A 115,343-nucleotide genomic window follows, 5' to 3' on the forward strand; every position below is an offset into this window, starting at 1 on the left:
GCGCCTGCTGGGCCGCCGCGACCGTCTCGGGATCGAGATCGTCCAGCAGCCGGTCCGCGGTGGCCCAGGCATCCTTGGCGGTGTCCCGCGAGATGGTGTGCATCCGGATGCCGAAGCGCACCGTACGGCCCCGCTCCGCCGCGAGACCGCGGATCCAGTCGATCTTCTCCTTCACCTGGGCCGGCGGCTCGCCCCAGGTCAGATAGACATCCGTGTGCTCGGCCGCGACAGGCCCCGCCGCCGCGGACGAACCACCGAAGAAGATCTCCGGCAGCGGATCGGGCGGCAGCGCGGTCAGCCCGCCCTCCACCTGGTAGTGCTCACCGTCGAAGTCGTACGGCCGCCCGCCCCAGACGCCCCGGATCACCGAAAGGAACTCCGCCGTCCTGGCGTACCGGCGGTCGTGGTCGAGATGGTCGCCGAAGCGGCGCTGCTCGGTCGAGTCACCACCGGTCACCACATTCAGCAGCAGCCTGCCCCGGGTGACACGCTGGTACGTGGCCGCCATCTGCGCCGCGAGCACCGGAGAGATCAGCCCGGGGCGGAAGGCCACCAGGAACTTCAGCCGCTCGGTCTGCTGCGCGAGCGCCATCGTCGTCAGCCAGGCGTCCTCGCACCAGGTGCCCGTCGGCGTCAGCACCGCCTCGAAGCCCAGCTGCTCGGCGGCCTTGGCGATCTGCGCCAGATACTCGATGTCCGGGGCCCTGACACCGCTCACCGGTGTGATCCGGGAGCGCTTGATACCGCCGTCGGTGTACGCGTGCCGGTCCACGAGCGTACGTCCGTCGCCCCCGGTCGGCAGGAACCAGTGCAGATGAATGCTCATCGGGAAGTGGCCTTTCCATAGCTGCGCGCCGGCGAGGTCGACGGCGGGAGGTCCTTGTTGAATCGGTCGTCCACGTAGTCGGCGAAGTCGAACGCGCGCGGGATGAGCTTCAGTTCGGTGAAGGTGTCGGCGATCCGCTGCTCCGAGGAGATCGCGGCCCGGTCGAGGGCCACCGGTACGCGCGTGCCGTGGGTCAGCTTCACCGCGTCGAGGGCGACTTCGTACGGCAGCCCCGTGTCCTTGGCCCAGACCTCCGCCCACTGCTCCGGATGGCCGAAGACCCAGTCCTGCGCCCGGCGCAGCCGTTCGATGAAGTCACCGATGGCCGCCGCCTTCTCCTTGTCCTTGAGCGCGGCGGGCGCGGCGACCTGGAAGTTCAGCCCATTGACGACGCCCCGGCCATCGGTCAGTACCCGCCCCTGACCACCGCGCAGTACCTGAGAGGTGTACGGATCCCAGACCGCCCAGGCGTCCACCTTGCCCGTGGTGAACGCGGCCAGCGCGTCGGCCGGCTGCAACAGTGTGACCTTGATGTCGTCGAGGGTGAGGCCGGCCTTTCCGAGCGAGGCGATCAACTGGTAGTGGGCGGAGCTGCCCTGGGCGACCGCGACGGACTTGCCCTTCAGATCGGCGGTCTCCTTCAGCGGCGAGTCCTTCGGTACGAGAACGGCCTCGCCCCCGGAGTCGCCGTGGGTCGCCGCGACGACCGTGATCTTGGACCTGGCCCCGGCGGCGAAGACCGGCGGGGTGTTGCCGACGGAACCGAGGTCCACGGCACCGGCGTTGACGGCTTCGAGCAGCGGCGGTCCCGAGGTGAAGGTGGACCACTTGACCTGGTAGGGGAGATCGTCGAGTTCACCGGCGGCGCGGAGAACCGCTTCCGAACCGCCTTTCTGGTCACCGATGTTGAGGGTCAGGGAGCCCTGGCCGTCGACGGCGCCGCCCGCGCCGCCGGAGTCGTCGGCGGACGAGCTGCCGGAGCAGGCGGTGAGAAGGAGGGCGAGGGGGAGCAGGACGGCGGGGAGGAGGCGCTTCATGCTTCGTCCTTCTGTTCTCTGTTACGGGGCGAACTTGCCGGGAGGGCCACTAGGCCGCGGTGCTCGCGGCGACGGGCTCGTCGACGCCCAGTTCGGTGAGGAGCCGGGAGCGGAGAGCGGTGAAACCGGGATCGCCGACGGCCCTCGGCCGGTCCAGCGCGACCGGCGTCTCGTAGGCGATCACTCCGTCCCGCATCACCAGCGCCCGGTCCGCGAGCAGCAGCGCCTCCTCCACGTCATGGGTGACCAGCAGCACCGCACAGCCGCGCCGCTGCCACAACTCGGCCACCAGCCGCTGCGCCTTGATCCGGGTGAGCGCGTCGAGCGCGCCGAACGGTTCGTCGAGCAGCAGCAGATCCGGTTCCCGGACGAGGGCCCTGGCCAGCGAGGCGCGCTGGGCCTCGCCGCCCGAGAGCGTCTTGGGCCAGGCCCCCGACCGGTGGCTGAGCCCGACCTCCGCCAACGCGCTCTCGGCGACGGACCGTTGGGGTCTGCCGTCGAGACCCAGCAGCACATTGCGCCAGACCCGCTTCCAGGGCATCAGTCGCGGCGCCTGGAACGCGACCGCGCGTCGCTTCGGTACGAGTACGGTCCCCTCGATATCGCGGTCGAGCCCCGCCAGCACCCGCAGCAGGGTCGACTTGCCGCAGCCGCTGCGGCCGAGCAGGGCGGTGAACTCCCCGGGCCGCAGTGTCAGATCGAGCCGGTCGATGACCGGGCGCCCGTCGAAGGCGCGGGTCAGCCCCTCGACCCGTACCGCCACCGCGCCGTCGTCGGACCCCGGGGCCGTGCTCGGCGGGCTCACTTGCCCTGGAATGTCGGTCGCCATTGCAGCAGCAGCCTTTCGAGAGTGCGGACGACGGCATCGGCGAGCAGGCCCAGAAAGGCGTAGACGACCAGGCAGACGACGATGACGTCCGTACGGAAGAACTCCCTGGCCTGGTTCATCAGAAAGCCGATACCGGCGTCGGCGTTGATGGACTCGCCGAAGACGAGGGCGAGCCAGGCGGTGGCGAGTGAGTACCGCAGCCCGGTCATCGCACCGGGCAGCGCGCCCGGCAGGACGACATGCCGTACGAGACCCCAGCGGCCGAGCCCCAACGACTGCCCCGCCTCGATCAGTTGCTCGTCGACGCCGCGAATGCCCGCGTACACATTGAGATAGAGATGGAAGGCCACCCCGAGGGCGATCAGCGCGATCTTCGGGGCCTCACCGATGCCCAGCCAGATGATGAAGAGCGGGATCAGCCCGACCCAGGGCACCGTCCGCAGCATCTGTACGGTCGCGTCGACCAGATCCTCGCCGAGCCGGGAGAGTCCGGAGACCAGCGCGAGGGAGATCCCGATCGCCCCGCCGAGCAGCAGCCCCACGGCGACCCGCTGGAGCGAGATCCCCATGGCCGCGGGCAGGGTGCCGTCACTGATCAGCTCACCGGCGGCCCTGGCGATGGTGCCGGGGGAGGCGAGGATGTCACGGTGCAGTACCCCGGTCGCGCTGAGCACCTGCCAGCCGACCAGGAGCAGCAGCGGCCCGACGGTACGCCGAAGCCAGCGCGGCACGGCCCGGCGCCGGGAGCCGGCCGCGGGCGTCACCGGCTCCAGCGCGGGGGGCTCATTCTTCGACAGCGCGGATATGTCCGGTGGTGCGTGATCGATGGTCACGGCGGCTCCTCGGGCGGGGGAGAGGGAAGGAGCGTGCGGGAAGGACACGTGCGGGAGGAACACGTGCGGGAAGGACATGTGCGGGAGGGACACGCCTCAGCGCCGGCGCGCGGCGGTACGACGACGGCGGACGGTCAGCGGGACACAACACCGACCGGGGCGACGGGAGAACCGGGGCGAAGCGGAAGGAAGGCGCCCCGAGGGGAGAAAGAGGTCAGCGGCCGCGACGACACGCGGCGGACGCCACCCGCAGCAGGTCGATGTGACCGCGCGTGGTGAGCAGAGCTGAACGCAACATGCCGCAGAACGTAGCGAGCGTTTCCGGATCAGGTCAATGGTGTCTCGGCACGCGGACGCGCGATCCCGCTGGACGGGCGGGAAGATGGGGGCATGCCCGACGCATTCACCACCAGGACCCTGAACGTCACGACCGGCACCCATGAGGCGGTGACCGATCTGACCCACGCCTGCGAGGAATTCCTCCGGGACAGCGCGGCGGGCCGGGACGGCCTGCTGAATATCTTCGTACCGCACGCGACCGCCGGTGTGGCGATCATCGAGACGGGCGCCGGCAGCGACGACGACCTGCTCGCCGCGCTCCACACCCTGCTCCCCGCCGACGACCGCTGGCAGCACCGCCACGGCACGCCGGGCCACGGCAGGGACCATGTCCTCCCCGCCCTCGTACCCCCGCACGCGACGCTGCCGGTGCTCGGCGGCCGACTGGAGCTGGGCACCTGGCAGTCCGTCTGTCTGGTCGACACGAACAGGGAAAATCCACACCGTCAGGTCCGGCTGAGCTTCCTCGGCTGAGTCGGCGAGCGCTCGTTCGTCGGGGGATTGAGCAATCACGGAGGCGAAGTCCCCGACGCCTCGACGCAGACTCACCAGGAGACCCGGTGATCCAGGAGATCACGGACTTCTCATGAAGGTGGGTGCGTAGGCGTGCTTGCTAGGCATGCGGTCGTCATCGGAGGCTCCATAGCCGGCCTCACCGCCGCTGGCACGCTGGCCAGCAGGTTCGAGAGAGTGACCGTCCTCGACCGGGACGAGCTGCCCTCCGACGCGCGGAACCGGAAGGGCGTGCCGCAGGCCCGTCACGGCCATGCCCTGCTCATCGGCGGCCGGCTGGCGCTTGAGAAGGTGTTTCCTGGCCTCACCGCCGAGTTGACCGCGGGCGGCGCGCTCCCGTGGGACCCCGGGAACGACCTCATGTTCCATCAGATGGGTGCCTTCCGTATCCCGTACCCCACCGGAATGCTCGGTGTCAGTCTGACCCGTGCCTTTCTGGAGTTCTCGCTGCGGCGGCGGGTGACAGCGCTGCCCAACGCCGAACTGCGGGGCGGTACGTCGGTCACCGGCGTCACCGGCGTCACCGGTCAGGTCACCGGAGTGGAGCTCGACACGGGCGAGGTGATCTCGGCCGATCTGGTCGTCGACGCCACCGGGCGGAGCGACCGGGGGGACCGCTGGCTCGAACATGTCGGCTGCCCCGCACCCGAGGTCGACACCGTGAAGATCGACGTCGGCTACAGCAGCCGTCTGCTGCACCGTCTCCCCGGTGACCAACTGACCGAGCAGGGCGGGCTGATCTATCTGATGGCCTCGATCTCACCGAACGACAAGCGGGCCGCCGCGGCCTTCGCCGTGGAGGGAGACCGCTGGCTCGTCACGCTGGGGGGCTGGCACCGCACCTACGCGCCCACCGACCCCGCGGGCTTCGCGCAGTTCGCCGCCGGTCTGCCCGTCTCCCACATGTCCGATCTGCTGGCCCGGTCCAAGCCGGTGGACGACGGCGACGCGGTGCGTTACACGTACCCCCACTCCCGTCGGCGCTTCTTCGAGCGGCTGAGCCAGCCGCCGGCGGGCTATGTGGCGATCGGCGACGCCGTGTGCAGCTTCAATCCGCTGTACGGCCAGGGGATGACCGTGGCCATCCTGGAGGCGCTCGCACTCGGGGAGTGCCTCGACCGCGTCGGCGGGCCGACCGCCATGATGACGCGCGCGTACTTCCGGGCGGTGGGCAAACTGGTCGACATGCCGTGGCGGATCGCAACCGCGGGCGACTTCATCTTCCCGGAGACGGTGGGGCCGAAGGCGTTCGGCACCGACCTCGCCAACTGGTACGTGGGTCAGGTCACCCGCGCCAGTCACACGTCGGTGGATGTGCACCGCGTGATGCTGGAGGTCCAGCAGATGCTGGCCCCGCCGTCCGCGCTCATGCGGCCGACCGTGATCGCCCGTTCGCTGCGCGCCGCCCGTAGATCGCCTGCCGTGGGCGCGGCGGCCTCCCGCGTCGGGAGCGCTGTGCCGTAGCCCGGGACCGCCGGGCAGGAGAGAAACCCATGTATCACCGGAAGTATCACCGGAAATGATGGAGGAAGAAATGCCGGAGCAGCCTGTCGACACGGTGAAGCGCGTTTACGCGGGCCTGACCGCTTTCGATATCGAGATGGTTCTCGGGACCTGTGCTCCCGAGGTCGAGATGATCGCCCCGAAGTCGCTGCCGTGGTCGCACGGCGAATACAAGGGCCTCGACGGAGCCGCCGCGTACTTCGCCAGCGCACTGGGCCACTTGGACCAGGCCAAGTTCGATGTGGAGCAGTACCTTCCGTCCGGTGACTGGGTCGCCGCACTCGGTTGGTGGAGCGGACGGTTCAAGGAGTCCGGAAACGAATTCAACGTGCGCTTCGTGCACTTCTGGATCGTCCGTGACGAGAAGATCGTCCGCGCCGAGGGAATTTCCGACACGGTACCGATCGCGACCGCCGGCGGAACGCTCGTACCCGCCGCGGGCTGATCGGGCTCATGGCCGTGCTGACCGGTACGACTCGATGTGGGGAGAGCGTGTGAAGTTCGGTGTGTCGGCCCTCGTGACCGACGAGGGAATCGGGCCCGCGGAATTGGGCCGGGCCTTGGAGGAGCGCGGATTCGAGTCGCTGTTCGTCGGCGAGCACACCCACATTCCGGTGAAGCGGGAGACCCCGTGGCCGGGCGGTGGGGAACTGGGCCGGGATCTCTACCGCACCCTGGACCCCGTCGTGTCGCTCACCGCGGCCGCGGTGGCCACGGAGCGGCTGATCGTGGGCGGCGGGGTGTTCCAGGTCACCCAGCGCGATCCGATCACCTTGGCCAAGGAGATCGCCTCGCTCGATCTTGTGTCGGGTGGCCGCGCGGCCGTGGGCGTGGGCGCGGGCTGGAACCGCGAGGAGATCCGCAATCACGGCACCGACCCGAGGACGCGCATGGCGCTGCTGCGTGAGCGCGTACTCGCCATGAAGGCCCTCTGGACCCAGGAGGAGGCGGAGTTCCACGGCGACTTCGTCTCCTTCGACCCGGTGTTCTCCTGGCCCAAGCCGGTGCAGCGTCCGCATCCGCCGATCATGGTCGGGGGCAACCATCCCGCGGCCGTCGAACGAGTCCTGGACTTCGGTGACGACTGGGGGCTCATCTGGCTGCCGATGATGCTTGAGGGGGAAGGCAGTCTCGGGGATCTCGTGGCCGACTTCCGACGGCGTGCGCTGGACAAGGGCCGTGGCTACATTCCGGTGACGGCGTATCAGGTGCCGGCGGACGCCAAGGTGGTCGAGTCGATCGTGGCGGCGGGCGCGGACCGGATCCTCTTCACCCTGGACACCGCTCCGGAGGCGGACACACTGCGGAGCCTCGACGCGATGGCGCGGCTGATCGGGTAGGTCCTGTCCGCCGGACAGGACCTGGCGGCCGCGGCCGGCGCGTCCCGGCCTCGCGCGCGGCCCGCGGAGGCTCGCGAAGGAAAGAGCGGAGGGCACGGGCCCTCCGGTGATCAGGTGAGCGTTGACGCCACATGGTGACCGGGGGACCGTGCCCGCTGTCGTTCTCCGCCGCTGTCGTGGCCCGCCGCCAGGACGCGTCCGGACCCGGGGTCCCTCGCGGTGTGGTCCGCCCCCTTGCGCACGGAGGTGCGCGTTGAGCAATGTCAGCGGTGACAGCTGTTCGAGCGATGGATACGTTGTTCTAATCTGCGGGACGTCAGTGGTAACTGTGTCTCATCGTGACGGTTGTGGACGGAACGGGGCTCCATCGAAGGCGGAAGATCCGCGGGGCGGGACACAGCTCTTCACCCCGTGAGCCAGAGCGCTGCAAAGGGTTGCCGGGAGACCGGCGGCCGTGTTCGACGAGGGGGAACATGCGGCTGGAACTGTTGGGGTCAGTGAGGGCTTGGTGCGACGGAGCGGAAGTCCTGCTCGGGCCACCGAAGCAGCGCGCGGTGGTCGGAGTCCTCGCGAGCCGCGTCAACGAGATCGTGGGCGTCGAGGAGATCGTCGACGCGGTGTGGGGCAGCGCTGTTCCGCAGACCGCGGTCAACGGTGTGCACACCTACGTCGCCGGGCTGCGCAGAGCGCTCGAACCCGGCCGCGGACGCCGTGCGTCGGGCGGTGTGCTCACCTCCTCCGGGGGTGGTTACGCCCTGTGCCTCGACCCCGATCACGTCGACGTCGCGCTGTTCGAGCGGCACCACGCGGCGGCCCGGCGCCTGCACGGCCTGGGCCAACCCCAGGAAGCGTTACGGGAGTTCGACGCGGCGCTGGGGTTATGGCGGGGCGACGCCACCGCGTACGCCAACGTCCCCGGGCCGTTCGCCGAGATGGAGCGCACCCGGCTCGCGGAGCTGCGCCTGACCGCCGTCGAGGAGTGGGCCGCCGACATGCTCGCCGTGGGCCGGCACGCCGAGGCCGTCCCCATGCTCTCCAACCTGGTCGCCAGGGAACCGCTGCGGGAACGTCTGCGCTGGTTCCTGATGCTCAGCCTGTACCGCGGCGGGCGCCGGGCGCACGCCCTGGGGGTGTACCGGGAGACCCGACGCCTGCTCAATGAGGAACTGGGCCTGGAGCCGGGGACCGAACTCCAGGCCCTGCACGCCAAGATCCTCGCCGGACACCCGGACCTCGTCTCGCGGGTGACGGACATCGCGGCCATACGTGAGGGCCGGGGGACCGCCGCCCCCGCCAAGGCCGCGCCCGTCGATCCGGTACCGGCCGTGCGCCCCGCTCAACTTCCCTACAGCGCACGCGGTTTCGTCGGTCGCACGGAGGAGCTGGCGCAGCTGGAGGCCCTCACCGCCCAGGGCGGCGGGCGGCCCGAGATGCGCCCGACGCTGGTGGTCATCGAAGGAGCCCCGGGCGTCGGCAAGTCGACACTCGCGCTGCACGCGGCCCGCCAGCTCGGCGACCGGTTCCCGGACGGCCAGCTCTATGTGGACATGTACGGTGCGGCCTCGCGGCAGAGAACGCTGAGTGCCATGGACGCCCTGGCGCAACTGCTGGGCAGTCTGGGCGTGGCGAAGTCCCGTCTTCCCGACGACCTCGCGGGACGCGCGACGCTGTACCGCAGCCTGCTCCACGGCAAGCGGGTGCTCGTGGTGCTGGACGACGCCGTCAACGCGGAGCAGGTACGACCGCTCATTCCCAGCGGGCAGGCGTGTGTCCTGGTCACCAGCCGGCGGGTGCAACGCGGACTGGTGGTGCGGGACGGTGCGTACCGCATCGCGCTCAAGCCCCTGTCGTCGGCCGAGTCCGTACGGCTGATCACCTATCTGATCGGTGCGGGGCGGGTCGAGGGGCAGTGGGAGGCCGCCGTCCGGCTCGCCGAGATGTGCGGGCGGCTGCCGCTCGCGCTGCGGATCGCCGCCGAGGGGCTGGCCGAGCATCCCCGGCTGACCTTGGCCGACATGGCGCAGCAGCACGCCGCGGAGGAGGGCCGCCTCGACCGTCTCGCCGTCGAGGACGATGTGGCGGCGAGTCTCCGGGCCGCCTACGCCGTGGCGTACGACGCTCTCCCGGCGGACGCGGCACGGCTCTTCCGTCTTCTCGGGCTCCACCACGGCGAGATGATCACCCCCGTCGTCGGTGCCGCACTGCTGGGCCGCGACCTCGCGTACGCGGAGCAGATGCTGGGCGTGCTCGCCGACTGCCATCTCCTGGAGGAGGCGGGCGAGGGCGCCTACCGCTTCCACAACCTGCTGGGCATTTACGCGGCCGAGTGCGCGGAACAGGAGCCCGCGCATCAGCGGTCGGCGGCCAGGGCGCGATTGCTGGACGCCGGACAATTCACCTCGAATTTAGCGCGGTCCTCGATACTGCCCTATCCGGAACCGGAGTTGGTCGGGGCGGCCGTGTGCCGGCGATCTCCGTATCGCGGTATTGACAAAACCCCCACGCGCAAAGCCGAGTAGAGCAATATCGGAGGTGCGTATCCAGGCGGCCTCTGCGAAAGTTTCCACCAGGTCAGGTGTTCGTGGACAGGGGGATTCGCCATGCGCGGTGGGGCAGGACGGCCAACGGATTCCACGCACTCCGCCGACCGGGATGTCCCGAGCGGAAAAGGCGTGGAGCGCGGAGTTCCAGGCGATTCGATCGCGGTCATCGGATGGGCGTGCCGACTTCCGGGGGCGGCGGATCCAGCAGCTTTCTGGCGACTGCTCGCCGATGGGGCGAGCGCCGTCTCCGAAATGCCGGAGGGGCGGACTCTACCGCCCCTTTCGGCGGGTGGCTCGTCTTCGGACCGAGGGCGCGCGACACCCATCGGGGGCTTTATCGAGCATGTCGACAGATTCGACGCGGATTTCTTTGGCATTTCTCCGGCGGAGGCGGCGGCAACCGATCCGCAACAACGGCTGATGCTGGAGCTCGCCTGGGAGTGTGTCGAGGACGCCCGGATCTCTCCCGTCGCACTCGAAGGCAGCGGCACGGGCGTCTTCGTGGGCGCCATGGCGGACGACTTCGCGAAACTCCGGGGCCGCCTGGGGGCGGACCGGATGACCCGGCACACCCTCGGCGGGACACAGCGCGGCCTCCTGGCGAACCGCGTCTCGCATACGTTGGGACTGCGCGGTCCCAGCCTCGCCGTCGACACCGGCCAGTCCTCTTCCCTCGTCGCCGTGCACCTGGCGTGCGAGAGCCTGCGCAGGGGCGAGTCGGACATGGCCCTCGCGGCCGGTGTCCACCTCATCGTCGATCCGGACAGCACCGTCTGCGTCGAGAAGTTCGGCGCGCTCTCCCCGGACGGCCGCTGCTTCACCTTCGACGCGCGTGCCAACGGGTACGTCCGCGGTGAGGGCGGGGTGGTGGTTCTGCTGAAGCCGCTGTCCCGCGCGCTGGCGGACGGCGACCCGGTGCACTGTGTCATCCGGGGCAGTGCGACGAACAACGACGGCGACACCGACGGCAGCCTGGCCGTACCGAGCGCCGCGGGTCAGGAGGCCGTGCTGCGGCGTGCCTGCGAGCACGCCGGTGTCGCCCCCGACACCGTGCAGTACGTCGAGCTGCACGGCACAGGCACCGCGGTGGGCGACCCGATCGAGGCGGCGGCCCTGGGCGCCGCCTACGGCAGCACGAGGGACCAGGAAAACCCGCTGCTGGTGGGCTCGGCCAAGACCAACATCGGCCACCTGGAGGGTGCGGCGGGCATCGCCGGTCTGCTGAAGGCGGGGCTCTGTATCGAGCACCGTCAGGTGCCCGCCAGTCTGAACTTCGAGACTCCCCATCCGCGCATTCCACTCGACACACTGCGCCTGAGCGTCGCCACCGGTCTTTCCTCCTGGCCGCGCGAGGAGCACCCGCTGTACGCGGGTGTCAGCTCCTTCGGTATGGGCGGCACCAACGCCCACGTCGTCCTCGCGGAGGCACCGGTGTCCGGCCGCGCCGACACCGCCGAACCCCGCGACACATCCCCGCAAGCGAGCCCGCGAGGGCCGCTGCCCTGGGTGATCTCCGGACGTGATGCCTCGGACATCGGCGAACAGGCCGCTCGGCTCAGGGAGTTCGTGAGCGGCAACCCCGGACTGAGCCCGGTCGACACCGGTTTCTCGCTGGCCACCACTCGGTCGCGCCGGCCGCACCGGGCCCTCGTCGTCGCTTCCGGCCGAGACGACTTCCTCGCGGGTCTGGACGCCCTCGCGCGGGGCACGCGGTCCGCCCGTACGGTACTGGGTCCGGCCGTCGGCCCGGCGGCCGGAACCGCGACGACCGCCTTCATGTTCTCGGGCCAGGGCGCGCAACGGCTCGGCGCCGGACGCGAACTGTACGAGACCTACCCGGCGTTCGCGGCGGCCTTCGACGAGATCCACGCCCACTTCGAGGGCCTGCTCGACCGGCCGCTGCGGGACGTGCTGTGGGCCGCGCCCGGCACGGCGGAGGCCGCCCTGCTCGACCGGACCGCCTACACCCAGCCGGCGCTCTTCGCCGTGTCGGTGGCGCTGTTCCGGCTGTTCGCGCACTGGGGCGTGACGCCCGGTCACCTGATCGGCCACTCCATCGGCGAACTCGCCGCCGCACACGCCGCCGGTGTGCTCTCCCTGCCCGACGCCTGCGCGCTGGTGGCGGCACGCGGAGCGCTGATGGACCGGCTGCCCGAGGGCGGCGCGATGGCGGCCGTCCAGGCGGGGGCCGACGAGGTCGAGCCGCTGCTGCGAGGGACCGGGGTCTCGATCGCCGCCGTCAACGGACCGGGCTCGGCGGTCGTCTCCGGCGACGGGGAGGCCGTCGCCGCCGTCGTGGCGTACTGGGCCTCACGTGGCCGCAAGACCAGCCGGCTCACGGTGAGCCACGCGTTCCACTCGGCACGGATGGAGCCGATGCTTGACGCCTTCAGGGCGGTCGCCGAAGGGCTGACCTTCCACGCCCCCGCGATCCCGGTGATCTCGAACGTGACCGGGCTGGTGGCCGACGGCATCGACACCCCGGACCACTGGGTCCGGCAGATACGCGGGACCGTGCGCTTCCACGACGGGCTGCGGACACTCCGCGACACAGGCTGCACCACCTATCTCGAACTCGGGCCGGACGCGGTGCTCGCGCCCCTGGCGCGTGACGCCCTCTCCGATCTGCGAGACGCGGCCTTCGTTCCCGCACTGCGCGACGGCAGACCCGAACCCGCCACCTTCGTCGGCGCGTTGGCCGCCGCGCACTCCCAAGGCTCTGACGTGGACTGGGCGGCCGTGTTCCCGGGCGGCCGGCGGATCGCCCTGCCCGGCTACGCCTTCCGGCGTCGCAGCCACTGGCCCGTCGACGCACCGGCGCCCGCACGGTCAGGGGCCGATCCGGCGACGGCCGATTCGGCGACGGCCGATTCGGCAACGGTCGATTCGGTGACCGCCGGGCCGAGGACCGCCGGGCCAACCGCCGGGCCGGCGACCGAGGGCCCGGCTACCGCCACTTCGCCCCGCGCGCAGGGTGTCCGGGACCGCCGCCGCCTGATGAGCCTCGTGCGGGACACGGTCGCGATGGTCCTGGGTTACGGGACCGACGACACCGTTGTCGCCACGCGCAGCTTCAAGGAACTGGGCTTCGACTCGCTGAGCGCGGTGGAGTTCCGCGACCGGCTCGGCGCCGAGTTGGATGTACGTCTCTCGCCGACCCTCACGTTCGACCACCCGACCCCCGAGGCCGTCGTCGCGCATCTCCACTCCCTGCTGACGGGGACAGCCGTGACTCATCGGGCTGAGCGGCGGCTTGTTGAGGTTGAGGGGCGTGTGCATGAGCCGGTGGCGGTGGTGGGTATGGGGTGTCGTTTTCCGGGGGGGGTGGTGTCGCCGGAGGGGTGGTGGGGGTTGGTGGCGGGTGGGGTGGATGCGGTGTCTGGTTTTCCGGTGGATCGTGGTTGGGATGTGGGGGGTCTTGTGCATCCTGATCCGGATCGTGTGGGGACGTCGTATGTGGGGCGGGGTGGGTTTGTTCGGGGGGTGGGGGATTTTGATGCGGGGTTTTTTGGTATTTCGCCGCGTGAGGCGGTGGCGATGGATCCTCAGCAGCGGTTGTTGTTGGAGACGTCGTGGGAGGCGGTGGAGCGGGCGGGTATTGATCCTTTGTCGTTGAGGGGGAGTAGGACGGGGGTTTTTGCTGGGGTTATTCATTCTGGGTATGGGCCGTTGTTGCATGAGGGGTCTGGTGGGGTTGAGGGGTTTTTGTTGACGGGGAATTCGGTGAGTGTTGCGTCGGGTCGTATTGCGTATGTGTTGGGTTTGGAGGGGCCGGCGTTGACGGTGGATACGGCGTGTTCGTCGTCGTTGGTGGCGTTGCATTTGGCGTGTGTGTCGTTGCGTCGGGGTGAGTGTGATGTGGCGTTGGCGGTGGGTGCGACGGTGATGCCGCATCCGGGGATGTTTGTGGAGTTCAGTCGTCAGCGGGGGTTGGCGGTGGATGGTCGGTGCAAGGCGTTTGGTGCGGGTGCTGATGGGACGGTGTGGGGTGAGGGTGCGGCGTCGTTGGTGTTGGAGCGGTTGAGTGATGCGGTGCGGTTGGGTCATCGGGTGTTGGGGGTGGTTGCGGGTTCTGCGGTGAATCAGGATGGGGCGAGTAATGGGTTGACGGCGCCGAGTGGTGGGGCGCAGGAGCGTGTGATTGCGGCGGCGTTGCGGGATGCGGGGGTTTCGGGGTCGTCGGTTGATGTGGTGGAGGGGCATGGGACGGGGACGGCGTTGGGTGATCCGATTGAGGCGGGTGCGGTGTTGGCTGCTTATGGTGGGGGTCGTGAGCGTCCTTTGTTGTTGGGGTCGTTGAAGTCGAATATTGGTCATACGCAGGCTGCGGCGGGGTTGGCTGGTGTGATCAAGATGGTGATGGGGATGCGGGCGGGGTTGGTGCCGGCGTCGTTGTATGCGGGTGTGTTGTCGGAGCATGTGGATTGGGGTTCTGGGCGGGTTGAGGTTCCGGGGGAGTTGGTGGAGTGGCCGGTGTCGGGTGGTCGGCGGCGTGCGGGTGTGTCGGCGTTCGGTATCAGTGGGACGAATGCGCATGTGATTGTGGAGGAGGCGCCGCCGGGGCCTGAGCCGGTGGTGTCCGGTGGTCCGGTGTCACTCTCCCCCGGCCGGGCGTCGGTGTCTGCTGGTCCGGTGGTGTGGTGTGTGTCGGCTGTGTCGGATGTGGCGTTGCGGGCGCAGGNAGGCCTGAAGGTGTGGTGGTGTCCGGTGGTCCGGTGTCACTCTCCCCCGGCCGGGTGTCGGTGTCTGCTGATCCGGCGTCGGTGTCGGTGTCGGTTGGTTCGGGGCCGGTGGTGTGGTGTGTGTCGGCTGTGTCGGATGTGGCGTTGCGGGCGCAGGCTGCGGGGTTGCGGGTGTTTTTGGAGGAGCGGCCGGAGGTGTCGCCTGNGGGCCTGAGCCGGTGGTGTCCGGTGGTCCGGTGTCACTCTCCCCCGGCCGGGCGTCGGTGTCTGCTGGTCCGGTGGTGTGGTGTGTGTCGGCTGTGTCGGATGTGGCGTTGCGGGCGCAGGCTGCGGGGTTGCGGGTGTTTTTGGAGGAGCGGCCGGAGGTGTCGCCTGCGGATGTGGGGTGGTCGTTGGCGACGACGCGTTCGTTGTTCGATCACCGGGCTGTGGTGGTGGGTGAGGACCGTACGGAACTCCTCACCGGACTCGAAGCACTCGCCCGGGGCGAGGAGGCCCCGCAACTGGTCCAGTCCGACCCGGGGCGCGGCAGGACCGCGTTCCTGTTCTCCGGACAGGGTGCGCAACGCCCGGGTATGGGTGCGGAGTTGTACCGCGCCTACCCCGTCTTCGCCGAGGCATTGGATGAGGTGTGCGGCCATCTCGACACACATCTCGACCGCCCCCTGCGAGAACTGATTTTCTCTTCCCCGGGATCCGACGAGGCGGAGCTGCTTCACCGCACGGCATACGCCCAGCCCGCTCTGTTCGCCCTGGAAACCGCCCTCTACCGGCTCGTCCGGTCCCTGGGTCCCGTTCCCGACTTCCTCATCGGCCACTCGGTGGGGGAGATCAGCGCCGCGCACGCCGCCGGAGTTCTGACACTCCCCGACGCATGCGCTCTTGTCGCCGCCCGTGCCCGGCTCATGGAGGCCGCGCCCGATTCCGGTGGCATGATCGCGATCGACATCGGCGAGGCGGAGATGCGCGGCTGCCTCGGCGAGTTCGACGGCAGTGCCACCATCGCCGCGGTCAACTCACCCCGGTCCGTGGTGATCTCGGGGGAGGACATGACCGTCGAGAAGGTCGCCGCCTACTGGGAGACACGGGGACGGCGGACCACTCGGCTGCGCGTGAGCCACGCTTTCCACTCCATGATGATGGACGGAGTCCTGGACGAGTTCCGCGCCGTGGCCGGGACCGTTTCCTTCAACGCGCCGGAGATACCTGTCATCTCCAATCTGACAGGCAGGCCCGCGGCCGCCGACGAGCTGCGCTCACCCGACTACTGGACCCGCCAACTCCGGGACGCCGTCCGGTTCATGGACGGGGTGAACAGTCTGTTCGAGGAGGGTGTGACCACCTTCCTCGAACTCGGTCCCGACGCCACCCTCACCGCTCTGGTCGAGGACTGCGTCACGGGCACCGGTCCCGCGCCGACCCTGACGTCCGTGCTCCGGCGGGAGAGGCCGGAGACACGCACGCTCGCGACGGCTCTCGCCGAGGCCCATGTCGCCAACACCACCGTCGCTCGCCCCAGCCTCGGCCATGACGCCGCGAGGGGCCAGGTCGACCTGCCCACGTACCCCTTCCAGCGCCGCCGCTACTGGCTGGAGGGCTCGGACACCGTCCGCAGGCCGGCCGGCGGGCGGGGCGGATCCCCGGACCATCCGCTGCTCGGCGCGGGCATCGACCTGGCCGTCACCAGCGACCGCTGGTTCACCCAGGAACTCTCCGCCGACCGGCCCTGGTTCGTCCGTGAGCACCGTGTCGCCGGGCGCTCCGTGCTGCCCGGCAGCGCGATGGTCGAGTGGGCACTGGCCGCCGTACGGTCCATGGCCCGTCCCGGGCCCGCCGCCTGGACGCTGCGGGACGTGACCTTCAACGAGTTCCTGCCGTTCCCGGACGACGGGACCTCGCTCACCGTGCAGGCCCTGGCCGAGGCGACCGGGAGCACGCACCGGGTGCGTTGCCTGAGCCGGCGGGCCGGGCACGGCACCCCGGCCGCACCCGCCGGAGACTGGACCGAACACGCCACCGTCGCGAGCGCCGGCCCCGGTGAGAGGCCCCGCCCGGCGCCCGCGGCCAGGCCCGGGCCGGACGCGGACATGACCGAGCCGGCCACCGGGAGTCTGTACGACTCCTTCCGGAGAATCGGCCTCGACTACGGTCCGGCCTATCGCGCGCTGCGCCGGGTCCGGGTCGACGGAGACCGCGCGCACGCGCTGATCGTCGCCGACGAAGCCACCCGCGACCGGGACACCTATCTGCTGCACCCGGTCGTACTCGACGCCTGCTTCCAACTGGTGGTGGCGTTCACCGCCGACGACGACACACTGCGCGTACCCGTCGCCGTCGACCGGATCGATGTCTACGGGCCGCTCCCGGCCCGGGTCGAGTGCCAGGCCCACCGGCGTGGCACGACGGCCCCCGGCGAGGTGTCGCTGGACCTGGAGGTGTCCTCGGAGGACGGGGAAGTCCTGGCGACCGTCGAGGGGTTGCGCTTCCGCGCGGTGCCCCGTTCCGTGCTCGGTGCGATGACGACCCCGGCTCCCCGCCGCTACGCGCTGACCTGGGAGCCCCGGCCCGACGCGCCGGGGACCGCGCTCGCCCCCCGTACGCGGACCGGCGGCTGGCTCGTGTGTGGAACCGACCCCGGGGCGACCGTCTCCTGGTGCGACCGGCTGGCCGCGCTCGGCATCGCGGCCACCGCCGTGGTCACCGGCGCCACCGCACCGCCCGCGGACTCCGGCGCCCTGCACGTGGACGCCGTCTCGGACAGCGACGTGCGGGCCATGCTCGACACCGTACGCGGCGACACGGACCAGCCCCTCGCCGGACTGATCCTCCTCGCGGAGCCCACCGACGCGGGAGCCGACGAGGTCGTCGAGGCCACATACCGGCTGGCCCACCGGACCACCACGCTGCTCGCCGGCTTCCTGCGGGCCTTCGCCGCCGGACGCCCCGAGATCGTCATCTGCTCGGCGGGTGCGGCGGTGCCGGACGGCGACAGCGCGGCTGCCGGTGGCGTGGCTGCCGGCGGCACGGGAGCCGACGGCCGGGCGCCCGAGCTCGCACCGTCCGTCCTGACCGCCCTGACCCGGTCGGTCATCGCCGAATACCCGGACCTGACCTGCGTACAGATCGATCTCGCCCCCGCGGCCCCGATGCCCGCCCCCGCCGAGATCCTCGACCAGGTGTCGGCGCTCGGCGGTTCGGGTCATCTCGCGGTGCGCGACGGACAGTGGTACGAGGCCCGCCTGCGCGACGAGGGACACGACGCGACTCCGACCGGCGGGACACCACGGACCACCGCACAGGATCCGGTGCTGGTCCGAGGCGGCGCCACCTATCTGATCACCGGCGGTCTGGGCGGCCTCGGTCTGGCCACCGCCCGCCATCTGGCCGGCAAGGGAGCGGAGTGCCTGCTGCTCGTCGGCCGTACGCTGCCCGCCGCGACACCGCCCGAGGTGGCGGCGCTGCGGGCGCGCGGGGTCCGGGTCGAACTCCGGGCCGTCGACGTGGCGGACACCGCCGGGGTCGAACGTGTCCTGGCGTACGCGCACAGCGAACTGCCGCCGCTGCGCGGGGTCGTGCACGCGGCCGGGATCAACGCCGAGGGCGTCCTGGAGCGCGCCGACTGGTCGGAGCTCAGCAGGGTGATGGACCCGAAGGTCAAGGGTGCCTGGAATCTGCATCGCCTCACACGGGATCTCGACCTCGACTTCTTCGTCCTCTACTCGGCCCTGGGAGCGCTGATCGGCCTGACCGGGCAGCCCGGCTATCTGATGGCGAACACCTTCCTGGACGCGCTCGCGGGCCACCGTCGGCGCCAAGGGCTGCCCGCCCTCAGCGTGGGCTGGGGAGCGTGGGCTGACACGGGCATGGCGGTCGACGGGGGCCTCGTGGAGCGGTTCGCGGACTCGGGCATCCACGGCATGCCGGCCGACGAGGCCCTGCGTGCCCTCGACCTCGTCTCCGCGGACGGACCCGCACACATCGCGCTGGCCGCCGTCGACTGGCGGCGGTACGTGGCCGCCGGCGGTCGACGGCTTCCGGACACGCTGCTCGGCGACATCGTGCCGCTCGGCCCGTCCTCGGCGGCCGACAGCGGGACGGGGACCGACACCGTGACGGCCACCGACAGCGGGCCCGGCCTGGCCGAACTGGTCCTCACCCGGCCCGAGGAGGCACACGAGGTCGCCCTCGACCAACTGCTCGACCTGGTGGCCGTGCTCCTCGGGATGTCCGCGAAGGAGCGGGACGCGTTGCGGCCCACCTTCCGTTACAAGCACCTCAACGAACTGGGCTTCGACTCACTGACCACGATCCGGCTCCGCAACCGGCTCCGCGCCGACTTCTCCGCCGATGTGCCGGCGGACTACCTCTTCGGAGGCGGTACGGCCCTGGAGATCGCCGGGCTGATCTGCCGGCAGCTGACGACCATGAGCGTGCTCGCCACCGACGACGACGTGCTGGACGACGGCGCGGAGACCGAGGTGCTGACGCTGTGACCGCCCCGGCACCACCTCGACTGCCCTATGACTCGTCAACTGGCGGACAAGGAGAAACCGCTGTGTCCGAAAGCGGATCCCATTCGGTCCCTTCCCTCCTCGACGACCTCGCCCGGGCCGGCATCAGACTGCGGCTCGCACCGGGGGACCGGATCGAGGTGATCGCCCCCAAGGGAGGGCTCACCGGCGATCTCCGGGAGCGGATCGGTCAGCTCAAGCGGGAGCTCATCGCCTGGCTCGACGGCGCCAGGACCCGCCGGGAGCAGGAGGCCGAGCTGCCCGTCGTGACACCGGACGAGCAGCGTCTCCACGAGCCGTTCGCCCCGTCGGACCTCCAGATGTCGTTCATCATGGGCGGCAGGGAGGGGTTCGAGTACTACGTACGGCCCCACCAGTACATGGAGTACGACCTCGCCGAGGCGGACCCCGGGCGCCTGGAGAAGGCGCTCAACCAGGAACTGGAGTTCCAGCGGCGGAATCTGGTCGTGGTCCGGGAGGATCTGCGGCTCCAGACGGTACGGGACCCGGGTCCCGCCCATATCGAGGTGTTCGACGTCCGTCACCTGGACGCGGCGCGGGCACAGGCGCACATCGAGCGGGTCCGCGACTCGATGACGCGACGGGAGCCCGTGCACGACCGCTGGCCCTGGGTGGACATGCGGCTCAGCCTGCTGCCGGACGACACCGCCAAGCTCCACTACAACAACAACAACCTCTTCAGCGACGCCCCGGCGACCCTGCGGTTCATCAGCGCCGTGCTGCGGCGCTACGAGAACCCCGGGGAGTCCCCGCCCGAACTGGAGATCAGCTATCGGGACTGTGTGCTCGCCCTGGCCGAGCTGGAGGAGTCCCCGCTCGGCCAGGCGTCGAAGAAGTACTGGACCGACCGGATCGCCGGCTGGCCCGCCGCACCGGAGATACCGCTCGCGGCCGGCGCCGACCCACGACGGCGCTCCCGGCTGGAACGCCGGGAACTGCTCTTCCCCGCCGACGTCTGGGCCTCGCTCAAGGAGAAGGCCGCCGCCCGCAATCTCACCACGACCAATGTGCTGTGCGGCGTCCACGCCGAGGTCCTGGCGTTCTGGAGCGGGTCGCGCCACTTCCTGCTCAACAACATGATCACCCACCGGCTCCCCCTGCATCCCCGGATGAGCGAGGTGTTCGGCAACTTCGCCTCCCTCTACCCGCTGGAGATCGACTGGCGGCACGAGGAGGGCTTCGAGGACCGGGTCCGCCGCCTCCAGGCGCAGGTGCTCTCCGACGTCGAACACATCTACTGGAGCGGTGTGAAGGTGCTCCAGGCGCTCAACCAGCACCGCCGCACCCCGGGCAAGGCCGTATGCCCGTACGCGGTCGGCAGCGCGCTGTTCGTCGGAGCGGCCGAACGTCCCGTGCACAGCCTGCTGGAAACCCCGCAGACACTCATCGACTGCGAGTTCTGGGATCTGCGGGACGGCAGTCTGTGGGTCATCTGGGACGTCATCGAGGACATGTTCCCGCCCGGACTCGTCGATGCCATGCAGGAGGCCTACCGCGACATCGTCATGCGGCTCGCCGAGAGCGACGAGGCATGGCGGGAACGCGCCTTCGACCCGCTCCCGGACGCGCAGCGCGCCCGGCGCGCGGCACTCAACGCCCCGTCCGGGCCGGTGCCCCCGGGACTGCTGCACGACTCCCTCGCCCGGCAGCGGGCCCGGCGTCCGGGCCGCCCCGCCGTGGTGACCGCCGACCGCACCCTCACCTACGACGCGCTCGCCGGATGCGCCGAGCGGATCGCCAGGACGCTCCGTGAGTCCGGTGTCATGCCCGGCGACCTCGTCGCCGTCGCGGCGCCGCCGGGCTGGGAGCAGATCGCGTCGGTGCTCGGCGTGCTGACCGCCGACGCGGCCTATGTGCCGGTCGACCCCGACTGGCCGCCGGACCGGCTCCGTTATCTGCTCCAGGACACCGGTGCCACCGCCGTCCTCACCAGCGGGGCCCGGCTGGAGGCGCTCACCGCGCTCACGGGCGTGCCCGTACTGGCCGTCGACCCACCGGAAGCCGGTGAGGCCGGACACGCCCGGGCGGCGGCGGCGCCGGAGACGACCCGGCGGCCGGGCGACCTCGCCTATGTCATCTACACATCGGGCTCCACGGGCCGCCCCAAGGGAGCGATGCTCGACCACCGCGGGCCGCTCAACACCGTCACCGAGATCAACCGCCGCTACGGCGTGACCTCCGACGACGTGCTCTTCGGCATCTCCTCGCTCTGGTTCGACCTGTCGGTCTACGACATCTTCGGCGCCCTGGACGCCGGCGCCGCGCTCGTGCTCGCCGAACCCGGCCGGCCCGACCCCGCCGCCTGGACCCGTACCGTACGGGAGCGGGGGGTCACGGTCTGGAACTCCGTGCCCGCCCTCATGCAGCTCTTCGTGGAGGAGGCCGAGGGAGCGGGACTGCGGTTCCCCGGACTGCGCACGGTCCTGCTGAGCGGCGACTGGATCCCGGTCGGACTCCCGGACCGGATCCGCGCGATCGCGCCCAACGCCCGGGTGATCAGCCTCGGCGGCGCCACCGAGGCATCGATCTGGTCCATCTGCTACCCCGTCGACCGGACCGACCCGGACTGGACGAGCATCCCCTACGGGAAACCGCTCGCCAACCAGAGCTGGCACATCCTCGACGAACTCGGCCGGGACGTCCCGGAGCGGGTCACGGGACAGCTCTTCATCGGCGGCGAGGGCGTCGCCCTCGGATATCTGGGGGACGCCGAGAAGACCGCGTCCGCCTTCGTGTCCCACCCCCTCACCGGCGAACGGCTGTACCGCACCGGCGACCTCGGGCGCCTTCTTCCCAGCGGAGACATCGAGTTCCTCGGCCGGATGGACTTCCAGGTGAAGATCCAGGGATTCCGCGTCGAACCGGGCGAGGTCGAGCACGCGCTGCTGGACCTCCCGGACATCGGGCAGGCGGCCGTCGTGGCACGCGGGACCGACTCCGGTAAACAACTGGCGGCCTTCGTGACGGCCAAGGAGGGCTGCCCCGCGCCGGTGCCGTCAGAGATACGGGCCGCCCTCACCGAGCGACTGGTCGGCTATATGGTGCCCAGCCATGTCGCCGTCCTCGAACGCCTGCCACTGACCTCGAACGGCAAACTGGACCGTACGGCCCTGGAGGCCCTGAGCCCGGCCGACATCGACGGCGGGTACCTCCCCGCCGAACCGGGGACCGCCACCGAACGCACCCTGGTGGACATCTGGCAGTCGGTTCTGGCGCGCGAGCCGATCGGGGTGCACGACGACTTCTTCGACCTGGGCGGCCAGTCCTTCACCGCGCTGCGGGTCATCGGACAGATCGTCCGCCGGCTGGGACACCGCGTCCCGCTGGGCACGCTGCTTGAGCGGCCCACCGTCGCCGGACTGGCCGACTGGCTCGACACCCGGCGGAGCGACTGGACTCCGCTGGTCCAGCTGCGGTCGTCCGACGGCGACGGGAATCCCTGGTTCTTCGTCCATCCGGCCGGCGGTAACGTGCTGTGCTACCGGTCGTTGGCCGAAGCACGCGACCGGCCGTTCTTCGCGTTCCAGGCACCGGGCCCCGCCACCGGCCAGGAGCCGGTGGACAGCGTGCCCGAGCTGGCCGCTCTCTACGTCGCGGCGCTGACGGACGTCCGGCCGCGAGGCCCGTACCGGATCGGCGGCTGGTCCTCGGGCGCCGTGATCGCGGCCGAGGTGGTCCGGCTGCTGGAGGCGCGCGGCGACCGGGTCGAGCGGCTGGCGGTGATCGACTCTCCCGCGCCGGTGGCGCCGCGCGCGAACGCCGACGAGACGCAACTGCTGCTCTGGTTCCTCGAAGACCTCGACATCGGCTTCGACCCGGGCGCCCCCGGCGCCGCGGAACTGGCCGGGCCCGAGGGACCCCCGGTGGCGGTACGGCTCGGCCGCGCGCTCGACGCGCTGCGTGACCGGGGCCTCCCCGACACCGGACTCGACCGGGATGAACTCGCCGACACCTTCGTGGTGTTCCGTGCCGTCGTGGAGGGCTGTGACCGCTACACCGCGTCGCCGGTCGCCGCCGACATCACGGTGCTGCGGGCCCGCGACGGCCAGGTCGGCGAGTTCGCCGGCCACCCCTTCGCGGCGGCCCCCGACTGGGGCTGGTCCGCGCTCACGACCGGTGCCGTGGACAGCCTGAGCGTTCCCGGCACCCACCACACACTGCTCGTCGGCGCGTCGGCGGACATCGTCGCCGACGCCCTGGACAGCACGCCGTACCGCGGGCGGCGGGCCCGGTGACCGCGTCGGCGCGAGACGGAGGAGGACCCACGGTGACGGTGACTCAGGAACTGCTCGGCGAACTGCGCACGCGCGGCATCAAGCTGCGGCTGACCGACGGCCGACTGGACGTGGTGGCCCCGGCCGGCGCGCTGACCGCGCGGCTGCGGGACGAACTGCGCGAGCGGCGCGACGATCTCGTCGCGATGCTCAGCGATGTGGCGGCGAGCCCGGACGAGGGCGCCGTCGTGCCCCGGCCCGCCGACCGCCACGAACCCTTCCCGCTCACCGACATCCAGCACGCCTACTGGGTCGGCCGCGGGTCCGCGGTCGAACTCGGCGGCGTCTCCACCCACATCTACTTCGAACTCGAACGCGCGGGGTTGGACCAGGACCGGCTGGAGACCAGTCTCCGGGCGGTCATCGCCCGCCACGACATGCTCCGCGCGGTCATCGGCCCCGACGGCACGCAGCGCGTTCTGCCGGAGGTCCCCGCGTACCGGATTCCCGTCGCCGATCTGCGCGGCCTGGTGACCGAGAAGCAGGAGCAGGAGATCCTGCGCACCCGGGACGAGATGGACCACCAGGTCCTGCCCGCCGACCGCTGGCCGCTGTTCGACATCCGCGCCTCCCGGCTCGGGGACGATCGTCTACGCCTCCACATCAGCCTCGACACCCTGATCCTCGACGGCTACAGCATGTATCTGCTGTTCCAGGACTGGCGCCGCTTCTACGAGGACGCCGACTGGTCGCCGGAGCCGCTGGACCTCTCCTACCGCGACCATGTGCTGGCCGAGGCGGCGGCGCAGGAGGGCCCCCGCTACCGGGCGGCGGAGAAGTACTGGCTCGACCGGCTGCCCGAGCTGCCGCCGGCGCCGGCCCTGCCGCTCGCCGTGCCGCCCGGCACGATCGGCCGGCCCGAGTTCGGCCATCGCGGCGGACGGCTGCCGGCCGCGCGGTGGACAGCCGTCAAGGAGTCCGCCCGGCGGTTCGGGGTCACCCCGTCCGCCGTGCTGATGACCGCCTACGCCGATGTGCTGCGGACCTGGTCGAGCGAGCCTGACTTCACACTCGACCTGACCCTGTTCAACCGCCCGCAGTCCCATCCGCGCATGGGCGAACTCATCGGCGACTTCACCTCCGTCACCCTCCTCGCGCTGCCGGCCGGCCAGGGCGAGGCGTTCGCCTCCCGGGTGCGGCGGCTCCAGCGGCGGCTCATGCGGGATCTGGAGCACCCCGAGTTCAGCGGTGTCCGGGTGTTGCGCGAACGGTCCCGCCGCCTGGGCGGCGGGCCCGGTGCCTCGATGCCGGTCGTCTTCACCAGCGCGCTGGTGCTGGGGACCGGCGGCGAGGACCCGTCGGAGGGCATCCGCTTCTTCGGGGACGAGATGTACGGCATCACCCAGACCCCCCAGGTGTGGCTGGACCATCAGGTGACCGAGGAGCGGGGCGACCTGCTGTTCAACTGGGACGCCGTCGAGGCGCTCTTCCCCGCCGGTCTCCTGGACGACATGTTCGACGCCTACCGCGCCACCCTGGACCGGCTCGCCACGGACCCCGGGGCGTGGACGGAGCCGGCGACAGCGCCCGCGCTGCCCGAGTGGCAGCTCGCGGAGCGCCGCGCCGCCAATGACACCGGTGCGCCGATCCCGCCCCGCACGCTCGGCGAACTCGTCGTGTCACGGGCCCGCACATGTCCCGACGCGACCGCGGTGATCGACGAGCACGGCGAGCACGGCTACCGCGAGGTCATGGCCGCCGCGGCGAGGCTGGCCCACCGGCTGGTCGAACTGGGCGCCACGCGGGACACGCTGATCGGTGTCGTACTCGACCGGGGCGTGGACCAGATCGTCGCCGTGCTCGCCGTCGCCCTCTCGGGCGCCGCGTATCTGCCGGTCAGCCCGGACTGGCCGACCGCACGGCGACGGCTGCTGCTGGAGCGCGGCGGGGCACGGATCGTGGTGACGGACCCCGAAGCACGCGACGAGCTCGACTGGCCGGCCGGCGTCCACCTCGTCACCGCGGCGGATCCCGAGGTGACCGCCGCGGGCACCGAACCCCCGGAGGTCGATGTCCGTCCGGACGACCTGGCCTACGTGATCTTCACCTCCGGGTCGACCGGACAGCCGAAGGGCGTGATGATCGACCATCAGGCCGCGGCCAACACCCTCCAGGACATGAACGAGCGGTTCGCGGTGGGTCCGGACGACCGGGTGCTCGCCCTGTCGTCGCTGAGCTTCGACCTCTCGGTCTACGACGTGTTCGGCGCGCTCGCGGCCGGAGCGGCGGTGGTCGTGCCGGCCCGCGGCCACGGGCACGATCCGCTGCACTGGGACGAACTGGTACGGCGCCACGGCGTGACGGTCTGGAACTCGGTCCCCGCCCTGATGCGGGCATGGACCGAGGCCCGCGCCACGGGAGGGAAGGACGGCGGGGGCGAGTCGAGTGTCCGGCTCGTCCTGCTCAGCGGCGACTGGATCCCCGTCACCCTTCCCGCCGCGGTCCGCGCGGGGCATCCCCGGGCGGAGGTGGTGAGCCTGGGAGGCGCCACGGAGGCGTCCATCTGGTCCGTGCACCATCCGATCGGGGACGTGCCACCGGAATGGACGCGGATCCCGTACGGCAAGCCCCTCGCCAACCAGACGCTGCACGTGCTCGACAAGCACCTCGAACCGTGCCCGGTGTGGACCACGGGGGAGATCTGCATCGGCGGGGTGGGCGTGGCCCGGGGCTACTGGGGCGCGCCCGAGCTGACCGCAGAGCGCTTCGTCGTCCATCCGCTGACCGGCGAACGGCTGTATCGGACCGGGGATCTCGGGCGCTATCTGCCGGGCGGGGACATCGACTTCCTCGGCCGCGCGGACTTCCAGGTGAAACTCAACGGATACCGCGTCGAGCTCGGCGAGATCGAGGCGGCGCTGCGCTCCGCCCCCGGCGTCGCCGACGCCCTGGTGGGGGTGGAGAGCAACCCGGCGACCGGCGGACGTCAGCTCGTCGCGCATCTCGTGGCCGAGGACGGGGCCGGCCCGCCCGCCGGTACGACCGGCACCGACCGTGCCGCGGGCGTCCGCGCCGCCGTCGAGGAACTGCTGCCGGGGTACATGGTTCCGCACCACTTCCTCTTCATCGACAGGGTGCCGCTCAGCGCCAACGGCAAGGTCGACCGGGGCGCTCTGCCCGCCCCGTGGGCCGAGCCGGCGTCGAAGGAGCAGACCGCCCCGCGCGACGAGCTGGAGGGCCGGCTGATGCGGATGTGGGCCGACGTGCTCGAACGGGACGACTTCGGTGTCGACGACAACTTCTTCGAGCTGGGCGGGGATTCACTGCACGCGGTACGCATCCTGACGGTGATCCGCCAGGAGATCGGTCTCGAACAGGACGCGGAGGACGACCTGGGGATGCTCTTCGACTTCCCCACCATCGCGGAACTCGCCCAGCGGCTCACCGGCCGACCGGAGCGGTGACGACATGCCAGGAACCGATGTCCGAGGAACGGGACGGCGCACGGCGACGATCGAGGGACACTGGGACGAGGTGATCGTCGGGGCCGGCTCCGCGGGCGCGACCCTCGCGGGACGGCTGTCCGAGGACCCAGGTCGCCGCGTCCTGCTCCTGGAGGCCGGGCCGGACAACGTGGGCGATCCCCCCGGTTCGCCCGACAACCCCGTGCTGTCGGGGGCCAACTGGGACCACTCCGCCTATATCCAGGGGGAGTCCGAGAACGGACGGCGCTACCCGTATGTGGTCGGCAGGACCGTCGGGGGCTCCTCCGCGGTCAACGGCGCCCTCGCGCTGCGCGGTCTGCCGGGCGACTTCGACGCCTGGGCGGCCGCCGGCAACCCCGCCTGGTCGTGGGAGAACGTGCTGCCCTACTTCGTCCGGCTGGAGTCCGACGGCGACCTCAAGGGGCCCGAGCACGGCAGCGACGGGCCCCTGCCCATCCGCAGACAGTCCGAGGACGAGTTCGGGCCCCTGTCGGCCGGCTTCCTTCTCGCCTGCCGTGACCACGGCGTGCCGACCGTGGCCGACCTCAACGCGGCCGACCGCACCACGGGTGCGGGGCCCATTCCGCGCAACGAGGCGGGCGGCCGGCGCGTGTCGACGGCCGACGCCTACCTCGCACCTGCCCGGCACCGGCCCAACCTCACGGTGGCCGGTCACCGCTCCGTGGCCCGGGTCGTGTTCGACGGTGGCAGGGCCGTCGGTGTGGAGGCCCTGAGCGACGGGCGGCTCGTCCGTATCGGCGCCGACCGCGTGACGCTCTCGGCCGGCGCCATCGGCACGCCCGCGATCCTGCTGCGCTCGGGCATCGGCCCGGCCGACGCACTGCTGCGGCTTGGCATACGCCCGGTCGCCGAACTGCCCGGTGTGGGTGCGAATCTGATGGAGCATCCGATCGTCGCTCTGTGGGGTCTCCCCGCCCCGGCCGGCTCCCGACCCGGGGAACCCATGCACCAGGTACTGGCGCGGGTGTCGAGCACGGGCGGCGCCCCCGACCTCAATCTCACCCTGGTCAACAACGTCTCCGACCTCGATGTACCCGTGATGCGCGGGGTGCTCAAGGGCCGGACCGCCTTCTCCCTGCACGCCTCGCTGCTGACGCCGCGCTCCCGGGGTTCCGTCACCCTGCGGAGCGCGGAGCCGGACGCCGGTCCCGTGATCGAGCTCCGGCTGGCCTCGGACCCCTGGGACGTCGAACGCCTGATGGCGGGCACACGGATGCTCTGGGAGATGGTCAGGGGCAGCCGCCTCGCGCCACTGCTGGAGCGCGTGTTCCTCTGGACCGACCGGACGGTGGAGGACGAGGCCATGCTGCGCCGCTCCGTCTCACGGTTCGTCTGCCCGTCCTGGCATCCGGCGGGGACCGCCGCGATGGGCCCGTCCTCGAACCGCGCGGCGGTCGTGGACGAGCGCTTCCGCGTGCACACGGTCCCCGGACTGCGTGTCGTGGACGCCTCCGTGATGCCGACGATGCCGAGCGCGCCGACCAATCTCAGCTGCGTCATGCTCGGCGAGAGGGCGGCGTCGTGGAGCACGTAGGACCTGTCGGGCGCCGCGCTCCGGGGACCGACTGGTGTGTACGGTGGGCCGCCGCCTCCGACGCGCCCGTACGGCTTTTCTGCCTGCCGCACACGGGCGGCGGAGCGGCGCTCTACCGGGACTGGGCCGAGCGGCTGGCCCCGTCCGTCGACGTCGTGTCCATCCGGCTGCCGGGGCGCGAGAGCCGGTTCAGGCAGGCGCCGTACCGTCGCCTCGACGAACTCGTCGAAGCGCTGGTCCTGGCCGTGGAGCCGCTGCTCGACCGGCCGCACGCCTGGTTCGGGCACAGCATGGGCGCACTGATCGGCTACGAGCTGTGCCGGAAGCTGCGCGAGCTGGGACTGCGGGAGCCGGAGCGGCTGGTGGTCTCCGGCCGCCGGGCCCCGCATCTGCCCTCCCGTCAGCGGCGGTTCCACGACGCGCCGGACGGCGATCTCGTGGCGCACCTGAAAGAGCTGAACGGCACTCCGGCCGAGGTGCTGGAGAGCCCGGCCGCCCTGTCGGCGCTGCTGCCCATGGTGAGGGCCGACTTCGCGGTGTCCGAGACCTACCGCTGGCGCGCGGATCGTCCGCTCGACTGTCCCGTGCTCGTCCTCGGCGGCCGGGACGACGCGCTGGCGGACCCCGGCGAACTGGCGGGCTGGCGGGAGCACTCGACCGCGGACTGCGCGGTCCTGATGTTCGACGGCGGCCATTTCTATCTGCACGAGGAAGCCCAGGAGCAGGTCCTGACGGCGCTGACCGCCGGACTACCGACGCTGGGCGCCGCACTCACCGGGAGGCAACAGTGACCGCGCACGACCCTTCTCCGACCCCTCGTGTGTCCGCGCCCCCGGGAGCCGAGTTCCCGCTGACCGATCTCCAGGCGGCGTACCTGGTCGGGTCGAGCCCGCTGATGGAGCTCGGCGGCTTCCGGCCGAATCTCTACACCGAGATCGACATCGTGGACTTCGACCCCGAGGCGGCGGGACGGGCCGTCGATCTCCTGATCGCCCGTCACGAGCATCTGCGGACCGTCATCACCGAGGAGGGCGGCCAGCGGGTGCTCGACGCCGCCGAGGTCACACCGTTCCCGCTGCGCGCGGTCGATCTGACAGGTCTGGCGGCACACGAGCAGGAGACGGAGATCCGCGGGACCAGGGAGCGGATGCGGGACGAGGGTCCCGCGCCCACCGGCTGGCCGCTGTTCGAGATCGTCGCCCACCGCCTGCGACCGCACCGCACCCGGCTGCACTTCGCCATGAGCCTGCTGCTCCTCGACTCGACGAGCACGCGCCGGCTCCAGGAGGAGTGGTGGCGGCTCTACCGCGATCCGGCCACTGAACTGCCGCCCCTGACCGGCACCTTCCGCGCGTGTGTGCTGGCCCGCGCGGCGGACGCGGAATCGGACGCCCACCAGGCCCAGTGGCGGTACTGGGAGGCGCGGCTCGACTCACTGCCCGACGCCCCCCGGCTGCCGCTCGCCCGGCCGGCCGGCAGCATCGAATCCGCCCGCCTGACCCGCCGCTCCTTCCTGCTGAGCCGTGAGCAGTGGCAGCGGTTCCGTACCACCATGCGCGCGCACCGTGTGCTGCCGACGACCGGACTGCTGCACGTGTACGCGGAGGTGCTGGGGGCCTGGGCGGCGGCACCGAACTTCTGTCTCAACGTCCTGCACCAGAACTGGGTGGTCCGGCATCCCGAAGCCGCGGGCGTCGTCGGCCAGTTCAGCGCCACCCTGCCGCTGGAGGTCGACCTCCGGGAGGACGAGGACTTCTTCGCGCGGGCGGCACGGCTCCAGCGCAGGCTCTGGAAGGACATGGAGCACTCCGACGTCAGCGCGATCCGGGTGACCCGTGAGCTCGCCGCCCGCCGCGGCTGGACCTCGCGCGCGGCGCTGCCCTACGTCTTCAACAGCATGCTGGGTCCGGGGGAGAAGCCGGCCACCGGGAGGGGAGTGTGCAGGACGGTGACCTCCGCCCTGCGCACCCCCCAGGTGCTGATCGACCAGCAGGTCAAGGACGCCCCCGGCGGAGGCGTCGAATGCGTATGGGACATCGTCGGCGACGCTTTCCCCGAGGGCCTGCCCGACGCGATGTTCGACGCCTACCGGAGCATGCTGGAGTCGCTCGCCGGGCCGGGCGGCGCCGACGTCCGGCCCGCTCTCCCGGGGGCGGCCCACCGGGACCTGGTGGAGCGGCTGAACACGTCGGCGGGGGCGCCGCCGACGGGCCGGCTGGAGGACGGCTTCCTTCAGCGGGCGGCTCAGGAACCGGACCGGCCGGCGATCCTGACGGCGCACCGCACGGTGACGTACGGGGAGCTGGAAGCGGTCTCGCGGTCCGTCGCCGTATGGCTGCGCGACCACGGGGTCGGCCGCGGCGATGTGGTGCCCGTCGTGATGGACAAGGGCTGGGAACAGGTCGCGGCCGTACTCGGTGTGCTGAGGGCCGGCGCCGCCTACTGCCCCGTGTCGGTGACCCTGCCCGCCGGCCGTATCCGGCGTCTGCTCGACGCGACGTCCGCCCGCACCGCGCTGTGCCAGTCCCACCGTCTGCCCGAACCGCTCCGTCAAGGAGCGCTTCCCACGCTCCACGTCGACCTGGCGGATCCGACGGACCATGTCCTGGAACCACCGGTGGGCGACCCCGACGAGCTCGCCTACATCATTCACACCTCGGGCTCGACCGGCGCTCCCAAGGGGGTCATGATCGGCCATGGAGCGGCCCGGAACACGATCGCCGACATCAACCGGCGGCTGCGGCTCGGCCCGGACGACCGGGTGTTCGGCATCTCCTCGCTCAGCTTCGACCTGTCGGTCTGGGACATTTTCGGCACCCTGGCGGCGGGCGCCGCACTCGTTCTTCCGGTGGCGACCGACCACCCCGATCCCGAGGGCTGGGCCGAGGCGTCGCTCGCGCACGGCGCCACCGTGTGGAACTCCGTCCCGGCGCTCGCCGAGATGCTTGTCGAGGTCCTCGCCCACCGGCCGGGGCCGCAACTGCCGCCGTTAAGGGCGTTCCTGCTCAGCGGCGACTGGATACCCATCTGGCTCCCGGACCGGATGCGGACCCTGTGGAGCGACGTCCGGGTGCTGGGGCTCGGCGGCGCCACCGAGGCGTCCATCTGGTCGAACTGCTTCGAGATCGGCCGTGTCGACCCCGCCTGGCGGAGCATTCCGTACGGGACCCCCCTCAGCGGGCAGACCATGCGGGTGCTCGACCACGCCATGGAGGTCAGGCCGCCCTGGGCCACCGGCAGGATCTACATCGGCGGCCTCGGTGTCGCCCAGGGATACGCGAAGGACCTGGAGCGCACCGCGGAGAGGTTCGTCCGGCACCCGCGCACCGGTGAACGCCTCTACTGGACGGGCGATCTGGGCCGCTACTGGCCCGACGGCACCATCGAATTCCTCGGCCGCGAGGACCGGCAGGTGCAGCTTCAGGGCTTCCGGGTGGAGCCCGGCGAGGTGGAGAGCGCGGTGCGGGGCCATCCCGCGGTGGCCGAATGCGTCGTGTCCACGGTCGCGTCGCCGGACGGCCGACCCCGGCTGGTGTGCCTGGTGGTCCCGGACGAGGGCTTCACCGTCGGCGCCGAGGAGATCTCCCGGCACCTGCGGGAGCGGCTGCCGTCCTACATGGTCCCGGGGGAGTACCGGGTCGTGGAGCGGCTGCCGTTGACCCCCAACGGCAAGGTCGACATGGAGCAGGTGCGGGCCGCTCCGGCCGCACCGTCCGCCGCTGGTACGGACGCCCGCGCCACGGAGCACGGCCGCGCCACGGAGCACGCCGCCGCGACGGACGACGTCGGCGCCACGGACGACAAGGTGACGCGCCTGCTGGGCGAAGTGTGGGAGCAGCTGCTGGGAGTTGAATCGGTCGGTCCTGACGACGACTTCTTCGCGATGGGTGGCAACTCGCTCCTCGCGCTGCGGCTCATCAACCGGGCGCGTTTCGAGCTCGGCGCGGAGGTTCAGTTCGGGCAGATCTTCGAGTCGCCGACCTTGCGGGACTTCGCGGCTGCCGTCCGGGCCGGCGCCCGCCCCGCGGCGTGCGCGGTCAGGCTGTCCGACGGCGGGGAGAGCGGCGGCGGACCCGGGCTGATCCTCTTCCATCCGGTGGGCGGCTCGGTCGCCGGCTATCTCGAACTGGCCCGTGTCTGGCCCGGTCCCGTCCACGCCTTCCAGAGCCGCTTGCTCGTCGACGGCGCCGAGGCGCCGGGCGCACCGGACCTGACGACGATGGCATCGGCGTACCGCGAGGAACTGCTGGATCTGGTGCCCGAGGGGCCGTTTCTGCTCGGCGGCTGGTCGATGGGTGGCGTACTGGCCTACGAGGTCGGCAGGCAACTGATCGCCGAGGGCCATGAGTGCCGGGTCGTCATGATCGACAGCCTGGTCGCCGAGGGCCGGACGCCTCGGACGCGGACCGAGGGCTATCTGGAGTTCCTGGGCGATCTGGCCGGCGGGCGTCCGCCGGCCGGGCTCGTGACCGCGCTGGACGAGGCCGGCGACGAGGAGGTGGCGTATACGGCCAGGGCCGCGGCGGTCGAGCACGGACTCCTCCCCTCGGAGATCGATCTCGCGGGATTCGAGCGGCTGTCGGGCGCCCACGCCCACCACCTCAAGCTGCTGGGCGCCTACCGTCCCGGCTTCTGTGACGTACCCGCTCTGCTCTTCGTCGCGCGGACGAGGCAGGGAGACCTCCAGGAGCCGGGCGCCGGCTGGCGGGCGGTGTGCCCGCGGATCGAGGTCGAGTTCCTGGAGGGGGATCACTACTCGATCGTGTCGGCCGGTGGACTCCGGGCCATCAGCGAACGGGTCGTCCGTTGGCTCGCCGCTACGGGGGATTAAGCGTGCGGCCTGCGAACGTACCGTGTCGCTGACGGCCCGGAGGGCTCTGGGGCCGGTGTCAGTACCGGCCCAGGGTTCCCCGGCGCCTGGCGACATTCTCCAGACGGCCGAAGAGGACCACGCCGATCGCGATGAGAACGAGCGGCTGAAGGATCACCCACCACAGGCCCCAGCCGGTCACCAGACCGGTCAGCGCGTGGCCGCCCACGAGGATGTCGCGGATGGCCTCGATGCCCGGGGCGATCGGTACGAGGAGCCGGCTGAGGAAGGCGGTCACGTCCGGCATGTTGTCCAGCGGGACGAACGTGCCGCCCGCGATGAACCACACGGCCATCGAGAACTGCGTGATGATCTCGATGCGCTTGTACACCAGCGTCAGCCCGCACAGGATCAGCGCGAGTCCGCAGGTGCCCAGGACGATGGAGGTGGCCGGCACCAGGATCTGCACGTCGAAGGGTGTGTCCCCGCCCCTCGCCTCGATGGTGATCACTCCCACCAGGAGGACGGACAGGGCGCTCGGCAGAGCCGAGACCACGGCGGCCACCTGGCGGCCGAGAATGAGTGTCCACGAGGGCAGCGGTGTGAGGTACGTCTGTTCCAGCACGCCCGACTGCATGTCCCCGAGATAGCTCCAGAAAGCCCGGTTCACCTGCTCGTGGATGAAGACGAGCGAGACCATGCCCAGGAGGCCGGGCAGGAGCAGTTCGTCCCGCAGTTGCCCGCGCCCCATGAACAGGACGAGCAGCAGGAAGAAGACAGGGAAGGTGATCATCTGCACCAGGACCTCGCGCCACCCCGCCGCCAGGTTCAGCAGACCCTTCCGCACTTCGTTGCTGAAGGCGTTGACGTAGGTGGCGGCGCCTGGGCGGTCCGCGATGTTCGCCGGTGCGGTGCGGCCGGCTGTGGGAGTGAGCGTCGTCATGATCGGTCCCCGCTCATTTCAGTACTGGCCGAGCCGGCCGTCGCGCACGGCTCTGCGGTGGTTTCGGGAGAAGAGCCATCCTCCGAAGAGGACGAGCGCGAAGGTGTAGGCGAGCAGCCAGGGCAGGGTCCCGTCGGACCAGATGTCCCCGAGCGACTTCCCGTCGAAGAGCACCTTCGTGGTCGCCTCGACCCCCAGGGTGGTCGGCAGGAACCGCGCCACCACCGCCAGCCAGTCCGGGTACAGACCGAGCGGCATCATCGAGCCGTTCAGCAGGATGACCAGCGACGTGAACAGCGAGTGCAGGGCGCCGACCATGGGAGAGCTGATGGCGATGGCCGCGAGCACGAACGTGAACGCCAGGACGTTGACGACGACCAGGGCGTAGGGCACCAGCGCGGCTGCCTTCAGCGGAATCGTCACACCGGTCACGAACATCGGCACCAGTGTGGCGACCAGGGCCACCATGAGCCCCAGCGTGGACGCGGTGACAAGCCGGCCCAGCATGAAGACCCACGGAGGCGCGGGCGACATATGGCTCTGGGAGTAGGTGCCGCCCCGCTTCTCCTCGACGAGGTCGGCCACCATGACCAGGCTGCCGTAATGCAGGAACCAGTAACCGCTGATGGCGACGAGCGTCTCCGGGATCAACTCCCTGCGGAGCGTGCCCTGCCCCATCACATACTGCATGCCGAGATACAGCACCGTGCTGATGACCAGCATGATGATGTGTCCCACGGGGTGGGCCAGTTGTGACAGCAGTCCCTTGCGGACCTCCGCCCGCAGCACGCTCATGCCGGTACGCGGGGTCAGCTTCCAGTCGGTACGGACCGGCGGTACCGGCCGTTCGGTGGCGGCGGGCGCGACGCTAGTCATGGGCGGGCGCCTTGATGAGACCCATGAAGACGTCCTCCAGGTCCGGCTGCACCTGGGACAGCGACTGCACCACGGCCTGCTGGTCACGTAACCGGTCGACGAGCGTGTAGACCTGCTGAGGGTCGCTCACGCGCCCCGAGATGATCGTCGTGCCCTCGACGCTGCGGGCGGTGAAGCCGGACGGGAGCGAGAGCTCCGGCAACTCCCCCTCGACGCGCACCTCGTACTTGTCCCGCTCACGGAATTGCGAGAGCAACTGCTCGGTGGGCAGGTCGGCGACGACCTGGCCCTTCCGGATCACGGCCACCCGGTCGCACAACTCCTCGACCACGTTCATCTGGTGGGTGGTGAGCAGGACCGTCTTGCCGCGCTCCCGCGACATGGTGCGGATCCACTCCATGACCGTGCGGGTCGCCTCGACATCGAGTCCGATCGTGGGCTCGTCCAGCAGCACGATGGGCGGGTCGGCGATCAGGGCCGCGGCCACGGCGACCTTCTGCTGCATGCCGCGCGAGTAGCCGCCGACCTTCTCGTCGCGGCGCTCCCAGAGGTCGAGGCCCTTCAGCAGCTCCTCGGCGCGGACGCGCGCGTCGGCGCCGCGCATGCCCTTCAGCCGCCCGAAGTACAGCAGGTTCTGCCAGGCGGAGAGCGTCCAGTAGACGTTGCGGGAGCCCTCCAGGACCGCGCCGAACTGCTGCATCGCGGCGGACCGCCGGCGGGTGACGTCGAAGCCGTTCAGCAGTGTGCTGCCCGACGTGGGCGCCAGCAGCCCGGAAAGGATCTTGATTGTGGTCGTCTTCCCGGCGCCGTTCGGGCCCAGGAAGCCGAAGACCGTGCCGGCCGGGACCGACAGGGAGATGTTGTCGACGGACGGAGTGTCCGACGAGCCGTAGGTCTTGGTGAGCCCGCTGATCTCGATCGCGGGCGTGGCCGTGACTGCCCCTGGCCGGCCGGAACCGGCGGGTGCCTGGGTTTGCGTACTCACATTCGCACCTTCATGGGTAAACAGCGCACCGAAACGTGAACACCATTTACTTTGCATGTGCTGTAATCTAAAGTCAAGGGTGTTCTCGTGGAATGCTGGGTGCAGGTCGGACACGAAGAAGCGGGCAGGCGGATGTCATCGAACTGGCGTGAGAAGCGGCGGGCGTCCGCCGTGGCGGAGATCAAGGAAGTGGCCCGACAACTCCTGGTCAAGGGAGGGGTGGCGGCCGTGACCCTGCGCGCCATCTCCCGCGAGATGGGCATGACGCCCTCGGCGCTCTACCGCTACTTCCCGAGCCTGGACGCGCTGCTGGCGGGCATGCGCAGCGATCTCTTCGAGGAGCTCGGCGAGGCCACCACCGAGGCGCGTGACGCCGTGCCCAGCGACGATCCGCTGCTGCGGCTGATGGCGATGGCGCGCGCGTTCCGCGCCTGGGGGCTGGAGCACCGCGCGGAGTTCGGTCTCATGCTCGGCCCGCCTCCGTCGGGCAACGAGGGCGGTCCCGACCCGGACGAACCGGATTACGCGCCCGCGTGCGTGGGCGTCACCTTCCTCGGCGAGATCGCGGAGCTGGAGCGGCGCGGCGCCCTCCGGGTCCCGTCGGTCGAGCTCATCGAGGGCCGGCTCGCACCGGGTCTGCGGGACTACCTCGACGGCCAGGAAGGGCTCGGCCTCCCGGTGATCTTCGCCTTCCTCGCGGTCTGGGCCAGGCTCTACGGCATCATCGCGATGGAGATCTTCGGGCACATGGCCTGGGCGGTGACCGACAGCGGCGCCCTCTTCGAGACCGAGCTGATCAACTTCGCCCAGCAGCTCTCGGGCGCCGCGTACGAGGGCTCCTGACGATACGAGGACCCCTGAAGCCGGTTCCGCCGACCTCAGGAATCCTCGTCGGTCCCGGGGCGCGCCCGGACCGGACACACCGGACCGGACACCCCGGACCGGACACCCCCTAGGGACGCACGGCGGTCCCGCGGTCGACATGGGCCAGGATCTCGTCCGCCGCGCGCACCGCCCCGCCGGACTCACGGATGTGCTCCCGCAGGTCCCGTGTCGCGGCCCAGGCGGTCTCGTCGGCCTCGATGTCCAGCACAGCGGCGCGAATCGCGCTCGCGGACGTCTCGTCCCGGCCGATCACACGTGCGACCCCGAAATCCGCGAGCTGGCGTGCCAGACCGTCCGCCGCGGCCAGTTGCGGCATCACGACCAGCGGGGTGCCGGCGTGCAGCGCGTGCATCACCGTCCCGGTTCCGCCGGAGCAGACGGTGAGCCGGGCGTGCTCCAGCACGGACCCGAACGGTACCCAGGTGTGCGTCTCGACGTCGGCGGGCAGCGGCCCGATGTCGGCCGGGTCGACTCCCGGCCCCACCGCGATCACCACATGCCACGGCAGCCCCTCGAAGGCCTCGACACACATCCGGAACAGCTCGGGCTGCTGGTTGAAACTGGTGCCGAGCGAGACCAGGGCGACCGGCTTCCCGCTCGCCGGAGGCCGCCAGGTCTCCGCCGGGTCCGCCGCGCGCAGACAGGGGCCGACGAAGACGAACTTGTCGTCGGTCTCCGCGTCGATATAGCCGAACCTGCTCGGATAGAAGACGATCTTCAGCGCCTCGGGATCGCCCGTCAGCCGATGGAAGGCCACTTCCGGGTCGACGCCGTTCATCTCCGCGTACCGCCGCATCTCGCCGCGCAGTTCGGCGTACGCGGCGTCACCGATGGCGGCCGGTGTGACGTGCTGACTGACACACCCGACCGGGAAGAGCCGTACCGCCGGGACACCCCACTTCTCCCCGAGCAGCTCGCCGATCCACCGCACGTAACCGTCATAGACGACGGCGTCCGGGCGGTCGTCCGCGAAGTGGGCGTCGAACAGCGATGTGGTGGCGATGCCCTCGCGCACCCCGCTCAGCAGTACTTTGGCCAGCCAGTTGTCCGTGCCGGGAGGAAAGTCCCGCTGTACGTCGATGGTGGACTCGTACGGGATGACGCTCGCCCCGGTGGAGGCGACCTCCTTCGCGAACGCGGCGGTGGCCGGATAGCTCACCCGGTGTCCTCGGCGTACCAGCTCCTCGACGACCGCGAGAGTGGGCGCGAGATGCCCGGGCGCGGGGACGTTGAAGAAGGCGATGTGCCGGCTGCTGCTGCCCATGACAGGACCTCCCTCAGACCCGCCGGCCGCGGATGGAGACGAACTCGTGGCTCCGCACGACCATGGCCTTGTTGTGCATCAGATCCTTGAGGAAGAGGTCGATGTCGGAGGCGTCGAAACCGGCCTCGATCATGGCGTCGCGCTTCTGGCTGACGTTGTTCTCGTACAGCCGGCAGCCGTAGTCGCCGCCCGTCCAGCTCTCGAAGTGCCAGCGGGTGCGTACGGAGGAGAGACCGGCGTCGAGCATGGTCCGGTGGACCTCGTGGCCCCAGCCGCCGTGTGTGTGACGGGCCGTCATCACGTCGTACAGTCCGTCCAGGACCCGCTTGAAGACCGCGGCGTGCTCCTCGCTCGGTGCGGACACCACCCGTGGGGTCGAGCGGACGAACTCGCCCAGCAGCAGCCAGCCCCCCGGCTTCAGCGAGCCGGCCAGACGGTGGACGAACTCCACCCGGTTCTCCAGGTGGTGGGTCAGCAGCCGGCCGTGGATGAGGTCGAACGGGCCCTCCGCGGCTAGCGGTTCACCGCTGCTCAGGTCCTGGGTGTGAATCCCGATGTTCGGCCCCTGCGGGACCATGTGGGTGTCCTGGTCGATGGCCTCGACCCGACCGGTCTCACCGGCCAGCTCGGACAGCATTCTCGTCACCGAGCCGCCGCCGGCTCCGAGATCGAGGTAGTGGCCGCCCGCGCCCGGTGCTATCTCGCCGAGCTCGGCGCGGGTGAAGGGGTCGAGGAACTCCTCAAGCGGGCTCAACTGGGCGGGGACGTTGTGGAATACGTAGTCGGCGAGATTGGTCATCGTCTTCCTCTGTGGTGGTGGAGCCGGCGGTGGGCGCAGCGCTGCGGTCGTCGGGGACCGTCAGGGGCTGTAACTGAACAGTTCCTTGTCCCGGTAGGTCTCCTCGCGACGCTTCATGGACTTGATCAGCGCGTCGCGGAGCCGGCCCACGAGGGGGTTGGTGGTGTGACCCAGCCGCGCGATCAGCCGCGAGTGCTGGACGATCTTGTTGGCGCGCCGCGAGCGGACACGCGCGTAGTGGCGCAGGGCGGTGGGCACCTCATGCTCGGACAGCAGGCAGGCCAGGCTGGCGACGTCCTCCAGCGCCATGTTGGCGCCCTGGCCCAGGACGGGCCCGATCGGGTGCGCGGCGTCGCCGAGCAGTGCGAGCCTGCCGCTGTGCCAGCGCTTCAGGGGCGGGCAGTCATGGACATCGGTGACGACCATGTCCTCCAGCGCGCAGGAAGCGACCGTTTCCGGCAGGGGAGCGGACCACTCGCCCCACAGCTCCAGCAGATCGGCCTTGGCCCGCTCGACAGGCTTGGCCGGCCAGCTGTGCTCGGGGGCATTGACGGTGGCCGTCCAGAAGAGGCGTGTGTCGTCGAACGCCTCGGCGAAGAAGTGGCCGCCGGGTCCGACGAACACGAAGCCGTCGCCGTGCTGGGCCGGCCTCTTGGAGATGCCGCGGACGGAGGTGAACCCGAGATAGCGCGGCGGCACCTCACCGGTGACCAGCGACCGCAGTGTGGAGCGCACCCCGTCGGCCCCGACGACCAGATCGCCGGTGACGGTGCGGCCGTCGGTCAGCCGCACCGTGGCGGTGTCACCGGCGCTGGACGCCGCCACCACGGTGGCCTGGTGATGGACCGTCACCGGCGCCGGCCCCGGCCGGTGCACCGCCTCGGCCAGGATCCGGTGCAGGTCGGCCCGGAGGATGCCGATCATCGGGGCGCCCCATTTCGCCGGGAAGTTGCCGACCTCACGGCTCTTCAGGAGCTTGCCGTCCCAGGACATGATCGGCATGTCGGAGGCATGCCGGTCACTGGACCATCCCGCGCTCCGCACGGCCTCGCCGAGCCGGGGGCTGATGCGGTCCACCGACTTGACCCCGTTGGGCGTGAGCTCGATCCCCGATCCCGTGTTGCCGAACCCCTTCGCGCGCTCGAACACCTCCGCGGAGATTCCGCGCTCGCGCAGGGCGACAGCGAGCGCGAGTCCGCCGATCCCCCCGCCGGCGATGAGTACCTTGATCGACTTCATGTCCGAGTCCCTCCCGAGCTGTTGTCCCCGGCTCCCATGGAGGGCCGGGAAGGCTGTTTTCTGCCCCGGTCGTCGCCACCGGGCACGAGAGCGCGTAAGAGCGGCCAAGGGGGCCCGGATACCGATCCAGTGCGTTCGCCGAGTTTTTCCGCGTTCGCGTGCTGCCGCGTTCGACTTTCTCGGGAAAAGGCCGCCCCCAGGTGTTTTGACGAGCAGTTTCGCATGACGTAACCCTCGCGAGAATATCCCAGATTGCTATTCTTTCCGGTGATCCGGAGGGCTTGTGGACGAGACATCGACGCGGCTATCGTCATCAATTCCTGCGCGCGGCCGATTAATCGCGGCCGATTAATTCTGCACAAATCTGCGGACCGAGGACGGATGACGGAATGACGACAATGGCAGGCATGGACGGAGCGGACGGTAAGGCACCCTCCTGGCGTTCCCTGCGCATATCCCTCGACGACGAGGCGTCCGCGGAGCGGCTGCTGCTCACCGTCGTCGCGCCCTGGGCGGCCGGGCGCACGGCCGACCGTGCCGTGGCGAGCTGGTTCCCCGAGCGCGCGGGCGGGCACGGGGAGCAGCTGCGCGTGCATGTCCTGAGCGCGGACGAGCGGACCATGGCCGGGCTCGTCGAGGCGATCCGCTCCGCCGGACCGAACGCGTCCGGTCCGGCCCCGGAGATGACCGAGCATCCCTACGTGCCCGACGCGGCCCTGTTCGGCGGCGTCGACGGAGTCGCGGTGTGCGCGGAGCACTTCGGCGACGCCGCGCGCACCGCCGTCGAGACGATCCGGGCGACGCCGTCGCGCGAGAAGCGCCTGCGCGCGGCCGCCGCTCTGCTGCTGGCCTCCGCTCTGGCCGCCGGGCCCGATCCGCGCAAGGCCGTTCAGTGGCTGCGCGGCCACGCGTCCTCGCTGGCCGGCACGGCGGACGTCGCCGACGCGCGGACCCGCGCCGAGGAGGACCACTTCCGCAACGAGGCCGAGTGGCGGCACCGGCACGCCGCCACCCGCGCGGAGACCGCCCGGCCCACGACCACGACCGGGGACTGGTACCGGCGGCAGTGTGCCATGTGGACGTCGCTGACACGGCTGCGGGAAGCGGGGCGGCTCGACGGGACCCCCGGGGACGTTCTCCGGGCGTTCGCACGGCTGCTCCTCGGTCAGTTGGGCCTCGGTGCGCATGACGAGGCGTACGTGGCCTGGCTGGTGTCCATGGACCTCGTCTCGCCGGGACCGCGCGAGCCCTTCTTCGCCGACTCCCAGACGTCCGTCGACCGCCTCATGCACGAGCACAGCAAGTACTTCGACGCCCGCCTCATGGACCAGCGCCCCGACATGGCCGGTGCGACGGCCGAGGGGCGCCAGGAGCTCCCGCCCGTGCTCGCGCGCGTCGAACTCGGACGACCGCCGGCGCCCGGTCCTGACGTCCCGGGGTTCGAGGAGGTGCTGCTCGCCCGCCGCAGCGCGTACGGCTCGTACGGAGGCCCCGTCACCCTTGGCCAACTCGGCGCGCTGCTCTACTACTCGGCGGGTGTCACGGCGCGGAAGACCATGCCAGGGGCGGACAGCTCCTACCCGGTCAGGCCGTACCCGAGCGGCGGCACCCGCTACCCCCTGCGCATCCTGCTGTACTGCCACGCCGTCGACGGACTCGCACGGGGCACCTATCTCTACGACCCGGAGGGACACGCGCTCGAACAGCTGGGTGACAGGGACATCAGCGCCGATCTGATGCGGATGGCGCCCGCCACCGATCCCCGCGTGGTCTTCCCGCCCAAGGCGGGCGGGAATCTGCACGTCGACGACTGCCCGCTGTGGGTCTTCACCGTGGCCGACCTGACTTTCCAGCGACTTCACTACGGCCTGCGCTCCTATCGTCTCGTCCTTCAGGAGAGCGGCCACCTCGCGCAGAATCTCGCGCTCGTCGCGACGTGGCTGGGCAAGTCCTCGGTGGGGCTCGGCGGGTTCTACGACGACACCGCGAACGAGGCACTGGCGCTGGACGGGGTCAACTCGTCAGTGGTCTACGTCCATCTCGTCGGCGTGGTGCGACCGCCGTCCCGCACTGACGGAGCGCTTCCTGATGCCTGACCGTGCGGGAGCGGTGCGAGGCGGGGTGGGACACGCGGACTGGCCGACCGGGCGCTGTCCGCCCCCTTGAGCTGCGACGTTCCGCGGTGGGCACGGGCTTCCTCCCGGTGGACGCCGAGATTACTATATGAGAGCTCTAGTGTCTCCCTCTTCTCAACAAGTCGTCGCCCGCCCCGCACCCGGCGCGGGCGGGCGCGGGTGCCGCCGGAGGGATGGGCCGGCCCGGCGGAGGGGCCGGTTCCCGAGGCATCTCCGGCCATTCCGCAATCCGGGGCGACGCGATTCCGAGGCGCTCTTAGAGATTCGGCAATCATGCGCACGGCCTCTTGTTGAGCAATTCAGGAGGCGACGGTCCTTGGCCCGCCTGTGAGAGTCATCGTCCTGACGCAATGGCTGTCATTGCAAAGCCCAGGGGGAGTTGACATGAATCACCGCACAGATTCGCTCAGACAGGGCGCACCGAGACGTTCGGTGCTGCTCGGAATTGCCGGAGGCGCCGGGATTCTCGCGACCGACGGCTTGGGCCTCGCGGCGTCGCCGGCCGCGGCCGCGCCCGGAGACGTCCGCCACCACTTCGACTTCGACAGGGGCAACGCCCCTCTGGAGGTCTTCGGCCCCGTCTCCGGAGGGCCGGTGCGGGCCGCGATCGAGCCGAACGACGCCTCGCTCATCATCCGCTTCTCGAACCTGGTGGCGCACGCCTGGTTCGACGCCATCGCCCCGTACCATCCGAGCGCGATCGGCATCCACTCGAACCTCGGCCGCCGGCCGGCGAGCGAGAGGGCGACCAACAAGTTCAAGAACGTCGCGCTCATGTACGCCACCTACGGCATGTACCAGGCTCTGCTGCCGCAGTACTCGACCATCTGGCGCGATGCCATGACATCGGTCGGACTGGACCCCGACGACGCCCAGGAGAACACCGACACACCCGTGGGAACAGGAAATCTCGCGGCACGGGGCGTGATCGCGAGTCGGACGCACGACGGAATGAATCAGCTGGGCGATCACGGTGGGCGGGAGTACAACCGGCGGCCGTTCGCGGACTACACGGGATACCGGCCGGTGAACACCGCCTACGAACTGCGCGATCCGTCGCGCTGGCAGCCGGCCGTCGTGACCAAGGGCAACGGGATCTTCCACGTCCAGCAGTTCGTGACGCCACAACTGGGACGGGTCCGTCCCTACTCGTATGCCGCGCCCGGCGAGTTCCGCGTCGCGAAGCCCACGGCGAGCGACCATCACAACCGAAGGGAGTACAAGCGCCAGGTCGACGACATACTCGCCATGTCGGCGAGCCTGACGGACGAGCAGAAGATGAAGTGCGAGATGTTCGACGACAAGTTCACGAGCCTCGGCGCCGCCGTCGGCTCCGCGTCGGAGAACGCCGGTCTCGACCTGGACGGATGGGTCCACCTCCACGCGGTCGCCGACACCGCCACCTTCGATGCCAGCATCGCGGCCTGGTACAACAAGAACGTCTACGACGCGGTTCGCCCGGCCACCGCGATCCGCCATGTGTACGGAGACCGGCCGGTGACGGCGTGGGGCGGGCCGGGCAGGGGGACCGTCAGGATTCCGGCCGACCAGTGGCGCGGCTATCTGAACGTTCCGGACCACCCCGAGTATCCCTCCGGCTCGACCGCCCTGTGCGCGGCTGAGGCGCAGGCCGTACGGAGCTTCCTCGGCACCGACGAGGTCAGCATCCGCATTCCGCGCGCCAAGGGCTCGTCCCTGGTGGAACCGGATGTCACACCGCACGGGGAAACAGTGTTGAGCTGGGACTCCTGGACCGACTGGACGCGCGACTGCGGACTCAGCAGGTTCTGGGGCGGCGTCCACTTCATGCCGGCGATCGAGGCGTCCTGGGACATGGGGCGCAGGATCGGCGACCGCGCCCACGAGTTCGTCCGCGCTCACATCGACGGCGCGGTGTGACGGCCGGCGAGTCGTTGGTGGTGGCGCCCGGGTTCCCGCCAACTCCCTTGCCAGTCAAGTGAATCGGGAGAAACACGGGACCACGGGGCCGCATCGCCGTTAGTCTGGCGATCAACCCTCCTTGTCCCCCCACGCGTTGTCGACGCCGGGACTCGTAACCCGTGATCAAGACATGGAAAGAAGAGGAACCCACTGTCATGAATGTTGCCCTGTGGATCGTCGCGGGAGTTCTGGCCTTCTTGTTCGCCGCCGTCGGCCTGATGAAGGTCTCCAAGCCCAAGTCCGAACTGGCGTCCGGCAACATGGCATGGGCCGAGGACTTCTCGCCCGGTGCGCTGAAGACGATCGGAGCGGTGGAAGTGCTCGCCGCCATCGGGCTCGTGCTGCCCGCCGTACTCGACATCGCCGTGGTGCTCGTTCCGCTCGCCGCGACGGGGCTGGCCGTCACGATGGTCGGCGCCGCCGTCGTCCACGCCAGGCGTAAGGAGAGCTCGGCCATCGTCGTCAACGTTGTCCTGCTGGCCCTGGCCGTGTTCGTCGTCTGGGGCCGCTTCGGACCCCACAGCTTCTGATCACCAGGGCGGGGGACTGGCGCGGGCGGGCCCGCCGGCCAGTCCCCCGTCATCAGGACGCGTGAACCGACCACTCGACCGGCAGCGCCAGAAGAATCGGCGGGTTCGCCCAGCCGAGCGGGCGCAGCGTCATCTGTGCCGCCGCGTCCGTCCCCGGACCGATGGTGACCGGGCCCGCCGTACCGACGAGCAGGGGATGTGCCGTCGACGCGTTGCCCGGCAGCGGCCCCTGCGCCGCCGCGTGCACATACCAGCTTCCGTGCGGCACGCCGTTGATACGGAACTGGCCCGAGTGGGCGATCGTCGCCCGCGCGGCCGGCGACCGTTCCAGAATGGGGCTCTCGAACACTCCGATGTAGATTCCGGAGTCGGTTCTGTACGGGCTTCTCACGACACCCGAGATCGATCCGCCGCTGTCCGGCCGCGGCTCGGTCGGCGCGAGTGAGATTTTACGCTGCGACGGTTGGGCATTCCCCAGGGCATTGTGCCGGTACTGCGTCGGCGAGAACCCCACGGATTCGCTGAAGCGACGCGTGAAGCTGCCCGTGCTGCTGTACCCGACCTGCGCCCCTATGTCGCTCACGTTCAGCGAGGTCGAGACCAGGAGAATCTTTGCCTCATGAAGTCTTACGGCACTCAGGAATCGTCCCGGCGTGACACCTGTGATACGCCGGAATGTGCGTAGGAAGTGAAACTTGCTCACCATCGCGGTATGGGCCAATTCGTCGAGTGTGAGCGGTTCGGAATACCTTTCGCGTATCGTTTGCACTGCACACTGAATTGCGTGTTCCATCGTACTCCCCCGTTGGAATACTTCGCCTGCAGAAATCCGTGTGACGCGATGTGTTGCGCGTTGGGTGCGCGATTCGATGTGTGGTGAATCGCAGGTGTTTCAGAGGGTGTGTCGTGGCGAGGGCTCGGTGTCCGGTGCGGCCCGAGGTCAATGATGGCGGATGTCTTCAGCAGAGGGTTGCAGACGGAACAGGCCGCTGTCTTCTTCGTTTTTGCGGTTCGGGTAAAAGTGTCCGCAAAATTGGATGGTATACCTCCGCTTATTTGGAGGGCACCTCCGAACGGAGTGACCGCCTCCGAGAATGCGGCGGGTGAGTGGGCGGATTTCCGTGCGGAGAACGGAAAAGGGCCTCTGCGCGTGTTACGGCGACCCGGATCCGAATCGCCGCGACACGGGCAGAGGCCCTGAAGCGCGGGGTGCGTCTTTGCCGCTACACCACGGCCACTATCTCGGCCGTCTCCGCGGTGGAGTCGGTCGTGAGCGCGAACGCGGGGCCGGCCTCCGGGATCGTCGGGGCGGCGGCGAGGGCCTTCTGCATGGCCGCGGCGGACTCCCAGTACCAGTGATCCACCCACGTTCCGTCCTCAAGCCGACCGAGACGCGCCTCGGTGAGCCCGGGGAAGGACTCGCGGACGGCGGCGATCAGCGTGGCCCGCTTGTCGATCATCGCCTGGTCGTTGGCGGGGTCGGTCTTGAAGCGCGTGATCCGGACAACCGTCATGCCAAGTCCCTCTCTAGAGTGCCTATCTCATGTGGTACTCTAGATGCACACTACGTTGAAGAGTCAAGTGTCCTGGTTGCTCAATCTGCGGACTGGACTCGTGGCGCGCCGTTCACCTCACGGGGGAGTCCTGATGCGGCCTGAGATCGAGGGTGTTGTCGAAGCCATACGCGACCGGTACGACGAGGATCTTTCCCTCTGCGTCCTCGCGGACATGGCACGGTTGAGTTGTTTCCATATGTCGCGCATCTTCCGGCAGGAGACCGGTCTTCCGCCGACTCGTTTCCTCTCCGCGGTGAGACAGGAGGTCGCGAAACGAAAGCTCCTCTACACCTCGGACCGGGTGGCCGATATCTCGGTGCAGGTGGGGTACTCCAGCCTGGGGAGTTTCACGACACGCTTCACCAGGAGTGTCGGTGTCCCGCCCGGCCGATTCCGTCGGCTCGCGCAGCTGGGGCAGACCGCCATCGATTTCACCGCGGGGAAGAAGGATGACGCGCCCTTCGCCTACGGGGCGTTCCGGGGGAGGGTCCACAGAAGTGATGGGCTCGACGACGAGCCCGTTTTCGTGGCGGCGATTCCCCCGCTGGCGCGTCACGACCGCCCTGCGCGCTGTTGTCGTACCGAGCACAGTGGGGACTGGAACATTGAATACGTTCCCGAGGGGACCTGGTACCTTCAGGCGGTATCGCGGAGGTCGGGTGGCGGCAAGCGCCCCGTCGTGGTCGAGAGCGTCGGCCCCTTTTATATCGCGCCGGGCTCTGTGATCACCATGGATCTCGTTCTGAAATGTCCGTCGCAAACGCGTGTCTTCGACGCCGAGCGGGCCACTTTCGGTGCCGCGCTTCCGGAGCTCTTCGCGTCCTGAAGAGCGTATTCCGCCGAGTATTCCACCGGGTTGAGCAATCCTGGAGAAGACACATTTGACCTGCCGCCTCAACAATGGCACAACGGTGCGGTCCGCACCGAAGTCGCTGTCTTTTGAGGAGGGCACGTGGGTGTGGTCGGCGGACACGCGGTGATTGTCGGAGGCTCGATCGGGGGACTGGTCGCGGCCCGCACTCTCGCCCGCAGATTCGAGTCGGTGACCGTGCTCGACCGGGACACCCTCCCCGAGGGCGCGGACAACCGCAGGGGAGTGCCCCAGAGCCCGCACGCTCATGCCCTGCTCATCAGCGGGCGGCAGAAACTGGAGGAGCTGTTCCCCGGTCTCACCGACGAGCTGATCACAGGGGGCGCGGTGCCCTTCGATCCCGGTCGGGACCTGTTGTTCCATCAGATGGGGGCGCTGCGGACCCGGTTCACGAGCGGCCGGCTGGGCATCAGCCTCACCCGTGCCTACCTGGAACACACGATCCGGCGACGTGTCACCGCACTGCCCAATGTCGAGATCCTCGACCGGACCGCCGTCAGTGGGCTGTTCGGTGTGCCCGGCCGGGTGCTGGGTGTCGAGCTGGACGACGGCCGCAGGCTCGGTGCCTCCCTCGTCGTCGACGCCACCGGCCGCAGTGCAGGCCGGACCGACCGGTGGCTGGAACGGCTCGAATGCCCGGTGCCGAAGACCACCACCGTCAAGATCGATGTCGGATACACCACCCGTGTGATGCACCGCGCGGGTGGCGAACTGCACGACGACGCCCTCCTCTACCTGATGTCCGCGGTGCCGCCGCACGACAAGCGGGCCGCCGCGGTGTTCGCCGTGGAGGGCGACCGGTGGATGGTCACCCTTGGCGGCTGGCACCGGGCCCACGCGCCGGTGGACCCCGAGGGCTTCGCCGCGTTCGCGGACGCCCTGCCCAGTCCGCATGTGTCCGATCTGCTCGCCAGGACCAAACCGGTCAGCGACGACAACGCGGAACGCTTCCTGTACCCGGCGGCGCGGCGCCGCTGGTTCGAGCGTCTGCGGAAGGTCCCCGAGGGCTTCGTGGCGCTCGGCGACGCGATCTGCAGCTTCAACCCGCTGTACGGACAGGGCATGACCGTCGCCACGCTGGAGGCGGTGGAACTCGGCCGGTGCCTGGACCGGCACGGCGCGGCCACACCGGCCATGGCACGCCGGTTCTACCGGGCGGCGTCGCGGGTGATCGACACACCGTGGCGGATGTCGACGAGCAGTGACTTCATGTATCCCGAGACGGCCGGGGCCAAGGGCATCGGCACAGATGTCGTGAACCGCTACGTACGGCAGGTCATGCTGGCCAGTCATGTGTCGGTACCCGCGCACCGCGTCATGCTCGACGCACAGCATCTGCTGGCCGGGTCGGCGTCGGTCGTCCGCCCGGACAGAGTGGTCCGATCGCTGATAGCCGCACGCCGGTCACCGGCCCACCCGGCGGCCGGCGGCCCGGGGCGGCAGTCATAATTGCCTGGCTCGCTGGAGTGGACGGGTGCCCGGGTACGACGGGTCCTTTCGACGGTCCGCCCAGCGGCGCCTGACATGCCGCAGCAGTGAGTAGGAAGTGATCGAGAATGGTGAAGGAAACCCCCGGCCGTCGGCTGAAGGCGCAGCAGACCCGCAACCGCATGCTGGCGGCCGCGATGGCACTGTTCATCGAGCACGGTTACGGCGCGACGACCATCGAGTCCATCGCCCGTGAGGCGGGCGTCGCCGTCCAGACGATCTACTTCTCGTTCGGGAGCAAGCAGCGGATCCTCAAGGAACTCATCGACGTCCACATCGCCGGTGACGAGGATCCCGTACCGACGCTGGAGCGGCCCCAGGTGGTCGAGGCGCTGGAGACGGAGGACCCGCGTCGGCAGCTGCGGCTTCAGGTGCATCTGACGCGCCTTGTCTTCGAGCGGGTCGGCCCGCTGCTCGAAGTGCTGCGCAACGCGGCGGCGACCAGCGGGGACGGAGCCGAGCTGTGGGAGGCGAACAAGCGTCAGCGACTGGTCGTCCAGCGGCGTTTCGTCGAGTCGCTGGAGAGCAAGCAGGCGCTGCGCGAGGGACTCGGTGTGGACCGGGCCGTGGACATCTCGTATGTGCTGCTCGGTCCCGAGCTGTTCCATCTCCTGGTGTCCGAACGCGGCTGGACGCCGCAGGAGTGGGAGCAGTGGGTGTACGACGGACACTGCCTGCATCTGCTGGGTGCGCCGGCCTGAGTCATCGGGGCGATGTCAGAGTTTTGTGCGCGAAGGCCGCGGCGGAGGTGTTCCGGGCATCACCGCCGAATTGATGAGTCATCCGCGGACGGTATGAGCAATCTGGGAGACGCCACCAGGCGGCGGGCTGGGCGAAAATGGGCGACGAGTGAAAGTGACGCGTCAGACCCGACCTAGTCCGAGAGTTGCTGATGACGGAATTTCTCGCCGATACGCCGTACGTTCCGGCAAGTTTCCACCAGTGGTTCGAGGCCGCTCGCAAGACCGTCTACACGCAGGTGGAGCGTGTCCCGCTGGCATCCGTGCACGGGTGGGACTGCTCGCCCGACCTGCCGGCCATGACCCATCGCAGCGGTCGGTTCTTCTCAGTCGAAGGGCTCCGTACGCATCATTCCCGAGGCGTTGTCCCCTGCTGGGATCAGCCCATAATCAATCAGCCTGAAACGGGAATCCTCGGAATTCTGGTGAAGCGCGTCGACGGCGCCCTGTACTGCCTTGTCCAGGCCAAGGCGGAACCGGGAAACATAAACGGACTTCAGCTTTCCCCCACGGTGCAGGCGACGCGCAGCAATTTCACCGGCGTGCATCGCGGAAAGTCCGTGCCCTATCTGGCGTACTTTCAGAACGCCGCCCCGCACCGGGTGATCGCCGATGTACGGCAGTCCGAACAGGCGTCGTGGTTCCTGCGCAAACGCAATCGCAACATGATCGTCGAGGTCCGGGAGGACGTCGAGGCGATCGACGGGTTCCACTGGCTGAAGCTCACCGACGCGCGCGGGCTGCTGAGGATCGACGACCTGATCAGCATGGATCTGCGCAGCGTGCTGGCCTGCATGCCGTTCGGCGGGGAGCGGCATGTGACGCGGCCGATGTCGCCCTGCGGCCCCACCACGACCGAGGAGATCCTGAGCTGGATCACCGCCGCGCGCAGCCGGATCGAGGTGCGTACCGAGCAGGTGCCGCTGGCGGAGCTCGATCAGTGGCGGCGCGAACCCGCCGCCATCGTTCATGAGAGCGGCCGGTTCTTCGATGTGATCGGTGTACAGGTGAAAGCCGCCGGCCGGGAGGTCGGGGAGTGGGCACAGCCGATGATCGCCGCGCACGGCATCGGCATCGTCGCCTTCCTTGCCGCCCGCTTCGACGGCGAACTGCATGTGCTGGTGCACCAACGCGCGGAACCGGGTTTCGTGGACGTGGTGGAGCTGGGGCCCACCGTCCAGTGCACCGTGCGCAACTACGACCGGCTGCCGCGCGAGACGCGCCCGCTGTTCCTCGACGAGGTGCTGACGGCGGAGGCGGACCGGATCCTGTTCGACGTCATCCTGTCCGACGAGGGCGGCAGGCTCTACCACACCCGCAACCGGCATCTTCTGATCGAGACGGACGAGCGGCCGGACCACCCCGACTTCCGATGGATGACACCGGCACAGCTTTCCGGGCTGTTACGCCACAGCCACTACCTCAATATGCAGGCCCGAAGTCTGCTGGCGTGCCTGCACGCGCTCGCCACCCCGGCCGGCCCGGCCCGCGTGCCCGCGGGGGGAGTCGAGAGCGTATGACCTCGCAGCGGCCGGACCCGGGCGAGCTGCCCGTTGTCGCCGTACTCGGAGCGTCCGGATTCGTCGGATCGGCTGTCACGGCGGCGCTCGCGCGCCTGCCCGTCCGGCTTCGGGCGGTGGCCAGGCGGCCGAGCCAGGTGCCCGGCGGGGAGCCGGGCCGCACCGATGTGCGTACGGCGGATCTCACCCGCGCGGGAGCCGTGGCCGAGGCCGTCGCCGGCGCGGACGCGGTGATCCACCTCGTCACACACAGCGGTGGCTGGCGGGCGGCCGAGAACGACCCCTCCAGCCGGGCGGTGAACGTCGGTGTCATGGAGAACCTCTGCGAGGTCCTGCGCCGGGACCGAGAGGAATCGCCCGCCCCGTTGATCGTGTACGCGGGCGCCGCCTCCCAGATCGGCCTGCCGCCCGAGCGCCCCATCGACGGCAGCGAACCTGACCACCCGGGGACGGCGTACGACCATCACAAGCTGGCCGCCGAGCGACTGCTGAAGGAGGCCACCGCGGCAGGGGCGGTGCGGGGCGCGAGCCTGCGCCTGCCGACGGTGTTCGGGCATGTCGCGGCGCCGGGCGTCGCCGACCGGGGCGTCGTGGCCTTCATGATTCGCCGCGCCCTGGCCGGCGAGCCGCTCACCCTGTGGCACGACGGAACGGTCAAGCGGGACCTGGTGCATGTCGACGACGTGGCCCAGGCGTTCGTGGCCGCGCTCGACCATCCCGGCCCGCTGGCCGGCGGCCACTGGCTGCTCGGCGCCGGCCGGGGCGATCCCCTCGGTGACGTGTGCCGCACCGTGTCCGAGCTCGTGGCGGCCCGGCTGGGGAAACCGCCGGTACCGGTGGTCTCCGTCGCGCCGCCCGAGAGCGCGCCGGCCACCGACTTCCGGAGCGTCACCATCGATTCCTCCTCGTTCCGGTCGGTCACCGGCTGGCGGCCTCGGATACCGCTGCGCGTGGCACTGGAGCGGACCGTGGCCGCCTTGGCCGAAGACCATGCGACGTGAGGGGACAGCTGTGTACGGACCGGAGTTCGCCGAGATCTACGACCAGGTGTACGCACTGCGCGGCAAGGATTACCCGGCCGAGACCAAGTTCGTGACCGAGCGGATCAGGGCGCGAGTGCCCGAGGCCTCCTCGCTGCTCGACGTCGCCTGCGGCACCGGAGGCCATCTGCGCTACTTCGACGAGCTGTTCGAGCATGTCGAGGGGGTGGAGCTCGCCGAGTCGATGCTGTCCGTCGCCCGGGACCGGATGCCCGGCGTGCCTCTGCACCAGGGCGACATGCGCGCGTTCGACCTCGGCAGGACCTTCGACGCCGTCGTCTGCATGTTCGCCGCAGTGGCGCATCAGAGCGCCGGCGAACTCGCCGGTACGATGCGCTGCTTCGCGCGGCACGTGCGCCCCGGTGGTGTGGTCGTCGTCGAGCCCTGGTGGTTCCCCGAGACCTTCCTCGACGGCTATGTCGCGGCCGACGTCCTCACACCCGACCACCGCACGATCTCGCGGGTGTCGCACACCCGGCGGGAGGGCGAGGCGTCACGCATGGAGGTGCACTACGTCGTCGCCGACACCGGGGGAGCCCGGTACTTCACCGAGTCCTACCTTCATCAGCTGTTCCCGCGCGAACTCTACGAGCGGACCCTGCGCGACGCGGGTCTCACACCCGAGTACATCGACGATGCCCAGTCGGGCCGGGGCCTGTTCCTCGGTGTGAAAGAAGGAGCGGAGCGGCCATGACGACCAGAGTCTGGGGCTATCTGGAGGAGTACGAGGCGGAGCGGAAGGAGATCCTCGACGCCGTCGACACCGTCTTCAGCTCGGGCCGGCTCGTGCTGGGCAGCAGCATGCACGGGTTCGAGCGGGAGTTCGCGGCGTACCACGGGGTGCCGCACTGCGTCAGCGTCGACAACGGCACCAACGCCATCAAGCTCGCGCTCCAGGCTCTCGGTGTCGGACGGGGCGACGAGGTCGTCACCGTGGCCAACACGGCCGCACCGACCGTGGTGGCCATCGACGCCATGGGCGCCATCCCGGTCTTCGTCGACATCGATCCCGACACCTATCTCATGGACACCGCACAGGTGGAGGCGGTCCTGACGGACCGGACACGCTGCCTGTTGCCGGTCCATCTGTACGGGCAGTGTGTCGACCTGGAGCCGCTGAAGGACCTCGCGGCCGAACGCGGCCTGTTCCTGCTGGAGGACTGCGCCCAGGCCCATGGCGCCACCCGGCACGGGAGACTGGCCGGCACCACCGGGGACGCCGCGGCCTTCTCCTTCTACCCGACCAAGGTGCTCGGGGCGTACGGCGACGGCGGCGCCACCTTCTTCCGAGACGAGGAGACCGCCCGGCGCATGCGCCGGCTGCGCTACTACGGCATGGAGGAGCGCTACTACGTCGTCGAGACCCCGGGACACAACGCCCGGCTCGACGAGGTCCAGGCGGAGATCCTGCGCCGGAAGCTTCCCCGGCTCGACGGCTATATCGCCGCGCGGCGTGCCATCGCCGAGCGCTACGCCGACGGTCTGGCCGGCACCGGCCTCGTACTGCCGGCCGTCGCGCCGGGCAACGACCACGTGTACTACGTGTACGTGGTGCGCCACCCGAAGCGGGACGAGATCCTGGCGGCCCTCAAGGGCCACGACATCGAACTCAACATCAGCTATCCGTGGCCCGTCCACACCATGACCGGGTTCGGCCATCTCGGCCTGCGGGCGGGGTCGTTGCCGGTGACCGAGGCGCTCGCCGACCAGATCTTCTCGCTGCCGATGTACCCGTCGCTGTCCCCCGCGACCCAGGACAGGGTGATCGGCGCGCTGCGCGAGGTGCTGGCCGCGCTGTAGCGCACCGCCTTGTCCCGCCCTCAGTGGACCCGCTCAGGAGGAGCCATGGAAATACGTGAACTCGCCGTCGAGGGAGCAGTGGAGTTCACTCCGCGGGTCTTCCCCGACGAACGCGGTCTCTTTGTCTCGCCGTTCCAGGAGGCGGCCTTCGAAAAAGCCGTCGGGCACCGTCTTTTCCGGGCGGCGCAGACCAATCACAGCCGCTCCCGCCGAGGCGTCGTCCGCGGGGTGCACTTCACCGTGACACCCCCCGGCACCGCGAAATATGTCTACTGCGCACAGGGTGCCGCGCTCGACATCGTCATCGACATCCGGGTCGGCTCACCGACGTACGGACAGTGGGACGCCGTGCTGCTCGACCCGGTCGACTTCCGGGCGATGTACTTCCCCGTCGGTGTCGGTCACGCTTTTGTCGCGCTGGCCGACGACACCGTCATGTCCTACATGCTCACCAGCGGCTATGTCGCCGAGAACGAACTCGCCCTCTCCGCCCTCGATCCCGCGCTCGGGCTTCCGATCCCCGCCGACATCGACCCGGTCATGTCCGAGCGGGACATGGCCGCACCGACGCTCGCCGAGGCGCGGGCGGCCGGTCTGCTCCCCGACTACGCCACCTGCCAGGAGCTGACCCGGTGACCGGACACCCCCGCCGCAGCACACGGAACGGCTCGGCCGGCCCGGCCGGACACGGAGACAGACACCCTCGGAGGACCGCATGTCGACCCGCAGGACTGTGAATTCGCCGGTCGGACGACGCGGGGTGACCCTCGCCGAGCGTTCCCCGGCACCCGATATCGCGCGGGGCTTCATGCTGCTGCTCATCGCCCTGGCCCACGCGCCCATGTACGTGACGACCAGTGACCCGGGCGTGGTGACGCACCCGAAGGGGGGCGACACACTCGACCGCGCGATCACGTTCCTCAGCCTGGACCTCGTCGACAACCGTGCCTATCCGATGTTCGCCGCCCTCTTCGGATACGGCATGGCGATGCTCGTCATACGCCAGCGCGCGGCCGGTACGCCGGCGCCCGCGGCGGCCCGGCTGCTGCGCCGGCGCGGGGTGTTCCTCATCCTGTTCGGCTTCGTCCACTTCGTGCTGATCTTCCCGGCCGACATTCTCGCGCCTTACGGAGTCGCGGCGCTGGCCCTCGGCTGGCTGCTCACCCGGAGCGACCGCGCGCTCGGCAGGGGCGTGGTGATCAGCGCCGCGGCGGCGACCGTACTGGCCACCCTGCTGTCCATCGCCGTGGCCATGGAGGAGAGCGGGAGCGGCGAGGAGATTCGCGGCACCGTCTGGGCCCACCACTACGGTGAGGCGGTGGTCGAGCGGCTGTCGCAGGTGCCGTTCGCCTCGGTGCACATCCTGCTGGGCTGGCCGATCCCCACCGCCATCCTGATCGGTGCCGTGGCCGCGCGCAGGCGCTACCTCGACGACCCCGCCCGGCACCGCGCCCTGCTCAGGCGCGTGGTGCTCATCGGCGGTCTCGTGTCGGTACTGGGCGGTGTGCCGCTGGCGCTGGTCGGCGCCGGTGCCTGGGGGGCCGGTGACCTGGCCACGGGTTCGGTGACGGCGCTGCATGTGATCACCGGCTTTGCCGGAGGACTGGCCTACGCGGCGGCGTTCGGACTGCTGGTGGCGCGTCTCCAGGACCGGGGCCGGACCCCGGGGCCCGTGGCAGGCGCCCTGGCCGCGATCGGCCGCCGTTCGCTGACGTGCTATCTGCTGCAGTCCGCGCTCCTCGCGCTGATCCTCGCCCGGGTCGCCTTCGGCGTCGGCGACCGGATCCATGCCACCGGGGCGGCCGTCATCGCGGTCTCCGTCTGGCTCACGGTGCTCGTCGTGGCCGTCGCGCTCGAACGTGCCGGGCGCAGAGGGCCGTTGGACGCGCTGCTGCGCCGACTGGTCTACGGCAGGCCCGCCGACCGGGGAGCCGAACCGGCCGCGCGGGACGGGGCGCGGTCCGGGACGGAGCAGATGGCGAAGCAGGAGCCGGCGACGAGGACCGAGTCGTGAAGGCGCTCGTCCTGGCCGGCGGCACCGGGACCAGGCTGCGGCCCTTCAGCCACACCATGCCCAAACAGCTCATCCCCATCGCCAACAAGCCGGTACTCGCGCACATCCTGGAGGACATCCGCGCTCAGGGGATCACCGACGTGGGCATCGTGGTGGGGGGTTACGCGCGGGACATCGCCGCGAAGCTCGGCGACGGCTCCGCGTTCGACCTGCGGATCACCTACCTCCACCAGGACGCGCCCCGGGGGCTGGCCCACGGACTGGTGATCGCCCGGGAGTTCCTGGGTGAGGCGGACTTCGTGATGTACCTCGGCGACAACATGCTGCCCCGGGGCATCGCCGACATCGTGGCCGACTTCCGCGCGGGCGGGGCGGACGCCCAGCTCGCGGTCCAGCCGGTCGACGATCCACGGGCCTTCGGCATGGCCGAGCTGGACGACCGGCAACGGGTGACCCGGGTCGTGGAGAAGCCCGCCCACCCGGTGGGCGATCTGGCGCTCATCGGCGTCTACGTCTTCTCCCCGCGGGTCCACGAGGCGGTCGCGGCCATCGTGCCCAGTGCGCGCGGGGAGCTGGAGATCACCGATGCCGTCCAGTGGCTGGTCGCCTCGGGCCATGACGTCCGGGCGTCCCACTACACGGGCTACTGGCGGGACATGGGCACGGTCGACGACATGCTGGAGTGCAATCGCGAGCTGCTGCGGACCCTCACCCCTTCCATGGCGGGCAAGGCGGACGAGGCGAGCGAACTCGTCGGACCGGTGGAGATCGGGGCGGACAGCCGGGTGGTGAACTCGCGCATCACCGGCCCGGTGAGCATCGGCCGGGGGACCGTCATCGAGGACAGTGTCGTCGGGCCTGACACCACGATCGGCGACGACTGCGTGCTGAGCGGCGCCGGTGTGTCCTACTCGATCGTCCTCGACACCGCGACCATCAGCGGTGTGGAGGGTCTGCACGGCTCCGTCATCGGCCGGGCGGCACAGGTGGTCTCCGCCGGCGGCGACGGCGACGGACGACACCACCGGCTGATGGTCGGTGACCACGCGAGTGTGTACCTGCTGACGACCTGACAGCCGCTGTTCACCCGAAATCCCTGCGGGTAATTCCGGCGGACACGTCATTGAGCAATTTTGTGTGAACGTTGAATCAGGTCGTCGCGGTTGCCGGGTGATTCCCCCGCTCATTTTACGTCGACGACCGATTCACGCGATGGGAATTCCTAATCCCCGGTCAGCCCTCTGTATGTATGGATCGGACATCCAGAGATACTCCAGAAGACCTTCATGGGGCAGGCGCCACAATTTGAGGAATGCCGATGCGCGCCCCGCCTCATGCGGTGCACGTCTGTTGAAGTAAGGGGAGGATCTCCAATGTCGTCCACTCTCTTCGGGGTGCCTGAAGAATTCGACATCATCGTCATTGGTGGCGGGCCGGCCGGCTCCACCACCGCGGGACTTCTCGCGAAGCGTGGACACCGTGTCCTCGTACTCGACCGTGAACGGTTTCCGCGTTACCACGTCGGAGAATCGCTCATCCCCGCCTTCATGCGTCCCATGAAGGAACTGGGCCTGACCGAGCGCATGGACGCCCGGGGCTTCGAGCGCAAGTACGGCGGCACACTGGTCTGGGGCAACGCGCAGGTGCCGTGGAACTTCTCGTTCATCGAGGGCACCGCGCACGAGTACGCGTACCACACCCGACGCGCCGATATGGACTCCCTGATACTCGACCGGGCCCGTGAACTGGGCGCGTTCATCATCGAGGAAGCCACCGTCAAGGAGCCCATCGAGACCGAGGGCCGCGTCACCGGCGTCCGCTACACACTGCGCGGCACGGACGGCATGCACGAGGCGCGGGCGAAGCTGGTCATCGACGCCTCGGGCCAGGCCAGGCTCCTCAGCCGCAAGTACGCCGACGTCACCTGGCACGAGGAGCTGCGCAACGTCGCCGTCTGGACGTACTTCGACAACTGCGAGCGGCTGCCGGGCGACGAGTACACCAACATCCTCATCGAGGGCCTGGACGACGGCTGGTTCTGGGCCATCCCCATCGACAAGGGCACCATCAGCGTCGGGTACGTGACGCGCTCGGAGGACGCCAACAAGGACGGCAAGTCCCTGGAGGACCTGTTCAAGGCCGAGATGGCGAAGTCGACCAAGCTCAAGAAGATGCTCGCGGGCGCCAACCAGTCCGCGGGCTGGCGGACCGCCCGCGACTGGTCCTACACCAGCCAGAGCTTCACCGGCAACGGCTGGGTGTGTGTCGGTGACTCCGCCGCCTTCGTCGACCCGCTGTTCTCCACCGGTGTCGCGCTGGCGACGCTGGCGGGCAGCACCCTGGCGAAGATCGTCGACCAGATCATCCAGCACCCGGAGATCGAGGAGCAGGCCCTCAAGCGCTACGTCACGGCGTACCGGGGCTTCTTCGACGAGATCCGGACCTTCGTCGAGCGCTTCTACGACCGTACGAGGTACAAGGAGTTCTACCACAGCCTCGCGACGGAGATGGTCGACCCCGATCACGAGCGCACGCCGTCGGCGAACTTCGTCCAGCTGATCTCCGGGCTGAGCGGGAAGCATCCGATGCTCACCCTCACGATCGACGACCTCGTCGACGGGGGCGCCGGGCCGGCCGCCGAACAGAGTTGAACACCACCCACGACGAGCCGAGGACGAGCGGGACACCCAGGACATGAGCAGTCACCAGGTGCAACTACTCTTCATCGATCTCGGGTTGATCCTCTTTCTGGCGAGAGGGCTCGGCCATCTCGCGGCCCGGGTCAACCAGCCCGCCGTGGTGGGCGAGATCGTCGCGGGCGTCCTGCTGGGGCCGACCCTGTTCAACGGGGCGATCTCCGATCTCCTGTTCCCCGGGGACATCCGCCCACTGCTCACGGGCATGGCGGATGTCGGTGTGGCCCTGTTCATGTTCGCCGTCGGTCTTGAGCTGGACGGGGCCACACTGCGGGGCAGGAGCCGGGTCACCGGAGGCGCGATCCTCGGATCCACCGTCGCGCCGTTCCTGCTCGGTATCGGGCTCGCCTTCTATCTGCTGCGCACCCACGAGAGCCAGAACACCGCGGCGTTCGTCGTGTTCATCGGGCTCTCGGTCTCGGTCACGGCCTTCCCCGTGCTGGCCAGGATCCTCACCGAGCGCGGTATCAGCAAGACCGCGCTCGGCGGGATAGCCCTGGCGACCGCCGCGTCCGTGGACGTGGTCGCCTGGACCGCGCTCGCGGCGGTCCAGGCGTCGGCGGGCGGCAGCGGCGAGCACTGGCGTGTGGCGCTCGCCTTCCCGTTCATCATCGTGATGATGTACGTCGTGCGGCCCCTGCTGCGCGCCGTGTTCGTCAAGGACGGCAAGGCCGTCGCCTTCGCGCCATGGCATCTCGCCCTGGTCCTCATCGGGGTGCTGCTGTCGGCTGCGGCGACCGAGGCGATGGGAATGCACTTCATCTTCGGTGCCTTCCTGTTCGGCACCATCATGCCCCGGGAGAAGACACTCGCCCTGCGGACCGAGATCCACGACCGGACGGGGCAGGTCACCTCACTGCTGCTGCCCGTCTACTTCGTGGTGGCCGGCCTCAAGGTCGACCTGAGCTCCATGGGAAGCAGCGACTTCCTTGAGCTGGGTGTGATCCTGCTGGTCGCGGTGGCCGGCAAGTTCGGCGGAACGTATATCGGCGCCCGCAGCCAGGGACTCCCGTCACGGCCGGCCGCGGCTCTCGGGGTGCTGATGAACACCCGGGGACTGACCGAACTGGTCATCCTCGGCATCGGCCTCCAACTCGGCCTGCTCGACACCGGGTTGTACTCCCTGATGGTCGTGATGGCGGTGGTCACCACGGCGATGACCGGTCCGCTGCTGTCACGCGTCTATCGCAAGCCCGTGGAGGTCCCCCGTGCTCCGCAGTCAGCGGAGCCGGAACCCGTGACCTCTTCTTCGACGTAGGAGGGGAGGAAAGATCATGCGGTTGGTCGGACTGGACCGCGAACTGTCCGAGCTCTCCGAGCTGCTCCGCACCTGCGTCCGCGGTGGTGGCGGCGGCGCCGCGGTGATCGGCGGCGCCATGGGCTGCGGCAAGACGGAGCTGCTCACCGCCTTGAAGAGCGAGGCGTCGAACCAGGGCTTTCTGGTGCTCGACGCCATCGGCACCTGGCCGGAGCGCCGGTCGCCGGGCAGCGTGCTGAGGCAGCTGCTGCGGTCGGCCGGCGCTCCGCCGGGCGCCGTCGGGCTCCTCGACAGCGTCCGCGGCACATGCCCGGCCGTCGGGGACGGTACGGGCGACCGCCCGTGGACGCTCGACGCGGCCCATACGGACGTCCTGCACCAGTTGTGCGCGGAGGTTGTCCGGGCCGCGGAGGACACCCCCGTACTGCTGTGTGTGGACGACGTCCAGTTCACCGACCCGCTGTCCCTGCACTGGCTGCTCCATCTGATCCGCCGGCTGCGGCAGGCACGGGTGGTGCTGGCGCTCACCGAGTGCCCCCTGTCGCGCCCCGCGGATCCGCAGTTGCACGCGGAGCTGCTCCGGCAGCCCAACTACCGCGGTCTGTCGCTGGGTACGCTGTCGCCGACCGGGGTCACGGCCCTGCTCGCCGCTCACCGGGGCGCTGCCCCCGACCCGGCCTTCGCCGAACGGTGCCATCGGGTCAGCGGCGGTAACCCGCTGCTGGTCCGGGCCCTGTGGGAGGACTCCCGCCGGGCTTCCGACCCGGCCATGCCGGTGGTGGGGGACACCTACGGCGACACCCTCCTGAGCTGTCTGCACCGAGGGCGCCCGGCGCTGCTGCGGCTCACCCGGGCGCTGGCCGTGCTCGACGGCGACATCCACTCGCCAGGACATCTCGCGCGGCTCACCGGACTGGAGCCTGCGGCGGTCGTCCGCGGCACCCACGCGCTGGAGGCCGCCGGTCTGCTGGACGGGATCCGGCTGCGGCACCCCGTCGCCGCGCAGGCCGTACTGGAGGGACTGAGCGCGACGGAGCGGAGCACCCTGCACCGCGAGGCGGCCCTGATGTGTTACGAGGAAGGTGTCGCCGCCACCCGAACCGCTCGCCACCTGCGCAACTGGGCCGGTGAGGGCGGCTCGTTGCCCTGGGCGGTGCCGTTGTTACGGGAAGCCGCGGAGCGGCACCTGAACGGCAACCGGGTGGCGGAGGCCCACTCCTGTCTGGAGGCGGCGCTGCGGTTCGGGGCCGACGACGGGGAACGGGTCGGGCTGCGCGCCCTGCTGGCCTCGACCTCATGGATGCTCAACCCGTCGATCAGCACACCCCACCTCGGTGAGCTGGCGATCGCCCTGAGCGACGGCCGGCTGTCCACCCGGCACACGCTGATGCTGGCCAAGTATCTGCTGTGGCACGGCCGTTTCGACGAGGCGGTGCGTGCCGTCGCCCAGATCGACGACCGGGACGAGCGGACCGACCCGGAGTACGCGGCCGAGGTGCGGGCCACCTGGGAGCTGCTGTCCGTCACCTACCCGGTGGTGCTGGCCCCCGCCCGGGGAGAGCCGGTGCACGACGACCCGCGCTCGCTGAGCGCCATGGCGTTGTCGCGGGTGCTCGCGCACGGCCCCACCGAGAGCGCCGTGGCGGAGGCGGAATCCGCGCTGCGCGCCATGCGGCTCGGCAGGCACACCCAGGAGTGGCTGATGTGCGCCGTCGCGGCCCTGTCGTTCGCCGACCGGCCGGACACGGCCGCCCGGTGGTGCGACCACTGGCTGGAGGAGGCACGCGCCCGCAAGGTCCCGTTGTGGACGGCGGAGTTCGCGTCGCTCAGGGCCGGTATCGCGCTGCGGCTGGGAGAGCTGACACACGCCAGATCACTGGCCGAGGCCGCGCTCGCGCAAGTGCCCGCCGACAGCTGGGGCGTCTGCATCGGGGGCCCGTTGGCCAATCTGATCCAGGCGGCGACCGACACGCGTGACTTCGCCGCCGCCGCCGAGTACGTGGCGCAGCCGGTGCCCGACGGGATGTTCTCCAGCCGGTTCGGGCTCTACTACCTGAACGCGAGGGGCTGCTTCCACTTGGAGACCGGACGCCCGTACGCGGCGCTCGACGACTTCGTCCGGTGCGGGGAATCCATGACGAGCTGGGGATTCGACCAGCCGACCCTGGTGCCGTGGCGCAGCAGCGCGGCGCGCGCGCATCTCGCCCTCTCGGATGTGCGGACGGCCCGCCGGCTCGCCGACGAGCAGGCCGCGCTCGCGGGCGAGGGCCCCTCCCGCGCGCGCGGCATCTCGCTGCGGGTGTGCGCCGCCACCCGCGACCCGGGGGAGCGGATCTGGCTGCTGGAGGAGGCGGTGGCGAACCTCCGCTCCTGCGGTGACCGGTTCCAGCTGTCGGGCGCGCTGGGCGAGCTGGGCCAGGCCTACGCCCTCGGGGGCAAGGGCCCCCTGGCCCGGAGCGCGCTGGAGGAGTCCAAGCGCCTGGAGCGGGAGTGCGGGGCCGGTATGACGTCCCGCGCCGGGGCGGGGAGCCTCGCGTCCACGCTGGACGAGTCGGCGCTCGGCCGGCTGAGCGGGGCGGAACGCCCGGTGGTCGCCCTCGCCGCGCACGGCCGGACCAACAAGGAGATCGCCGACGCGCTGACCATCACGGTGAGCACGGTCGAACAGCACCTCACGAAGGCCTTCCGGAAGCTCGGTGTCCGGACCCGTAAGGAACTGCCGAGGAAGCACTTCCCGGAAGCGGCAGCGAGATGAGCAGGCACCACTGCATATCGGAGAGAGACAGGTGAGCGACTTGCCGCGCAAGGAATCGAAACACAAGCCGAGCGATCAGTACGACGTGGCGATCCTCGGCAGCGGAATGGCCGGCGGCATGCTGGGTGCGGTACTCGCCCGCAACGGCGTCAAGGTTCTGCTGCTCGACGCGGGTACCCACCCGCGCTTCGCCGTCGGCGAATCCACGATCCCGTACACCTCGGGCATGACCCGGCTGATCGCCGACCGGTACCAGGTTCCCGAACTGAAGGCACTGTCCAGCTTCAAGGGGATCCGCAAGGAAGTCTCCCGCAACTGCGGGCAGAAGCAGAACTTCGGCTTCGTGTACCACCGCGAGGGCCGTCCGCAGAACCCCGCGGAGGTCAACCAGCTCGTTGTTCCCTCCGCCATCAGGACCGAGACGCATCTGTTCCGGCAGGACATCGACGCGTACCTCTTCCACCTCGCGGTGAAGTACGGCGCCGTTCCCCAACTGGCCACCCGTATCGCGGACATCGAGATCGACCCGGACTCCGGCGCGGTGCTGCGTACCGAAGCGGGCAAGGAGTTCCGCGCGAGTTATGTCGTCGACGGCAGCGGCTTCCGCTCGCCGCTCGCGGAGAAGTTCGGCCTGCGTGAGACGCCGACCCGGGCGCGCACTCATTCGCGCAGCCTGTTCACGCACATGATGGGCGTGCGCCCGTACGACCGTTCCCCCAACGGCAGGCGGCACAAGCAGCCGAACCCGTGGCACAACGGCACACTGCACCATGTCTTCGACGGTGGCTGGCTGTGGGTCATCCCGTTCGACAACCACGAGGACTCGCTCAACCCCCTGTGCAGCGTCGGTCTGACGCTCGACCCGCGCGTCTTCCCCAAGGGCGAGGCCACGGCGGAGCAGGAGTTCGACGACTTCCTCAAGCGGTTCCCGGAGATCGCCTGGCAGTTCGAGGGCGCCAAGGCCGTACGGCCCTGGGTGTCCACCGGCCGGCTCCAGTACTCGGCCAAGCAGGTCGTGGGGGAGCGGTTCTGCCTCACCTCGCACGCGGCGGGCTTCATCGACGCCCTCTACTCGCGTGGTCTGACCAACACGATGGAACTGGTCAACGCGCTCGGCTGGCGGCTGATCGCCGCCTCGCGCGACGGCGACTGGTCGCTGGAGCGGTTCTCGTACCTGGAGAACCTTCAGCAGGGACTCTTCGACTTCCACGACAACATCGTCTACAGCTCCTTCGTGGGCTTCAGGGACTACGAACTGTGGAACGCCGTCAACCGGACCTGGATGCTCGGCACCATGCTCGGCAACGTCATGCTGGAGGACGCCTACTACCGGTTCGACACCACCGGCGACACCCAGGTCTTCCTCGACCTCGAACAGAGCAAGCACCCCGGCTCGCCCTTGCCGGTGAGCCCTGGATTCAACGAGATGGGAATTCTCACCCGCGACCTCTGTGAATCCGTGGAGGCGGGCACGCTTTCTCCGGGGGACGCGGCGAAGAAGATTCTCCGGCATATCGAGCAGGCCGATTTCATCTCGCCGTCGTTCCGGCTCGGCAATGAGAGCACCCGCTGCTTCGCCATGAGTCCCGGCAAGATGGCGATGAACGCCGTGTGGTCCCGCAGAGAGGCGCCGCCGGAGATCGGGCCGCGCATGATCAATGCGAGCAAGGGGCTGGTCAGGACGCGTCTGCGGGATCTCAGGTGACCCCAGATCACCTCTAGGGGGCGTCCGTGGGGAACACCCCTGAAATGTCAGGGGTGTTCCCCACTTCCGCGTTGATATAAATTCACCTGGATTGCTTCGATATTTAGTTGCGAGACAAGAGGGCGACGAATGGACGCGAACGCAGAAGGCGATCCGGCGAACCTGATTGCCATTGTTGGTATGGCGGGTAGGTTTCCGGGCGCGCCGGATGTCGAAAGCCTGTGGACTCTGATGATGGCGGGCGAGGACGGGATAGGCCCCATTCCGGCCGACCGCTGGGACAGCACGGCGCAGCTCGACCCCGAGAAGGAGATCCAGGCGGTCGGCGGCTTCCTGGACGGGGTCGACCGATTCGACGCCGGATTCTTCGGCATCTCGCCCCGCGAGGCCGAGGCCATCGATCCGCAGCAGCGTCTGATGCTGGAAGTGGGATGGCGGGCCATGGAGGACGCCGGCCAGCGCGCCGACGCCCTCGCCGGCACACGCACCGGCGTGTACGTGGGCGCCTCCTGGCACGACTACGAGCTTCTGCGCACCGCACGCGAGGCCGGGCCCACCCCGCACAGCCTCGTCGGCAACGCCCTCGACGTGATCGCCGCGCGACTCTCGTACTTCCTCAAGGTCCGCGGGCCCAGCATGACCGTGGAAACCGGCTGCTCCTCCTCGCTCGTGGCGCTGCACCTCGCCTCCCAGGCGCTGCGCCAGGGCGAGATCGACGCGGCGATCGTCGGCGGCACCAACCTCATGCTCGACCCGCATGTGACCGTCGGGCTCACGCACTTCGGCGGTCTCTCACCGGACGGGCGGTGCAAGGCGTTCGCCGCGTCGGCCAACGGGTTCGTGCGCGGCGAAGGAGTCGCCGCCCTCTATGTGAAGACCCTGGAGCGCGCCCTGGCCGACGGCGACCGCGTCCACGGCGTCGTCGTCAACACGGTCGTGAACAACGACGGCGGCGGTGACAGCCTGGTGACTCCCAGCCCCCAGGGCCAGGAGGATCTGCTGCGCCGCGCCTACGGCGGGGGAGTCGTACCGGAGGGCGCCCCCGCCTACATCGAGGCGCACGGTACCGGCACCGGGCGCGGCGACCCGATCGAGGCCGCCGCGATCGGGCACGTGCTCGGCCGGGACCGTGCCGACAACCCGCTGCTCATCGGCTCGGTGAAGACCAATATCGGGCATCTGGAGGCCAGCGCGGGCCTCGCGGGCCTGATCAAGATCCTCCTCGCGCTCAAGCACCGTGTCGTGCCCCCGAGCCTGCACTCCGAAGAGCTCAACCCCGCCATCCCGTTCGAGGACATCAATCTGCGGGTGGTCCGCGAGCCCACACCGCTGCCCGACAGCGGCCCCCTCTACCTCGGGGTCAACTCCTTCGGCTGGGGCGGCACCAACGCCCATGTGGTCGTCATGAGCCCGCCCGGGACACCCCCGGACGACACGCGGCCGCCCGGCGCGCGACCCGTCGCGGCGACCGGACTGCCCGCCGTCGTCCCGCTGTCCGCCAAGGACGTCCCGTCCCTCGGCCTGCGCGCCGCCGAACTGGCGCCCCTGGTCCCGGACTCCGCCGAGGACATCGTCACCCAGGCCGGCGCCCTCGCCTGGCGGCGCGACCACTTCCCGGTCCGCGCGGCCCTTGTCGCACCCGGGGAATCCGCCCGGCTGCGCACCGATCTGCTCGGCCTCGCCGCCGCACCGGACGCCGAGCCCGTGTCGCCAGGACTGACGGTCGGCAGCGCCGTGCCCCACGGCGGCACCGCGTTCGTCTTCCCCGGACAGGGCTCCCAGTGGAGCGGCATGGGGGTCGAACTCTTCCGGGACAGCCCGCTGTTCGCCGAGGTCGTCACCCGATGCGCCGACGCACTGCGCCCGTACACCGACTGGAACCTGCTGGACATCTTCTCCGGCAAGGCCGACGAGGAATGGATGAGCCGGATCGACATGCTCCAGCCCACCCTCTGGGCCATGTCGCTCGGGCTCGCCGAGCTCTGGCGCGCCTCCGGGGTGGAGCCGGACGTCGTACTCGGCCACAGCCAGGGCGAGATCACCGCGGCCACCCTCGCCGGTGTCCTCTCCTACGAGGACGCCGCCCTCGTCATGGCCCGGCGCAGCGCCATCGCCCGCCGCGCCTCGGGACAGGGGCGGATGCTCGCCGTGGACCTGGACAGGGACGCCGCCCTGGCCGCGCTCCAGGGGTTCGAGGACAGCGTCTCCCTCGCGGTGCACAACGGTCCCAGCTCCTGCGTCCTGTCCGGCGAGAAGGAGGCCGTACTGACCCTCAAGGAACTGCTCGACGCCGAGGGCACCTACTGCCGGCTGGTCAATGTCGACTACGCCTCGCACAGCCCCCAGATGGATCCCCTGCGCGACGATCTGCTGGCCGCCCTGGACCCCGTCCGCCCGCGCGACGCCGAGATCGGCCTGATGTCGACCGTACGGCGGAGCCGGCTGGCCGGGCCGGAGATGGACGGCGCCTACTGGGTGGAGAACCTCAGGAGCCCCGTGCAGTTCGCCGACGCGATGAGCGCGCTGCTCGACGACGGCATCACCCATGTCGTGGAGATCAGCCCGCATCCCGTCCTCGCGCCCGCCATCGAGCAGCTGGTGGCCGGACAGCCGCGTCGCGCCGCCGTACTGACCACCATGCGCCGCCACCAAGGCGGCACCGCGGACATCACGGGGGCCCTCGCCCGCGGCTATGTCGCGGGACTGGAGCCGTTCGGCGAACTGCCCAGGAGCTCCGGCACCGCCGTGCCCGGGTACCCCCTGCGGCAGGACCGCTACTGGACCGCCGAACGCCCCCGGGGCACCGGGGCGGCCCGCGGATTCGACACACCGCTGCTCCCCGCGCCCGGCGAGGCGGATGTCCTGCACGGCGCCTTGGAGTTGTCGCTCAACGGTCCGCCCTGGCTGGCGGACCACCAGGTGCACGGCACCCCTGTGCTGCCCGGCGCCGGAATGCTCGCCATCGCCGTCAACACCGCCCGCGCCCTCCCCGGCCCCGCCGCCCGTCGCCTGGAGAAGGTCCGCTTCCGCAAGGAGGTGGCGATGACCGAGGACATGACGAGGCTCATCGCCGAGTGGAGCGGCAACACCGGCGGCGGCGCCTTCCGGTTGCTGTCGCTGTCCGAGGGCGGCGCAGGCTGGGAGGAGAACGCCACCGCCCGTGTCGACCACCGGGAATCGCCCCGCTCCGCCACCTTCCCCGACTGGCACACCGGTCTCGACCCGGTGGACACCGACGGCTTCTACCGCTCCTGGGCGGCGCGCGGCCTCGAATACGGCCCCGCCTTCCGCGGGATCCGTACCCTGTACGCCGACCCGGCCGGTGAACACGCCCTGGCCGAGGTGGTGCTGGGCGAGCGGCTGCGGGCCGGCAACCGCGGGCGCGCGCCGCACCCCGCCCTGTGGGACGGGGCGCTCCAGGTGTCCCTCGCGCTGTGCGACGCCTACGCCCCGGGAACGGCTCTGGTTCCGACCGCCGTTGACCGCGTCGAGCTGTTGGCCGACCCGGAGGAGCCCGTCACCCAGGTGTGGTCGCACGCCGTCCGGCGGGCGGAAGGCGTCTTCGACATCGAGATCTTCGACAGCGGTCACCGGCCACTGCTGGTCATGGCGGGACTGGAACTGTCACCGCTGCCCGGCGCGGGGCCCGCGGCGGACTTCGACGCCGAGCGGCTGCACCGCGTCGAATGGACCGATCTGACCGCTCCCCGTGGCGAGACGGCAGGGGCGGGCCACTGGCTCGTCTGCGGGGCGGCCGACGACACCGGCATGGCCCGGCGGCTGGCCGACGGGCTGAGCGCCGCCGGCGCCGGAGTGACCCGTACCGTCACGGACGGGGTGCCCGACGCGTCGCCGCTCCCCGAGAACGTGGTCTTCGTCGCGCCGGACGCCACTGCCGGGTACGAAGCCCAGCGGCAAGGGCTCAGCCGGCTCGCGGGACTCGCCCGTGCCTGCTCGGAGCTGCCCGTACCGCCGCCGCTGGCCGTGGTGACGGCGGGGGCGCAGGCGGCGGAGCCCGGCGACACCCCCGATCCGGGAAGCGCGCTCTACTGGGGATTCACCCGCGTCCTGCGGCGCGAGCACCCGGAGTTGCTCGCCCGGCTCGTCGACGTCGACCCGGCGGACGCCGACGGCCCGGCCGAGTGGGCCGCCGAACTCCTCGGCGACGGCGCCGAGGACCAGGTGGCCCTGCGCGCCGGCCGCCGCCTCGCGGCCCGGCTCACCCGTGGCGTCCCGACCGGCCGAGCCGCCGCCGCGCTCCCCGCCCGGCGCTCGGCGCGGCAGCCGTTCCGGGCCTGTACGCGTCGGCCGGGCGCCCTGGAACCGGTCGAGTTCCTGCCGCTCGCCCGGCGCTCGCCCGGCGTCGGCGAGATCGAGATCGAGATCGCCGCGGTCGCCCTGGACCACGGGGACGCGTTCCGGGTGTTCGGCGCCCGGCAGGGCGGCGGCGGCCCGCTGCCGCTGGGCTCCGGCTGCGCCGGCCGGGTCACGGCGGTCGGCCCCGACATCACGGCCGTGGCGCCCGGAGACCGGGTGGTGGCCTGCGCCGTCGGCGTTCTCGCCAGCCATGTCACCGTCCGGGCCGACCACGCCGCGCTCGTGCCGGACGGGCTCGGCGACGCGGAGGCGGCGGCGCTGCCGCTTCCGCTGGCCGCCGCCTGGCACGCCTTGTCGGACCTGGGGCGGCTGGAGGCCGGGGAGACGGTGCTGATCGATCTGCCTGCCGGGGTCGCGGCCCGAGCCGCCGTCGAACAGATCTCCCGGGTGCTGGGCGCCCGGATCATCACGACGGCAATCGGCGGCGACGCCGACCCCGGCTCCGATGCCGTCGTCGACCCCACGGACCCCGACTGGGCCGAGGCGGTGCGCGCCGCCACCGGCGGCCGAGGCGTCGACCTCCTACTGGCCTCGCCCACCGGGCAGCCCGGTGACGGAAGGCTGGACGCGCTCGCCACCGGTGGCCGGTACATCGCGTTCGGGGGGAACGGCAGCCGCGCCCTCGGCGCCGAGGCGTTCAGCCGGGGCGTCGCTCTCGCCACGGTCGCGCTGCCGGGGCTGCTGGAACAGCGGGGGCGCCGTTTCGCCGCCGCCCTGCGGGCGGCCTGGGAACTGGTCGTCAACGGCAAGCTGGAGTCGCTTCCCGTCCACACACGCGCCATGGCCGAGGTGACCGAAGCCCTCCGCGAAACCGTGAACGGAGCACCGCACGGCCGACGCACCGTCCTGGTCGACCCCTCCGGAGTCGAGGCCGTGACACCGCTGCCGATGCCCGGCGGCCGGTTCCGCGCCGACGGCAGCTACCTGGTGACGGGCGGCCTCGGCGCGCTGGGCCTGAGCCTGGCCGAATTCCTCGCGGCACACGGCGCGGGATCACTCGTCCTGCTGGGGCGCTCCGCCCCCGCCCCGGCCGCCGCCGCCCGGATCGAGGCCCTGCGCGCCACGGGCATCACGGTCCGTACCGAGCGGTGCGACATCGCCGACGCGGACGCCGTGCGCGCCGTCCTCGGGGGGGTACGGGACGAACTGCCGCCGCTGCGCGGGGTGGTGCACGCCGCGGGTCTGCTGGCGGACGCCACCGTACGCAATCTGACAGCGGAGCAGGTGGAGCGGGTCCTCGCGCCGAAGGCCGCGGGTGCCCGCAACCTCGACGCGGCCACGGCGGACGATCCCCTGGACTTCTTCGTCCTCTTCTCCTCCGCGGCGGCCCTGGTCGGCAACGCCGGGCAGGCCGCCTACGCGGCGGCCAACGCCTACCTCGACGCCTTCGCCGAGGCACGGCGCCGCCGGGGGCTGCCCGCGCTCAGCGTGCAGTGGGGCCCGTTCACCGAGATCGGCCTCGCGGCGAGCGACGACCAGCGGGGCGCGCGCCTGGAAGAGCGCGGCATGGGCGGCTTCGGCCCCGACGAGGCGTGGTCCGCGCTCGTACGGATGCTGGAACGGGACGAGCCGGTGACGGGGTACGTGCCGATCCATCTCCGCCAGTGGTTCGACGCCTATCCGGACACCGCCGCGCTCGGCAGCTGGGAGCGGCTGCTCGGCGCCGCGCGCGACGGCGGCGGCGCCGCGGGCACGGGCGGCGACTTCCTGGAGCGGCTGTTGGCCCTCCCGCCCGAAGACCGTCCGGCCGCGGCCGAGGAAGAGGTCCGGGGGCTCGCCGGGCGGGTCCTGCGGCTCGACGCCGAACAGGTACGCGGGGACATCCCGTTCAAGCAACTGGGCCTGGACTCCCTCATGGGCCTGGAACTGCGCAACCGCCTGGAGGCCTCGTTCGGGCTCAAACTGTCGCCCACCCTCCTGTGGTCCTACGGGACATCGAAGGCGCTCGCCGACGCGCTGTGCGAGCGGCTTCCCGACCCGTCGGAGACCGGCTGACCCCGGTCCCGCGTCCGGCCCCAGCCTTTTCCGCGACGTTCCGTCGTACGACCGCGAGGAATACCAGCTCATGGAAAATTCCGAAAAGATCGAAAAAACCGAAAAGACCGAAGAGTTGTCGAAGACCGAAGAGACCGCCGCGTCCGACGGGGGCCGGCAGACCCCACTCACCCGCGCACTCGCCACGATCCGCACCCTGCGGCAGCGCATCGAGGAGCAGGAGGGCAGCGGGCCCGTCGCCGTGGTCGGCGTCGGCCTGCGGCTGCCGGGCGGCATCGACGACCTCGACGGTTACTGGGAGGCGCTGGCGGCCGGGCGGGACATGGTCCGCCCCATTCCGGAGAACCGGAAGGAACCGTTCACCGCCGAGTGGGAGAGACTTCCGCAGCGCGGCGGCTTCCTGGACGAAGTGCTCGACTTCGACGCCGCGTTCTTCGGCATCAGCCCGCGCGAGGCGCGTCATCTCGACCCTCAGCAGCGGCTCCTGCTGGAGGTCGCCTGGGAAGCGATGGAGAACGCGGGCCTGCCCGCCGACCGGCTCTCCGGCACCCAGACCGGTATGTACCTCGGCATCATGTGGCAGGACTACCGGGACTGGCTCGTGGGCGAACCGGATGCCTACTGGACGACCGGCAACGGCCACAACTTCGCGGCCGGCCGCATCGCGCACGCGCTCGGCCTCAACGGGCCGACCATGGCCGTCGACACCGCCTGCTCGTCCTCGCTGGTCGCCGTACACCTGGCCGCGCAGGCGCTGCGGCGGGGCGACTGCGACGTGGCGTTCGCCGCGGGCACCAACCTCATCCTGTCCCCCCGGTCCACGCGGCTGGTACAGGAGACCCGGTCGCTGGCCCCCGACGGCCTCTGCAAGGCGTTCGACGCCCGCGCCAATGGATTCGTCCGCGGCGAGGGGTGCGGGGTCGTGGTCCTGAAGCGCCTGGACCACGCCCTGCGCGACGGGGACCGCGTGCACGCCGTGATCCACGGCACCGCCGTCAACCAGGACGGCCGCTCGGGTGGCTTCACCGCCCCCAACGTGCTGTCCCAGGTGTCCCTCATCGAGAAGGCGCTCGCCGAATCCGGCCTGGCGCCCTCGGACATCGGCTACATCGAGGCCCACGGCACCGGGACCGCGCTGGGCGATCCCATCGAGATGGAGGCGCTGGCGACGGCGCTCGGCCGGACGAACGGCGGTGCCCCCCTCGCCGTCGGAGCGGCGAAGAGCAACTTCGGTCATCTGGAGGCCGCCGCCGGTGTCGCCGGACTGGTCAAGGCGATGCTCTGCCTGCGTCACCGGAAGGCTCCGCCGGTCGTCCACTTCCGTACGCTCAACCCCAGGGTCGATCTCTCCGGTACGGGCATGACCGTGCCCGGGGAACTCACCGACTGGGCCCCCGGCAGCGGCCGTTACGCCGGTGTCAGCTCCTTCGGCATGAGCGGCACCAACGCGCATGTCATCCTCGGCCCTCCCGAGGACACCCGCCGCGACGGTGGCCCCCGCACAGATGGCCCCCGGGTCGAGGGGTTCGAGATCTCCGCGAAGACGCCGGAGGCGCTGCGCGCCCTCGCGGGCCGGTACGCGGACCGCGTCTCGGCGCTCGGCCCGGAGTCCTACGCGGCCTTCGCCCACACGGCGGGCGCAGGGCGGACCCGCCACGCGTTCCGTGCCCGCCTCACCTGCGCGGACGTCGAGTCGGCGGCCGGGGCCCTGCGGGCGCTGGCGGCCGGTGAGCCGCGCGCCGACGTGACCCTCGCCGAGGGGGCGGCCCCGGAGGCCGGTCACCTCGGGGACGCGCTGCCCCGCGACGTCATCGATCTGCCCGCCTATCCCTGGCAGCGCACGCGTCACGCGCCCGAGACCCTGCCCACCGGGCCGGTGACGCCCGCGGCGCCGGGCGGCGCGGCGGCCCCGGCCGACAGGGAGCACTCTCCTTTGCCGACCGCGCACCGTACGGTGTGGCAGCCGGCCGAACCGACCGGTGCCGCGCCCCCCGGCTCCCTGATCCTCGCGGGCGACGACCAGGAACTCCTGGAGACGCTCGCACGCGAAGCGTCCGCCCGGGGGGTGCGGGGGACCCTGCTCACTCCCGTGCCTCCCGGGCGGGCCGACGGCTGGGCCACCGCGGAACTCCCCACCGACGCCCAGGCCTGGCAGCGGTTCTGGGAGGACCGCGAGGACCGGGAACCGCGAGCCCTGCTGCTGGTCATGAAGGGCGACAGGCTGCCCGTCGGTCCGGACACCGACGAGCCGGGCGCCGCCGGATCCCGCACCGCGGACCCCTCGGTGGACCCGCTGGCCGACGGGGCGGCTCTCTGCGCCGCCGTGACGGCCGCCGTCTGCGCCGCCGCGGGCGGCGAGGGGGACCTCGGCCGTGCGTTCGTGGTCACCCGGGCCGCGGTCCGCACCTCGGACGGGGACCGCACGGTGTGCACGGGGCACGGACTCCTCCACGGGCTCGCCCCGGTGCTCGGACTGGAACTGGGCACCGCCTGGGGCGGGATCATCGATCTGCCCCTCGCCCCCGGGGACGACGACACCGGCGCCCTCCTCGACTTCGTGGCCGGCCAGTTCATGTCGGCGGCGCCCGGTGTCGAGGACCTGGCGGCGATCCGCGACGGCCGGGTCATGGTGGCCCGGTTGACCGAGGCCGCCGGGCACACCGCCGAGCTGACCGTGCGTGCGGACGCGACCTACGTCGTCACCGGCGGGCTCGGCGCCGTCGGCAGGGAACTCGTCGGTGACCTCGTGCGCCGCGGTGCGCGCAATCTGCTGCTCATCGGCCGCCGTCCGGAAGACGAGTTGGGCCCCGAGGCCGCGGCACTGCTCACGAATCTCGCCCGGGGCACCGACCGCACCGTCTACCGGGGCGGCGGCTGCGACACACCGGAGGCGCTGGAACGGGCCTGCGAGGTACTGGCCGACATGCCGCCCGTGAGGGGTGTGCTCCACGCGGCGGGGACACTGCGGCGCAGCCCTGTCAGGGAGACGGGCGCAGAGGAATTCGCCGCCGCCCTGAGCGGCAAGGCCGCCGGCGCCTGGTGGCTCCATCTGGCCGGCTGTGCCTGGCCGCTGGACTTCTTCGTACTCACGTCCTCGGTCTCCGCCCTGTGGGGCACCGAGGGCTGTGCCGCCTACTCGGCCGCCAACGGCGCCCTCGACACCCTCGCGGCGCATCGCAGATCGCTCGGGCTCCCGGCGGTGAGCATCGCCTACGGTCCCTGGGCGCTCGGCGGCGAGGGCATGGCCGACTCGGCACTGCGCGAGCGTTCCGCGCGGATGGGGGTCGGCACTCTCGACGCCGCTACGGGCCGGGCGGCCCTGACCGGGCAGGCACCCGGCGCCGATGGCCGGCTGGTGGTCTGTCCGCTGGATCTGCCCCGGCTCCGCCAGGTGATGGCGGGACTCCGGCCACGCGGCCTGTTCGGTACGCACGACACCACGCCCGCCGCACCGGCGGTGGGTGCGCACCCCTTCCTCGACGGGCTGACGCCGGGTGAGCGTACGGCCGCGGCGCGGGCCATGGTGACCCGTCTGCTCGCGGCCCAGCTCAGCCACGCGGACAGCACCGCCGTGCGGGAGAACGTCGGCTTCTACGACCTCGGCCTCGACTCGATCATGGCCGTCGATCTGACGGCGCGACTCTCCGAGGCGTTCGGGACGACCGTCCAGGTCGCGGATGTCTTCGACCACCCCACGGTCGCCGAACTGGCCGCGTTCCTGCTGTCCAGGAGCGACGGAGCCCCGGCGCCCTCCGGGGGACGGCCCGCGCCTGCCGCGCCGGCAGGAACGACCACCACCGCGGCCGGGACGCGCCCCACCGCGGCCGGAACGACGCCCACCGCGACCGAGAAGGAACCCGCCGAGGCCGGGACCACCGGCGAACCCATCGCCATCGTCGGCATGGCCGGCCGATTCCCCGGCGCCGACTCCGTCGAGGAACTGTGGGAACTCCTCCGCGACGGCCGTGACGGTGTCACCGCGGTGCCCGCCGGGCGCTGGGACACCTCCGCGATCCGCCCCGGTACGGTCACCACCGACCAGGGCGGTTTCCTGAGCGACATCGACCGCTTCGACGCGGGCTTCTTCGCCGTCCCGGCGCGCGAGGCCGAGAACCTCGACCCCCAGCAGCGACTGCTCCTCGAATCCGCCTGGCACGCGATGGAGGACGGCGGCATCGACCCGTCGTCCCTGCGCGGCACCCGCACGGCGGTCTTCGTCGGCGTCAGCTACGCCGACTACGCGCGGCTGTTGGCCCAGGACGGCCTGGACGGGGTCGACGCGTACTACAGCACGGGCACCGCGCTCAACGCGGCGGCCGGCCGCATCGCCTACACACTCGGGCTGAACGGGCCCGCCGTCGCGGTGGACACCGCGTGCTCCTCCTCGCTGGTGGCCCTGCACCTGGCCGTCGGCTCCCTGAGGTCGGGCGAGAGCGACACGGTGCTGGCCGGTGGGGTGAACGTCATGCTCGACCCGGCCTCGTGGGCCGCCGTCAGCCAGGCGCACATGCTGTCGCCCGACGGCCGCTGCCGTACGTTCTCGGCCGACGCGAACGGATTCGTGCGCTCCGAGGGCTGCGGTGTCGTCGTCCTCAAACGGCTCGGCGACGCCCGGCGCGACGGCGACCGGGTGCTCGCCGTCATCCGCGGCAGCGCCGTGAACCAGGACGGTGCCTCGTCCGGGCTGACCGCCCCCAACGGCCGGGCCCAGGAAGGCATGCTGGAGGCGGCTCTGACCCAGGCCGGCGTCGCCGGCTCCGACATCTCCTATCTGGAGGCGCACGGCACCGGCACCGCGCTCGGCGACCCGATCGAACTCGGTGCCGCCTGGCGGGTCCTCGGCGCGGGGAGGGAGCCGGGCCGGCCGCTGCACGTGGGATCGGTGAAGAGCAACATCGGCCACTGCGAGTCGGCGGCGGGCATGGCGGCGCTCTTCAAGACCGTGCTCGCGCTGCGGCACGACCTGATCCCCGCCAACCTCCACTTCCAGGAGCCCAACCCGCATGTGGACTGGTCCGGGATGAATGTGCGCGTCGTGGACACCGCCACCGCCTGGCGGCGCGGCGACGGGCCTCGGGTCGCCGGGGTGTCCGGATTCGGCTTCACCGGCACGAACGCCCACCTGGTGATCGCCGACGCCCCGGACGGGACCCCGACGCCCCCTCGGGCCAACGCCCCGGCCGTGCCCGCGACGGACGCGGCGAGCCGGCCGAAACCGCCCTCGCGCCTCGTCCCGCTCTCGGCCCCCGACCCCGAGGGGCTGGAGCGTCTGACCTCGGCCTGGGCCCGGAGGCTGGAGAACGCCACCGAGGACGACCTGGACTCGCTGGCCGCCACCGCCGGTGCCGGACGCGCCCACTTCCCGTATCGCCGCGCTCTGCTCGGCGCGACCCCGGAGCAGCTCTCCGCCCAACTGGACACCCCGGCCGAGGCCGCCCCACGCGCGCCGCGTGTCGCGTTCCTCTTCACCGGCCAGGGCAGCCAGTACTACGGCATGGGCCGCGAACTGTACGAGAACGAACCGGTGTTCCGGGAGACGTTCGACACCTGCGACCGGGTCCTGACACCACTGCTCGGCGCGTCCCTCGCGGACCTCGTGTACTACGGCGACGACCGGACCGCCCTCAACGAGACCCGGGTCACCCAGCCCGCCCTTGTCACCCTGGAAATGGCCCTGGTCAGCCTCTGGGCGTCCTGGGGTGTCCGCCCCGCCGTCGTCATGGGGCACAGCGTCGGCGAGATAACGGCCGCCATGGCCGCCGGGGTGATGGACCTGCCCACCGGCCTCGGGCTGATCGCGCACCGGGCCCGTCTCATGCAGGGCACCGAACGCGGCGCGATGCTGGCCGTCGTGGCCACCGAGGCGGACGTCAGGGGCTGGACGGCGGACACCGGACTGGACATCGCGGCCGTCAACGGCCCTGAGTCCGTCGTGGTGTCGGGCGCGCCCGACGCGGTCGACGGCCTGGCCGCCCGGCTGAAGACGAGGGGCGTGCGTGCCCGCAGGCTCAGCGTGTCGCACGCCTTCCACTCAAGCCTGCTGGATCCCGCGCTGGCGGAGTTCGACGCGGTTCTCGCCCCGCTGGAGTTCACCGAGCCGGCGCTGCCCATCGTCTCCAATGTGACGGGCCACCTCGCCGCGCCCGGCGAGTACGACGCCGGATACTGGCGCCGGCACGCACGCCGGCCCGTGCGTTTCCTCGACGGCGCGCGCCAACTCGCCCTTCTGGGCGTCGACATCTGCCTGGAGATCGGCCCGGACCGCACGCTGGTCAACCTCGTCAAGGGAGCGGGACTCGCGGAGAGCCCCGGGCTCGCCTCATCGCTGCGGCGAGGGACCGGTGACCGCGCCGCCCTGCTCGCCGCCGCGCGGCAGCTGTATCTGGGCGGCCAGACCATCGACTGGGAACAGGTGACCCCGCGTCGCTCCCGGCCGCGTGCCGGCGCACCGCGCTATCCCTTCGCGCGGACGCGGTACTGGACCGGGGCGGGCGGGCGTGCCGTCGCCAGGGGGACCCGGCCCGTGACCCGGGGCCCCGCCTGGGGGACCGAGATCCGCTCGCCCGCCCTGGGCGGCCGGGTCTGGACCACCGAGCGCAGTACCGAATACCCGGCCCACCTCACCGACCACCGGCTCTACGGCACGGTCTCCGTGCCCGGCGCCTCCCAGACGGCCACCGTCCTCTCCGCCCTCGGCAGCGGCGGTGTTCCCGTTCAGCTGGCGGATCTTCACTTCCCGCGCGCCCTGGTGCTGCGGGACGGGGAGCGCTACGAGCTCCAGATCGTGGCGGAGCCGCGGGAGCGGCAGTCCCGTGGCGTCAGCGTCCACAGTCTGCTCGACGGCGAGACGGGGCGCTGGCAGGAGCATCTGGTGGCGAGGATCGCGGACGCGGGCACCCGGCAGGAGACCGGCCCGCACGCGGCGGCGCCACCCGACCCGGCGGCGTTCATGGAGAGCGCCGACCGGCACCTCTCGGGAGCGGACTTCTACCGGCATCTGCGCTCGCTCGGCTACCACTTGGGACCGTCCTTCCGGTGGATCGGTGACGCGTACATCCGCGGCGACGAGGCACTTGTCCGCTTCGTCGAACCGGCGGAGATGAACGAGTCCCCGGACGGCTACGAGATCCATCCCGGTCTGCTCGACTCGTGCCTGCAGAGCGCCGTGGCGTTCGCGGTCACCGGCGAGCGCGTGACGGAGGAGGACGGGCTCGCCATTCCCTTCTCCATCGCCCGGCTGTCCTTCCCCCGCCGCCCGGTCCCCGGCCAGGAGTTGTGGGGACATGTCCGCGCGGTGCGCGAGGCAGGACCGGACGACGGCCTGCTCCAGGTGAGGTCCGCGGACCTGCGTATGTTCGACAGCAGTGGGGCCACGGTGCTGGCGGTGGACGACTTCCGGTTCCGCCGTGCTCCGCGCGATCTGCTCCAGCGTTCGCTGAGGGAGGGCGTCCGCCACACGTACGACCTCGCCTGGACGGTGCGGAAGCCGGCCACGGCCGCCGTGACCGGTCCGGTGAGGAGCCGGCGGATCGCCCTGCTGGGCGCCGGCACCGAGCTCGGCCGCGCGGTGCGCGAAGCCTGCGCGGCCCACGGCCACGAGGTGGAGCCCGTACCGGACGGCGGGGCCGGCACACCGAGAGCCGACCTCGTCGTGGACGCCCGGTTCGTGACCGGCCGGGAGGGCGGTGCGGGACCGGCGGACGCGCTCGCCGCGGCGCGGGAGCTGACCGGGACCCTGCACGCGGTGGACCGGACCGTTCCGTACGCCGTGCTGGGCGACATGGGCGACGACCACGCGCGGGGCGGCGGCGTCGGCGCGCCGGTCCGCGAGGCGGTGTGGGGTCTGCTCACCTCACTGGAGGCCGAGCAGACCGACCGGCGGCTGCTCCGGATCGGGCTCGCCGCCGACTGGAATCCCTCGGTCCTGACGGACGCCCTGATCCGGTCGCTCGACGAGGGTGTTCCCGAGCCCCGGCTCGTGATCGGCCCGGACGAGGTGCGGGTCGCCCGGCTCGTCCCGTACGACGCCGACCCGGGGCCGGCGCCGGACGCGTCCGCGAGCGGCGCCGCGGCCCTGATCACCGGGGGGCTCGGCGCGCTCGGCCTGAGCACCGCCCGGTTCCTCGCCCGTCGCGGTGTCACGGCCATCACGCTCATGGCCCGCTCGGCGCCGGATGCCACGGCCCTGGCCGTCATCGACGAACTGACCGCCCGCGGCGTCCGGATGAGCGTCGTGCGAGGAGATGTCACCGATCCGGCGGCCTGCCGCGCGGCCGTGGCACGAGCCGGACAGGAGACGCCGCTGCGTACGGTGCTGCACCTGGCGGGCGTCACCGACGACCAGGCGTTCGACCGGCTCGACGCCGGCTCCTTCGACGCCGTCTTCGCCGCCAAGGCGCACGGGGCGGCGAACCTCGCCGATGCCCTGGCCGGCCGGGAACTGGACGCCTTCGTGCTCTTCTCGTCCGCGTCGGCGGTCCTCGGCAACGCCGGGCAGGTCAACTACGCGGCGGCCAACGGATATCTGGACGGTCTGGCGATGACGCTGCGCGCGGCGGGCGTCCCCGCCACAAGCGTCAACTGGGGCCCGTGGGCGCCGGAGTCCAGGGGTGGCATGGCCGCCTCCGCCGCCGTCGAACGGGCCATGGAACGGCGAGGTCTGCGTTCACTCACCGACGAGGAAGCGGAAGCGGTGATCCGGACGGTCCTGTCCGGCGGCCCCGGGGGCCGGCTCGTGGCGGTGGCCCTGGACCGTGAGGGGTACGCACAACAGCTCGCGGACCATCCCAGGGCCGCCCTCGTACGGTCACTCGCCGCCCGTCAGGTCCGCTCCGCCGGAGCGGAGCCGGCGCGTGGCCGACTGACGGAACAGCTCACCGGGCTCGACCGTGACGACCTCGTGGACCGGCTCCGCCAGGCCGTGCGGACCGTGGCCGGTGAGGTGCTGGGGGACGAGACCGCCATCGTCGACGACCTCGGGTTCACCGAGACGGGGCTGGACTCGATCATGGTGATCGACCTGCGGACGCGGCTGTCCCACGCCCTCGGCACGGACCTGCCCGCCACGGTGGCGCTCGACCACCCCACCGTCGGCCAACTGGTGTCCTACATCGCCGATCTCCTCTTCCCGGCCGAGCCCTCCGGACCGTCCGGACCGTCTGCCGAGCCGGCGGAACGGACGACAGCGGTACCACCCACGGCACCGGCGGCACCGGCGGACTCCGGTACGCGTCTGGAGGAGCTGTCGTTCGAGGAACTCGTCCAAGCCGTGCAAGCAGATGTGGTGACAGAAGTGGTGACAGATGTGGTGACTGAGAAATGAGGGCGCACACCATGGAACCCGCGCAGATCCGGCAGCTCATGGAGGATCAGCTCAAGCACTCCCGGCGGCTCCAGGCACGTATCCAGGAGCTTGAGGACCAGCGGCACGCACCGCTCGCCGTGGCGGGGATGAGCCTGCGGCTGCCCGGGGGACTCGACACTCCGGACGCCTACTGGGACTTCCTGCGCGGGGAGGGCACGGCCGACTCGGAGATCCCCGAGGACCGCCCCGGCCTGCGCGCGGCGTACGACCCGGTCCCGGGCAAGCCGGGCCGCTCCTATGTCGACCGGGCCGGCTTCCTCTCCGACATCGCCCACTTCGACGCCGAGTTCTTCGGTATCTCGCAGCGCGAGGCCAAGCTGCTCGACCCGCAGCAGCGGATGCTCCTGGAGACCGCGTGGGAGGCCATGGAGCGGGCGGGCATCGCCGTCCGCCGCTCCGACCGGCTCGACGTCGGCGTCTATCTGGGCATGATGGCCTCGGAGTACGGGGAGCGCCTTGCGGACCGCTCCGACCTGACCCGTATCGATCCGTACTTCACGACCGGCGGGGGGCTCTGCTTCGGGGCCGGGCGCATCAGCCATGTGATGGGTTTCCGCGGGCCGGTCCTGAGTGTGGACACCGCGTGCTCCTCGTCGCTGAGCGCCCTGCACCTCGCCGTCCGTGCCCTGCGCGACGGCGAGTGCCGCTACGCCCTGGTCTGCGGGTCCAATCTGCTGCTCTCCGCCGGCCTGATGGTCTCGCTCTGCCAGACCCGCGCCGTCTCCCCGGACGGCCGGTCGAAGTCCTTCCTCGCCTCGGCCGACGGATACGGACGGGGCGAGGGGGTCGGTGCCCTCGTCCTGATGCGGCTGGAGGACGCCGAGAACGAGGGGCGTCCCGTGCTCGCCACCATCCGCGGCTCGGCGGTCAATCACGACGGGGCGGCCTCCGGGCTCACCGCGCCCAACGGCCCCGCGCAGCAGGAGGTGTTCCGCGCCGCGCTCGCCGACGCGCGCGTCGGCCCCGGTGAGCTGGGCTACGTCGAGGCGCACGGCACCGGCACCGCGCTCGGTGACCCCATCGAGGTCGGCGCCCTCGACGAGGTGGTCGGCGCGGCCGTACGGGAGCGGGGCGTGCCGCTGCCGATCGGCAGCGTCAAGGCCCGCCTGGGGCACCTGGAAGCGGCTTCCGGTATCGCCGCCGTCATCAAGACGGTGCTCATGCTCCAGCACGGTGAGATACCCGCGGCGCTGCCGGACGACGGCGCGGAACTGAACCCCCACATTCCGTGGGACCGGCTGGCCCTCACCGTGCCGCGCCGCGCGCGCCCCTGGCCGCTGCCCCGCAAGGTGGCCGGGGTCAACTCGTTCGGCATGAGCGGCACCAACGCCCATGTCGTTCTTGAGGCGTACGAGCCGGCCGGCCGCCCGGCACCCGCCGCCACCGGCCGCCCCGAACTGCTCACCCTGTCGGCCAGGGACCCGGTGGCCCTCGCGGAACTCGTGGGCGCGGTGAGCGGTTACCTCAAGAAGACGGACGAGGCCCAACTCCCCTCGCTCTGCCACACGTTGCGTACCGGCCGAGCCACCTTCGCCCACCGGATCGCCGTCACCGGTACGACGGCGGGCGAACTCGCCGACGGGCTCGCCGACGGACTCGCGACGGCACAGGACCGGGCTCCCGCCGACGCGCGCGGTCAATCGGCCCTCCGCACGGTCGTGTTGCGGATCTCCGGCGACGGGACACGGCTGGCCGAAGGGTTCGCCGAACTGGCGGACGCCTTCCCCGCCGCGGCCGTCGGACCGGACGCGCAGGAGCGGGAGCCGGGTGGCGCGCTGGCCCGGCTCGTCGGCCGGTTCGGGATCCGCGTCCGTCCCGAGCACGACAGCGGGGCCGCGGAACCCGCGCGTCTGGAGTGGGAGTCCCCCGGCGGCACGAGCTCGGTGCCTCTCGTCGGGCACGACCCCGGCACCGCGCCCGGATTGTTGCTCGCCGCTCTCGCCGAGCTCTTCCGGGCCGGCGCGGATCTGCGGTTCGCAGAGCTGGGCGCGGCCGGTACCCCGCTGCTCGGCGATCTGCCGACGTATCCGTTCCAGCGCAAGCGCTTCTGGATCGACGAACCGCTTGTCGGCGCGGGCGGCGGCCAGGAGGACGCGGCCGTCGCCGGCCGGCGGCAGGGCGCACCCGCGCCCGTGGACCGGGAAGCCGTGCGCGCCTACCTCATGGCCGAGCTCACCGACGCCCTGCACGCCTCCGAGGAGCCTGACGCCGACGGGTCCTTCCTGGACGCCGGCGGTGACTCCCTGCTGTCGGTCCTGTTCATCACCAAGGTCGAGGAGAACTACCGGCTGGGTCTGACGGCGGAGGAGCTACCGCTGGATCTGCCGCTCGGAGAGCTCTTCGGCCGGCTGGCCGACGACATCGCCGACCAGGCCCGTACCGCCGGTGCCGACGGGCGGGAGCAGGGCGTATGAGTCACTTCGTACGCCCCCGGAGCCTGGCGCGGCCCGCGCTCCGGCTCGTGGCCTTCCACCACGCGGGCGGATCGGCCGCCTCGTACTTTCCGATGACCCGGCAGATGCCCGCCGACTGGGACGTGCTGCTGCTCGATCTGCCGGGCCGGGGCAAGCGCCACGCACAGCCCGCCCTTGAGGACATGGACGAGATCGTGGCGGCGGCCACCGAGGACGTCCTGCCCTGGGCCGACGGAACGCCACTGGCCCTGTTCGGGCACAGTCTCGGGGCCGTCGTCGCCCACGAGACCGCGCGGGCGCTGGAGGCACGCCGCGCCGGACCCGGCTGGGTCGGTGTCTCGGGCCGGGGGGCACCGGGCCATGAGGTACTGACGAGGCTTCCCGACCACGACGGTTCGGACGCGGAACTCATGGCACGGCTGCGGGACATGGGCGGCATGCCGGCCCAGCTCGACGCCGTACCGGAGTTCCGCGACCGCTTCCTCCGGGTCGTCCGCAGCGACCTGCGCGCCGTCGCGGAGTACCGCCCCGACGCGCACCGCCCACCGCTGGCCGCGCCGCTGACCGTCTTCTCTGCCACGCACGACTCCTGGGCGCCGATCGCGTCCATGGCCGACTGGGCCCGGCAGACGCGCGGGCGGTTCACCGAACGCGTCTACACCGGCGGGCACTTCCACTTCCTCGGCAGTACTCGCGAGTCGTTCACCGCGGACATGGCCGACGAGATACGGGCCGCGCTGCTGCCCATGTCCACCGTTCCGTCCTCTCCCGTCCACACGTCCCCGTGACCTATCAGCAGGAGGCGAGCACCATGGTGCCGGAAGCCGACCAGCCCGACATCCGTCCGCTCATGGCCGGGTTTCCCACCGGCGTCGCGGTGGTCACGACACTCGCGCCCGACGGGCAACCGTGGGGGATGACCTGCACCTCGCTGTGCAGCGTCGCGCTCGATCCGCCGACGCTGCTGGTCTGCCTGCGTCAGGGCAGTCCGACGCTGGAGGCGGTGAAGGGCAGCGGGGCCTTCGCCGTGAACATCCTGCACAGTCAGGCCCGTTCGACGGCGGAGCTCTTCGCCTCCGGCGCGAAGGACCGCTTCGAGAAGGTCCTGTGGCGCACGATGGGACCGATCGGAGGCCCGCACCTGTACGAGGCGGCGCACACGATCGCGGACTGCGCGGTCGAGGACGTGCAGTTGGTCGGGGACCACGCCGTGGTCATGGGGCGGGTCGTCGCCATCACGCAGTTGCAGTTGCAGCTGCCCCTGCTGTACGGCATGCGCCGCTACGGGTCCTGGACCGACTCCGCGGAGGACAGTCACCTGTACTACGACTTCATGTCCTGAGGCGCCACGGGTCCCTCGCCCCTGCCGGCCAACACCCCCGAGTGCCGGTGGACACCGCGGCTCAGAAGCGGGAGGAGGCGGCAGTACCGGCCTGGGCGCGGTTGACCCGGATCTCGTCGTGATGGTCGGCGGCCCAGCCGATCAGCCGCTTGACGATCTCGTGCAGGCCGCGGCCGAGCGGGGCGAGGGCGTACTCCACGCGCGGCGGCACCTCGGCGTAGGCGGTCCGCGTGATCAGACCGTCCTCCCGGAGCCGGCGCAGGGTGTGGGTGAGCATGCGCTGGGAGATGCCGGGGATCTGGCGCTGCAGGTCGGTGTAGCGCAGTGGGCCGTCCTCCAGGACGGCGATGATCAGCATGCTCCACTTGTCGCCGACCCGGTCCAGGACCTGCCGGATGAAGGCCATGCGGTCGGCGGGGATGCCCGCGCAGGGCCCGATCACCGCCGCCATGTCCGTACCCGCGCTGTCCCGCATGGCGCCCGTTCCTCTCCGTCGCGCACACCGATGTGCCTTTTGTGACGCCCTCCATACTGGCGCATCATGGCGTTACGAACAAATGAGAGGAATTGGAGGAGCACCCCCATGTCCAAAGTGATTGCGATCTTCGGTGCCGGCCCTGGTCTCGGCGCCTCCGTCGCCCGACGCTTCGCCGCAGAAGGCTTCCGTGTCGCGCTGGTGGCGCGTCGCAAGGACCGCCTCGACGCCCTGGTCGACCAGCTCGGTGCCGAGGGCGTCGACACGGCCGGCTTCACCGCCGACCTCTCCGCGCCCAAGGAGATCCCCGCCCTGATCGAGGCCGTCCGCGAGCGGTTCGGCCGGATCGACGTGGTCGAGTACGGCCCGATCCCCGGCGGCCGGTTCACCCCGGCCGCCGAACTGGACCCGGACACCCTGGCCCAGGACATCCCGCTGCTCCTGCTCACACCGCTGGCCGTGGTCCGGGCCGTGCTGCCGGAGTGGAAGGAACGCGGCGACGGCGCGTTCCTGATGACCACCGGGGCCAGCGCGGTCCACCCCATGCCGCATGCGAGCGGGGTCGGCCCGCTGATGGCCGCTGCGCGAAACTGGCTCTACTCCCTCAACGGCGAACTCACCGAGTCGGGCATCTACGCGGGCACCCTCTCGATCGCCGCGTTCATCGAAGGCAGCGAGGCGGCAGAGGCGGCCGCCGGGACGGAGCTGGCGGCCGCGTTCCCGGTCGTCGACCCGGCCGATCTCGCCGCGCTCTACTGGGACATGTACACCAAGCGCGACCGCGTCGAGGAGGTCCATCCCGCCCTCTGGGCCGACTGACAGGCCGTCACTGAACACTGGCCCGGACGATCCGCCTGCCGCCCCAGGAGCAGAGGCCGGCCACCGCGAAGACGGCCGTCACCAGGGTCCAGCCCGCGGTGAATCCGCCGGTCGCGTCGACCAGCAGACCGAAGGTGACCGGCCCCACCACGAACCCCGCGAAGAAGCCCATGGACACCAGGGCCGACGCGTGGCCCGTGCTGCCGAAGCCGCTGCCCTGGGTCACCGCCACCATCGAGACCGCGTTGGCCGCGGCTGCCGAGCAGCCGAGGCCCACGGCTCCGATCCATACGAGCCAGGTCGCCCCGGTGGCCGCGGGGAGCAGCGCCCCGGACACCACCGAGGCGACGCTCAGGATGAGGAGCGACCTGGGGACGTCCAGCCGGTCGCTGAGCCGGGACCACAGCACTCGGCTGGCGATGCCGGACACGCCGATGGCGGCGATGAGCGCTCCCGCGCTCCTTTCCCCCATGGACAGCCGTTGGTGCGCGTAGAGCGGCAGATAGGTGTTGAGGGCGGAGAGTCCGCAGCCGACGCAGAGCGATACGGCCATCAGCCACCGGGTGGGGGGATTGGGCGCTTTGGGGAGGGCCGGCCGGAGTTTCGCCGGCCGGCCGGTGTCCCTGGGCAGCAGCACGGCCGCCAGCGCGGCCGCCAGCGCGACCGGGATGACGAGGGCGAGGGCGGCGCGCCAGGACATCGCCTCGGCCAGCGTGGGCAGGGTCAGTCCGGCGGTGAACGCGGCGAGCGGCACCCCCGACTGCTTGATCCCGACGGCCACCGCCCGCCGCTCGGCCGGTACATGAGTGGTGATCAGCTTGTTCGTCGACGGATTGGCCAGCGACTGGGCCGCGCCGCCGAGCACCAGCGCGGCGAGCAGGAACCAGTACGTGCTGGTGGCGATCAGCAGAGCGAAGTCGGCGGCGACGAGCGTCATCAGCACGGTGAACGCGCGTCGGCCCCCCAACACGTCCGCCACCTGTCCCGCGTACAGGGAGAGAACGGTCGCCGAGCCGAAGGTCACCGCGGTCAGCACCCCGAGTTGGGAGCTTGAGATGTCCAGATCCTCGATGAGGAAGGGCCCGAGCGCGCCGATCGCGTAGAGAACGAACATGGAGAGGCCCATGCCGCCCGTGACGAGCACGAGGAGCGATCCCGGGACACGTGCGGTGTGTATCGGCCCTTTTTCGCTCGGATCGGCCGTCACGCTTGCACCCCCTGTCTTCGATGTGAATATATGACAACTCTAGACGGGGACTATAGCAAGGGGGGGTGTGGTGCTGGGCCCGAAAATGCCGGACACCAGGCGTGTGCGAGCGCAGTTGACGCGTCGGCGCATTCTCGACGCCGCTATGGAGCTCTTCTCCGAGCACGGCTACGAGGCGACGACCATCGCGTCCATCGCCCGGGAGGCCGGCGTCGCCGTGCAGACGGTCTATTTCTCGTTCGGGAACAAACAACAGCTGCTCAGGAACCTGATCAGTCTTCATCTCCCCTGCGAAGACACCGCCGGGGCCGGGGAGCCGCACGCCGGGATCGCCGAGGCGCTCGCCGTGGCCGACCCGCGTGCGCAGCTCAGGCATCTGGTGCGGCTCACCCGCGCGATCAACGAGCAGGCGGCCCCGCTCCTTGAGGTGCTGCGCAACGCGGCTGTCGCCGAGGACGACGGCGGGGACATGTGGCAGACGAACAAGGAGCAACGGCGCTTCTTCCAGCGGCAGTTCGTAGGCGCTCTGGTGGACGGGGAACTGCTGCCCGACGGGCTCGGACCCGAGCGGGCCGTCGACATCTGCTACGCGTTGCTGGGCCCGGAGCTGTACCACCTGCTCGCCTCGGAGCGTGAGTGGACACAGGAGCAGTGGGAGGACTGGGTCCACGAGGGCCTGTGCAGGCACTTGATCAAGGGCGGCGACCGACCGGACGGCTGACCTCTCTCCAGAGGTTATGCAGATCCCCTTCAGCGCGAGCCATGCAGACTGCTGGGCGGAGTGGGTCATGCGTGTCCGACGGGGGAGTGACTGTGGGAAGCGACAGCGACAAACGGCCCCGGTTCCTCGTCGTCGCGGTGGGCGGGCGAGCCGCGTTCCACGGGACGGTCGCCGCCGCCCTGTCGGATCTGGCCGGCCGGTCCGGACCGGCGGCTCCGGCGGACGCGGGCGGAGTGGTCCTACGGGAGCTCGTGGCCCCCGGATCTCCTCCGGCCCCCACGGCTTCCCCGGAACCCGCGCCGGAGGCCTATCGCCACGCACTGGCCCGCGCCCGCAGGTTCCTGGACGGCGCGCTGCCCGACGCCGAGATCCGTCTGGTCAGCGCCGAAGGTTTCGTCGACGCCGCACACGAACTACGGCGACTGACGGCCGACGAGCCGCGCGACGGCGACGACGCGCTGGCTCTCGTCCTGGTGGACGCGGGGGCCGGCGGCATACCGATGGCCGCGCCGGGCGTACCGATGGCCGCGCCGGGCGACCCGATGGCCGCGCCGGGCGACGGCGACGGCCTCGGCGCGGGCCTCGCCCACCTGCGTGAGGCGGTGGCCGCTTCCGTGCGGTGCGAGTTCGGGCCCTACACCGTCCTCGTCTACGACGACGCGCCTCTGGGCCCCGCGCTGCTGGCGCACCCCTACACCCGGCGGCGACTGCCCGCCGTGCCCTGGGTCCTGGCCGCCGACATCGTCTGCGCGTTCACCGACTACATACAGGTCGGCCGCACCGGAGCCCCCCTGCGTGGTGCCGCCCCGAGCACACCCGCGCTGCTCTGCGACGAGCTGGCCGGTTTCCTGGACGAGCGGGCCGGCTCGGGCTGGGGCCTGCACTACTACACGGGCTCCGTCGTGTCCGGTCTGATCGAGGACCTGGAGGCGCGTGCGGCGCGCGGCGGCAATCCCGTGCTGCGCGGTCCGAGCGAACACAGCCTGGCCTGCGGGGCACTCGCCCGGTGGCAGCTGGACGAGACGCCCTTCCTGATCGTCGTCACCAGCGGGATGGCCGACGAGTTCCGCGGCACCCTGGCCAATCTCAGGGACGCGAGGGCCCGGGGATTCATCGTCTGCGCCGAGTCGCCGCGGGACGCGTGGTTTCCGTTCCAGGGCACGGTGCACGGCGCGGAGGACACCAGAGAGGTACTGCGGGCCAAGGGCATCCCGTTTCTCTATCTCGACGACCCCGAGCGGCTGACGGACCGGTTGAACGAGGCGTTCACGGCGTACGAGGCCGGTCGCGGGCCGGTCGTGCTGCTGGCCACGCCCGAGGTGCTGCGCACCACGGCGCTCACGGCGCGGACGGCAGCAGTGCGGCACCCCGCCGGGTCCGGCGCCGTACCGGCCCCCCGGCCCGCCCGGGAAACCGGGCCGCGCGCACGGCTCACCGTCCACGAGGACGCCATGGCACCGGTCGTGGAGATCGTCAACCGCGGCCCGGACAGGCTTCTGTGGCAGTGCGGCAGGCTCAGTACCGAGGAGCGCGCTCTCGTCCACGACATCGCGGCGCGGGCCGGGATCGCCCTCGCCGACTCGCTCACCCGGCCCGGCTCGGTCGCCCGCTACCGGGACGGTGCGGTCGTACCGCAGTACCTCGGCACACTCGGCGTCTTCGGCTACTCGGACCGTATCCATGACTTCCTGCACCACGGCGGGCGGCTCCGGCCACGGGACGAACAGTGCCTGTTCTTCCTCAAGAGCCGGATCGCCGAGGCCGCGACGCCCTTCTCCCCGCGAGCACTCACCCGCTCGCTGCGCATCGCGCAGATCACACGGGAGGAGGAGCATCTGGCGCCCTTCGCCGACCACCGGCTGAGGTGTGACGCACTGGAGTTCCTGCGTGAGCTGCGCCGGCGGCTCGATGTCGCCGAACCGCTGCGGTCGCGGCGGCACCGCGCCATCGGGGAGAGCCGGGACAGCGCCTCCGACATCGTGCACACCCTGCCCCTCGTTCCGATGAGCCCCAACTACTTCTTCGACCGCCTCGGCGCGGTCCTCGACACCCTGATCACCACGCACGGGTACACCTACACCGGCGTCTTCGACGTCGGGCGGGGCGGTCTCTCCGCCATCCGTAACCTGCCGCGCACCGGGCCCGGCTTCTCCGGCTGGTACGGACGGGCCCTGATGGGCGACGCCCTCCAGGCGGTGCCCGCGGTGGCGCTGACCCGCGATGACAACGTCCTCGCCTTCATCGGGGACGGCGCCGCCGCGATGGTGCCCGACATCGTGCCCACGCTGGTGCAGGAGGTGACCGTCAACGGACACCGGATAGCGGGGAATCTGAGCGTCTTCCGGCTCATCGACGGCGGGCACTCGGTGATCCGCACCTACCGGGAGGGCCGCCAGGGCGGCGAGGCGGGCCGCCAGACGCAGCTCCTGCATCTCCTGGACGGCGAATGGGAGCGCACCTTCGGGGAGTTGACCGTCAGCCACCGTCATCTCACCGACGTGCGTCCCGGCGAACTCGTGGACCGGCTGCGCAGGCCGTCCACCGTCGATCTCTACTCCGTGCCGATGGCCCACAACAACGAGGGAGACGGGCTCAGTCCGCTGTCCGCCCTCGGCTGGCAGCGCGACCGGCTTCCCGAGCTGACCTTCGACATGGCCCGCCGGCCCGCCGCGCGGGTACGCGTCCGACCCGGACGCTGACGTGCGCCCCGCCGCACGTGCCCGCTCACACTGAAGGAGAGCCCCGGTGAAGTTCGGCTTCCTGGCCCACGCGGTCAGCCCGGCCCACCGCAACCAGATACGCGGCCTCGATCTCTTCGGCCGGCTCCTGGACGACCACCGGGGCACCGCCCGCGCCCCCGGCCCCCGTCTCCACGTACCGCTGCCGCTGCTCGGCTCCGTCACCTCGCTCACCGGCAGCCGGTGCGACGGCGAGATCCACGCTCTCGCCCACACCGCGGAACAGATCCTGCGACGGCCCACCGCCGCCCGGGAGATGGTGGCCGACGAGGTGAGGGCACTGCGGGACGCGGGCGCGGACATCGTCGGCCTCGGCGGTGCCACCTCGATCGTGGGCGACCGCGGACTCTGGACGGCATCGCACACGGATGTCCCCGTGACCAGCGGCAACTCCCTCACCACCTACGCCGCTCACCAGGCACTCCTCACTTGTGCGCGGCTCCTCGAACTGCCGGTCGAGGACACCCCGGTCGTGGTCGTCGGTTACCCCGGTTCGATCGCGCTCGCCGTCGCCCGCCTTCTGCTCGCCGACGGGTTCCGGCTGGAGCTGGTCACCCGCCGCGGCCGCCGCTCCCCATCGGCCCTGCTCAGCCATCTCGATCCCGCCGACCACACGCGAGTGACCCTGCGTGAGGACATCTCGGAGTGCTACGCGACCCCCCGTCTGTACGTGGCCGCGTCCTCGTCCGGAGACGTCATCGACACCGACCGGCCGCACCCCGGGTCCGTGGTGGTGGACGTCGCGCTGCCGCGGGACGCGCCGTCGGCGCCGACGGGCCGCGATGTGCTGGTCGTCGACGGGGGACTCGTCAGCGCGGTCGAGGCGGTCGTGGTCGGTGACGGCGGCGTCCCGGCGCCCACCCGGCAACTCAACGGCTGCCTCGCGGAGACCATCGTGCTGGCCCTGGAGGGCCGCGCGGAGTGCTGGTCGCTCGGCCGCAGGATCGATGTGGAGGGGGTACGGCTGATCGGGGCGCTCGCGGCGCGGCACGGCTTCCTGCCGAAGCCGCTCGCCACCTTCGGCCGCACCCTCGCGGACGACGACATCGCACGGCTGGGCGTCCACCACAGGCCGCGATCCCGGCCCGCCCCGCCGCGGGACATCACCGCGCTGACCAGGCGCCGCTTCCGCGACCACATCAACCCGCCGATGGCGGGACTGTTCGCCGCCCATGGCATGGACCGGGTGTTCACCCGCGCCGAGGGGTGCGTGCTCACCACCGTCGACGGGGTCGAATACCTGGACTTCGTGGCCGGCTACGGCGCTCTCGGCCTGGGCCACAACCATCCGGACGTGGTCGCCCGGCTGCGCGACTTCCTGGACCTGGGCGCGCCCACCTTCGCCCAGTACATCTCCATGCCGGTGCAGACGGCCGAGCTGGCGGAGCGGCTGAGCGCGGTGTCACCGGGCGGGCTGGAACGTGTCTTCTTCAGCAACTCCGGTACGGAGGCGGTCGAAGCCGCGCTGAAGGTCGCCCGCGCGGCCACCGGCCGCACCCGGCTGGTCCACGCCGACAACAGCTACCACGGCAAGACACTGGGCGCCCTGTCCGTCACCGGCCGCGACACGCACCGCGCCCCGTTCGCCCCCCTGGTGGGCGATGTCGTGGGTGTGCCGTACGGGGACGCAGCCGCCCTGGCGGCCGTCATCGAGGGTGCCGCGGCCTTCATCGTCGAACCGGTACAGGGCGAGGGTGGGGTCGTGCTGCCGCCACCGGGCTATCTGCTGGAGGCGCAGCGTCTGTGCGCCGACGCCGGGGCCGTCTTCGTCCTCGACGAGATCCAGACGGGCCTTGGCCGGACCGGCGCGATGTTCGCCGCCGAGCACGACGGCCTGCGGCCGGACGTCGTCTGTCTGGCGAAGTCGCTCTCCGGCGGACTCGTCCCGATCGCCGCCACCTTGATCAGGGCCGGTCTCTGGGACGACGCCTATGGCAGCGGTGACCGTGCCATGCTCCACTCGTCGACCTTCGGCGGCGGCAATCTCGCCGCCGCCGCGGGCCTCGCCACGCTGGACGTCCTGGCGGCGGAGAAGCTGCCCGAGCGGGCCCGCGACACCGGGGCGTATCTGCGTGCCTCCCTGCGCGCGGTCTGCGAACCGTACGGATTCATCCGCGAGGTGCGGGGCATCGGCCTGATGAACGCCATCGAGATCGACGGCGACTTCTCCGGCGCCGCGGGCGCCATGGCCGACGAGATCCTCACCCGGCTGCCCGGTGATCTGCACACTCTTGTCGACTGGCTGCCCGAGGACGTACGCACGGCGATGAGCCGGGCGGGCAAGGCCCTGGAGGACTCGCTGGGCGACCTGATGTGCCTGCGCTTCGTCGGACAGCTCGCTCGTGATCACCGGATACTCACGTTCGTCACGGCGAACCGCAACCGGGTGCTGCGTATCCAGCCCCCACTGTCGCTGACCACCGAACAGGCCGACCGGTTCGTCATGGCGGTCGGCGCGGTCTGCCACGACCTCGCCCTGCACGCGGATGTCATCGGCGTCCGGACGGCGGGGACCCCGACCCTCGACGAAGGATGATCGCTGTGAAAACAGGAGTCACTTCTGCCGGCCCGATCCTGGAGCGGCTGACAGCCATGCTGGAGGAGAAGCTCGGCCTTCTCCCCGAAGAGATCAGCCCGGAAGCGAAGTTCAAGGAAGATCTGGGTCTCGACTCCCTCGACATGGTGGAACTGCTCACGATCGTGGAAGCCGAGACCGGTGCGCCCGTCGAGGACGAGACGGCGCTCGCGATGACCACCATCGGCGACGTCGTCGACTACCTGTCCGCCTTCGGGACCGGGACCGGAGAGGGGGCGTGAGCGGGCGGCGCGTGGTCGTCACCGGCCTCGGACCGGTCACGCCCATCGGCGTCGGCCGGCACGAGTTCTGGCAGGCCCAGCTCAAAGGGGTCAGTGGTATCCGCCCCATCACCCGGTTCGACGCGACCGGACTCCCCGTACGCATCGCCGGAGAGGTGGACCTCCCCGGCGCTCTCGCCCCGGGCCGGCGCGAGGAACTGTCCACCGACCGGTGCACCCACCTCGCGCTCGCGGCGGCCCGGCTCGCCCTCCAGGACGCCTCGCTGGACCTCTCGCGCGAGGACAGGGACCGCGTGGGCGTGGTGCTGGGGACGGGCGCGGGCGGGGTGGGCAGCTGGGAGACGAACGCCCAGCTGCTGGAGACCGCGGGGCCGAACAGGATCGGTGCGCGCTCCGTGGTCATGTCGATGTCCAACAGCGCCGCCTCCCATATCGCCCTCGCGCACGGCATCACCGGCCCCAGTACGTCTGTGGGGACGGCCTGCGCGTCCGGTGGCGAGGCTCTGATCGGTGCCCACCAGATGATCTCCTCCGGGGAGGCCGACGTGGTCCTGGCCGGTGGCGCCGAAGCACCGGTCACCCGCCTGCTGGTCTCGGGCTTCGCCAGGACGAAGGCGCTGTCCACGCTCAACGAGGAGCCCGAGCGCGCCAGTCGTCCGTTCAGCGCCGACCGGGCCGGCTTCGTGCTCGCGGAGGGAGCGGCGGTGCTGGTCCTCGAATCGGAGGAGCACGCGCGTGCCCGGGGAGCCGATGTGCTCGCCACCCTGAGCGGCTACGGGCGTTCGTCCGACGCCTACCACGTGACCAGCCCGCACCCGGAGGGGGCGGGGGCCGCGCGCGCGATGCGCGCGGCCCTGCGCTCGGCCGGCTGGCCGGGCTCCGGAATCTCGTATGTCAACGCCCACGGCACGGGGACGGTGTACAACGACGCGTCGGAGGCGAAGGCGCTGCGGACCATCCTGGGGGAGGCCGCGGAACGGACACCGGTCTCGGCGACCAAGTCGATGACCGGCCACAGCCTGGGAGCGGCCGGCGCCGTGGAGGCGGTGGTGTGTGTGGAGGCGCTGCTGCACGGACTCGTGCCACCGACCGTCAACCTGGACGTGGTGGATCCGGAACTCGGCCTGGACGTGGTGGGCGCGGAACCGAGAGCGGCCCGGCTCACCACCGCCCTGTCCAACTCGTTCGCCTTCGGAGGCCACAACGTGGTCCTCGCCTTCGGCGCCGCGACGACCTGACGCCGCACACGTCGCGGCCGGTGCCCGAGTCCCCTCCCCGGGACGTCGCGGTAGCGGGGGCCGCCCCTTCGGCCTGCGGTTTTACGGTCGTTCCCGCCCGCGGGAGCCGTCTCGCCGTCCGAGCAACCTGGGAGAAGACGGGCGTCGGACCCCTCTGCGACACTCACCGAACCGGGGGCGGAAGCGAAGCCCTCACCGGCCATGGTCAGGAATGGCTCATCTCCTCGTGAGCGGCTTCGCGGCCCGAGCTCATACGGCATGTGCCCACCGGCCCACGGCGAGGCGGTGATTCCTGGGTGACCGGACTACCGCACTCTTCGGAAGGACATGACATGCACGACACGCACACCACAACACGTCCCGTATGGGACCGGATTGAAGACCTGGACGAGCTGAGGGTCTGGGACGAGCTCAAGGTCTGGGACGAGCTGAAGGTCTGGGACGAGCTGAAGGTCTGGGACGCGCTCACCGTTTGGGACGCGCACGACGTCAGTGGCACGGCCGAGGTGTGGGACCTGGCCACCGTCTGAAGCCCCGTGGCCGTGGTCTGATCCCACTCCGTGCGACGGACCACCTCGGGCTCGGCGCAGGGCCCGGCACACCCGGGTCCTGCGCCGGAGACAAGGGCGGCACAGAGACAACCGAAGGAATACCGCCGTGACGCAGATGGACGATCCGCCGGCAGCCGCCGCCGTCGTGCGGCCTTTCCCCGGCACCTTCGCGGTGCGGACAGGGGTGGCGGACGACTGGGACGAGTACCTGGGCGCCGACGCCCCCGTGACACTGAGCCGTCGCTGGATCAAGCTCGCCGAGGGGCGTATCCCCGGGGGCGCGCGCACGCTGGAGCTCTCCGGTGACGGGGGACCGTCCGTGGCGCTCGTCGGCGGCCCCATGGACCGGCCGACCGGCCATGTGCGGTTCGACCCCCACCGTGTGCTCTCCGGCGGGTCGGCCGACGAGGGCGTGGCCGAGCACGGACCGCACCCCTGGCAGGGGCTCGCCCCCGAAGAGGCCTTTCCCTGCTGCCTGTTGATGTTCCCGAACTACGAGACCGCCCCGGTCGGACCGGGTGCGCACGATCCCGCCGCGGTGCGGGCGTATGTCGACGGGCTCGTCGACTGGAGCCGGGAACAGGGCATGCGCAGCATCGCGGCGCTGTTCCTGAGGCCCGACTTCCCGGAGTTCCTGGACGCCCTGCGCACGCGCGGTTTCGATGTGGTCCCGATGGTCGACCGCTGTGACATGGACGTCACCTGGTCGGACTTCGACGGATACGTGGCCGGGCTGCCGCGCAAGCGCCGCTTCGCCGTGCGCCGTGAGCTGCGGGACATCGCGCTCCGCGGCGTGGTGATCAGCGAGCGCGCCGTCCGGGACCAGGAGCCTGAACTGGTGCGGCTGCGCGCGCAGATCGTGACCAAATACGGCGGGACCCCGGACGCGGAGCGTGAGGCCGGCTCGCTGCGCCACCTCCGCGAGCACTTCGGCCCGGGGAACGTCATGGTGGTGGAGGCGCGGCAGGGCGACGCCCTCCTCTCCTTCAGCATTCTCGTCCGCGACGGAGCGCGGTGGACGGTTCTGATGAGCGGCACCGACTACGACCGCCCGGACGCCTCGTTCACCTACTTCGCCACGATGTTCTACCGGCCCGCCGAACTCGCCCCCCGGATGGGCATCACGTCGATGGCCTACGGCCTCGGCACGCTCCAGGCGAAGAAACTCCGTGGATGCACCGTCAACACGCTGTCCGCGGCCGCACTGTTGCTCGACTGAAGAGGAGAGGTCCGTGCCGCCACAACCGGTACCACCACACGACGGCAAGGTGTTGCTCGTAGCCGACCAGGGGCTCAAGTCCGGTGACCGGATGACCCCGTCACAGGTCGACCGCAAAGTCGAGGACTTCTACGCCGCGATCGGCGGCGAGCCGTTCTTCCGGGCTCTGACCGCGCGCTTCTACGAACTCGTCGCCGAGGACGAGGTGCTGGCGCCGCTGTTCCCGGTGCCCGACTGGGCGACGCATGCCGATCGTCTTGCCGGGCACTTCGTCAGGATGTACGGCGACAATGATCTGACCGCGGCCTGGGAACCGCGTCTGCATCAGGCGCACAGCCAGGTCCTCATCGCGCGGGAGCACCGGCTGCGCTGGCTGGAGCTGATGGCCCGGGCCGGTGCCTCCCTGAACGCCCCGGAATCCGAGTTCGGCGAGTTCATGACCATCATGAAGGTGGCCAGCGGCGAGATGATGGCGGCGTCGAGGGGCGCGGCGCTCGCGCGCGGCGAACGATTCCACTGGGACGGGTCGCCTCGATGACCGGTCGGCCGCCGCGCCGTGTGGCGGTCGTCGGCGCGGGGGCGGCGGGGGCGTTCTTCACCCTGGAACTCTCGCGCCTGCGACCGGACATCACCATCGATCTCTACGACCGGGACAGTCGGGGACCGGGCGCCGGAATCGTGATGTCCACCGACTTCATGGATCGCGTCCAGCGCGTCTTCCCGCGCGCCTTCGCGCTGCCTCCGACGGCCAGGGGCAGCTGGAACCGCACACTGACACTCTGTGGTGACGAGCGCATCTGGTCGGGTGCCTACGGCATGGTGGGACTGCGTCGCAGGACCTTCCAGGGCCATGTGCGCGCACTGGCGGCGGAGTTGCCGCGGGTGCGCCTGATCCGCCGGACCGTCTCCTCGATACCGCAGGGGCGGGACGCGCCCGACGTGGTCGTCCTCGCCGACGGGGCGGGCAGCGGGTTGCGCCGCTCCCGGCCCCAGGCGTTCGGCACGACCGTCACCGCCGGGCGGACCCGGTTCCTGTGGGCCGCCGCACCCGTCGTACGGGAGCCCTCGTTCATCCTCAAGGACCTCCGTCCGGGGCTGCTGATCGTGCACTCCTATCCGCACGCCGCCGACGAGAGCACGTTCATCGTCGAGGCGGACCCCGCCACCCTGGCCGGGCACGGGCTGGACGACCGGCCGCTCCCCGAGGTCGAGAAGCGGCTCGCCGCGATCTTCGCCGACGAGCTGCGCGGTGCGCCGCTGTACGCCCAGACATCGGGCTGGCGGCCGTTCCGTACGATCGTCAACGAGCGCTGGCACGACGGCCGGTCCGTGCTCATCGGCGACGCCGCGCACACCGTGCACTTCTCCACCGGCTCGGGAACCACACTGGCGATCGACGACGCGCTCTGCCTCGCCGGTGCGCTCGCCGAGGGGACCTCGGTCCCCGCGGCGCTCGACACCTACGCGCGCACCCGCCAACCGGTGATCGCGGCGGCGCAGGCCGAGGCCCGGGAGAGCGTGGAGTGGTTCGAGACGCTCTGCCGCCGCGGCCGGACGCACGGCCACCGCACGGTCTTCGCTCTGCGCAGCCGGCGGCCGATGAACACCTTCGACCGGCTGCGCCACCGCGACCCGGAGTTCGTGGCGGGGACCGTGCACCGGCTCGCGGGCCGTCCCACCGACGCCGAGCCCCGTGATGTGCCGCTCACGATCGGAGGGCTGACCCTGGAGGGCCGTGTCGCGGAGGCGGACGGCTCCTGGGAGAAGCCGGGCGGACTGATCCTGCGCACGGCGGACGGTGCCGTGCGCTGCCCCGTCGTGGACGGCGCGGCGGATCCGCGCGTGTTGAAGGCCGCGGGTGCGCGGGCGGTGGGGCTGCTGGTCCCGGTGTCCACCCCGGACGAGTCGACGGCCGGGGATCCGGCCGCCGTCGCGGTCGACGCCGAGGCGCGGGGCTTCGACTTTCTCGCCGTACCCGCCCAGTCCGGTACGGGCCGCATCGCCCGCACCAGGCGCGCCGAGGAGCTGACGTACGCCGGAAACCTCCCGGTGGCGCTGCTCTCGGCGGTGGACCTCCCGGCGGACGAGATCAACACGCTGATCGCCTCCGGACGCACGGACCTGGTCGCTCACGTGCCCGCCGATCCGCCGGGCACCCCGGCCCGGCACGAACCGGCGTAGGGGCGCGATGACCACGCGTACGACACAGGCGGGACCGACGGTGCAGAGGACGAGGAGCTCAGAAGTAATGGCTCATCAATTCGGTGGACCACCGCGGTACCCGGATCTCGCCGCGCGGCGCGAACTCCGGGAGACAGGGCTTGACATCGAGCACCGGGCTGCCGTCCAGGGCGTCGAGACCGCGGACCGAGAGCGTGAGACCGTCGACCGCCACCAGCTCGCAGATGGTGACGCCCAGGTGATTGGGCCGGTTCGGCGCGCGCTGGGCGAGTATCCCCGTCCGGGGCCACGACGGATTTCCCCGGGGGTGTTGCGTTTCCCGGCAGACCCGGTCGATCCGATGAAAGAGGAACACGACCTCGACATGAGAGTAATCGCCCAGTCCCAGCGTCGCGTCCGCGCCCAATTCCGCCGGATCGATTTCGATGCGGCATTCGACGCTTCCCCAGTTGTCCTCGACGGACTCCCGCCGCGATCCGCGGACGGTACCGATGGGGACGAACGAATATGGCATGGAAATCCCTTTCGACGCGGCCGTCCCAGAATTCTCGATCATGCCCGCGTCCTGACAGAGCGTCAATCCTCACCCCGGGCGGGAGCCTGCACATGACCGATGCCGAGCGGATTCAGCGGGGCCGTACCTCGATCTGGTCCAAGCTGTTGCCGGAACCGGGACCCGGGCGGCTTCTTGTGCTGTGCACAGCCGTGGCGAGTCTCGGCAACGGCCTGTACATGGCGGGCGGTGCCGTCTACTTCGTCCGGGTGGTGGGACTGTCCCCGGGACAGGTGGGCATCGGCCTGTCGACGGCCGGTGTGATGGCCCTCGTGCTCGGCGTCCCGGTCGGCTTCCTGGCCGACCGCTTCGGGCCGCGCGGCACCACCGCCGTGCTCGCGCTGTGCAAGGCGGCGATGCTGATCTCAGCGGCGTTCGTCCACTCCTTCCCCGCGTACGTGCTGATGGCGGCGTTGCTGGGCACCGCCGAGCAGACCGGCCATGTGGCGCGCGGCGCACTGGTGTCGGGGGTCATGGGCAAGGAAGGGCGGGTGAAGCTGTCGGCCTATATGCGATCCGTGTTCAACGGGGGTTTCGCGCTGGCCTCGTTGGCGGCCGGCTTCGTCATCGCCGTCGACTCGCCCGCTGTCTATCTCGCCCTGTTCTGGGGGAACGCCGCCGCGATGGTGGTCGTGTCCGGGCTGTACATGCGATTGCCTCGGGTGCCCCGGCAGCCGAGGAAGCCACGTCGCAAGGGCGGTCCCTCGGCGGTGCGGGACATGCCGTACATCCTGGTCGCCCAGGTGTCCGGGCTCGCCAGGATCGGTCCGACGGTGCTCGCGCTCGGCATACCGCTGTGGCTGGTGACCCATACCGACGCGCCACGGGCGATGGCGGCCTGGCTGATGCTCATCAACACGCTGATGGTGGTGTTCCTCCAGGTGTATGTCGCCCGTGACGCCGACACGGTGTCCGGCGCGAGCCGCCTGCAGCGGTGGGCGTTCCTGGTGCTCGCGGTCGCGTGCGCGGCCGCGGCCCTGTCCGGCGGCATCCCGGGGTGGGCCGCCGCCGCGGTGCTCGCCGTCGCCACTGTGCTCTTCACGCTCGGCGAGATCTGGGGGGAGGCGGCCCGCTGGGGCCTGCGCTACGAGTTGGCGCCCGACAACGCCCAGGGGCAGTACGGCGGGGTCTTCGCCACCGGCGACGCCCTCGCGGTGATCGCGGGCCCCGTCCTCGTGACGACCGTGCCGGACCGCCTCGGCCTCGTCGGCTGGCTGCTGCTCGCCGCCCTCTTCATGGTCTCCCTGGCGCTCAGCGCTCCGGCCGTGCGCTGGGCCGTGCGCACGCGCGTCCCCGATTCCGAAGAGAGCAATTCACGAGACGCCGTGCCCACCACCACGCCACGACAATGAGCCTTCGACCCGACCAGTTGGATTCGGCTCGCCCCAAGGAGTCAGCGATGTCCAGTAATCTGCCCGCCTTCAAGGAACTCATCGGCCAGGCGAAGCATTCGGCCATTCATCTTGAGATGCGCGACATGTACACCCCGCAAGGCGCGCTTTTCGTGGACTGGCAGGCCGGCAAACCGATCGAGTACGACCGGCACCTCGACTGGGTCGAGCTCGTGCAGGAGACCGTGGGCCGCGGTGTCGACTGGCGGCGGCTGCGGATCGTCTCGGAGCCGGTCACGGACTTCATCCGCTACGAGTGGGAGACGACGACCATCGTCAACGTCCCGGCGGGCGAGAAGGTGCGCTGGCTGCCCCGCCGCCAGGTGTCCGACCTGCTGCTCCCGGGCAACGACTTCTGGGTGTTCGACGGCCGGCTGGTCCGTTTCACGCACTTCGCGGGCGACGGCTCGTGGGGACCGCACGAACTGACCGAGGACCCGGCCCTGGCGAAGATGTGCACCGACGCGTTCGAGGCGGTCTGGGAGCGCGGCATCGACCACGCGGAGTACGAGCCGGTGTGGGCTCCCGCCGCCGAGAAGGGCTGAACCGCCCGTGGCCGAACCGTACGCCCCGATGCCCGACGACTGGCAGCGCGCGCTGGCCGTCGTCGCCCACCCCGACGATCTGGAGTACGGCCCGGCGTGTGCCGTGGCGGCCTGGACCGCCGCGGGCCGCGAGGTGGTCTATCTGATGGTGACACGCGGGCAGGCCGGCATGGACACCATGGATCCCCGGGAGGCGGCACGCGTCAGGGAACAGGAGGAGCTGCGGGCCGCCGCCCTCGTCGGTGTGAAGGAGGTCGAGTTCCTGGACCATCGGGACGGCGTCGTCGAGTACGGTCTGCCGCTGCGCCGCGACATCGCCGCCGCCATCCGACGGCATCGCCCCGAGATCCTGGTCACGCTCAACTTCCACGAGCGATGGCGGGGCGGCGACTGGAATTCTCCCGACCACCGTCATGTGGGCCGCGCCCTGCTGGACGCGGCGGGTGACGCCGGCAACCGGTGGATCTTCCCCGAACTCGCCGAGGAGGGGCTGGAACCCTGGAAGGGCGTACGGTACGCGGCCGTCGGCGGCTCGCCGCTCGCCGACCACGCCGTCGACGTGACGGGCTTCCTGGACCAGGGCGTGGCCGCCCTGGAGGCCCACCGGTCATACCTCGACTATCTGGGCCCGGACCATCCCATGGCGGACGCCCGTGCGTTCCTGGAGAGGAAGGTACGGACGTTCGGCGAGCGGTTCGGTGGTACCCCGGCCATCGCGTTCGAACTGATCGGCGTCTGACTCGGGCCGGCTTGACGTCACCCACGACCGCGCTCTATCTCTGGAGTTGAACACTGGAGATCAACTCTAGTTGAAGCAGGAGTCGTGGAGTGTTAATGCAGCCGATCGCCAACACCCAGCAAGCGGAAGCGTGGAACGGTCACGAGGGAGCACACTGGGCCGACAACCCCGACCGCTACGACTCGTTGAACGGCGGATTCAACGACGCGCTGTTCGAGGCCGCCGCGATCGGCGAGCGCGATCGCGTGCTCGACATCGGATGCGGCACGGGCCAGACCACCCGTCTCGCCGCTCGCAGGGCGGCCCTGGGACAGGCGGTGGGGATCGACATCTCCGCCCCCATGGTGGAGCGCGCGCGGGCCGTCGCCACCGGGGAAGGCATCGACAACGCGGTCTTCGAACAGGGCGACGCGCAGGTCCATGCCTTCCCCGCCGGCCACTACCACGTCGCCGTCAGCCGAGGCGGGGTCATGTTCTTCGCCGACCACATCGCCGCGTTCGGCAATATCGGCGGCGCGCTGCGGCCCGGCGGCCGGCTCGCCTTCATCTGCCCGCAACTGCCCTCCCCCGACGGGGACTCGGCCCGGATCTTCGCGCCGGTGAACGCGCTCGTCCGCCGCCCGTCTCCCGCGCAGCGGGGCATGGTGTCGCTCTCCGATCCCGCACGCGTCCACGAAGTGCTCACGGCCGCGGGGTTCACCGAGGTGACGGTGGACCCCGTCGAAGGGCTCGTCGACTGGGGACGCAACGCCGAGGAGGCCGTGGACTTCTACTTCGCGATGGGACCGGTCCGCTTCAACCTCGCCGGCCTGGACGAGGAGATCGTCGGGAATGCCCGCGAGCAGGTGAGGACGGCGCTGCGACCGTACGAGACCCCGGACGGCGTGCGGCTGCGCGGCGCCGTCTGGCTGGTGACGGCCACGCGCCCCTGACCCTCGGCTCGAACAGGGCCTCCCGGCGTGGGGACGAATGCACATTGTCTTAAGAAGTTGCCCAGACCGGCACCGCGACACTGGGCGGGGCGCCTGGGGCGGGAATCACTGATCCGCCGGATCCCGGGCCTCCCTTCCGACGAAGCGAGCACGTCATTCCTGGGGGCCCTGAGTGAGCACAGCGACCACGATCATCGCGGGCACGCCCGATACGACCAGGCGCGGCGGGGGCCGCGCGGTCCTGCCCGGACTCAGGGAGGGCGCCGCGCATTCGGGCACCCTGGACGGGCTGTTCGGTCTCGCCGCGGCCAGGCGCCCGCACGAGGTCGTCGTCGCCGACGGCGGGCGCACCCTCACCTACGAGTCGGCGGAGAGCAGTTCGGGCCGCCTCGCCTCGGCGCTGCTGCGCTACGGGGTGCAACTCGGTGACCCCGTGCTCGTTCACTGCTCGGACCATGCCCAGGCGCTGGTGGCCCAGCTCGCCGTGCTCAAGCTGGGCGCGGTGTGCGTGCCGGTACCACGGGGGGTCGACGACGCCTCCCTCGCGCGGATCGCCTGCCTGAGCGGCGCCACGCTCGTACTGTGCAGCGGTGCCACCAAGGAGCGGTGGTCGCTTCCCGCGATGGTGCTGGACGACGAGCGGACATGGGCGAAGATCACGCCCCTGCGGGTGGACGGTTCCCTGCCGCGCTCGGGCCCGGCCGATGTCGCCTACCTCCTGACCGAACTCGGCGCCGACGACGGTGTGACGGGGCATCTCGTCGACCACCGGGCCTGGCTGTTCGCGGTCAGTGCCCGGCTGCGCCGGGCCGGCCGGCCCACCCGTGGTGTGACGGTCGGTCAGGAAGCGGGCGATGTAAGGGCCCTGCTCGCGATGTGGTGGGCAATCGCCGCGGGAAGCAGGTTTCAGGGACCGCGTCCCCCGGGTGCGAGCGAGGCCGTGCCCCACCTTCTCGGGTCGGGTACAGCCACGGTGTACGGACCGGACGAGTACGCGGCGGTGCTGGCGGAGTCCCGACCGGGCGCGCGGGAGCGGCTGGGCACGGTCCTGGTCACCGGGGGTCCGTTGCCGGCCGGGCTCGTGGAGCGCCATGCCGAACTGCTGCCCTTCACACGGCTGCTCGCTGAGTTCTCACCGCGCGACGGCGCCCTGCCCTGGACGGCGGCCGACTGCACGGCGGGCGCCCGGAACCCGGCGGGCCGGGTCGGCATGGGTACCGCTGTGCCTCGTGTCCGTGTGACGGTCCGCGACGCGGAAGGCCGGGTGCTGCCCACGGGCGGCACGGGGCAGATCTGGGCCGCGGGCACCGCGCTGCCCTTCGACAGGCTGTGCGACGGCTGTTACGAGCCGGCGGCCAGCCACCGGGGCTCGTTCACGGACTCCGGGTACACCGGGCGGTGGACCGAGAACGGCTCGCTCGATGTCATGGGCCGCACCCGGCCCCTTGGTTCCGGGGCCGAGTCGCACGCACGCGTGTACTGAGGGCGGCAGCGCGCCGCGCGCCCGGTGGACTCACCGGGCGCGCGGCACCTGCTGTACCGACGTCCTACGGGGTGATGAACTCCACCGCGTCCACGTCGAACGAGTTGTTCTGCGGGGAGGTGAACACCAGATACAGCCGGTGGGTGCCCGCGAGCGCCTCCACGGGCACGGCCGGGGTGGCCCGGTAGATGTCCCAGCCCCCGGTGTTGGGGACGGGGGTGGTGGCGAGGAGGCGCCCATCGGGAGCGTCCGCCCTGAGTTCGATCGCACCGACACCGTACGGCGACGACAGCTTGTAGCTGACCCCGCTGACGCCTTCGACGCTCATCGGGTCGAAGGCGATCCAGTCGCCGTCGCTGATGTCGCCGATGCGCTTGCCGTTCTCGGCGCCGGCCTGTGAGACCACGCGGGTGCCGGACTGCGCGTCGTAGTACTCGGCCTGCTTGTGCCGGGGCTGGAGGACGGCGCGGCCGTAGCCGGTGAGCGCGGAGGCGCCCGCGGCGCCCTTGTCGGTGTACTTGGCGTTGAGTACGTAGGTGAGGTCCGCGCCCTCGGGATGGCCGCCGAGGTCACCGGTGTCCACGGTGCCCTCGCAGCCCGGGATGTCGGTGGTCGGGTGCTCGTGGTCGTCATGGCCGAGGGCCGGGTTGACGGTGACCTTGGAGCAGTCGACCGGCCCGTCCTCCGGATCGGTGACCGTGACCTTGTAGGGGATCTTGTCGCCGAACGTGATGAGTTTGCCGTTGACCGGGAAGTCGATGGTCACCTTCGGCGCGGTGTTGCCCGCCGTGATGGGGATGTTGGCGTAGCCCGACTTGCCGGTGGAGTCGGTGACCTTGAGCTGCGCGGTGAAGTCCCCCGCGGTGGTGTAGGTGTGGGTGGGGGACGCCTCGGTGGAGTCGTAGGTGCCGTTTCCGTCGAAGTCCCACGCGTAGGTCAGCGCGTCGCCGTCCGGGTCCGTGCTGCCCTCGCTGGAGAAGGCGACGTCGAGCGGCAGGGGCCCGTTCGTGACGGAGGCCGAGGCCTTGGCGACCGGGATGCGCTGTCCCTGGGCGTAGTCGATGCGGTACAGGCCCGAGTCGTTGTTGCCGCCGCCGAAGGAACTGCCCCATTCGAGGACATACAGCGAGCCGTCGGGGCCGAAGGTCATGTCCATCGGCTTGTTGAACTTCGCCGAGGACAGGAAGTCGTTGATCTTGAGGAGCTTCGCGTCCTTGTCGAACCGGATCTCCTTGACGTAGTTGCGCGCCCACTCGTAGAAGAAGCCGGCTCCGTCGAAGTAGGCGGGGAACTTCGTCGGGGAGGGGTTCTCGCTGTCGTAGCGGTAGACCGGGCCGCTCATCGGGGCGGAGCCGCCTTCACCCATCTCGGGGAACTCCTCGGAGGCACCGTAGCCGTACCAGATCTCCGGCAGTGTCAGGTCCGGCAGTTCGGTGAGCCCGGTGTTGTTGGGCGAGGGGTTCGTCGGGTTCGCGCAGTCGAACTTGGCGCCGACCTCCTTGGTGTCCGGGTTGTACGGCGCGTACGCCTGGTTGTCGCCGTGGCAGAACGGCCAGCCGAAGTTGCCCGCCTTCTTGATGACGTTGTACTCGACCAGGCCCTCCGGCCCTCTGTCGGTGGTGGGGGCCCCGCGGTCCGGGCCGTAGTCGGACACATGGACGTATCCGGTCTTCTGGTCGACGGTGAAGCGGAACGGGTTGCGGAAGCCCATCGCGTAGATCTCGGGGCGGGTCTTCTTGGTGCCGGGCTTGAAGAGATTGCCCTTGGGGATGGTGTAGCCACCGTTCTTGGTGGGCTTGATACGCAGGATCTTGCCGCGCAGGTCGTTGGTGTTGCCCGCGGTGCGCGCGGCGTCGAGCATCTCCTTGCCCGGACGCCAGTCGATCGGCGCGTACCCCTGCCAGTCGGGGTCGAGGTTGGGCGGTACGTCGTCGCCGACGCTGAGATAGAGCGTGCCGTCCGGGCCGAACTCGACGGCGCCGCCGGTGTGTCCGGGCTCCGGGAAGGTGCGGTCCCGGTAGGCGGGCACGTCGAGGAGCTTCTTCTCGCTGGCCGGGTCGAGTGTGTTGCCCTTGATGGTGAAGCGGGAGAGCCGGTTGATGTCCTTCGTGGCGCCGGCGGGGGAGTGGTACAGATAGATCCAGCCGTTCCTTCGGAAGTCCGGATCGAGTTCCATGCCGATCAGACCGTCCTCGCCGCCGGTGTAGACGTCGAGCTTGCCCGCCGTGACGGTGGAGTGGGCTTCGGGATCGAAGATCTTCACCTCGCCGCCCCGCTGGACGTAGAAGACCCGGCCGTCCGCGGCGACATCGAGCTCCATCGGGTCGGCGGTGTTGTCGTCGAGGGTGACCTTCTCGTAGCCGCTCCAGACGGTGCCGCCGCAGTCGCCCGCCTCGGTGCCCGCGGCCCACTTCAGTCCGCCGATGACATGGTCCCGGAAGAACGCCTCGCTGTAGGCCGGGGTGTCGTGTCCCATCGCGGTGGCCCAGACCTTGCCGCCCTGGGTGTTGCGGCACCAGGAGATGGGGTGGTCGGCGCCCATCGCGGAGCCGCCCGGGTCGTAGGTCGTCTCGTCCGCGGTGACCAGGACGTGCACGTCGCCGCGGGGGTTGCGGTCGAAGTTGTACCACTCCTCGGGGCGCTCCCAGCGCTCGGGCAGCCCCTTCGTGGAGGGATGGACGCGGTCGGCGACCTTGGCGGTTCCCTGGAGCACGCCGGGTGAGTGGGCCGGCATATGGACGCCGCCGTTGATGGTCTCGTCCCACCACGGGAACTGCTCCTCGACGCCCATGTCGAGGGTGTTGTGGATGGCGACGACGCCCTTGCCGCTGCGTACGTACTTCTCCATCGCGTCGCGCTGTGCGTCGGTGTCCCAGACCATGCCGGAGTTCTGGAGCATGACGATGGCGTCGAAGTCCTTCAGCTTCTCTTCGTCGAAGACCGCCGGGTCGGCACTCTGGACGATCTCGAAGTTGTTCTCGGCCGCCTCCTCCTCGAACATCTTGATGCCCGCGGGGATGGAACCGTGGACATACCCCACGGCGCGGGTGAAGAGGAGGGCACGGAAGGCGGGTTCCTCGTTGGTCGCGGAGGTGGTGGCGGCGGCGGGAATCGCGGCGAGCCCGAGCAGTAACGCGCTTGCCGAGGCGATGACCGCCCTTCTTATGCCGCGAGCATGACGGCTCATTACCGGTCCTCTCTGAGGGAGTTCGGTGTGCGGGTGCGGTACCGATCAGGGGGTGTGCGCTGCCAGAGCCCGGCGGAGGAAGGCGAGGCCCTCGGTGGCGATGCCGTCCTGAGTGGCGGCGAGGGGCCGCCAGACGGACGCGGCGACGGCGATCGCGTCGTTGTGCGCGGTGAACGACTCGACGCAGAGGGCGCCCCGATAGCCGCCACCGTCCAGCGCGGTGAGAAACCCGGCCCAGTCGAGATGGTCGGCGCCGGGCGTGCCGCGGTCGTTGGCACACACCTGGACATGGACGATGCGGGAGCCTGCCTCGTGGACCGCGCCCGGCAGTGTGCGCTCCTCGATGTTCTGGTGGTACGTGTCGAGGGCGACCCCGATGACCGAGGAGTCGAGGCCGTCCAGGGCGGTGAGGGTCTGGCCGACGGTGTTGAGCAGAGCGGTCTCGTAACGGTTGAGCGGCTCGACCCCGATCCGTACCCCCGCGGCGCGCGCGTGGTCGGCCACGGGCGCGATGTGCTCCCTGAACTCGGCGTATGCGGCCAACCGTTCGGCGGGGGTCATGCGCCACGTACGTCCGACCGCCGCGTACACCGGGCCTGCCACGACAGGGGCCGACACCGCGTGGGCCGCGTCGACGCACCGCAGCAGATAGTCCTGGGTGGCCCGTACGGTGCCCGGATCGGTCCGTACGAGATTACGGTCCCGCGGCATGACCGCGATCACGGCCGCCGGGGCGAGCCCGGTCGTGTCCAGCAGCTTGGCGGTGGCCGTCGGCTCCCAGTCGTCCGCCCGCTCAAGCGGCAGCTCGACGCAGTCGAAACCCCAGCCGGCCAGCCGTGGCAGAACCTCCGCCAGGGCGCCGCCCCCGACGGGGGAGTGCCAGATCCACGGATTGGCGCCGAGCGGGAAGCGTGTCATCCCTTGCCTCCCCAGTCCTTGGGGAACCCGGGCAGATCGGCGCAGCCGCACATCGCGTAGTGCAGCGGCGGCATGCCCGGCTCAAGATACGAGTCGAGGTTGTCCTCCGTGATGGAGGGCTGCGGGAGCTTCCACTCCTTGGGGACCTGCTGCCCCTGGAGAATCCTCAGAGCCGCGATGACGGGGGTACGCCACTGGAAGGTCGGATACGTGGGGGCGATCGCGGTGAGCTTCTTCTCCTTCCACGCCTGCAGGAAGTCCTGCTGGTCCTCACCGGTGATGGGCGGTACGTCCTGACCGGCGTCCTCGAACGCCTCCACCGCGGCGACGGCCGTCGCGCCGGAGTCCATCCACACGCCGTCGATGGAGCCGTGCCGGGTCAGCGCGTCCGTGACGACCGCCTTCGCCTTGGCCGGGTCGCCGTCGGTGAACTTCACGTCGACGACGTCGAGTTCGCTCTTGTCGAAGGCCACCTTCGCGGCCGACCAGCGAGTCTCCAGCACATCCACACCGGGCGAGATGCGCAGGGCGAGGATCTTGCCCTTGGGCTCGACCTTCTCGACGAGGAAGTCGGCGGCGACCGCTCCGTATCCGTAGCCTCCGACCGGATTGATGAAGGTGACCGCGCAGTCGGTCTCCACACCGCGGTCGAAGACGATGACCGGCACCTTGGCGCAGGCCTGTTCGACGGCCGGTGTGAGTGTGGCGGTGGTGTTCGGGGAGACGATCAGGGCGTCACAGCCCTTGCCGGTCAGCTCCTGGATGTCGGAGATCTGCTTGTCGTCCTTGCCCTGTGCGTCGAGGACGGTGAACTCGGTGATCTCCTTGTGCAGTTCGACCTCCGCCGTCATGTTCTTCAGCCCGACCTGGCGCCAGGGGTTGAAGACACCGGCGTTGGAGAAGCAGAGGTGGAGACCGCCCGCACGCTGCTTCTTGTAGCGCGCGGTGTCGATGAGTTCGGGGCTGAGCATCTGTTCCCACGGCTTGTCCGCCGGGCCCTGGGGCTCTTCCTTCGCCAGGGCCAACTGACGCTCGTAATCGGTCTGTTCGAAGAACTCCGACTGCTCGCCGCTGCCGGAGCCGGCCGCGGAGGCGGAGGCGCTGCCGGGGGCGGCCGGTGAGTCCGGGGGTGTGTCGCTCGTGCAGGAGGCGAGGAGACCCGCCACGAGCAGGGCGGCGGCCGAGGTGAGGGCGCGGTCGCGGAGCGCGTGTGCGCGCGGGGGGCGGATCGCTGTCATGAGGCTTGTCCTCCCGAGGGTTTCGTACGTCGGCGTCGCAGCCGGGACCAGTCGGCGGCTCCCAGACCGACGGCGGCGATGACGATGCATCCTTGAACGGTCGACTCCAGCGCGCCCGAGACGCCCCGGAGGTTGAGCAGGGTGAACAGCGCCTGGAGCGAGAAGGCGCCGGCCATGGCGGCGACGACGGAGCCCCGCCCGCCGCCGAGCACCACACCGCCGAGGACCACGGCCGTGATGGCCTCGAACTCGTAGCCCCTGCCCGCCTGGGCGGAGACCCCCGAGAAGCCGCCGACAAGGACGGCGGCGATGGCCGCGGCGGCCCCGGAGAGGACGAAGGCGATGATCCGGGCGCGGGCGACGCGCACCCCCGCGAGGGCCGCGGCGCGTTCGCTGTCGCCGGTGGCGACGAGCGTACGGCCGAAGTCCGAGCGCATCAGCAGCACCGCGGCGGCGCCGACGACGAGGCAGACGATCACCGCCCAGGGCAGCCAGCCGAACGCGGCGCCGCGCCCGAGCTGACGGAAGGCGGCGGGCAGGGCGCCCTGCGGGGAGCCGCCGGTCCAGAAGAACACCGCCCCTTCGAGGATCAGCATCATGCCGAGGGTGGTGATGAACGACGGCACCCGCAGGGCCGTGGTGATCAGCCCGCTGACGAGTCCGGCCACCCCTCCCGCGACGAGCAGCAAGGCGGTCACGAGCGGCCAGGAGGCGCCGGGGAACGAGCCGTACAGCTCGGCGGCGACCACCACACCGGCGGTGACGATCGCCCCTACGGAGAGGTCGAACTCCCCGCAGACGATGACCAGATACTGTCCGGCCGCGAGGATCACGAGTGGCGCGGCGCGCTTGACGAAGGAGAGGAAGCGATCGGGTTCGTAGAAGCCGGGATCGGTGACGGCCAGCGCGGCGAGCAGCACGGCGAGGAGCACGAAGACGGGGGTGCCGGTGCCCAGTGCCCGTACGACGCGCCTACCGTGGTGGGTGACGGTTGCCGTGGTCATGCGGTCGGCCTTCCCTTCGCGGCACGGCGGGGCCTGGCGTAGACGGCGACGGCCGCGATGATGACGACACCGCGGACCACGTTCTTGAAGAACGGGTCGACCGCCAGCTGGTTGAAGACACTGTCGAGGACGGCGAGGACGAGAACACCGCCGAGGGTCCCCGCCACCCCGCCGCGCCCGCCGGCCAGCGCGGTACCGCCGAGAACCACCGCGGCGATCGACTCCAGGTCGTAGCGGGCCTCCGTACCCGCCCAGGGCGCTCCCGCGCCGAGCCGCGCCGCGAGGAACAGCGCCGCGGCGCCGACGCACAGGGAGCAGATGATGTGCGCGATCACGACGGTACGGCGGGTGCGGACGCCCGAGAGCCTGGCGGCGTGCTCGTCGCCCCCGGTCGCGTACATGTGATGGCCCAGGCGGGTGCGGCGGGTGAGGAACCACACCGCGCCGGCCACCGCCGCGAGGAGGAACACCGATACGGGGACGGGACCGACACGGTCGTAACCGAGATGCTGGAAGGAGGCCGGTACCTTCCCCGCGGGGCCGGTGTAGTTGTCCTCGATCCAGCCGCGCAGGATGAACGCTGTGCCCAGTGTCGCGATGAACGCGTTGACCTTCAGGCCCGTGACGATGAGTCCGTTGGCGAGTCCGACGGCGGCCGACAGCGCGAGGACGGCGATCACGGCCGTCACCACACCGCCGCTCGCCATGGTCTCGGCGGCGACGAGGGTGCCGAGGCTGATGAGATAGGCCACCGACAGATCCAGGGAACCGGTGAGGATGACCACCGACTGACCGACGGCGACGAGGCCGAGCGCGACGCTGTTCTGCAGGATCGCGACCACGTTGGTGGTGGTGAGGAAATCCCCGCCGCGCGCGCTGACGACGATCCAGCCGAGGAGTGTGACGGCCAGCGCCGCGAGCCAGACACCGACGACGGGATCGCCGAGCCGGACTCCGAGGGGGCGGGCACCGGCCCGGGGCGCGGTGAGCGGTCCGCGTTCGGTCGCGGTCACGCGGCCTCCTCCCGTCCGCCCCGGCGCCCGCCGGTGGCGAGCCGCATGATGCTCTCCTCCGTGGCTCCGGCGGGCAGTTCGCCCACGAGACGGCCCTCGGACATCACGAGGAGGCGGTCGCTCATACCGATCAGCTCGGGGAGTTCGGAGGAGATGATCAGTACGGCGAGTCCCTCGCGGGCGAGTTCACGGACCAGGGTGTGGATGGCGGCCTTGGCACCGACATCGACGCCCCGGGTCGGCTCGTCGAACAGCAGCACCTGGGGCCGGGCCGCGAGCCACTTGGCGATGACGACCTTCTGCTGGTTGCCGCCCGAGAGATACAGCGCCTGCTGGTCCTCCCCACGGGCCTGGAGACGTACGCGCTCCAGGAGCGCGGTGATCTCACCGCTCTTCGGCGGCCGACCGCGCGCGGCGACGGCCCGGGTGACGAGCAGCGCGTTGTCCCGTACCGACTGGTGCAGCGCGAGCCCCTCCGTCTTGCGGTCCTCGGTGACCAGCGCGATGCCGGCGCGGATGGCCTGGCGCGGGCGGCGGGGGCGCAGGGGTTCCCCGCCCACGGTCATCACGCCCCTGGTGAAGGGGGCCGCGCCGAACAGGGCACGCGCCAGTGAGGTACGTCCCGATCCCTGGAGGCCGGCGACACCGACGACCTCGCCCGCCCGCAGTGTCAGGTTCATGTCATCAATGCGGTCGTTGCCGCCGCCGGTGACCGTGAGCCGCTCCGCCCCGATCTCCTCCGGGCGGGCACGCGGCGGGTAATAGGCGGTCAGCTCCCGCCCGACCATGCCGCGTACGACCTCGTCGGCGTTGGTCTCGGCGGTGCGCAGTGTGGTGACGCGGCGGCCGTCCTTGAGGACGGTGATGCGCCCCGAGAGGTCGAAGACCTCCGGCAGACGGTGCGAGATATAGAGAATCCCGAGGCCCCGCGCGGCGAGTCCCCGCACGAGCGCCGCCAGGAGTTCGCTCTCGTGGTCCGCGAGGGGCGCGGTGGGTTCGTCCATGACGAGGACCCGGACGTCGGAGGCGAGCGCCTTGGCGATCTCGACGGTCTGCTGGCGCGCGACGGACAGTTCCCGGACGGGGGTGCGCGGGGTGATACCGGTCTCGTCGATCTCGGCGAGGAGCTCAGCCGTACGGCGCTCCATGGCCGTGCGGTCCACGAGTCCGCGGCGGACCGGCTCACGGCCGAGGAAGACGTTCTCGGCGACGGTGCGGTGGGGGAGGAGCGCGAACTCCTGGTGAATGATGCCGATTCCGGCCGCCTGCGCCTGCGCCGGATGGGTGAACGTATGCGCGGTGCCGTCGATGGTGATGGTGCCGGTGTCGGGGATGTGCTCGCCGGCGAGGATCTTCATCAGGGTGGACTTGCCCGCGCCGTTCTCACCCACCAGGGCATGGACTTCGCCCCGTTCGAGGTCGAGCTCCACGTCATGGAGCACACGCACCCCCAGGAAGCTCTTGGACACGCCCTGCATCGTCAGCATCAGCCGGCTCCTCGGTCAGCGGTCTGTTGTGCAGAGTCGTGACTCGCCTTTGACCTGTCAAGGGCTCAAGCCGCTTTGTTTGTCGACGAGTTGACGGGTACTTGTGTCGACGGGCGAACGCCGGATGCCTTGTGAGCAGCGAAAGTCGTCCCTAGGGTGACTGGCATGTCTGCGCCGTCGGATCACAGCGGTTCCGCCACCTACACGCCCGGCGAGGTGCTGGGGCTGATCAGTTCCGGAGCCGTGGCGACGCGCGCGGACATCGCGCGCATCACCGGACTGGCCCGCTCCACGGTCTCCCAACGGGTGGACGCGCTGATCGCGCACGGACTGGTCGACGAGTCCGCCCCCGCGCCCGGTGACTCGACCGGAGGCCGCCCGCCGCGCCGGCTCCAACTGCGCACCGACGGACACCTGGTGGCCGGGGTGGACCTCGGCGCCTCGCACTGCGCGGTGGCCCTGACGGACATCGGTGGGGCGATGCTGGCCACGCACAAGGAGCCGCTGTCGATCGCGGACGGCCCGGAATCGGTACTGCGCAGGGTGGAGCGGGCGCTCCAGGCGCTGCTGAAGGAGACGGAACGGGAACCGCGCACACTGCGCTCGATCGGGGTCGGGGTGCCGGGACCCGTCGAGTTCTCGACCGGCCGTCCCATCGATCCGCCGATCATGCCGGGCTGGCACCAGTATCCGATCCCGGAGTTCTTCGCCTCGCGCTTCGGGGTGCGGGCGCTGGTCGACAACGATGTGAACGTGATGGCACTGGCCGAGCAGCGCCGCGCGTTCCCGGACACCCGCTACCTCCTCTACATCAAGGTCGGTACGGGCATCGGCTGCGGCATCGTGGCCGACGGCCGGCTCCACCGCGGGGCTCAGGGCAGCGCCGGCGACATCGGACACATCCGGGTAGGGGACCAGGGTGAACCATGCCGGTGCGGCAACACCGGGTGTCTGGAGGCGGTGGCGGGCGGGGCGGCACTCGCGGCGAAACTGGCCGGTCTCGGTCTGGACGCGACATCGGGCAGCGATGTGGTGCGGCTGGTGGCCTCCGGCAACCGGGACGCCGTACGGATGGTGCGCGAGGCGGGCCGGGCCGTCGGCGAGGTGCTGTCGGGACTGGTCAACTTCTTCAACCCGGACACGGTCGTGCTCGGCGGCGCCCTGGCCGCCGTACACGACCAACTCCTCGCCGGGGTGCGGGAAGCGGTGTACCGGCGCTCCCATCCGCTGGCGACGCGAGTGCTGCGGATCGAGCCGAGCCGGACGGGCGAGAACGCCGCCGTCATCGGGGCGGGGATCCTCGCGACCGAGCACGCCATGTCGCCCTCGCAGGTGGATCGCCGACTGGCGCGGGCGTTGGCCTGACCGTGGTGACCCCGGCGATCCGCACCTGGCGCCTCCCCCGGTCGTTTCCGGCCGGGGGAGGCGTCGAAGGCCGGTCGGCCCACCGCGTGGAGTACCGCGTGGAGGTCAGCCCAGGGGTTCGATCCACACGTTTCTGAACCGGACCTTGTTGCCGTGGTCCTGGAGCCGGATCGCGCCCGCCGCGGCCGATTCCGCGTCGCCACTGCCGGTCGGGCCGTCCACGGCGACATTGTCGTGGACCTTGGTGCCGTTCCACACCACCGTGATCCTGGCGTCCTCGGTCTTCTTCCCCGCGGCGTCGAACCGGGCCGCGCGGAAGACGATGTCGTACGTCTGCCATGTGTCGGGCGCGGTACTCGCGTTCACGCTCGCGGCCACCTTGTTGTAGATCGCGCCGGCCTCGTTCGCGGCCAGTTTCTCCACACCGAACGAGTCCAGGATCTGGATCTCGTACCGCTCCTGGAGGTAGATACCGCTGTTGCCGCGATCCTGCCCGGTGACGTCCGGCGGCAGCTTCGGCACCCGGAACTCGGCGTGCAGCTTGAAGTCGCCGAAGGACTGCTTGGTGCGGATGTCGCCACAGCACACCTCGACGGAGTTCTCGGCGGTACGCGGCCATTGGACGCCGCGGCCGTCCGTGTGCTGCCAGGCGGTGGAGATGCTGCCGCCGGAGAACAGATCGATACGGCTGCCGGGTCTGCGCACCTCGATCATGTCCAGGTTGACATGGCCGGTGTCCTCGGGCCGGTAGGTGTAGGTGAGGGTGTTACGGCCCTTCTTCAGGGTGAACCGCTCGGTCGAGGAGGACCACCGGTTCCAGGCGCCGGTGGAGGGCAGACTGATCTGCCGTGTCTGCCCGCCGTTGACACCGGCGCCGATCGTCTTCGTGCCGGTGAAGGGGTTGGGGCCATTGGCGTAGCGCAGGCTCACATCGTAGGTGCCCTTCGCGGGAACCTCGATGTCGAAGGTGGCGGTGGCGCCCTGGGTGCCGAAGCCGTCGACGAAGCCGCCGCCCGTGTAGCCGGCGTGCTCGGTGTCGATGTCCGCGCCGCCGGAAAGGCGTGCGGACTCGGCGTCGTACGACGTGACGGGCTCCTCGGGGCCGGGCCGCGCGTTCAGGGTGTACCAGGCCTCGGTGGACCACAGCTGCTCGCCGTCGGCCGAGGCGAACGGGCGCGGTGAGCGCACGTGCACCACCCGGTCGGTCTTGAGCCCGGGGATGGTGAGCCGGACCGTGCGGCGGTCCTCGGAGATCCGGGCGGCCGCGACGGGCAGACGCTCCTCGTCCACCTTGGGGCCGCCGTACGCCGGCGTGGGTACGTAGCGCCACTGCTCCACGGAGTAGCCGGTCGCCAGTTTCGCGGCGGTCTCCTCCGACAGCGGCTTCGTGTAGGTGAGTTCGAAGCCGTCGCGGGTGGCGCGCATGGTCTTGATGTCGAAGGCGTTCGTGCCGTTCGGGGTGAGTTTCTGGAGGCCGAAGCGGAGTTTCCCTTCCTGGCCCCAGTTCCCGTCGGCGCCGAGACCGCCCGCGTAGATCGCACCGTCAGGACCCGTGCTGATCCGGGTGATGCCCGCCTCCAGGCCCTGCGTATGGCGGAACACCGCGCCCTGGTACTCGCCGTCCACCTTCTCCAGATCGGCGCGCTGGAGTCCGCCGTAGGTGACATCGCCGAAGAGCAGCTGACCGGCGAAGGTCCCCTTGTCGATCAGCATCGGTGTGGAGGGCGAGTTGGCTATCTCGTTCTGCGGCAGCCAGAGCACCGGCTTTGTGACCGCGCGGTCGTCGAACGGGCCGTCCGGGTTGGTGTAGTGGTTGAAGAACCGGCCCTGCTTCACATGGACGAGCTTCGAGGCGGGCAGCCAGCCGCCCTGGTTGTCGGTGACGAAGAGATCGCCCTCCGGGCCCCATCCGATCCCGTTCGGGGTACGGAGCCCGCCTGCCAGATAAC

At 70.8% G+C, this 115,343-nt stretch carries 74 protein-coding genes (2 of these 74 cut by a window edge); 51 read left to right on the plus strand and 23 right to left on the minus strand.

The window, feature by feature from the left end; genetic code table 11:
• From M1203_RS07525 to M1203_RS39180, 5 genes are all read right to left on the minus strand, one after another.
• Window positions 1-826 carry the 5' portion of an LLM class flavin-dependent oxidoreductase gene (locus tag M1203_RS07525; RefSeq protein WP_249948735.1) on the minus strand. Its footprint begins 383 nt before the window's first position, so only the first 826 of its 1,209 coding nucleotides appear in the window; the start codon lies at window positions 824-826; the stop codon falls past the left edge of the window.
• On the minus strand, window positions 823-1,863 hold the full coding sequence (locus M1203_RS07530) for an ABC transporter substrate-binding protein (RefSeq protein WP_249948736.1): 1,041 nt from the start codon (window positions 1,861-1,863) through the stop codon (window positions 823-825). Before M1203_RS07530 ends, M1203_RS07525 begins: the two co-directional genes overlap by 4 nt.
• A gap of 49 nt (window positions 1,864-1,912) precedes the next feature.
• Window positions 1,913-2,692, minus strand: a complete 780-nt coding sequence (locus M1203_RS07535) for an ABC transporter ATP-binding protein (protein ID WP_249948737.1) — start codon at window positions 2,690-2,692, stop codon at window positions 1,913-1,915.
• Entirely contained in the window at window positions 2,665-3,525 is an 861-nt protein-coding gene (locus M1203_RS07540) for an ABC transporter permease (RefSeq protein ID WP_249948738.1), read from the minus strand. The genes M1203_RS07535 and M1203_RS07540 overlap by 28 nt, the downstream gene beginning before the upstream one ends.
• Before the next feature lie 214 nt (window positions 3,526-3,739).
• Window positions 3,740-3,823: a putative leader peptide gene (locus M1203_RS39180; protein ID WP_313884353.1), complete on the minus strand. Its 84-nt coding sequence runs from the start codon at window positions 3,821-3,823 to the stop codon at window positions 3,740-3,742.
• A gap of 92 nt (window positions 3,824-3,915) precedes the next feature.
• Here M1203_RS39180 and M1203_RS07545 point away from each other — a divergent pair, with 92 nt between their 5' ends.
• From M1203_RS07545 to M1203_RS07600, 12 genes are all read left to right on the plus strand, one after another.
• The gene (locus tag M1203_RS07545; protein ID WP_249948739.1) at window positions 3,916-4,338 is read left to right on the plus strand and encodes a secondary thiamine-phosphate synthase enzyme YjbQ; all 423 of its coding nucleotides are present in this window, start codon (window positions 3,916-3,918) and stop codon (window positions 4,336-4,338) included.
• A 132-nt stretch (window positions 4,339-4,470) separates the two neighbouring features.
• Window positions 4,471-5,841: an NAD(P)/FAD-dependent oxidoreductase gene (locus M1203_RS07550; protein ID WP_249948740.1), complete on the plus strand. Its 1,371-nt coding sequence runs from the start codon at window positions 4,471-4,473 to the stop codon at window positions 5,839-5,841.
• 70 nt (window positions 5,842-5,911) lie between these two features.
• Window positions 5,912-6,325, plus strand: a complete 414-nt coding sequence (locus M1203_RS07555; protein WP_249948741.1) for a nuclear transport factor 2 family protein — start codon at window positions 5,912-5,914, stop codon at window positions 6,323-6,325.
• Window positions 6,326-6,374: 49 nt separating this feature from the next.
• Window positions 6,375-7,220 carry an LLM class F420-dependent oxidoreductase gene (locus tag M1203_RS07560; protein WP_249948742.1) on the plus strand — a complete coding sequence of 282 codons (846 nt, stop codon included), beginning with the start codon at window positions 6,375-6,377 and terminating at the stop codon, window positions 7,218-7,220.
• A gap of 473 nt (window positions 7,221-7,693) precedes the next feature.
• The gene (locus tag M1203_RS07565) at window positions 7,694-9,739 is read left to right on the plus strand and encodes an AfsR/SARP family transcriptional regulator (RefSeq protein ID WP_249948743.1); all 2,046 of its coding nucleotides are present in this window, start codon (window positions 7,694-7,696) and stop codon (window positions 9,737-9,739) included.
• 153 nt (window positions 9,740-9,892) lie between these two features.
• Entirely contained in the window at window positions 9,893-14,659 is a 4,767-nt protein-coding gene (locus M1203_RS07570; protein WP_308404840.1) for a polyketide synthase, read from the plus strand.
• Window positions 14,660-14,744: 85 nt separating this feature from the next.
• Window positions 14,745-18,938 (plus strand): SDR family NAD(P)-dependent oxidoreductase, encoded by a 4,194-nt coding sequence (locus tag M1203_RS07575; protein WP_374402532.1) that lies wholly within the window; start codon window positions 14,745-14,747, stop codon window positions 18,936-18,938.
• 62 nt (window positions 18,939-19,000) lie between these two features.
• Window positions 19,001-23,212: an amino acid adenylation domain-containing protein gene (locus M1203_RS07580; protein ID WP_249948745.1), complete on the plus strand. Its 4,212-nt coding sequence runs from the start codon at window positions 19,001-19,003 to the stop codon at window positions 23,210-23,212.
• Between the two features lie 32 nt (window positions 23,213-23,244).
• Window positions 23,245-26,655 carry an amino acid adenylation domain-containing protein gene (locus M1203_RS07585; protein WP_249948746.1) on the plus strand — a complete coding sequence of 1,137 codons (3,411 nt, stop codon included), beginning with the start codon at window positions 23,245-23,247 and terminating at the stop codon, window positions 26,653-26,655.
• Window positions 26,656-26,659: 4 nt separating this feature from the next.
• Window positions 26,660-28,231 carry a GMC family oxidoreductase gene (locus tag M1203_RS07590; RefSeq protein WP_249948747.1) on the plus strand — a complete coding sequence of 524 codons (1,572 nt, stop codon included), beginning with the start codon at window positions 26,660-26,662 and terminating at the stop codon, window positions 28,229-28,231.
• On the plus strand, window positions 28,219-29,022 hold the full coding sequence (locus tag M1203_RS07595) for an alpha/beta fold hydrolase (protein ID WP_249948748.1): 804 nt from the start codon (window positions 28,219-28,221) through the stop codon (window positions 29,020-29,022). Before M1203_RS07590 ends, M1203_RS07595 begins: the two co-directional genes overlap by 13 nt.
• A 29-nt stretch (window positions 29,023-29,051) precedes the next feature.
• Complete coding sequence (locus M1203_RS07600) at window positions 29,052-33,062, plus strand: amino acid adenylation domain-containing protein (protein ID WP_249948749.1); 4,011 nt, start codon at window positions 29,052-29,054, stop codon at window positions 33,060-33,062.
• 58 nt (window positions 33,063-33,120) lie between these two features.
• On the opposite strand, the gene M1203_RS07605 is transcribed toward M1203_RS07600, so the two are convergent.
• Genes M1203_RS07605 through M1203_RS07615 form a run of 3 tightly spaced genes read right to left on the minus strand, consistent with a single transcriptional unit; the run spans window position 33,121 to window position 35,845 of the window.
• Window positions 33,121-33,984, minus strand: a complete 864-nt coding sequence (locus tag M1203_RS07605) for an ABC transporter permease (protein WP_249948750.1) — start codon at window positions 33,982-33,984, stop codon at window positions 33,121-33,123.
• An 18-nt stretch (window positions 33,985-34,002) separates the two neighbouring features.
• The gene (locus M1203_RS07610) at window positions 34,003-34,860 is read right to left on the minus strand and encodes an ABC transporter permease (protein WP_249948751.1); all 858 of its coding nucleotides are present in this window, start codon (window positions 34,858-34,860) and stop codon (window positions 34,003-34,005) included.
• Entirely contained in the window at window positions 34,853-35,845 is a 993-nt protein-coding gene (locus M1203_RS07615; RefSeq protein WP_249948752.1) for an ABC transporter ATP-binding protein, read from the minus strand. Before M1203_RS07615 ends, M1203_RS07610 begins: the two co-directional genes overlap by 8 nt.
• 132 nt (window positions 35,846-35,977) lie before the next feature.
• Here M1203_RS07615 and M1203_RS07620 point away from each other — a divergent pair, with 132 nt between their 5' ends.
• Complete coding sequence (locus tag M1203_RS07620; protein ID WP_249948753.1) at window positions 35,978-36,688, plus strand: TetR/AcrR family transcriptional regulator; 711 nt, start codon at window positions 35,978-35,980, stop codon at window positions 36,686-36,688.
• A gap of 109 nt (window positions 36,689-36,797) precedes the next feature.
• On the opposite strand, the gene M1203_RS07625 is transcribed toward M1203_RS07620, so the two are convergent.
• The 3 genes from M1203_RS07625 to M1203_RS07635 are packed head-to-tail and all read right to left on the minus strand — an operon-like array spanning window position 36,798 to window position 40,032.
• The gene (locus M1203_RS07625; protein WP_249948754.1) at window positions 36,798-37,994 is read right to left on the minus strand and encodes a macrolide family glycosyltransferase; all 1,197 of its coding nucleotides are present in this window, start codon (window positions 37,992-37,994) and stop codon (window positions 36,798-36,800) included.
• A 13-nt stretch (window positions 37,995-38,007) separates the two neighbouring features.
• A complete protein-coding gene (locus tag M1203_RS07630) occupies window positions 38,008-38,793 on the minus strand; it encodes a class I SAM-dependent methyltransferase (protein WP_249948755.1) in 786 nt (261 codons plus the stop codon).
• Between the two features lie 60 nt (window positions 38,794-38,853).
• Window positions 38,854-40,032 (minus strand): NAD(P)/FAD-dependent oxidoreductase, encoded by a 1,179-nt coding sequence (locus tag M1203_RS07635; protein ID WP_249948756.1) that lies wholly within the window; start codon window positions 40,030-40,032, stop codon window positions 38,854-38,856.
• A 407-nt stretch (window positions 40,033-40,439) separates the two neighbouring features.
• On the opposite strand from M1203_RS07635, the gene M1203_RS07640 reads away from it, so the two are divergent.
• From M1203_RS07640 to M1203_RS07650, 3 genes are all read left to right on the plus strand, one after another.
• Window positions 40,440-42,128 carry a SagB family peptide dehydrogenase gene (locus M1203_RS07640; RefSeq protein WP_249948757.1) on the plus strand — a complete coding sequence of 563 codons (1,689 nt, stop codon included), beginning with the start codon at window positions 40,440-40,442 and terminating at the stop codon, window positions 42,126-42,128.
• Between the two features lie 423 nt (window positions 42,129-42,551).
• Window positions 42,552-44,066: a vanadium-dependent haloperoxidase gene (locus M1203_RS07645; RefSeq protein ID WP_249948758.1), complete on the plus strand. Its 1,515-nt coding sequence runs from the start codon at window positions 42,552-42,554 to the stop codon at window positions 44,064-44,066.
• 197 nt (window positions 44,067-44,263) lie between these two features.
• Window positions 44,264-44,638 carry a DoxX family protein gene (locus M1203_RS07650; RefSeq protein ID WP_249948759.1) on the plus strand — a complete coding sequence of 125 codons (375 nt, stop codon included), beginning with the start codon at window positions 44,264-44,266 and terminating at the stop codon, window positions 44,636-44,638.
• A gap of 52 nt (window positions 44,639-44,690) precedes the next feature.
• Here the strand turns inward: M1203_RS07650 and M1203_RS07655 are convergent, their stop codons facing one another.
• Both M1203_RS07655 and M1203_RS07660 read right to left on the minus strand, forming a co-directional pair.
• Window positions 44,691-45,431 (minus strand): AraC family transcriptional regulator, encoded by a 741-nt coding sequence (locus M1203_RS07655; protein WP_249948760.1) that lies wholly within the window; start codon window positions 45,429-45,431, stop codon window positions 44,691-44,693.
• 430 nt (window positions 45,432-45,861) lie between these two features.
• Entirely contained in the window at window positions 45,862-46,152 is a 291-nt protein-coding gene (locus M1203_RS07660; RefSeq protein WP_249948761.1) for an antibiotic biosynthesis monooxygenase, read from the minus strand.
• 133 nt (window positions 46,153-46,285) lie between these two features.
• Between M1203_RS07660 and M1203_RS07665 the strand changes: the two genes are divergently transcribed.
• The 19 genes from M1203_RS07665 (at window position 46,286) to M1203_RS07755 (ending at window position 83,573) form a co-directional block, all read left to right on the plus strand.
• Entirely contained in the window at window positions 46,286-47,020 is a 735-nt protein-coding gene (locus tag M1203_RS07665) for a helix-turn-helix domain-containing protein (protein WP_249948762.1), read from the plus strand.
• 126 nt (window positions 47,021-47,146) lie between these two features.
• Window positions 47,147-48,514, plus strand: coding sequence for an NAD(P)/FAD-dependent oxidoreductase (locus M1203_RS07670; protein ID WP_249948763.1), 1,368 nt, complete (start codon window positions 47,147-47,149; stop codon window positions 48,512-48,514).
• 107 nt (window positions 48,515-48,621) lie between these two features.
• A complete protein-coding gene (locus M1203_RS07675; protein WP_249948764.1) occupies window positions 48,622-49,254 on the plus strand; it encodes a TetR/AcrR family transcriptional regulator in 633 nt (210 codons plus the stop codon).
• Between the two features lie 191 nt (window positions 49,255-49,445).
• Complete coding sequence (locus M1203_RS07680) at window positions 49,446-50,813, plus strand: NDP-hexose 2,3-dehydratase family protein (protein ID WP_249948765.1); 1,368 nt, start codon at window positions 49,446-49,448, stop codon at window positions 50,811-50,813.
• Window positions 50,810-51,814 (plus strand): NAD(P)-dependent oxidoreductase, encoded by a 1,005-nt coding sequence (locus tag M1203_RS07685; protein WP_249948766.1) that lies wholly within the window; start codon window positions 50,810-50,812, stop codon window positions 51,812-51,814. The genes M1203_RS07680 and M1203_RS07685 overlap by 4 nt, the downstream gene beginning before the upstream one ends.
• Window positions 51,815-51,824: 10 nt before the next feature.
• Complete coding sequence (locus M1203_RS07690; protein ID WP_249948767.1) at window positions 51,825-52,547, plus strand: class I SAM-dependent methyltransferase; 723 nt, start codon at window positions 51,825-51,827, stop codon at window positions 52,545-52,547.
• Window positions 52,544-53,653 (plus strand): DegT/DnrJ/EryC1/StrS aminotransferase family protein, encoded by a 1,110-nt coding sequence (locus tag M1203_RS07695; RefSeq protein WP_249948768.1) that lies wholly within the window; start codon window positions 52,544-52,546, stop codon window positions 53,651-53,653. Before M1203_RS07690 ends, M1203_RS07695 begins: the two co-directional genes overlap by 4 nt.
• Window positions 53,654-53,698: 45 nt before the next feature.
• On the plus strand, window positions 53,699-54,289 hold the full coding sequence (locus M1203_RS07700; protein WP_249948769.1) for a dTDP-4-dehydrorhamnose 3,5-epimerase family protein: 591 nt from the start codon (window positions 53,699-53,701) through the stop codon (window positions 54,287-54,289).
• A 79-nt stretch (window positions 54,290-54,368) separates the two neighbouring features.
• On the plus strand, window positions 54,369-55,667 hold the full coding sequence (locus tag M1203_RS07705; protein WP_249948770.1) for a DUF418 domain-containing protein: 1,299 nt from the start codon (window positions 54,369-54,371) through the stop codon (window positions 55,665-55,667).
• On the plus strand, window positions 55,664-56,740 hold the full coding sequence (locus M1203_RS07710; protein WP_249948771.1) for a glucose-1-phosphate thymidylyltransferase: 1,077 nt from the start codon (window positions 55,664-55,666) through the stop codon (window positions 56,738-56,740). Before M1203_RS07705 ends, M1203_RS07710 begins: the two co-directional genes overlap by 4 nt.
• Window positions 56,741-57,040: 300 nt before the next feature.
• Window positions 57,041-58,318, plus strand: coding sequence for an NAD(P)/FAD-dependent oxidoreductase (locus M1203_RS07715; protein ID WP_249948772.1), 1,278 nt, complete (start codon window positions 57,041-57,043; stop codon window positions 58,316-58,318).
• Window positions 58,319-58,361: 43 nt separating this feature from the next.
• Window positions 58,362-59,621: a cation:proton antiporter gene (locus tag M1203_RS07720; RefSeq protein ID WP_249948773.1), complete on the plus strand. Its 1,260-nt coding sequence runs from the start codon at window positions 58,362-58,364 to the stop codon at window positions 59,619-59,621.
• 16 nt (window positions 59,622-59,637) lie between these two features.
• Window positions 59,638-62,376 (plus strand): LuxR family transcriptional regulator, encoded by a 2,739-nt coding sequence (locus M1203_RS07725; RefSeq protein ID WP_249948774.1) that lies wholly within the window; start codon window positions 59,638-59,640, stop codon window positions 62,374-62,376.
• A 31-nt stretch (window positions 62,377-62,407) separates the two neighbouring features.
• Window positions 62,408-64,081 (plus strand): NAD(P)/FAD-dependent oxidoreductase, encoded by a 1,674-nt coding sequence (locus tag M1203_RS07730; RefSeq protein WP_249948775.1) that lies wholly within the window; start codon window positions 62,408-62,410, stop codon window positions 64,079-64,081.
• 129 nt (window positions 64,082-64,210) lie between these two features.
• Complete coding sequence (locus M1203_RS07735) at window positions 64,211-70,453, plus strand: type I polyketide synthase (protein ID WP_283958313.1); 6,243 nt, start codon at window positions 64,211-64,213, stop codon at window positions 70,451-70,453.
• 70 nt (window positions 70,454-70,523) lie between these two features.
• Window positions 70,524-79,775 carry a type I polyketide synthase gene (locus tag M1203_RS07740; protein WP_249948777.1) on the plus strand — a complete coding sequence of 3,084 codons (9,252 nt, stop codon included), beginning with the start codon at window positions 70,524-70,526 and terminating at the stop codon, window positions 79,773-79,775.
• A gap of 11 nt (window positions 79,776-79,786) precedes the next feature.
• Window positions 79,787-82,231, plus strand: coding sequence for a beta-ketoacyl synthase N-terminal-like domain-containing protein (locus M1203_RS07745; protein WP_249948778.1), 2,445 nt, complete (start codon window positions 79,787-79,789; stop codon window positions 82,229-82,231).
• Window positions 82,228-83,019, plus strand: a complete 792-nt coding sequence (locus M1203_RS07750; protein WP_249948779.1) for a thioesterase II family protein — start codon at window positions 82,228-82,230, stop codon at window positions 83,017-83,019. Before M1203_RS07745 ends, M1203_RS07750 begins: the two co-directional genes overlap by 4 nt.
• A complete protein-coding gene (locus tag M1203_RS07755) occupies window positions 83,016-83,573 on the plus strand; it encodes a flavin reductase family protein (protein ID WP_249948780.1) in 558 nt (185 codons plus the stop codon). The genes M1203_RS07750 and M1203_RS07755 overlap by 4 nt, the downstream gene beginning before the upstream one ends.
• A gap of 61 nt (window positions 83,574-83,634) precedes the next feature.
• Here M1203_RS07755 and M1203_RS07760 read toward each other — a convergent pair whose 3' ends face one another.
• A complete protein-coding gene (locus tag M1203_RS07760; RefSeq protein ID WP_249948781.1) occupies window positions 83,635-84,048 on the minus strand; it encodes a helix-turn-helix domain-containing protein in 414 nt (137 codons plus the stop codon).
• Window positions 84,049-84,156: 108 nt separating this feature from the next.
• Between M1203_RS07760 and M1203_RS07765 the strand changes: the two genes are divergently transcribed.
• Window positions 84,157-84,867, plus strand: coding sequence for an SDR family oxidoreductase (locus tag M1203_RS07765; RefSeq protein WP_249948782.1), 711 nt, complete (start codon window positions 84,157-84,159; stop codon window positions 84,865-84,867).
• Between the two features lie 7 nt (window positions 84,868-84,874).
• On the opposite strand, the gene M1203_RS07770 is transcribed toward M1203_RS07765, so the two are convergent.
• Window positions 84,875-86,011: an MFS transporter gene (locus M1203_RS07770; RefSeq protein WP_249948783.1), complete on the minus strand. Its 1,137-nt coding sequence runs from the start codon at window positions 86,009-86,011 to the stop codon at window positions 84,875-84,877.
• Window positions 86,012-86,177: 166 nt separating this feature from the next.
• On the opposite strand from M1203_RS07770, the gene M1203_RS07775 reads away from it, so the two are divergent.
• The 9 genes from M1203_RS07775 (at window position 86,178) to M1203_RS07815 (ending at window position 97,539) form a co-directional block, all read left to right on the plus strand.
• Entirely contained in the window at window positions 86,178-86,795 is a 618-nt protein-coding gene (locus M1203_RS07775) for a TetR/AcrR family transcriptional regulator (protein ID WP_249948784.1), read from the plus strand.
• 92 nt (window positions 86,796-86,887) lie between these two features.
• Window positions 86,888-89,494: a hypothetical protein gene (locus M1203_RS07780; protein ID WP_249948785.1), complete on the plus strand. Its 2,607-nt coding sequence runs from the start codon at window positions 86,888-86,890 to the stop codon at window positions 89,492-89,494.
• A 46-nt stretch (window positions 89,495-89,540) separates the two neighbouring features.
• Window positions 89,541-92,069: an aminotransferase class III-fold pyridoxal phosphate-dependent enzyme gene (locus M1203_RS07785; protein WP_249948786.1), complete on the plus strand. Its 2,529-nt coding sequence runs from the start codon at window positions 89,541-89,543 to the stop codon at window positions 92,067-92,069.
• A 5-nt stretch (window positions 92,070-92,074) separates the two neighbouring features.
• The gene (locus M1203_RS07790) at window positions 92,075-92,350 is read left to right on the plus strand and encodes an acyl carrier protein (protein ID WP_249948787.1); all 276 of its coding nucleotides are present in this window, start codon (window positions 92,075-92,077) and stop codon (window positions 92,348-92,350) included.
• Window positions 92,347-93,588 carry a beta-ketoacyl-ACP synthase II gene (gene fabF, locus M1203_RS07795; RefSeq protein ID WP_249948788.1) on the plus strand — a complete coding sequence of 414 codons (1,242 nt, stop codon included), beginning with the start codon at window positions 92,347-92,349 and terminating at the stop codon, window positions 93,586-93,588. The genes M1203_RS07790 and fabF overlap by 4 nt, the downstream gene beginning before the upstream one ends.
• A 332-nt stretch (window positions 93,589-93,920) precedes the next feature.
• Window positions 93,921-94,118 (plus strand): hypothetical protein, encoded by a 198-nt coding sequence (locus M1203_RS07800; protein ID WP_249948789.1) that lies wholly within the window; start codon window positions 93,921-93,923, stop codon window positions 94,116-94,118.
• A 127-nt stretch (window positions 94,119-94,245) separates the two neighbouring features.
• A complete protein-coding gene (locus M1203_RS07805) occupies window positions 94,246-95,358 on the plus strand; it encodes a hypothetical protein (protein ID WP_374402322.1) in 1,113 nt (370 codons plus the stop codon).
• 13 nt (window positions 95,359-95,371) lie between these two features.
• Window positions 95,372-95,896, plus strand: a complete 525-nt coding sequence (locus M1203_RS07810) for a hypothetical protein (RefSeq protein WP_249948790.1) — start codon at window positions 95,372-95,374, stop codon at window positions 95,894-95,896.
• Window positions 95,893-97,539, plus strand: coding sequence for an FAD-dependent monooxygenase (locus M1203_RS07815; RefSeq protein WP_249948791.1), 1,647 nt, complete (start codon window positions 95,893-95,895; stop codon window positions 97,537-97,539). Before M1203_RS07810 ends, M1203_RS07815 begins: the two co-directional genes overlap by 4 nt.
• A gap of 58 nt (window positions 97,540-97,597) precedes the next feature.
• Here M1203_RS07815 and M1203_RS07820 read toward each other — a convergent pair whose 3' ends face one another.
• A complete protein-coding gene (locus M1203_RS07820; protein ID WP_249948792.1) occupies window positions 97,598-98,095 on the minus strand; it encodes a TrmO family methyltransferase in 498 nt (165 codons plus the stop codon).
• Between the two features lie 50 nt (window positions 98,096-98,145).
• Here M1203_RS07820 and M1203_RS07825 point away from each other — a divergent pair, with 50 nt between their 5' ends.
• The 5 genes from M1203_RS07825 (at window position 98,146) to M1203_RS07845 (ending at window position 103,182) form a co-directional block, all read left to right on the plus strand.
• On the plus strand, window positions 98,146-99,444 hold the full coding sequence (locus M1203_RS07825; protein WP_249948793.1) for an MFS transporter: 1,299 nt from the start codon (window positions 98,146-98,148) through the stop codon (window positions 99,442-99,444).
• A 47-nt stretch (window positions 99,445-99,491) separates the two neighbouring features.
• On the plus strand, window positions 99,492-100,028 hold the full coding sequence (locus M1203_RS07830) for a DUF6879 family protein (RefSeq protein WP_249948794.1): 537 nt from the start codon (window positions 99,492-99,494) through the stop codon (window positions 100,026-100,028).
• A gap of 28 nt (window positions 100,029-100,056) precedes the next feature.
• Entirely contained in the window at window positions 100,057-100,767 is a 711-nt protein-coding gene (locus tag M1203_RS07835; RefSeq protein ID WP_249949072.1) for a PIG-L deacetylase family protein, read from the plus strand.
• A 95-nt stretch (window positions 100,768-100,862) separates the two neighbouring features.
• Window positions 100,863-101,699, plus strand: coding sequence for a class I SAM-dependent methyltransferase (locus M1203_RS07840; protein ID WP_249948795.1), 837 nt, complete (start codon window positions 100,863-100,865; stop codon window positions 101,697-101,699).
• A 172-nt stretch (window positions 101,700-101,871) separates the two neighbouring features.
• Window positions 101,872-103,182: an AMP-binding protein gene (locus M1203_RS07845; RefSeq protein WP_249948796.1), complete on the plus strand. Its 1,311-nt coding sequence runs from the start codon at window positions 101,872-101,874 to the stop codon at window positions 103,180-103,182.
• Between the two features lie 64 nt (window positions 103,183-103,246).
• Here the strand turns inward: M1203_RS07845 and M1203_RS07850 are convergent, their stop codons facing one another.
• Genes M1203_RS07850 through M1203_RS07875 form a run of 6 tightly spaced genes read right to left on the minus strand, consistent with a single transcriptional unit; the run spans window position 103,247 to window position 112,029 of the window.
• Window positions 103,247-106,369 carry a ThuA domain-containing protein gene (locus M1203_RS07850; RefSeq protein WP_249948797.1) on the minus strand — a complete coding sequence of 1,041 codons (3,123 nt, stop codon included), beginning with the start codon at window positions 106,367-106,369 and terminating at the stop codon, window positions 103,247-103,249.
• A gap of 45 nt (window positions 106,370-106,414) precedes the next feature.
• Window positions 106,415-107,287 (minus strand): sugar phosphate isomerase/epimerase, encoded by an 873-nt coding sequence (locus M1203_RS07855; RefSeq protein WP_249948798.1) that lies wholly within the window; start codon window positions 107,285-107,287, stop codon window positions 106,415-106,417.
• Window positions 107,284-108,525, minus strand: a complete 1,242-nt coding sequence (locus tag M1203_RS07860) for an ABC transporter substrate-binding protein (protein WP_249948799.1) — start codon at window positions 108,523-108,525, stop codon at window positions 107,284-107,286. Before M1203_RS07860 ends, M1203_RS07855 begins: the two co-directional genes overlap by 4 nt.
• Window positions 108,522-109,529 carry an ABC transporter permease gene (locus M1203_RS07865; protein ID WP_249948800.1) on the minus strand — a complete coding sequence of 336 codons (1,008 nt, stop codon included), beginning with the start codon at window positions 109,527-109,529 and terminating at the stop codon, window positions 108,522-108,524. Before M1203_RS07865 ends, M1203_RS07860 begins: the two co-directional genes overlap by 4 nt.
• Complete coding sequence (locus tag M1203_RS07870) at window positions 109,526-110,542, minus strand: ABC transporter permease (RefSeq protein ID WP_249948801.1); 1,017 nt, start codon at window positions 110,540-110,542, stop codon at window positions 109,526-109,528. The genes M1203_RS07865 and M1203_RS07870 overlap by 4 nt, the downstream gene beginning before the upstream one ends.
• Window positions 110,539-112,029, minus strand: a complete 1,491-nt coding sequence (locus M1203_RS07875) for a sugar ABC transporter ATP-binding protein (protein WP_249948802.1) — start codon at window positions 112,027-112,029, stop codon at window positions 110,539-110,541. Before M1203_RS07875 ends, M1203_RS07870 begins: the two co-directional genes overlap by 4 nt.
• A 165-nt stretch (window positions 112,030-112,194) precedes the next feature.
• On the opposite strand from M1203_RS07875, the gene M1203_RS07880 reads away from it, so the two are divergent.
• Window positions 112,195-113,394, plus strand: coding sequence for an ROK family transcriptional regulator (locus tag M1203_RS07880; protein ID WP_249948803.1), 1,200 nt, complete (start codon window positions 112,195-112,197; stop codon window positions 113,392-113,394).
• A 105-nt stretch (window positions 113,395-113,499) separates the two neighbouring features.
• Here the strand turns inward: M1203_RS07880 and M1203_RS07885 are convergent, their stop codons facing one another.
• Window positions 113,500-115,343, minus strand: partial view of a family 16 glycoside hydrolase gene (locus M1203_RS07885; protein WP_249948804.1) — the 3' portion only. 1,177 nt of this gene lie beyond the right edge of the window; only the last 1,844 of its 3,021 coding nucleotides appear in the window; its start codon lies off the right edge, out of view; the stop codon is at window positions 113,500-113,502.

The sequence above is a fragment of the Streptomyces sp. 35G-GA-8 genome (assembly GCF_023534745.1).
Taxonomy (GTDB): Bacteria; Actinomycetota; Actinomycetes; order Streptomycetales; family Streptomycetaceae; genus Streptomyces.

Excerpts from the sequence above, each read along its gene's own strand:
- M1203_RS07715 (WP_249948772.1), top strand. The coding sequence starts at position 57,041 with ATGTCGTCCACTCTCTTCGGGGTGCCTGAAGAATTCGACATCATCGTC.
- M1203_RS07700 (WP_249948769.1), top strand. The coding sequence starts at position 53,699 with ATGGAAATACGTGAACTCGCCGTCGAGGGAGCAGTGGAGTTCACTCCG.
- M1203_RS07705 (WP_249948770.1), top strand. The coding sequence starts at position 54,369 with ATGTCGACCCGCAGGACTGTGAATTCGCCGGTCGGACGACGCGGGGTG.
- M1203_RS07645 (WP_249948758.1), top strand. The coding sequence starts at position 42,552 with ATGAATCACCGCACAGATTCGCTCAGACAGGGCGCACCGAGACGTTCG.
- M1203_RS07750 (WP_249948779.1), top strand. The coding sequence starts at position 82,228 with ATGAGTCACTTCGTACGCCCCCGGAGCCTGGCGCGGCCCGCGCTCCGG.
- M1203_RS07820 (WP_249948792.1), bottom strand. The coding sequence starts at position 98,095 with ATGATCGAGAATTCTGGGACGGCCGCGTCGAAAGGGATTTCCATGCCA.
- M1203_RS07765 (WP_249948782.1), top strand. The coding sequence starts at position 84,157 with ATGTCCAAAGTGATTGCGATCTTCGGTGCCGGCCCTGGTCTCGGCGCC.
- M1203_RS07860 (WP_249948799.1), bottom strand. The coding sequence starts at position 108,525 with ATGACAGCGATCCGCCCCCCGCGCGCACACGCGCTCCGCGACCGCGCC.
- M1203_RS07625 (WP_249948754.1), bottom strand. The coding sequence starts at position 37,994 with ATGGGCAGCAGCAGCCGGCACATCGCCTTCTTCAACGTCCCCGCGCCC.
- M1203_RS07865 (WP_249948800.1), bottom strand. The coding sequence starts at position 109,529 with ATGACCACGGCAACCGTCACCCACCACGGTAGGCGCGTCGTACGGGCA.
- M1203_RS07555 (WP_249948741.1), top strand. The coding sequence starts at position 5,912 with ATGCCGGAGCAGCCTGTCGACACGGTGAAGCGCGTTTACGCGGGCCTG.
- M1203_RS07650 (WP_249948759.1), top strand. The coding sequence starts at position 44,264 with ATGAATGTTGCCCTGTGGATCGTCGCGGGAGTTCTGGCCTTCTTGTTC.
- M1203_RS07620 (WP_249948753.1), top strand. The coding sequence starts at position 35,978 with ATGTCATCGAACTGGCGTGAGAAGCGGCGGGCGTCCGCCGTGGCGGAG.
- M1203_RS07675 (WP_249948764.1), top strand. The coding sequence starts at position 48,622 with ATGGTGAAGGAAACCCCCGGCCGTCGGCTGAAGGCGCAGCAGACCCGC.
- M1203_RS07725 (WP_249948774.1), top strand. The coding sequence starts at position 59,638 with ATGCGGTTGGTCGGACTGGACCGCGAACTGTCCGAGCTCTCCGAGCTG.
- M1203_RS07530 (WP_249948736.1), bottom strand. The coding sequence starts at position 1,863 with ATGAAGCGCCTCCTCCCCGCCGTCCTGCTCCCCCTCGCCCTCCTTCTC.
- M1203_RS07745 (WP_249948778.1), top strand. The coding sequence starts at position 79,787 with ATGGAACCCGCGCAGATCCGGCAGCTCATGGAGGATCAGCTCAAGCAC.
- M1203_RS07825 (WP_249948793.1), top strand. The coding sequence starts at position 98,146 with ATGACCGATGCCGAGCGGATTCAGCGGGGCCGTACCTCGATCTGGTCC.
- M1203_RS07665 (WP_249948762.1), top strand. The coding sequence starts at position 46,286 with ATGCGGCCTGAGATCGAGGGTGTTGTCGAAGCCATACGCGACCGGTAC.
- M1203_RS07680 (WP_249948765.1), top strand. The coding sequence starts at position 49,446 with ATGACGGAATTTCTCGCCGATACGCCGTACGTTCCGGCAAGTTTCCAC.
- M1203_RS07875 (WP_249948802.1), bottom strand. The coding sequence starts at position 112,029 with ATGCTGACGATGCAGGGCGTGTCCAAGAGCTTCCTGGGGGTGCGTGTG.
- M1203_RS39180 (WP_313884353.1), bottom strand. The coding sequence starts at position 3,823 with ATGTTGCGTTCAGCTCTGCTCACCACGCGCGGTCACATCGACCTGCTG.
- M1203_RS07735 (WP_283958313.1), top strand. The coding sequence starts at position 64,211 with ATGGACGCGAACGCAGAAGGCGATCCGGCGAACCTGATTGCCATTGTT.
- M1203_RS07740 (WP_249948777.1), top strand. The coding sequence starts at position 70,524 with ATGGAAAATTCCGAAAAGATCGAAAAAACCGAAAAGACCGAAGAGTTG.
- M1203_RS07760 (WP_249948781.1), bottom strand. The coding sequence starts at position 84,048 with ATGCGGGACAGCGCGGGTACGGACATGGCGGCGGTGATCGGGCCCTGC.
- M1203_RS07855 (WP_249948798.1), bottom strand. The coding sequence starts at position 107,287 with ATGACACGCTTCCCGCTCGGCGCCAATCCGTGGATCTGGCACTCCCCC.
- M1203_RS07605 (WP_249948750.1), bottom strand. The coding sequence starts at position 33,984 with ATGACGACGCTCACTCCCACAGCCGGCCGCACCGCACCGGCGAACATC.
- M1203_RS07720 (WP_249948773.1), top strand. The coding sequence starts at position 58,362 with ATGAGCAGTCACCAGGTGCAACTACTCTTCATCGATCTCGGGTTGATC.
- M1203_RS07655 (WP_249948760.1), bottom strand. The coding sequence starts at position 45,431 with ATGGAACACGCAATTCAGTGTGCAGTGCAAACGATACGCGAAAGGTAT.
- M1203_RS07640 (WP_249948757.1), top strand. The coding sequence starts at position 40,440 with ATGGACGGAGCGGACGGTAAGGCACCCTCCTGGCGTTCCCTGCGCATA.
- M1203_RS07840 (WP_249948795.1), top strand. The coding sequence starts at position 100,863 with ATGCAGCCGATCGCCAACACCCAGCAAGCGGAAGCGTGGAACGGTCAC.
- M1203_RS07545 (WP_249948739.1), top strand. The coding sequence starts at position 3,916 with ATGCCCGACGCATTCACCACCAGGACCCTGAACGTCACGACCGGCACC.
- M1203_RS07815 (WP_249948791.1), top strand. The coding sequence starts at position 95,893 with ATGACCGGTCGGCCGCCGCGCCGTGTGGCGGTCGTCGGCGCGGGGGCG.
- M1203_RS07535 (WP_249948737.1), bottom strand. The coding sequence starts at position 2,692 with ATGGCGACCGACATTCCAGGGCAAGTGAGCCCGCCGAGCACGGCCCCG.
- M1203_RS07610 (WP_249948751.1), bottom strand. The coding sequence starts at position 34,860 with ATGACTAGCGTCGCGCCCGCCGCCACCGAACGGCCGGTACCGCCGGTC.
- M1203_RS07685 (WP_249948766.1), top strand. The coding sequence starts at position 50,810 with ATGACCTCGCAGCGGCCGGACCCGGGCGAGCTGCCCGTTGTCGCCGTA.
- M1203_RS07630 (WP_249948755.1), bottom strand. The coding sequence starts at position 38,793 with ATGACCAATCTCGCCGACTACGTATTCCACAACGTCCCCGCCCAGTTG.
- M1203_RS07880 (WP_249948803.1), top strand. The coding sequence starts at position 112,195 with ATGTCTGCGCCGTCGGATCACAGCGGTTCCGCCACCTACACGCCCGGC.
- M1203_RS07635 (WP_249948756.1), bottom strand. The coding sequence starts at position 40,032 with ATGAAGTCGATCAAGGTACTCATCGCCGGCGGGGGGATCGGCGGACTC.
- M1203_RS07695 (WP_249948768.1), top strand. The coding sequence starts at position 52,544 with ATGACGACCAGAGTCTGGGGCTATCTGGAGGAGTACGAGGCGGAGCGG.
- M1203_RS07835 (WP_249949072.1), top strand. The coding sequence starts at position 100,057 with ATGCCCGACGACTGGCAGCGCGCGCTGGCCGTCGTCGCCCACCCCGAC.
- M1203_RS07565 (WP_249948743.1), top strand. The coding sequence starts at position 7,694 with ATGCGGCTGGAACTGTTGGGGTCAGTGAGGGCTTGGTGCGACGGAGCG.
- M1203_RS07850 (WP_249948797.1), bottom strand. The coding sequence starts at position 106,369 with ATGAGCCGTCATGCTCGCGGCATAAGAAGGGCGGTCATCGCCTCGGCA.
- M1203_RS07590 (WP_249948747.1), top strand. The coding sequence starts at position 26,660 with ATGCCAGGAACCGATGTCCGAGGAACGGGACGGCGCACGGCGACGATC.
- M1203_RS07660 (WP_249948761.1), bottom strand. The coding sequence starts at position 46,152 with ATGACGGTTGTCCGGATCACGCGCTTCAAGACCGACCCCGCCAACGAC.
- M1203_RS07800 (WP_249948789.1), top strand. The coding sequence starts at position 93,921 with ATGCACGACACGCACACCACAACACGTCCCGTATGGGACCGGATTGAA.
- M1203_RS07830 (WP_249948794.1), top strand. The coding sequence starts at position 99,492 with ATGTCCAGTAATCTGCCCGCCTTCAAGGAACTCATCGGCCAGGCGAAG.